Origin of the sequence: Caballeronia sp. ATUFL_F1_KS4A (genome assembly GCF_023630905.1) — a bacterium.
Lineage (GTDB): Bacteria > Pseudomonadota > Gammaproteobacteria > Burkholderiales > Burkholderiaceae > Caballeronia > Caballeronia zhejiangensis.
On the sequence record NZ_JALQEB010000029.1, the window covers coordinates 1 to 112,918 of the forward strand.

Annotated in this window: 105 protein-coding genes (1 of these 105 cut by a window edge); 60 read left to right on the plus strand and 45 right to left on the minus strand. The window is 64.2% G+C overall.

What is annotated here, in order from left to right; translation table 11 throughout:
* Positions 1–128: 128 nt before the first annotated feature.
* Complete coding sequence (locus NCS03_RS15195; RefSeq protein WP_502801522.1) at positions 129–1,061, minus strand: M23 family metallopeptidase; 933 nt, start codon at positions 1,059–1,061, stop codon at positions 129–131.
* Positions 1,062–1,282: 221 nt separating this feature from the next.
* On the opposite strand from NCS03_RS15195, the gene NCS03_RS15200 reads away from it, so the two are divergent.
* Entirely contained in the window at positions 1,283–2,734 is a 1,452-nt protein-coding gene (locus tag NCS03_RS15200) for an aldehyde dehydrogenase family protein (protein ID WP_175983081.1), read from the plus strand.
* Positions 2,735–2,819: 85 nt separating this feature from the next.
* Here the strand turns inward: NCS03_RS15200 and NCS03_RS15205 are convergent, their stop codons facing one another.
* The 3 genes from NCS03_RS15205 to NCS03_RS15215 form a co-directional block, all read right to left on the minus strand.
* Positions 2,820–3,158, minus strand: a complete 339-nt coding sequence (locus NCS03_RS15205; RefSeq protein WP_008353905.1) for a hypothetical protein — start codon at positions 3,156–3,158, stop codon at positions 2,820–2,822.
* A gap of 97 nt (positions 3,159–3,255) precedes the next feature.
* Positions 3,256–4,200 (minus strand): LysR family transcriptional regulator, encoded by a 945-nt coding sequence (locus tag NCS03_RS15210; protein ID WP_033536098.1) that lies wholly within the window; start codon positions 4,198–4,200, stop codon positions 3,256–3,258.
* 51 nt (positions 4,201–4,251) lie between these two features.
* Complete coding sequence (locus NCS03_RS15215) at positions 4,252–4,557, minus strand: hypothetical protein (protein ID WP_250481838.1); 306 nt, start codon at positions 4,555–4,557, stop codon at positions 4,252–4,254.
* A 120-nt stretch (positions 4,558–4,677) separates the two neighbouring features.
* Between NCS03_RS15215 and oxlT the strand changes: the two genes are divergently transcribed.
* The 5 genes from oxlT to NCS03_RS15240 all read left to right on the plus strand — a co-directional run bounded on the left by oxlT (position 4,678) and on the right by NCS03_RS15240 (position 9,180).
* Positions 4,678–6,009, plus strand: a complete 1,332-nt coding sequence (gene oxlT, locus NCS03_RS15220) for an oxalate/formate MFS antiporter (protein WP_008353903.1) — start codon at positions 4,678–4,680, stop codon at positions 6,007–6,009.
* Positions 6,006–6,941 carry a LysR family transcriptional regulator gene (locus tag NCS03_RS15225; protein WP_008353902.1) on the plus strand — a complete coding sequence of 312 codons (936 nt, stop codon included), beginning with the start codon at positions 6,006–6,008 and terminating at the stop codon, positions 6,939–6,941. Before oxlT ends, NCS03_RS15225 begins: the two co-directional genes overlap by 4 nt.
* Before the next feature lie 157 nt (positions 6,942–7,098).
* Positions 7,099–8,112 carry a 2-dehydropantoate 2-reductase gene (locus NCS03_RS15230; protein WP_250529353.1) on the plus strand — a complete coding sequence of 338 codons (1,014 nt, stop codon included), beginning with the start codon at positions 7,099–7,101 and terminating at the stop codon, positions 8,110–8,112.
* Positions 8,113–8,225: 113 nt separating this feature from the next.
* Complete coding sequence (locus NCS03_RS15235; protein ID WP_051079075.1) at positions 8,226–8,447, plus strand: hypothetical protein; 222 nt, start codon at positions 8,226–8,228, stop codon at positions 8,445–8,447.
* On the plus strand, positions 8,437–9,180 hold the full coding sequence (locus NCS03_RS15240; protein ID WP_008353900.1) for a GntR family transcriptional regulator: 744 nt from the start codon (positions 8,437–8,439) through the stop codon (positions 9,178–9,180). Before NCS03_RS15235 ends, NCS03_RS15240 begins: the two co-directional genes overlap by 11 nt.
* Positions 9,181–9,234: 54 nt before the next feature.
* Here NCS03_RS15240 and NCS03_RS15245 read toward each other — a convergent pair whose 3' ends face one another.
* From NCS03_RS15245 to sucC, 3 genes are all read right to left on the minus strand, one after another.
* On the minus strand, positions 9,235–9,432 hold the full coding sequence (locus tag NCS03_RS15245; protein WP_250481840.1) for a hypothetical protein: 198 nt from the start codon (positions 9,430–9,432) through the stop codon (positions 9,235–9,237).
* Positions 9,433–9,522: 90 nt separating this feature from the next.
* Positions 9,523–10,395 (minus strand): succinate--CoA ligase subunit alpha, encoded by an 873-nt coding sequence (gene sucD / locus NCS03_RS15250; RefSeq protein WP_008353897.1) that lies wholly within the window; start codon positions 10,393–10,395, stop codon positions 9,523–9,525.
* Positions 10,392–11,594: an ADP-forming succinate--CoA ligase subunit beta gene (gene sucC, locus NCS03_RS15255; protein WP_175983078.1), complete on the minus strand. Its 1,203-nt coding sequence runs from the start codon at positions 11,592–11,594 to the stop codon at positions 10,392–10,394. The genes sucD and sucC overlap by 4 nt, the downstream gene beginning before the upstream one ends.
* A gap of 411 nt (positions 11,595–12,005) precedes the next feature.
* Here sucC and frc point away from each other — a divergent pair, with 411 nt between their 5' ends.
* From frc to NCS03_RS15275, 4 genes are all read left to right on the plus strand, one after another.
* Positions 12,006–13,268, plus strand: coding sequence for a formyl-CoA transferase (gene frc / locus NCS03_RS15260; protein ID WP_008353895.1), 1,263 nt, complete (start codon positions 12,006–12,008; stop codon positions 13,266–13,268).
* Between the two features lie 81 nt (positions 13,269–13,349).
* Complete coding sequence (locus NCS03_RS15265; protein WP_250529354.1) at positions 13,350–15,557, plus strand: acetate--CoA ligase family protein; 2,208 nt, start codon at positions 13,350–13,352, stop codon at positions 15,555–15,557.
* Between the two features lie 64 nt (positions 15,558–15,621).
* Positions 15,622–16,410 (plus strand): fumarylacetoacetate hydrolase family protein, encoded by a 789-nt coding sequence (locus NCS03_RS15270; RefSeq protein ID WP_250435532.1) that lies wholly within the window; start codon positions 15,622–15,624, stop codon positions 16,408–16,410.
* Complete coding sequence (locus NCS03_RS15275; protein WP_250435534.1) at positions 16,407–17,069, plus strand: hypothetical protein; 663 nt, start codon at positions 16,407–16,409, stop codon at positions 17,067–17,069. Before NCS03_RS15270 ends, NCS03_RS15275 begins: the two co-directional genes overlap by 4 nt.
* A gap of 57 nt (positions 17,070–17,126) precedes the next feature.
* Here the strand turns inward: NCS03_RS15275 and NCS03_RS15280 are convergent, their stop codons facing one another.
* The 3 genes from NCS03_RS15280 to NCS03_RS15290 form a co-directional block, all read right to left on the minus strand.
* Complete coding sequence (locus NCS03_RS15280; protein ID WP_008353889.1) at positions 17,127–17,381, minus strand: CsbD family protein; 255 nt, start codon at positions 17,379–17,381, stop codon at positions 17,127–17,129.
* An 85-nt stretch (positions 17,382–17,466) separates the two neighbouring features.
* Entirely contained in the window at positions 17,467–17,823 is a 357-nt protein-coding gene (locus NCS03_RS15285; protein ID WP_008353888.1) for a response regulator, read from the minus strand.
* Positions 17,820–19,334: an ATPase domain-containing protein gene (locus NCS03_RS15290; RefSeq protein ID WP_250529355.1), complete on the minus strand. Its 1,515-nt coding sequence runs from the start codon at positions 19,332–19,334 to the stop codon at positions 17,820–17,822. Before NCS03_RS15290 ends, NCS03_RS15285 begins: the two co-directional genes overlap by 4 nt.
* Positions 19,335–19,580: 246 nt before the next feature.
* On the opposite strand from NCS03_RS15290, the gene NCS03_RS15295 reads away from it, so the two are divergent.
* From NCS03_RS15295 to NCS03_RS15305, 3 genes are all read left to right on the plus strand, one after another.
* A complete protein-coding gene (locus NCS03_RS15295) occupies positions 19,581–20,012 on the plus strand; it encodes a hypothetical protein (RefSeq protein ID WP_175983075.1) in 432 nt (143 codons plus the stop codon).
* A gap of 112 nt (positions 20,013–20,124) precedes the next feature.
* Complete coding sequence (locus NCS03_RS15300) at positions 20,125–20,745, plus strand: DUF2968 domain-containing protein (protein WP_250529356.1); 621 nt, start codon at positions 20,125–20,127, stop codon at positions 20,743–20,745.
* Between the two features lie 390 nt (positions 20,746–21,135).
* Complete coding sequence (locus NCS03_RS15305; RefSeq protein WP_160297400.1) at positions 21,136–21,651, plus strand: OmpA family protein; 516 nt, start codon at positions 21,136–21,138, stop codon at positions 21,649–21,651.
* An 83-nt stretch (positions 21,652–21,734) separates the two neighbouring features.
* Here the strand turns inward: NCS03_RS15305 and NCS03_RS15310 are convergent, their stop codons facing one another.
* Genes NCS03_RS15310 through NCS03_RS15320 form a run of 3 tightly spaced genes read right to left on the minus strand, consistent with a single transcriptional unit; the run spans position 21,735 to position 23,300 of the window.
* Positions 21,735–22,250, minus strand: coding sequence for a methylated-DNA--[protein]-cysteine S-methyltransferase (locus NCS03_RS15310; protein WP_250502751.1), 516 nt, complete (start codon positions 22,248–22,250; stop codon positions 21,735–21,737).
* Between the two features lie 38 nt (positions 22,251–22,288).
* Entirely contained in the window at positions 22,289–22,516 is a 228-nt protein-coding gene (locus tag NCS03_RS15315; protein WP_008353874.1) for a hypothetical protein, read from the minus strand.
* A 25-nt stretch (positions 22,517–22,541) separates the two neighbouring features.
* Positions 22,542–23,300, minus strand: coding sequence for a DNA/RNA non-specific endonuclease (locus NCS03_RS15320; RefSeq protein WP_008353873.1), 759 nt, complete (start codon positions 23,298–23,300; stop codon positions 22,542–22,544).
* A 179-nt stretch (positions 23,301–23,479) separates the two neighbouring features.
* Between NCS03_RS15320 and NCS03_RS15325 the strand changes: the two genes are divergently transcribed.
* On the plus strand, positions 23,480–24,472 hold the full coding sequence (locus NCS03_RS15325) for an alpha/beta fold hydrolase (RefSeq protein ID WP_235366205.1): 993 nt from the start codon (positions 23,480–23,482) through the stop codon (positions 24,470–24,472).
* Positions 24,473–24,687: 215 nt separating this feature from the next.
* Here the strand turns inward: NCS03_RS15325 and NCS03_RS15330 are convergent, their stop codons facing one another.
* Positions 24,688–25,980 carry an MATE family efflux transporter gene (locus NCS03_RS15330; protein ID WP_250529488.1) on the minus strand — a complete coding sequence of 431 codons (1,293 nt, stop codon included), beginning with the start codon at positions 25,978–25,980 and terminating at the stop codon, positions 24,688–24,690.
* A gap of 150 nt (positions 25,981–26,130) precedes the next feature.
* Between NCS03_RS15330 and NCS03_RS15335 the strand changes: the two genes are divergently transcribed.
* Positions 26,131–26,451 carry a YnfA family protein gene (locus NCS03_RS15335; RefSeq protein WP_008353867.1) on the plus strand — a complete coding sequence of 107 codons (321 nt, stop codon included), beginning with the start codon at positions 26,131–26,133 and terminating at the stop codon, positions 26,449–26,451.
* Between the two features lie 6 nt (positions 26,452–26,457).
* Here NCS03_RS15335 and NCS03_RS15340 read toward each other — a convergent pair whose 3' ends face one another.
* Positions 26,458–27,480 (minus strand): DUF2891 domain-containing protein, encoded by a 1,023-nt coding sequence (locus NCS03_RS15340; RefSeq protein WP_250459999.1) that lies wholly within the window; start codon positions 27,478–27,480, stop codon positions 26,458–26,460.
* A gap of 380 nt (positions 27,481–27,860) precedes the next feature.
* On the opposite strand from NCS03_RS15340, the gene NCS03_RS15345 reads away from it, so the two are divergent.
* Positions 27,861–29,156, plus strand: a complete 1,296-nt coding sequence (locus NCS03_RS15345; RefSeq protein ID WP_008353864.1) for an MFS family transporter — start codon at positions 27,861–27,863, stop codon at positions 29,154–29,156.
* Between the two features lie 234 nt (positions 29,157–29,390).
* Complete coding sequence (locus tag NCS03_RS15350; protein ID WP_033536103.1) at positions 29,391–30,062, plus strand: hypothetical protein; 672 nt, start codon at positions 29,391–29,393, stop codon at positions 30,060–30,062.
* Positions 30,063–30,070: 8 nt separating this feature from the next.
* Here the strand turns inward: NCS03_RS15350 and NCS03_RS15355 are convergent, their stop codons facing one another.
* Complete coding sequence (locus tag NCS03_RS15355) at positions 30,071–30,232, minus strand: hypothetical protein (RefSeq protein ID WP_008353861.1); 162 nt, start codon at positions 30,230–30,232, stop codon at positions 30,071–30,073.
* A 62-nt stretch (positions 30,233–30,294) separates the two neighbouring features.
* Positions 30,295–31,290 carry an AraC family transcriptional regulator gene (locus tag NCS03_RS15360; protein WP_404989953.1) on the minus strand — a complete coding sequence of 332 codons (996 nt, stop codon included), beginning with the start codon at positions 31,288–31,290 and terminating at the stop codon, positions 30,295–30,297.
* Positions 31,291–31,503: 213 nt separating this feature from the next.
* Here NCS03_RS15360 and NCS03_RS15365 point away from each other — a divergent pair, with 213 nt between their 5' ends.
* The 4 genes from NCS03_RS15365 (at position 31,504) to NCS03_RS15380 (ending at position 36,304) form a co-directional block, all read left to right on the plus strand.
* Positions 31,504–32,637, plus strand: a complete 1,134-nt coding sequence (locus NCS03_RS15365; RefSeq protein WP_250529489.1) for an acyl-CoA dehydrogenase family protein — start codon at positions 31,504–31,506, stop codon at positions 32,635–32,637.
* 15 nt (positions 32,638–32,652) lie between these two features.
* Positions 32,653–34,359 carry an AMP-binding protein gene (locus NCS03_RS15370; protein WP_250529357.1) on the plus strand — a complete coding sequence of 569 codons (1,707 nt, stop codon included), beginning with the start codon at positions 32,653–32,655 and terminating at the stop codon, positions 34,357–34,359.
* Between the two features lie 8 nt (positions 34,360–34,367).
* Positions 34,368–35,480 carry an enoyl-CoA hydratase/isomerase family protein gene (locus NCS03_RS15375; RefSeq protein ID WP_008353856.1) on the plus strand — a complete coding sequence of 371 codons (1,113 nt, stop codon included), beginning with the start codon at positions 34,368–34,370 and terminating at the stop codon, positions 35,478–35,480.
* A gap of 113 nt (positions 35,481–35,593) precedes the next feature.
* Positions 35,594–36,304 (plus strand): hypothetical protein, encoded by a 711-nt coding sequence (locus tag NCS03_RS15380; protein WP_008353855.1) that lies wholly within the window; start codon positions 35,594–35,596, stop codon positions 36,302–36,304.
* 88 nt (positions 36,305–36,392) lie between these two features.
* Here the strand turns inward: NCS03_RS15380 and NCS03_RS15385 are convergent, their stop codons facing one another.
* The gene (locus tag NCS03_RS15385; protein WP_008353854.1) at positions 36,393–36,935 is read right to left on the minus strand and encodes a DUF6572 domain-containing protein; all 543 of its coding nucleotides are present in this window, start codon (positions 36,933–36,935) and stop codon (positions 36,393–36,395) included.
* Between the two features lie 191 nt (positions 36,936–37,126).
* Positions 37,127–38,299 carry an AI-2E family transporter YdiK gene (gene ydiK / locus NCS03_RS15390; RefSeq protein ID WP_250435543.1) on the minus strand — a complete coding sequence of 391 codons (1,173 nt, stop codon included), beginning with the start codon at positions 38,297–38,299 and terminating at the stop codon, positions 37,127–37,129.
* 342 nt (positions 38,300–38,641) lie between these two features.
* Between ydiK and NCS03_RS15395 the strand changes: the two genes are divergently transcribed.
* Genes NCS03_RS15395 through NCS03_RS15405 form a run of 3 tightly spaced genes read left to right on the plus strand, consistent with a single transcriptional unit; the run spans position 38,642 to position 41,655 of the window.
* Positions 38,642–40,384, plus strand: a complete 1,743-nt coding sequence (locus tag NCS03_RS15395; protein WP_250529358.1) for a pyrroloquinoline quinone-dependent dehydrogenase — start codon at positions 38,642–38,644, stop codon at positions 40,382–40,384.
* Complete coding sequence (locus NCS03_RS15400; RefSeq protein WP_008353851.1) at positions 40,381–41,004, plus strand: c-type cytochrome; 624 nt, start codon at positions 40,381–40,383, stop codon at positions 41,002–41,004. The genes NCS03_RS15395 and NCS03_RS15400 overlap by 4 nt, the downstream gene beginning before the upstream one ends.
* Before the next feature lie 3 nt (positions 41,005–41,007).
* Complete coding sequence (locus tag NCS03_RS15405; protein WP_250529359.1) at positions 41,008–41,655, plus strand: ankyrin repeat domain-containing protein; 648 nt, start codon at positions 41,008–41,010, stop codon at positions 41,653–41,655.
* A 73-nt stretch (positions 41,656–41,728) separates the two neighbouring features.
* Here NCS03_RS15405 and NCS03_RS15410 read toward each other — a convergent pair whose 3' ends face one another.
* Complete coding sequence (locus NCS03_RS15410; protein WP_008353847.1) at positions 41,729–42,643, minus strand: LysR family transcriptional regulator; 915 nt, start codon at positions 42,641–42,643, stop codon at positions 41,729–41,731.
* A gap of 106 nt (positions 42,644–42,749) precedes the next feature.
* Between NCS03_RS15410 and NCS03_RS15415 the strand changes: the two genes are divergently transcribed.
* Positions 42,750–43,712, plus strand: coding sequence for an alpha/beta fold hydrolase (locus tag NCS03_RS15415; protein ID WP_250529360.1), 963 nt, complete (start codon positions 42,750–42,752; stop codon positions 43,710–43,712).
* A gap of 55 nt (positions 43,713–43,767) precedes the next feature.
* Positions 43,768–44,718, plus strand: a complete 951-nt coding sequence (locus NCS03_RS15420) for a glutathione S-transferase family protein (RefSeq protein WP_008353845.1) — start codon at positions 43,768–43,770, stop codon at positions 44,716–44,718.
* Here NCS03_RS15420 and NCS03_RS15425 read toward each other — a convergent pair.
* Both NCS03_RS15425 and NCS03_RS15430 read right to left on the minus strand, forming a co-directional pair.
* Positions 44,706–45,557, minus strand: coding sequence for a 3-hydroxybutyryl-CoA dehydrogenase (locus NCS03_RS15425; RefSeq protein ID WP_008353844.1), 852 nt, complete (start codon positions 45,555–45,557; stop codon positions 44,706–44,708). The genes NCS03_RS15420 and NCS03_RS15425 overlap by 13 nt on opposite strands.
* An 89-nt stretch (positions 45,558–45,646) precedes the next feature.
* Complete coding sequence (locus NCS03_RS15430) at positions 45,647–46,132, minus strand: 2,4'-dihydroxyacetophenone dioxygenase family protein (protein ID WP_250529361.1); 486 nt, start codon at positions 46,130–46,132, stop codon at positions 45,647–45,649.
* 117 nt (positions 46,133–46,249) lie between these two features.
* Between NCS03_RS15430 and NCS03_RS15435 the strand changes: the two genes are divergently transcribed.
* From NCS03_RS15435 to NCS03_RS15455, 5 genes are all read left to right on the plus strand, one after another.
* Positions 46,250–47,176 (plus strand): ABC transporter ATP-binding protein, encoded by a 927-nt coding sequence (locus NCS03_RS15435; protein ID WP_008353841.1) that lies wholly within the window; start codon positions 46,250–46,252, stop codon positions 47,174–47,176.
* Complete coding sequence (locus NCS03_RS15440; protein ID WP_008353839.1) at positions 47,173–47,934, plus strand: ABC transporter permease; 762 nt, start codon at positions 47,173–47,175, stop codon at positions 47,932–47,934. Before NCS03_RS15435 ends, NCS03_RS15440 begins: the two co-directional genes overlap by 4 nt.
* 42 nt (positions 47,935–47,976) lie before the next feature.
* Positions 47,977–48,456, plus strand: a complete 480-nt coding sequence (gene msrB, locus NCS03_RS15445; protein WP_008353838.1) for a peptide-methionine (R)-S-oxide reductase MsrB — start codon at positions 47,977–47,979, stop codon at positions 48,454–48,456.
* 38 nt (positions 48,457–48,494) lie between these two features.
* A complete protein-coding gene (locus NCS03_RS15450; RefSeq protein ID WP_008353837.1) occupies positions 48,495–49,076 on the plus strand; it encodes a hydrolase in 582 nt (193 codons plus the stop codon).
* Positions 49,077–49,137: 61 nt separating this feature from the next.
* Positions 49,138–50,184 (plus strand): patatin-like phospholipase family protein, encoded by a 1,047-nt coding sequence (locus tag NCS03_RS15455; RefSeq protein ID WP_008353836.1) that lies wholly within the window; start codon positions 49,138–49,140, stop codon positions 50,182–50,184.
* A 210-nt stretch (positions 50,185–50,394) separates the two neighbouring features.
* Here NCS03_RS15455 and NCS03_RS15460 read toward each other — a convergent pair whose 3' ends face one another.
* Positions 50,395–51,558, minus strand: coding sequence for a metallophosphoesterase (locus tag NCS03_RS15460; RefSeq protein WP_008353835.1), 1,164 nt, complete (start codon positions 51,556–51,558; stop codon positions 50,395–50,397).
* Between the two features lie 259 nt (positions 51,559–51,817).
* Between NCS03_RS15460 and NCS03_RS15465 the strand changes: the two genes are divergently transcribed.
* A complete protein-coding gene (locus tag NCS03_RS15465; protein ID WP_008353834.1) occupies positions 51,818–52,414 on the plus strand; it encodes a hypothetical protein in 597 nt (198 codons plus the stop codon).
* 79 nt (positions 52,415–52,493) lie between these two features.
* On the opposite strand, the gene NCS03_RS15470 is transcribed toward NCS03_RS15465, so the two are convergent.
* A complete protein-coding gene (locus NCS03_RS15470; protein ID WP_250460787.1) occupies positions 52,494–53,954 on the minus strand; it encodes an NAD-dependent succinate-semialdehyde dehydrogenase in 1,461 nt (486 codons plus the stop codon).
* A 199-nt stretch (positions 53,955–54,153) separates the two neighbouring features.
* Entirely contained in the window at positions 54,154–55,449 is a 1,296-nt protein-coding gene (gene gabT / locus NCS03_RS15475) for a 4-aminobutyrate--2-oxoglutarate transaminase (protein WP_309806605.1), read from the minus strand.
* Between the two features lie 115 nt (positions 55,450–55,564).
* Between gabT and pdxR the strand changes: the two genes are divergently transcribed.
* Both pdxR and NCS03_RS15485 read left to right on the plus strand, forming a co-directional pair.
* Complete coding sequence (gene pdxR, locus NCS03_RS15480) at positions 55,565–57,052, plus strand: MocR-like pyridoxine biosynthesis transcription factor PdxR (protein ID WP_175979121.1); 1,488 nt, start codon at positions 55,565–55,567, stop codon at positions 57,050–57,052.
* 121 nt (positions 57,053–57,173) lie between these two features.
* Positions 57,174–58,367, plus strand: a complete 1,194-nt coding sequence (locus NCS03_RS15485) for a M20 aminoacylase family protein (protein ID WP_250529490.1) — start codon at positions 57,174–57,176, stop codon at positions 58,365–58,367.
* Between the two features lie 6 nt (positions 58,368–58,373).
* Here NCS03_RS15485 and NCS03_RS15490 read toward each other — a convergent pair whose 3' ends face one another.
* From NCS03_RS15490 to NCS03_RS15510, 5 genes are all read right to left on the minus strand, one after another.
* Positions 58,374–59,915 (minus strand): methyl-accepting chemotaxis protein, encoded by a 1,542-nt coding sequence (locus tag NCS03_RS15490; protein WP_034474397.1) that lies wholly within the window; start codon positions 59,913–59,915, stop codon positions 58,374–58,376.
* A 138-nt stretch (positions 59,916–60,053) separates the two neighbouring features.
* Positions 60,054–60,203, minus strand: coding sequence for a hypothetical protein (locus NCS03_RS15495; RefSeq protein ID WP_162483418.1), 150 nt, complete (start codon positions 60,201–60,203; stop codon positions 60,054–60,056).
* A gap of 39 nt (positions 60,204–60,242) precedes the next feature.
* Positions 60,243–60,830, minus strand: a complete 588-nt coding sequence (locus NCS03_RS15500; protein ID WP_008353823.1) for a glycosyltransferase family 9 protein — start codon at positions 60,828–60,830, stop codon at positions 60,243–60,245.
* Positions 60,831–61,125: 295 nt separating this feature from the next.
* Positions 61,126–61,632, minus strand: a complete 507-nt coding sequence (locus NCS03_RS15505) for a hypothetical protein (RefSeq protein WP_008353817.1) — start codon at positions 61,630–61,632, stop codon at positions 61,126–61,128.
* 149 nt (positions 61,633–61,781) lie between these two features.
* Complete coding sequence (locus NCS03_RS15510) at positions 61,782–63,278, minus strand: UdgX family uracil-DNA binding protein (protein ID WP_008353815.1); 1,497 nt, start codon at positions 63,276–63,278, stop codon at positions 61,782–61,784.
* A gap of 198 nt (positions 63,279–63,476) precedes the next feature.
* Between NCS03_RS15510 and NCS03_RS15515 the strand changes: the two genes are divergently transcribed.
* On the plus strand, positions 63,477–64,187 hold the full coding sequence (locus NCS03_RS15515; protein WP_250529362.1) for a glycosyltransferase family 2 protein: 711 nt from the start codon (positions 63,477–63,479) through the stop codon (positions 64,185–64,187).
* A 7-nt stretch (positions 64,188–64,194) separates the two neighbouring features.
* Here NCS03_RS15515 and NCS03_RS15520 read toward each other — a convergent pair whose 3' ends face one another.
* The 6 genes from NCS03_RS15520 to NCS03_RS15545 all read right to left on the minus strand — a co-directional run bounded on the left by NCS03_RS15520 (position 64,195) and on the right by NCS03_RS15545 (position 70,962).
* On the minus strand, positions 64,195–64,782 hold the full coding sequence (locus NCS03_RS15520) for a nucleotidyltransferase family protein (RefSeq protein WP_008353813.1): 588 nt from the start codon (positions 64,780–64,782) through the stop codon (positions 64,195–64,197).
* Between the two features lie 110 nt (positions 64,783–64,892).
* Positions 64,893–67,115 carry a xanthine dehydrogenase family protein molybdopterin-binding subunit gene (locus NCS03_RS15525; RefSeq protein WP_008353812.1) on the minus strand — a complete coding sequence of 741 codons (2,223 nt, stop codon included), beginning with the start codon at positions 67,113–67,115 and terminating at the stop codon, positions 64,893–64,895.
* A complete protein-coding gene (locus tag NCS03_RS15530; protein WP_008353811.1) occupies positions 67,112–68,101 on the minus strand; it encodes an FAD binding domain-containing protein in 990 nt (329 codons plus the stop codon). The genes NCS03_RS15525 and NCS03_RS15530 overlap by 4 nt, the downstream gene beginning before the upstream one ends.
* 10 nt (positions 68,102–68,111) lie before the next feature.
* On the minus strand, positions 68,112–68,804 hold the full coding sequence (locus tag NCS03_RS15535) for a (2Fe-2S)-binding protein (RefSeq protein ID WP_250529363.1): 693 nt from the start codon (positions 68,802–68,804) through the stop codon (positions 68,112–68,114).
* A 309-nt stretch (positions 68,805–69,113) separates the two neighbouring features.
* Entirely contained in the window at positions 69,114–69,629 is a 516-nt protein-coding gene (locus NCS03_RS15540; RefSeq protein WP_008353809.1) for an isochorismatase family protein, read from the minus strand.
* Between the two features lie 4 nt (positions 69,630–69,633).
* The gene (locus NCS03_RS15545) at positions 69,634–70,962 is read right to left on the minus strand and encodes a hypothetical protein (RefSeq protein WP_008353808.1); all 1,329 of its coding nucleotides are present in this window, start codon (positions 70,960–70,962) and stop codon (positions 69,634–69,636) included.
* 62 nt (positions 70,963–71,024) lie between these two features.
* On the opposite strand from NCS03_RS15545, the gene NCS03_RS15550 reads away from it, so the two are divergent.
* From NCS03_RS15550 to NCS03_RS15590, 9 genes are all read left to right on the plus strand, one after another.
* Complete coding sequence (locus NCS03_RS15550) at positions 71,025–71,447, plus strand: GFA family protein (RefSeq protein ID WP_008353807.1); 423 nt, start codon at positions 71,025–71,027, stop codon at positions 71,445–71,447.
* Positions 71,448–71,454: 7 nt separating this feature from the next.
* Entirely contained in the window at positions 71,455–72,366 is a 912-nt protein-coding gene (locus NCS03_RS15555; protein ID WP_250529364.1) for a DUF72 domain-containing protein, read from the plus strand.
* 151 nt (positions 72,367–72,517) lie between these two features.
* A complete protein-coding gene (locus NCS03_RS15560; RefSeq protein ID WP_175979129.1) occupies positions 72,518–74,104 on the plus strand; it encodes a S53 family peptidase in 1,587 nt (528 codons plus the stop codon).
* Positions 74,105–74,147: 43 nt separating this feature from the next.
* Positions 74,148–75,845: a S10 family peptidase gene (locus NCS03_RS15565; protein ID WP_175979130.1), complete on the plus strand. Its 1,698-nt coding sequence runs from the start codon at positions 74,148–74,150 to the stop codon at positions 75,843–75,845.
* 896 nt (positions 75,846–76,741) lie between these two features.
* Positions 76,742–78,862, plus strand: coding sequence for a catalase HPII (katE, locus tag NCS03_RS15570; protein WP_241484931.1), 2,121 nt, complete (start codon positions 76,742–76,744; stop codon positions 78,860–78,862).
* Between the two features lie 218 nt (positions 78,863–79,080).
* Positions 79,081–82,236, plus strand: a complete 3,156-nt coding sequence (locus NCS03_RS15575) for an ATP-binding protein (protein WP_250529365.1) — start codon at positions 79,081–79,083, stop codon at positions 82,234–82,236.
* Between the two features lie 125 nt (positions 82,237–82,361).
* Entirely contained in the window at positions 82,362–82,895 is a 534-nt protein-coding gene (locus tag NCS03_RS15580; RefSeq protein WP_008353800.1) for a hypothetical protein, read from the plus strand.
* A gap of 227 nt (positions 82,896–83,122) precedes the next feature.
* Complete coding sequence (locus tag NCS03_RS15585; protein WP_008353799.1) at positions 83,123–83,389, plus strand: hypothetical protein; 267 nt, start codon at positions 83,123–83,125, stop codon at positions 83,387–83,389.
* A gap of 207 nt (positions 83,390–83,596) precedes the next feature.
* Positions 83,597–84,820, plus strand: coding sequence for a hypothetical protein (locus NCS03_RS15590; protein WP_250529366.1), 1,224 nt, complete (start codon positions 83,597–83,599; stop codon positions 84,818–84,820).
* A gap of 15 nt (positions 84,821–84,835) precedes the next feature.
* Here the strand turns inward: NCS03_RS15590 and NCS03_RS15595 are convergent, their stop codons facing one another.
* Together NCS03_RS15595 and NCS03_RS15600 are read right to left on the minus strand one after the other, a co-directional pair.
* Positions 84,836–85,720, minus strand: coding sequence for a DMT family transporter (locus NCS03_RS15595; RefSeq protein WP_250529367.1), 885 nt, complete (start codon positions 85,718–85,720; stop codon positions 84,836–84,838).
* An 87-nt stretch (positions 85,721–85,807) separates the two neighbouring features.
* Positions 85,808–85,993, minus strand: a complete 186-nt coding sequence (locus NCS03_RS15600; protein ID WP_008353795.1) for a hypothetical protein — start codon at positions 85,991–85,993, stop codon at positions 85,808–85,810.
* Between the two features lie 181 nt (positions 85,994–86,174).
* On the opposite strand from NCS03_RS15600, the gene NCS03_RS15605 reads away from it, so the two are divergent.
* From NCS03_RS15605 to NCS03_RS15630, 6 genes are all read left to right on the plus strand, one after another.
* The gene (locus NCS03_RS15605; RefSeq protein ID WP_250529491.1) at positions 86,175–86,930 is read left to right on the plus strand and encodes a DeoR/GlpR family DNA-binding transcription regulator; all 756 of its coding nucleotides are present in this window, start codon (positions 86,175–86,177) and stop codon (positions 86,928–86,930) included.
* A gap of 845 nt (positions 86,931–87,775) precedes the next feature.
* Positions 87,776–88,849, plus strand: a complete 1,074-nt coding sequence (gene phnS, locus NCS03_RS15610; RefSeq protein ID WP_250435564.1) for a 2-aminoethylphosphonate ABC transporter substrate-binding protein — start codon at positions 87,776–87,778, stop codon at positions 88,847–88,849.
* Positions 88,849–89,910 carry a 2-aminoethylphosphonate ABC transport system ATP-binding subunit PhnT gene (gene phnT, locus NCS03_RS15615; protein WP_250435565.1) on the plus strand — a complete coding sequence of 354 codons (1,062 nt, stop codon included), beginning with the start codon at positions 88,849–88,851 and terminating at the stop codon, positions 89,908–89,910. Before phnS ends, phnT begins: the two co-directional genes overlap by 1 nt.
* Positions 89,888–90,829, plus strand: coding sequence for a 2-aminoethylphosphonate ABC transporter permease subunit (locus NCS03_RS15620; RefSeq protein WP_175979136.1), 942 nt, complete (start codon positions 89,888–89,890; stop codon positions 90,827–90,829). The genes phnT and NCS03_RS15620 overlap by 23 nt, the downstream gene beginning before the upstream one ends.
* Position 90,830: 1 nt before the next feature.
* Entirely contained in the window at positions 90,831–91,649 is an 819-nt protein-coding gene (gene phnV / locus NCS03_RS15625; RefSeq protein WP_250529368.1) for a 2-aminoethylphosphonate ABC transport system, membrane component PhnV, read from the plus strand.
* Between the two features lie 245 nt (positions 91,650–91,894).
* Positions 91,895–94,348 (plus strand): glycogen/starch/alpha-glucan phosphorylase, encoded by a 2,454-nt coding sequence (locus NCS03_RS15630; RefSeq protein ID WP_008353789.1) that lies wholly within the window; start codon positions 91,895–91,897, stop codon positions 94,346–94,348.
* Between the two features lie 8 nt (positions 94,349–94,356).
* Here NCS03_RS15630 and NCS03_RS15635 read toward each other — a convergent pair whose 3' ends face one another.
* Together NCS03_RS15635 and NCS03_RS15640 are read right to left on the minus strand one after the other, a co-directional pair.
* Positions 94,357–94,683 carry a hypothetical protein gene (locus NCS03_RS15635; RefSeq protein WP_008353788.1) on the minus strand — a complete coding sequence of 109 codons (327 nt, stop codon included), beginning with the start codon at positions 94,681–94,683 and terminating at the stop codon, positions 94,357–94,359.
* Between the two features lie 110 nt (positions 94,684–94,793).
* On the minus strand, positions 94,794–95,201 hold the full coding sequence (locus NCS03_RS15640) for a DUF6232 family protein (RefSeq protein WP_008353787.1): 408 nt from the start codon (positions 95,199–95,201) through the stop codon (positions 94,794–94,796).
* 186 nt (positions 95,202–95,387) lie between these two features.
* Here NCS03_RS15640 and NCS03_RS15645 point away from each other — a divergent pair, with 186 nt between their 5' ends.
* The 4 genes from NCS03_RS15645 to NCS03_RS15660 all read left to right on the plus strand — a co-directional run bounded on the left by NCS03_RS15645 (position 95,388) and on the right by NCS03_RS15660 (position 100,342).
* Positions 95,388–95,681 (plus strand): ArsR/SmtB family transcription factor, encoded by a 294-nt coding sequence (locus tag NCS03_RS15645; RefSeq protein ID WP_008353786.1) that lies wholly within the window; start codon positions 95,388–95,390, stop codon positions 95,679–95,681.
* A gap of 54 nt (positions 95,682–95,735) precedes the next feature.
* Positions 95,736–96,797, plus strand: a complete 1,062-nt coding sequence (locus NCS03_RS15650) for an alkene reductase (protein ID WP_008353785.1) — start codon at positions 95,736–95,738, stop codon at positions 96,795–96,797.
* Positions 96,798–96,954: 157 nt separating this feature from the next.
* Positions 96,955–98,646, plus strand: coding sequence for an aspartate-alanine antiporter (gene aspT / locus NCS03_RS15655; protein ID WP_008353783.1), 1,692 nt, complete (start codon positions 96,955–96,957; stop codon positions 98,644–98,646).
* A gap of 49 nt (positions 98,647–98,695) precedes the next feature.
* Positions 98,696–100,342 carry a bifunctional aspartate transaminase/aspartate 4-decarboxylase gene (locus NCS03_RS15660; protein ID WP_008353781.1) on the plus strand — a complete coding sequence of 549 codons (1,647 nt, stop codon included), beginning with the start codon at positions 98,696–98,698 and terminating at the stop codon, positions 100,340–100,342.
* A 60-nt stretch (positions 100,343–100,402) separates the two neighbouring features.
* On the opposite strand, the gene NCS03_RS15665 is transcribed toward NCS03_RS15660, so the two are convergent.
* The gene (locus tag NCS03_RS15665; protein ID WP_250435571.1) at positions 100,403–101,599 is read right to left on the minus strand and encodes a porin; all 1,197 of its coding nucleotides are present in this window, start codon (positions 101,597–101,599) and stop codon (positions 100,403–100,405) included.
* Positions 101,600–101,839: 240 nt separating this feature from the next.
* On the opposite strand from NCS03_RS15665, the gene NCS03_RS15670 reads away from it, so the two are divergent.
* Positions 101,840–102,208: a nuclear transport factor 2 family protein gene (locus NCS03_RS15670; RefSeq protein WP_175979141.1), complete on the plus strand. Its 369-nt coding sequence runs from the start codon at positions 101,840–101,842 to the stop codon at positions 102,206–102,208.
* Positions 102,209–102,223: 15 nt separating this feature from the next.
* Here the strand turns inward: NCS03_RS15670 and NCS03_RS15675 are convergent, their stop codons facing one another.
* Both NCS03_RS15675 and NCS03_RS15680 read right to left on the minus strand, forming a co-directional pair.
* Entirely contained in the window at positions 102,224–103,339 is a 1,116-nt protein-coding gene (locus tag NCS03_RS15675) for a succinylglutamate desuccinylase/aspartoacylase family protein (protein WP_175979142.1), read from the minus strand.
* 199 nt (positions 103,340–103,538) lie between these two features.
* Positions 103,539–104,333 (minus strand): ABC transporter substrate-binding protein, encoded by a 795-nt coding sequence (locus NCS03_RS15680; RefSeq protein WP_008353777.1) that lies wholly within the window; start codon positions 104,331–104,333, stop codon positions 103,539–103,541.
* 374 nt (positions 104,334–104,707) lie between these two features.
* Here NCS03_RS15680 and NCS03_RS15685 point away from each other — a divergent pair, with 374 nt between their 5' ends.
* Positions 104,708–106,120, plus strand: coding sequence for an MFS transporter (locus tag NCS03_RS15685; protein WP_250529369.1), 1,413 nt, complete (start codon positions 104,708–104,710; stop codon positions 106,118–106,120).
* A gap of 86 nt (positions 106,121–106,206) precedes the next feature.
* The gene (locus NCS03_RS15690; protein ID WP_008353775.1) at positions 106,207–107,103 is read left to right on the plus strand and encodes a ferritin-like domain-containing protein; all 897 of its coding nucleotides are present in this window, start codon (positions 106,207–106,209) and stop codon (positions 107,101–107,103) included.
* Here the strand turns inward: NCS03_RS15690 and NCS03_RS15695 are convergent.
* Positions 107,093–107,827 (minus strand): TetR/AcrR family transcriptional regulator, encoded by a 735-nt coding sequence (locus NCS03_RS15695; protein ID WP_008353774.1) that lies wholly within the window; start codon positions 107,825–107,827, stop codon positions 107,093–107,095. The two genes, NCS03_RS15690 and NCS03_RS15695, sit on opposite strands and share 11 nt — an antisense overlap.
* 163 nt (positions 107,828–107,990) lie before the next feature.
* Between NCS03_RS15695 and NCS03_RS15700 the strand changes: the two genes are divergently transcribed.
* Genes NCS03_RS15700 through NCS03_RS15710 form a run of 3 tightly spaced genes read left to right on the plus strand, consistent with a single transcriptional unit; the run spans position 107,991 to position 112,811 of the window.
* On the plus strand, positions 107,991–109,172 hold the full coding sequence (locus NCS03_RS15700) for an isovaleryl-CoA dehydrogenase (RefSeq protein WP_062603797.1): 1,182 nt from the start codon (positions 107,991–107,993) through the stop codon (positions 109,170–109,172).
* Positions 109,173–109,182: 10 nt separating this feature from the next.
* Positions 109,183–110,790, plus strand: coding sequence for a carboxyl transferase domain-containing protein (locus NCS03_RS15705; protein ID WP_175979144.1), 1,608 nt, complete (start codon positions 109,183–109,185; stop codon positions 110,788–110,790).
* Positions 110,791–110,807: 17 nt separating this feature from the next.
* Entirely contained in the window at positions 110,808–112,811 is a 2,004-nt protein-coding gene (locus NCS03_RS15710; RefSeq protein WP_250529370.1) for an acetyl/propionyl/methylcrotonyl-CoA carboxylase subunit alpha, read from the plus strand.
* Here NCS03_RS15710 and NCS03_RS15715 read toward each other — a convergent pair.
* Positions 112,801–112,918, minus strand: partial view of an OmpA family protein gene (locus NCS03_RS15715; protein ID WP_167561848.1) — the end only. It continues 410 nt past the right edge of the window; 118 of the gene's 528 nt are visible here — the last part of the coding sequence; its start codon lies beyond the right edge, outside the window; it ends in the stop codon at positions 112,801–112,803. The two genes, NCS03_RS15710 and NCS03_RS15715, sit on opposite strands and share 11 nt — an antisense overlap.

Consider the following 112,918-nt stretch of genomic DNA (forward strand, 5'->3'; position numbering starts at 1 on the left):
AACACGGCGACCGACGCGCTCACAAGCGCCAAAGCGAGCGCAAGTTCGCTCTCGACGAGCGCCGGCGGGTTGCTTTCAAATTGAACGTGTCGGAATGGTTCACCCGGCGGACCAATTCTTACCTCGTCTCACGCATGCGAGTCGCCCGCAAACAGCGCGAGATATCCTTCCGGGTCGACCGGCTTCCCGCCCACACGCACCTCGAAATGTAGATGCGGTCCCGTGGATCGACCCGTCGAGCCCACCTCGGCGATAGTCTCGCGCGGCTCGACCTGCTGTCCGACGCGCACTTCGATCTTCGAAGCGTGAGCGTATCGCGTGATAAAGCCGTTGCCGTGATCGATCTCGACCGTATTGCCATAGCCCGGCATCGGTCCGGCGTGGATCACGCGGCCGCCGGCGGCCGCGAGAATCGGCGTACCTGTCGGGGCGACCAGATCCACGCCCGGGTGGAAACTCAGGTGACGATTGAACGGATCCAGACGGTTCCCGAACGATGAACTCGTTCGTCCGAACGCGAGCGGACGACGCCCCGGAAAGGCTTCCCACGCCGCCTCGTGGTGCGCCGCGTCTTGTTCGAGCGCGTCAAGCGTCGTCGCCAGGCAGTCGAGTTCGTTGCTTCGGTTTCGCGGCTCCGGTCGCGCGTCGGCGGCCTGGCAAGGGCGGGGCGGAAGCTCTGGGCCGCCCGCTGCGTCGCTGGAGGCCGCGCGCACCGAGGCCACTGCGCTGGTCGCCGTGGCGCGCGGCGGTTTTGCGCGCAAGCGTTGATCGAACCCACTGAGCGTGTCCAACTGCGCAGCGAGCCGCTCCACGCGCGCATCGAGCGCGGCGTTCGACGCCTTCAGACGCGCGAGCTCATCGGCGTTGTAAGGGGCTCGGGCGTATCGGACGGCGGCGGGCTCCTGCGCACGCCGCATCTGAACGTCATACTGGCCCAGCGCGAGACCGCCTGCCAGCGCCAGCACCGCCACCGAGCAGGCAGTACCAACGATGGCGCGCAGCGCGCCTCGCCGCATCACGATGTAAAGATCGTTTTTCGAGCGCGAGATGACTGACACCACCCTTATCTCCCTGCAATCAGTGCGAGTTTTGAGATGGTAGGAGCGCGCCGGATCTCGGCCTATCGGACGAATCAGAGAAATTTGGGACAAGAGTCGATTCCGCGGTCTGCGCTATATCCGCTCATACATTCCGCCCTATATAAACAATAAAAATGTTTTGCTTTCATAGATGGTTCTTCTCCCTCAACATGAAGTGATCCGAAAAAGCACTGGAGCGAGACATGGAAAGCACCGCGGATTTGAAGCGCTATGAATTGCTGATCAATGGCGAGTTCGTCCCGCCGAGCGGAGGCGACTACTCGACGAACCTCGATCCTTCGAACGAGAATCCGATCGCCCACGTCGCGCAAGGCACATCCGCCGATGTCGACCGCGCGGTGCAGGCGGCGCGCGCCGCGCTCAAGCCGTGGAATGCGATCCGCGCCGCCGAACGCGGCCGAATCCTGATGAAGCTTGCCGATCTCCTGCGCGAAAATCAGGAAGAACTCGCGGCGCTCGAAAGTCTCGATGCCGGCAAGCCGATCTCCGGTGTACAACGCCAGGACGTGCCCGCCGCCATCGATACGCTCGCCTACTATGCCGGCTGGTGCGACAAGATCAACGGCCAGGTCGTGCCCGCACGCCCCGACGCGCTGACCTACACCGTGCGCGAGCCGGTCGGCGTCGTCGCGGCGATCGTGCCGTGGAATTTCCCGCTGATGATCGGCATGTGGAAGATCGCGCCCGCGCTCGCGTGCGGCTGCACGCTGATCGTTAAGCCGGCCGAAATCACGCCGCTTTCGGCGCTGATGGTCGGGCGGCTCGCGCTGGAAGCCGGCGTGCCGCCGGGCGTGCTCAACATCGTGACCGGCAAGGGCTCGGTCGTCGGCGATTCCCTCGTCGCGCATCCGGGCGTCGACAAGGTGACGTTCACCGGCTCGCCGTCCGTCGGGCGCGGCATTCTGCAGGGCGCGGCGGGCAACTTCAAGCGCGTCACGCTCGAACTAGGCGGCAAGTCCGCCAACGTGATCTTCGCGGATGCGAACATCGACGGCGCCGTGCGCGCGGCCGCATCGGGCATCTTCTTCAACGCGGGGCAAGTCTGCTCGGCGGGCTCGCGCATTCTCGCGCAGCGCGCCGTCTACGACGAAGTCGTCGAGCGCCTCGCCCAGCGCGCGCAGACGATCAAGCTCGGCGATCCGTCCAAACGCGAAACCAACATGGGCCCGCTCATTTCCGCCAAGCAGATGAAGAGCGTGCTCGACTACGTGGACATCGGCACGGGCGAGGGCGCCTCGCTCGTGACAGGCGGCAAGCGCGCGGGCGAACGCGGCTATTTCGTGGAGCCGACGGTGTTCGCCAACGTCGAGCACGAGATGCGCATCTCGCAGGAAGAGATTTTCGGGCCGGTCGCGAGCGTGATCCCCTTCGACGACGAAGCCGACGCGCTGCGCATCGCCAACGGCACCGCGTACAGTCTCGCAGCGGGCGTCTGGAGCGCGGATATCGGCCGCGTGCATCGCATGGCCGCGGAATTGAAAGCGGGCACGGTCTGGGTCAATACCTACGGTTTCACGGACGTGCGCCTGCCGTGGGGCGGCGGCGGCGACTCGGGCTTCGGCCGCGAACATGGCGACGTCGCCATCGAGAATTTCACCGAGCCGAAGGCGGTCTGGGTGGCGCTGACGCCTTGACGGAATGAACGCCGCGGCCAACCGCGGCGAAAGGGAAACGGGCGGTCCGACTCATCGAACCGCCCGTTTGGATCGGAAAGACCCGTCAGACGCGCGCCGTTTCCTCGTTGCGCGCCCGCCAGAGCCGCGCCCGCTGCGTGCTGTCTTCATATTGGACCGTGTTTTGCCGGCAGGCTTCGATTGTCGAATTCTTGCGCTCGACGATCGCCTGGCAAAGAAACTCGGCGCTGTAGGCCGTCAGCAAATGCGGGGAATGGGTTGCGATGTACTGTGCGATCTTCCCGTAATCGCTATCCGCCGATGCCAGCGCGCGATACGTCTGCACATCCCAGCGGAACATCAGGTCGAGTTCTTCGAAAGCCGTGTTGAACGCGCAGACTTGCGCCTGAAGTTCGCGGTCATCGTCGTGCGTTGCATGGATCATGATCGTCTCCTGTATGGCCGTGGGGCTTGAATGCAGGATAGAAAAGTCGATCCATATACGATAGTTAAAGTTTTTTCGCTTATCTATTCAGAAAGAATTATGCGTTCGGTTTGCCCGTCTTCGCGACGATTTGCGTGATCGCTTCGATCTGCGCTGCGCCTTCTTCGATCAGAAACTGCTTGAACGCAAGCGCCACCGGCGGTAGCCGCTTGTTGTTCCGATGCACGACGAACCAGTTGAGCATCACGGGAAAGCCCTCGATATCGAGCACCGCCAGCTTTCCGACCTGCAATTCCATGCTGATCGTGTGCGCGGACAAGAAGCTCAGGCCCATGCCGGCGATCACCGCCTGCTTGATCGTCTCCGTGCTGGTGATTTCCATCGCGACGTTAAGGTTCGGCAGCCGTCCGCCGAATCCTTCTTCCATCGAATTCCAGGTGTCGGACCCACGCTCGCGCACGATGAACGGTTCGTCGGCGAGCGCTTCGAGCGGCAAGTTCCTCCGTCCGACGAGCGGATGATCCGGCGGCGCGACGATCACGTACGGATGGGGCGCGAATGAGACGTTCACCGTGTCCATATCGCGCGGGGGGCGGACCATCACGGCGAGATCGGTGAGATTGTCGGACAGCTGATGCAGCAGTTCCTCGCGATTGTGTACCGCGAGATTGAGCCGGACATCGGTATTGCGCTGCGTGAACGCGGCGAGCAAGCGGGGGAAAAAGTAATCGCCGGCGCTGATCACCGCGACGTTGAGCGTGCCGCCCGCGATGCCTTTGAGTCGGGCCATCGCATCGTCGGCTTCGCGGAATTGCTCCAGAATCGCGCGGCTGTAGTGAAGCATTTCATTTCCGGCCGGCGTCAGATAGATTTTCTTGCCGAGCTGCTCGAACAGCGGTAGCCCGGCATGCTCCTCCAGTTGCTTCACCTGCGTCGAAACAGCCGGCTGCGTAAGGTAGAGCTCTTCAGCGGCGCGCGAGAAACTCAGTCGACGGGCGACGGTCTCGAAGATCTTGAGTTGACGCAGGGTGGCGTTGCGCAGCACAGCAATCCCTCATCCATTAACGATCACTAATTTATACAATAATTTTTTCTAACTTTCCTTAATCGTTTTTCTCCCCCACGATGCTTTCACGGCCGCGAAAGTTGTAAGGCGGACGGTTGCGCCAAGAACGAACGGCCACGCCAGACCCCAGGCATCGGCCAGTTTGCCGCAAAGCAACACGAGCACACTCGCAGCATGGAAGCCTGCAAAGGCTGCATAACCCATCCGGACTTTATTGGGAATCGCTTTGAAATGATTCTTCGATCGCCTGAAGCGGATGTTTGCCGGATGTGCGAATCGATCGCCCACCTCAAAACGCGCGACATGCGCAATACCCGTGACCGGCGGCCTCACGCCCATGCCGCCTGGACCGAGCATTTCCCCTGACCGACCGCTCGCCGCCGACGCACCGCGCCGGCTTCTCGCAGCACATCAAGCGCCGTACGAGCGCTAAGACAGATAACGGAGACAGACATGGCAAGCGCAGACACGGTTGTGTCCGGGCAATCGCACGGGCGTCACCACAACAGATGGATCCAGCTCGCAGTCGGCATCGTATGCATGGGGCTGGTCGCCAACCTCCAGTACGCATGGACTCTTTTCGTCGTTCCGATGGATGCGAAGCACCATTGGGGTCAAGCGGCGATTCAAACCGCCTTCACCATCTTCATCGTCACTGAAACGTGGCTCGTGCCCGTCGAGGGCTGGCTCGTCGATAAATTCGGACCGCGCCCGGTCGTGATGGGCGGCGCACTTTGCGCCGCCATCGGCTGGATGATCGACGCCCACGCCACCACGCTCACGCATCTGTACATCGCCGCCGTGGTCGCAGGTATCGGCGCCGGTTGCGTGTATGGCACCTGCGTCGGCACGGCGCTCAAGTGGTTCCCGGACAAGCGCGGTCTCGCGGCGGGCCTGACCGCAGCTGGCTTCGGCGCGGGCGCGGCTGTCACGGTGATTCCGATCTCGAACATGATCCAGAGCTCAGGCTACGAGCACGCGTTCATGTTCTTCGGCATCCTGCAGGGCGCGTGCATCTTCGTGCTCGCGCTGATGCTCGTGCGGCCGAATCCGCCGAAAGGCATCGTGCCGGCCAAGCGCATCGTGTCGACGAAGATCGACTACACGACAGGACAGATGGTGCGCTCGCCGCTCTTCTGGGTGCTGTATCTGATGTTCGTGTTCGTCGCGGCGGGCGGCGTGATCGCGACCGCGCAGTTCGGGCCGATCGCGAAGGAATACGGCTTCGCCAAGATGCCGGTGAATCTCCTCGGCGTAACGCTGCCGCTGCTCGCGATGACGCTGTCCATCGACAATCTGTGCAACGGCTTCACGCGTCCGCTGTGCGGCTTCATCTCGGACAAGATCGGCCGCGAAAACACGATGTTCATCATCTTTCTCGGTGAAGGCGTCGCGCTGCTCGGGCTGATGGAGTTCGGCCACAATCCGTATCTCTTCATGCTGTTCGCGGCGATGACGTTCCTCTGCTGGGGCGAAATCTTCTCGATCTTCCCGGCGACCTGCGCGGACACCTTCGGCAGCAAGTACGCCGCCGCCAACGCGGGCACGCTCTACACCGCGAAAGGCACGGCGTCGATGCTGGTGCCGCTCGCTTCGGTGCTCGCGTCGATCGGGTCGTGGAACGCGGTGTTCATCACGGCGGCGGTGACGTCGATCGCGGCGGGACTGTGCGCGAAATTCGTTCTCGCGCCGATGCGAAAGCGCTGGATCGAAAACACGCTCACGGAAGAGTCGTCGGCCGAATCGTCGATCAACGCGTCGTTACGGACCGGCTCGATTCAATGAAACAGGGCACGCCGACGTTGAGCGTATCGCTGCATCAACTGAGGCTTTTCGTCACCCTCGCGCGGCATCGCAGCTTCACGCGCGCGGGCGACGATCTCGGCATCACCCAATCGGCGGTGAGCCGCAGCATTCGCGAACTCGAAGATGAAATCGCGCTGCGGCTCTTCGATCGCACGACGCGTCAGGTCGCGCTCACCGAAACCGGACGCAAGCTGCTCGCCCGCATTGCGCCGCTCGTCGAGGAACTGGAAGCGACTCTGCGGCCGCGCGCGCAAGAGGGCGGCGAGCCGGGCGTCGTCAATCTCGCGAGCAGTTGCGCTCTCACGGCGAGCGTTTTGCCCGCGATGCTCGCATCGTGTCGCGAACGTCTGCCGGAAGTCACGATCATCGTGATGGATCGGCCGCAAAATGCCGTGCTGCAACTCGTGCGTTCGGGCGAGGCGGAACTGGGCGTCGCGATCGCGCCCGACAATCTCGACGAACTCGCCGCCGAGCCTCTTTTCGCCGATGGACTTGCTGCCGTCGTCAGCGCGTCGCATCGACTGAGCGCGGCGGCGGGCATCGACTGGCAGCAGTTGCGCGGCACGCCGCTTCTCCTGCTCGACGATGACACCGGCAGCCTGGGCGCCATCGAGGCTGCGCTCGCGCTGCACGGCGTCGCGGGCGCGGTGCGCCAGAAATTCACGCAAGCTGCCGCGGTTGCGCGCATGGCGGAAGCCGGCCTCGGCGTCGGTATCCTGCCGATGCACGCGCGCGCTGCCATCGACTGCGCGCAGACGCGCATCATCCCGCTCGTGCCGGACACGTCGCGCACGATCATGCTCGTACGGCGCAAGAGCCGCGCGCTGCGCTCGAGCGCGGCGAACGTCTGGTCACACATCGTCGCATCCTCGTCGCATACTTTCATCTCGGGTCAGGCCGTCGAGGTCTGACCGACTTCTTGCCGCTGAAGGAAGCCCGCCGCGCATCTCGCGCATGCGGGTTTTCGCTCGTCTGCGAGCGCACGATTCGCCTTGTCCTGTCTGCACTCGGAATGTAGTATCTTGTATATCAGAGAGATATAAAGCTACAACCCTCAGGAGACGAACCATGAAGATCTGCGTGTACGGCGCCGGAGCGATCGGCGGCTATATGGGCGCGCAACTGGCGCGAGCGGGTGCGGACGTCAGTTTCGTCGCGCGCGGGCCGCATCTCGCGGCGATGCAGGCGAACGGCGTCAAGCTCCGGATCGATGGCGAGGAGCACACCGTCAAGGTGCGCTGCACGAACAATCCCGCCGAACTCGGCCCGCAGGATTACGTGATCGTCGCGCTGAAGGCGCATTCGATTCCGGGCGTCGTCGATCTGATTCCGCCGCTGCTCGGCCCGGAAACCGCGATCGTCACGGCCGTCAACGGTCTGCCTTACTGGTATTTCTACAAACACGGCGGCGAGCTCGAAGGCACGAAACTGCAGAGCGTCGATCCTGGCGGCCGCCAGTGGGACGTGTTCGGTCCGGAACGCGCGATCGGCTGCGTGCTGCTGCCGGCGGCGGAAATCGCGGAGCCGGGCGTCATCGAACATCACTACGGCAAGAAATTTCCCATCGGCGAGCCGAGCGGCGAAATCTCGCCGCGTCTGCAGGCGCTGCACGACATGATGGCGAAGGCGGATATGGAAGCGCCGATGCGCGACAACATCCGCGATGAAATCTGGCTGAAGCTCTGGGGCAATCTGTGCTTCAACCCGATCAGCGCGTTGACCGGCGCGACGCTCGACGTGCTCACGAGCGATCCCGGCACGCGCGCGCTCTCGAAGGCGATGATGCTGGAGGCGAAGGCGATCGGCGACAGGATCGGCGTGAATTTCCGCGTCGACGTCGAGCGGCGCATCAACGGCGCCGGCGCGGTCGGCGCGCACAAGACGTCGATGCTGATGGACTGCGAGGCCGGACGCCCGATGGAAATCGATCCGCTGATGACGGTCGTGCAGGAAATCGGCCGCCTCGTGCACGTCGAAACGCCGATGCTCGATGCCGTTCTCGCATTGATCAAGCTGCGCGAAGGCGTGAATCAGGGCACGGCGAAGCCGCTGCCGCTCCCGCAATCTCAAAAAGCCGCCTAAACTGCAGACGAAGGCACCAGCGTTGTTTCTGATATACAAGATGCAAAATACTTGCGTGCTGTTGCGATGCAGCATATACTGAGGGCTCTTGAGTGATTCAACTGGAGCCTGAAATGAGCATCGCCCTGCTGGTTGTTGTCGGATTCGCGCTGGTTGCCGTTGGTGTAGGTGTTACGTTTATGATTGCGTCGGCCGTGCCGCAAAGCATGCTGCAGCGCGCACAGGATCACGGTCGCTTCGCCGGTCTCGCGGCGGATGACCAGAACGGCGGTTCGGGCAAGCGTGTCGACGCTCGCCGTCCGCACTTGGGAAATCAAGCCATCAATGCCATCTGATACTCAATCCGTAGATAGTCCGGAAGTTCGCCCCGATGTACGTCCGCCCGGGCTGACGCTTTCGCTGGAGCCGATCAATGCCACGGTTTCGCTGCGCGATCAGGCGTACGCGAAGCTGCGGCAGGCGATCGCCGAGGCGGACATCTATCGTTCGCGGGAAGAAATCCGTCTCGACGAGAAAGAACTGACCGAAGCGCTCGGCGTGTCCCGCACGCCGATTCGCGAGGCCATGACGCTGCTCGAGCAGGAAGGTTTTCTGCGCACGGTGCCGCGCCGCGGCGTCTATATCTTGCGCAAGACCAAGCGCGAGATCGTCGAGATGATTCACATGTGGGCGGCGCTGGAAAGCATGGCGGCGCGCCTCGCGACGCAGCGCGCGACGGACGAGGAAATCGCCCATCTGCGCCACATGTTCGACAATTTCCGCGACTCGACGCCCGCCGAGCATATCGACGAGTATTCGGAAGCGAATATCGCGTTCCATTCGGCGATCGTGCGGCTGTCGAAGTCGGAAATCATCTTCGACACGATCAAGAACATCTTCGTGCACGTCCGCGCGATCCGTAAGATGACGATCTCGCAGAGCGATCGGGCGTCGCGCTCGATCGTCGATCACATGCGGATCATCGAGGCGCTGGAGAAGCGCGACACGGAGCTGGTCGAGCGGCTCGTGAAGCAGCATTCGCTCGATCTGGCGGCGTTCGTCGAGGCGAATTGCGACTTTCTGGACTGATGACGGATTGAGTTGGAAAGCAAAAAACCGCATGGTGTTCGCCGTGCGGTTTTTTTATTTCGTCGTTGATCGAAACGGTGATGCGCGAAGCGGATAGTCGTCGCTCGGCAGCGCGCCGCGCGTCTCGACCGGCACAAAGCCGGGCGCATGACTCGGAGACGGCGCGACGGCTTGCGATGTCGCGAACGACAGGGCAGTGACCTGGCCGATGCGCAAGGCCACCGCCATCGCAGAGTCGAGGTAGACGAACATGGCGCGGAAAAAAGGCGCAAGTCTATCGATGCTGCCCTTTCTCAGCAATAGCGCGCGCCCTTGCTCGGCCCGCGCCGGTTGCCCGCGTGCCTAACGCATCGCGTGCAGCATCGTTTCGCCGAGCGCGGCCGGCGAATCGGCGACGTGAATGCCCGCCGATTTCATCGCGTCGATCTTCGCGCTGGCCGTGCCCGATCCGCCCGAGATGATCGCGCCCGCGTGACCCATGCGGCGTCCCGGCGGCGCGGTCGTTCCGGCGATGAAACCGACCACTGGCTTCGTCGTCTTCGCGTCCTTGAGAAACTGCGCGGCTTCTTCCTCCGCCGATCCGCCGATCTCGCCGATCATGATGATGCCCTCGGTCGCATCGTCCTCCAGAAAGAGCGACAGGCAATCGATGAAGTTCGTCCCGTTCACCGGATCGCCGCCGATACCGATGCACGTCGTCTGCCCGAGGCCGGCCGCGGTCGTCTGCGCGACGGCCTCATAGGTCAGCGTGCCCGAACGCGATACGACGCCGATCTTCCCCGGCCGGTGAATATGCCCCGGCATGATGCCGATCTTGCACTGCCCCGGCGTGATGACGCCCGGACAGTTCGGCCCGACGAGCCGGCTCGACGAACCGCTCAACGCGCGCTTCACGCGCAGCATGTCGAGCACCGGAATGCCTTCCGTGATGCAGACGATGAACGGCACCTGCGCGTCGATGGCTTCGAGAATCGCATCGGCGGCGAAGGGCGGCGGCACATAGATGACGGAGGCGTCGGCGCCCGTTTTCGCGACGGCATCGGCGACGGTGTCGAACACGGGCAAGTCCAAATGCGTCGTGCCGCCTTTGCCCGGCGTCACGCCGCCGACCATGCGCGTGCCGTACGCGATCGCCTGTTCGGAATGAAACGTGCCTTGCGCGCCGGTGAAGCCCTGGCAGATGACCTTCGTATCTTTATTGATGAGAACGCTCATTGGGCCACTCCTTGAGCGACGGCGCTGACGATCTTGTCGGCGGCATCGGCGAGATTTTCGGCGGGGATGATGGTGAGACCGGACGTGCGCAGAATCTCGCGGCCCGCATCGACATTCGTGCCTGCGAGGCGCACGACGAGCGGCACGCTCAGATCGATCTCGCGCGCGGCCGCGACGACGCCTTGCGCGATCACGTCGCAGCGCATGATGCCGCCGAAGATGTTGACGAGAATGCCCTGCACCTTCGGGTCGCGCAGGATCAGCTTGAACGCGGTCGCGACGCGCTCCTGGGTCGCGCCGCCGCCGACGTCGAGAAAGTTCGCCGGCTCGCCGCCGTAGAGCTTGATGATGTCCATCGTGGCCATCGCGAGGCCCGCGCCGTTCACCATGCAGCCGATATTGCCGTCGAGCTTGACGTAGTTCAGACCGTGCTTCGCCGCTTCGATTTCGGCGGGATCTTCCTCGTCCTCGTCGCGCAGTTTCTCGATGTCGGGATGGCGATACAGCGCGTTGTCGTCGAAATTGAGCTTCGCGTCGAGCGCCATCACGTCGCCGGAGCCGGTCACGACGAGCGGATTCACTTCCACGATCGACGCATCCAGATCGACGAACGCCTGATACAGCGCCGTGATGAACTTCGACGCAGCCTTGATCTGATTGCCGGTGAGCCCGAGTCCGAACGCGATCTGGCGCGTGTGAAAGGGCTGAAGCCCGGTCGCCGGATCGATCGCGACCTTGAGAATTTTTTCCGGCGTGCGATGCGCGACTTCCTCGATCTCCATGCCGCCTTCCGTCGACGCCATGATCGTGATGCGCGAGTTGGCGCGATCGACCAGCATGCCGAGATACAGCTCGCGCGCGATATCGCAGCCTTCTTCGACGTAGAGCCGCTTCACTTCCTTGCCCGCCGGCCCCGTCTGCTTGGTCACGAGCACGGACGCGAGCATCTTCTGCGCGTTCTCGCGCACTTCGTCGACCGACTTCACCACGCGCACGCCGCCTTTTCCGTCCGGATCGTTGGCGAAGCGCCCGGCGCCGCGGCCGCCCGCGTGAATCTGCGACTTCACGACCCAGACGGGTCCGGGCAGCGCGCGCGCCGCATCGGCGGCCTCCGTCGCGGAAAAGGCGACGCGGCCCTCCGGAACCGCGACGCCGTACTTTCGCAGCAGCGCCTTCGCCTGATATTCGTGGATGTTCATCTCGTCTCCTGATGTCCTCTGATGGGAATGAGCGAGCCGGGCAACAGCGTCGTCGGCGCGCTGAAATACTGTATATCAGATTTCACCACGCGCAAAAACTTTCGTTTGCGGGCTTTTGCAGCGTTAAACGAGTGCTTAACGGGCCGAGGCGGACGACGGTGATTGATGCACTGCAGAATTAAAAATCGGTCGAGTGTTGCTCACAGCGGCGTTCAAGGGATCGTGCGCTGCATCACAGGGTTTTCATCGATCGGCGGACGGTTGACTAATACTGTGTGTGGAATATTGTATATCACAGGAGGCGGGTCGCTTTGCGGTCCGACGGTCTACGCGCTCCGGGCACGACGGCGCGGGACGATGTACAAATAATCGTGAATCTATAAACGTCGAAAGAGAGTGGGAGACAAAGCCATGACGGTGAACACATCTGGCAAGGCGCTGGACGGCGTGCGAATCCTGGACTTCACGCACGTTCAGTCGGGACCGACCTGCACGCAGTTGCTCGCGTGGTTCGGCGCCGACGTCATCAAGGTCGAGCGCGCGGGTTCGGGCGACATCACGCGGGAGCAGTTGCGCGATATTCCCGACGCCGACAGCCTCTACTTCACGATGCTCAACCACAACAAGCGCTCGATCACCATCGACACGAAGAATCCGGAAGGCAAGAAGGTGCTCGAGACGCTCGTGAAGAAGTGCGACGTGCTCGTCGAGAACTTCGCCCCGGGCGCGCTCGATCGCATGGGCTTTACGTGGGAGCGCATCCAGGAACTGAATCCGCGGATGATCGTCGCGTCGGTGAAGGGCTTCGGCCCGGGACCGTACGAAGATTGCAAGGTGTATGAGAACGTCGCGCAGTGCGCGGGCGGCGCGGCGTCGACGACCGGTTTCGAAGACGGTCCGCCGACCGTCACCGGCGCGCAGATCGGCGATTCGGGCACGGGCCTGCATCTGGCGCTCGGCATCGTCACGGCGCTGTATCAGCGCAACACGAGCGGACGTGGTCAGAAAGTGCTCGCCGCGATGCAGGATGGCGTGCTCAATCTCTGCCGCGTGAAATTGCGCGACCAGCAGCGCCTCGAACGCACTGGCGTGATGAAGGAGTACCCGCAATATCCGAACGGCACGTTCGGCGAAGCCGTGCCGCGCGCGGGCAACGCATCGGGCGGCGGCCAGCCGGGCTGGATTCTCAAGTGCAAGGGCTGGGAGACCGATCCGAACGCGTACATCTACTTCATCACGCAGGCGCCGGTCTGGGGCGAAATCTGCAAGGTGATCGGCAAGGAGGAATGGATCGATCATCCGGATTACAAGACGCCGAACGCGCGCCTGCCGCATCTGAAGCAGATTTTCGAGGAAATCGAGCGCTGGACGATGTCGAAGACCAAGTTCCAGGCGATGGAAATCCTCAACAAGCACGACATACCGTGCGGCCCGATCCTGTCGATGAAGGAAATCGCCGAAGAGCCGTCGCTGCGCAAGACGGGAACGGTCGTCGAAGTCGATCATCCGGTGCGCGGGAAGTATCTGACGGTCGGCAATCCGATCAAATTGTCCGACAGTCCGACCGAAGTCGTGCGCTCGCCGCTGCTCGGCGAACACACCGACGAAGTCATGGCCGAACTCGGCTACACGCCGGATCAGATCGCCACGCTGAAGAGCCTCGGCGCGATCTGAGCACATTGCCTTGCACTGACGTCCGCCTTCGAAAGAGGGCGGCGCAGGCCCCTGCACGCCCCTATAACGGAGACGCACCAAATGAACAGCACGGTTGCCCAGGACCGCGGCGAAGCAGCCAATTCATCCACGCACGCGGCGGCGGTCGTTCCGCTCCACGCGCCCGACGCGAAACGCCGCGTCGCGGAAGTGTTCGCCCGAGTGAAGGCGGAAGGCCGCACGTCGCTGACCGCGCCGGAAGGCAAACTCGTCTGCGATGCATACGGCATCGCGGTGCCGCAGGAAGGCGTCGCGAAATCGGCGGACGATGCCGCGAAGCTCGCGTCGTTCATCGGCTTTCCGGTGGTGCTGAAGATCGTTTCGCCGGAAATCCTGCACAAGACCGAAGCGGGCGGCGTGCTCGTCAACCTGAAGAATGAAGCCGATGTGCGTGCCGGTTTCGACACGATCATCTCGAACGCGAAGAAGTACGACCCGAAGGCGACGCTTGTCGGCGTGCAGGTTCAGCAGATGGTCGGCGCGGGGCAGGAAGTCATCATCGGCGCGGTGACGGACCCGTCGTTCGGCAAGCTGATCGCGTTCGGTCTCGGCGGCGTGCTCGTCGAAGTGCTGAAGGACGTGACGTTCCGGCTCGCGCCCGTCACGCGCGAAGAAGCCGCATCGATGCTCGACGGCATTCAGGCCGCAGAAGTGCTGCGCGGCGTGCGCGGCGCCGAACCGGTACATCGCGAGGCGCTGATTACCCTGATCGAGCGCGTGTCGCGTCTCGTCGACGATTTCCCGCAAATCTCCGAGATGGACCTGAATCCGGTGTTCGCGAGCCCGAACGGCGCGGTCGCGGCGGACGTGCGCATCGTGATGGATTTCGCGCCCGCCGAACCGCGCTATCGGCCGACGCAAGAGCAGATCGTCGCGCAGATGAACCGCATCATGAAGCCGGATGCGGTCGCGGTGATCGGCGCGTCGAACGAGGACGGCAAGATCGGCAATTCGGTGATGAAGAACCTCATCAACGGCGGCTATCAGGGCACGATCTATCCGATTCACCCGAAAGCCGACGAGATCATGGGCCGCAAGGCGTACAAGAGCGTGAAGGACGTGCCCGGCGTGATCGATGTCGCCGTGTTCGCGATTCCCGCGAAGTTCGTGGCTCAGGCGCTCGTCGAAGTCGGCGAGAAGAAGATTCCGGGCGCGGTGCTGATTCCGTCGGGCTTCGCGGAAACGGGCAATCACGAAGGTCAGGAAGAGATCGTCAAAATCGCGCGGCAATACGACATCCGCATGATGGGCCCGAACATCTACGGCTTCTACTACACGCCGAAGAATCTTTGCGCGACGTTCTGCACGCCGTACGACGTGAAAGGCAAGGCGGCGCTGTCGTCGCAGTCGGGCGGCATCGGCATGGCCATCATCGGGTTCTCGCGTTCGGCGAAGATGGGCGTTTCCGCGATCGTCGGTCTCGGCAACAAGAGCGATATCGACGAAGACGATCTGCTCACGTTCTTCGAGCAGGACGACAACACCGAAATCATCGCGCAGCATTGCGAGGATCTGAAGGACGGCCGTGCGTTCGCCGAAGCCGCAAAGCGCGTGTCGAAGAAGAAGCCGGTCGTCGTGCTGAAAGCGGGGCGCACGGGCCTCGGCGCGCGCGCGGCCAGCTCGCATACGGGCGCGCTCGCGGGCAACGACAAGATCTACGAAGACGTCTTCGAGCAATGCGGCGTGATCCGCGCGCGGTCGCTGCGCGATCTGCTCGAGTTCGCGCGCGGCATTCCGAAGCTGCCGACGCCCAAAGGGGAGAACACGGTCATCATCACGGGCGCGGGCGGCTCGGGCGTGCTCTTGTCGGACGCATGCGTCGACAACGGCCTCTCGCTGATGGCGATGCCCGACGATCTCGATGCCGCGTTCCGCAAGTTCATCCCGCCGTTCGGCGCGGCCGGAAATCCCGTCGACATCACCGGGGGCGAGCCGCCGTCGACGTACAAGAACACGATCCGCCTCGGGCTCGAGGACGATCGCATCCATTCGATCATCCTCGGCTACTGGCACACGATCATCACGCCGCCGATGGTCTTCGCGAAACTCGTCATCGAAGTGAAGGAGGAGATGAAGGCGCTCGGCATCGAGAAGCCGATCGTGGCGTCGCTCGCGGGCGACGTGCAAGTGGAAGAAGCCGCGGAATACCTGTACGAGCATGGCGTGCCGGCCTACGCTTATTCGACGGAACTGCCCGTTGCCGTGCTCGGCGCGAAGTACAAGTGGGCGCGCGGCGCAGGTTTGATCTGAGGTTTGGAGGAGGGGACAGGGGCGCGGACCACGTATGTCCGCGCCCTTTATAAGGGAGACACACTTGACACACTGGATTCGTTTTCGCGATGCCGGCGGCAGCATCGGTTTCGGTACGCTCGATCAGCATTCTGGCCGCGTCGTGCAGCACGACGGCGCGATGTTCGACAATCCGCGCCCGACCGACATGTCGTTCGCCGTCGACGACCTGACGCTGCTCGCGCCCTGTCAGCCGAGCAAGGTCATCGCGCTGTGGAACAACTATTACGCGCTGTCGCAGAAGCTCGACAAGGCGCCGCCGCAGCATCCGCTCTTTCTCATCAAGCCGCCGATGTCGGTGATCGGGCCGGGCGAGTCGATCCGCCGGCCGAAGAGCTATCACGGCAAGATCGCGTACGAGGGCGAACTCGGCATCGTGATCGGCAAGACGGTGAGCGGGGCGTCCGTGGAGGAAGCCGAAAGCGCGATCTTCGGCTATACGTGCGTGAACGACGTCACCGCGATCGAGCTGCTGCAGGAAGATCCCAACTTCGCGCAATGGTGCCGCTCGAAGGGCTTCGACACGTTCACCTGCCTCGGGCCGGCGATCGTCACGACGGGCAACGGCTTCGACTGGCGCACGGCGAGCGTCGTCACGACACTCGAAGGCGTCGAGCGCCAGAACTATCCGCTCGACGACATGATTTTCTCGCCCGCCGAGCAAGTGAGCATGCTGTCGCAAGACATGACGCTCGTTCCCGGCGACGTGATCGCGTGCGGCACCTCTATCGGCGTCGGCTCGATCAAGGACGGCGCGCGCGTGGATGTGTCGATCGCCGGAATCGGCACGCTGTCGAACGTGCTCGAAGCATGATCGCGGATGGACTCGCGGGCGCGCTCTGCGTGCTCGCGGCGCTGTCGGCGGGTTCGTCGATGCGTGCGTCGCGCGGAAGGCGGGAAACGGGCGCGCTCCTTGCCGCCGCGTGCTTCGCGAGCGGCGCATCGGGCGGAACCGCGCTCGTGCTTGCGCTGGTCGCGGGATTCATCGGGTATCGATCCGCGCGTGCGACGCCGGGTGTATCGGCGCAATCGCTCTTCGCGACGATGGCGTTCGTCGCGTGGGCGCTGCCGGGCCCGGACAGCGCGTATGCGGTGCTGGCGGGCGGCGCGCTGGCGGCATTGGCTTGCGTCGTCGTTCGCCGGCACACGAACGGAGCAAGCGCGAACCTTCAATCGATGCATCTCGCCTGCGCAGGCGCATGCGCGGCGTTCGCCTATGTGCTCGGCGTTCAGTCGGACGTGATTTCCGTTATCGCGATGCTCGCGCTCATCGGCGCGCACTTGTCGCTCGCGATGGGCGGCAACGCGGCCGCGCCGGTCGCATACGCGATGAGCGCGGCGGCGGCTGGCGGACTTGCGCTCGCGGCAGCGATCGGCGGTTCGCATGGCGCGCTCGTCGTGGCGGCAGTCGCGATCGCCGTCGGCTGCACGCGGTCGGCGACGCTCGTCGGCATCGTGCGCGAGACGCCATGAAACGACAAAGCCGGCGCAACCTTCGCGCCGGCTTTGCATCGCGATGCCCGAGACACATCAGCGATCGCGATTCCACAACGCGCCGAGCACGAAGCCGACGGCCGCCGCGATCAGCACGCCCTGAATCGGCTGGCTCGCGACCGCGAGACGCACGTTGTCGACGGTCTGACCATAACTTTGCTGCAAGTTGCCGTAAGCCTGCCGCACCTTGCCTTCGGCTTGCGTGCCTTCATCGCCCGTCAGTGCGCCGACTGCGTCCTGCACTTTGCCGACGACCTTCTGTGCCGCGCCTTCCACTTGATCCTGCACCATGGTGCCTCCCTTCGGTTGAGCGGTTTCTCGTAAATCCGGATTCGCCGGAACGCTCATCAGCAGCACGCAGCGTGCCCGGGCCAATTCAGGCCGAACCGATCAGTCCCTTCACGGCGTCGATCAAATCGTCGATAGAAAGCGGCTTGCGGCGAAACTGCGCATGCGGATGCTCGAGCGCCGGCGCATGCGCCGCCGCGCTCATGAGGATCACCGGCACGCGTGCGAGGGCGTCGCTCGCGGCCAGTTGACGGATCAGTTCGACGCCGTCCATGTGCGGCATCATCCAGTCGGTGATGACGAGGGCGGGCGGATTCGAGCGCGCCGCGTCGAGCGCGGTCCGTCCGTTGGACGCGGTCGAAACTTCGTAGCCCTCCATTTCGAGCACGAGGCGCCACGTGGTCAGAATGTCGAATTCATCGTCGACGACGAGGATCTTCTTCATGCGCGCGCGCCGGGGTCCGACACAGACAGCGCGGGCGCGGCGATCGACGGGTGTCCGGACAAGATACCCGTCGAGCCAATGAAGCCTTCGCTGATATGCAGGCCGCGCGAGTCGATCGTGAGACGGCGGATCGCCGAATCGTGCGGGCCTTCGCGCTGCTTGACGATCGACACCATGCGATACAGCGAGGAATTCGCCTCGACATAACGCATGAGCACGATGTTCTCGGTCATCGCGGACGCGCGCAACGTCGTGGGCTGCACCGAATCGCCGTAGAGCGGCATTTCCTCGGTGAGCAGGGTCGTCACGCCCGCGTCGCGCAGACGGTGCGTGAGCGCGTTGAGGAAGAGGCCGAAACGCTCCGTGCGGTTCGCGGACTGAAAAAAGCCGTCGATGCCGTCGACCACGAGCCGCGACGCATTCGTGTTCCGCACCGCGGTCATCAGTTCGACGGCGAGCTCGTCGATTGCGAGTTCGACAGCCGGATGCCAGCGGATCGCGAGACGTCCGTCCTGCACGGCCGGCGCGAGATCGATGCCGACCGACAACGCTTTGGCGAGAAGCCGCTCGGGCGATTCGTAGAGGCCGAAGTAGACGCAGCGCTCGCCGCGTTCGACGCCCGCCTGCAGGAACTTCAGCGACAGCAGCGTCTTGCCGATGCCCGATGGCCCGACGAGCGTCGTCGTCGAGCCGCGCACGATGCCGCCGCCGAGCATCTGGTCGAAATCGGGAAAGCCGAAGCTCAACTTGTTCTTGAAGTCCGGCGCGCCGTCATCGTTCGCGGGCGACGCCTCGATGCGCGGAAAGGTCACGAGACCGTTCTCCGTGATCTTGAAGAAGTGCTTGCCGAGCAGATGATCGCGGGCGCGCAGCTTGTGGACTTCGATTTCGCGGGCACGCCGCATGCCGGTGTTGTAGCGGTTCAGTTCGATGAGCCCGTCGACGAGCGTGTGCTCCGGATGCGGCTCGTTGCCCGAAAGCGGCGCGAGGATCAGCGTCGTGCAGCGCGCGGCGCTCACGAACGCCGAAAGCTCGTGGATGAACTGCGAGAGTTCGAGTTCCGTCGAGCTGAATTCGCGCGCGCTGCGAAAGCCGTCGATGACCATGAAACGCGGCCGGCTCGTCTTGATCGTCGCCGCAATCAGCGCGAGAAAGCCGGACAGGCCGTCGCGCATCAGTTCGTGATAACCGGAGACGAAGAGCATCCGGTCGGAGATGGCGTCGGCGTTGTAGAACGACAGTCCGCGAAGATGAGACAAAAGCTTGGTGTGCGATTCGGCGATCAGCGTGATGTACAGGACCATGTCGCCCTGCGCGACGCGATGAAAGCCGATCTGCGATGAAAGAATCGTCTTGCCCGCGCCCGCCATGCCTTCGATCAGATACAGGCCGCCCTCGACGAACCCGCCGCCCAGGATGTCATCCAGGCCCGCGACGCCCGTCGTCACGTTGCCGTCGTTGGCCGCGTGTTGCCGGGGTTGAGCGGTGGAGTGCTTGTTGTCTTGGTTCATGGGATTTTCTTTTTTACTCGGCGTACCGGCTTTTTTGAGAAGGCGAATTATGGCTGACTATTGGCAAGCCGTGCTGGAAGCCATACCGCTCATGCCCGCCGTCGCGCCTTTGCGTGCGCGGTTTGGGCGGCCACGCGCCTTTGCGTCGTCGCTGCGGCCTTTTGAAGCGAGCCCGCCGGGGCCGCGCGCGGGCGAATGCATCATGCACGCATTTTCTGCGCCCGAGCGTTTTGCGGATGGGAGCGATTGCCCGCCAACAGGAATTCTTTGAGAACTGTCTCATGGGCACTCGGAGCAGCGGGTGATGAAATGACGAACGTCTTACAGGGGCGCCGTGTTTTCTCCCGCCGCTTCACTCCGGCGCTCGCGCGCCTTCATTGCCTTCATCTCGCCATGCACCGTTCGCACTCGATTCCGGGCGCTCTTGCGCTCGCCGCCAGCTTTTTTGTTCTTTTTGCCGCGACAGCTTCGGCCGCCGCGCCGCACGCCACCGAAAGCCTGCCCGACGCGCGCATTCTCTCGGCCGCGCCTTTCGTTTTCCACGGCGACCGCCATATTTTTTCGCGCATGTCCGTGGAGCCGTCCGATTCGCGCATCTTCATGCCGGTCGAAACGATCCGCAACCTGAGCGAGCCGCGTTTGTCGCAAGTAAGTTTCAAGCGCACATCGACCATTTAAAGACGCACGGATTAACGGCGTTCGAATGAAGTATTGAGTCGTCTGGAATCGATTGCCTTGCCGCGCCATAATTCTTTCCGGGCGACGCGCGTTGCCATTACGGAAAATCGCAATGAAGCGCTGGGTAATTGCGGAAATCGTGCTGATTGCCGCCGGTTTGTCCGGTCCGTTGGCGCGGGCCGCTGATTCATCGCCGATGAGGCCCGAAGCGGCTATTGCGAGCAATGGCGATGTCGCGGAACTCGAGAATCTGCTTGCCGCCGGGAAAATCACGGCGTTACGCAGGACGTTGAATGGCAGTTATGGCGCGAGTCTCTCGTATTATCCCGACGAGATGATCTATTACGCCGCGCTGTTTCAGCAAAGCAATATCTGGCGCGTGTTCAAAACGCAAAATGACGCGCGGGCCGAAACGGTCTATGCGGATTTCGCCAAGACGTCGAACACGCTCGCCGATGCGGAAATAAGCGCATCAAGCTCGAAGCGGAGAAGGCATATGCGGACCGGCAGATCGCCGCCCAGCAGGCGCGCGCGAACCGGCTGCAAGCACAATCTCGATATTGCACGCGCGCAGCAAAATCAGGTGACGAGTTATCAAGTGGAGCAGCAGAATGCGATCCGCGAACTTCGCACGGAGCAGGCAGCGGCGCAGGCGCAACTTCGCGCGCTGCAGATCCGCGTGCAGGAGCTTCGGAAGCAATCCGACGGCGACGTTCCGGTCCCGCCCAAATAGGGGTTTCGATACGGGCGCCGCCGGCCTTGTATTTGGGAGTTGTCCGCTTAAATCGCACGAATTGTCACGCTACAATCGCGCAGCTTTCGGATTGCTTATCGAACGTTTGGCGCACCCGAAATCGATCCATCATTTTTCACGTCACCTTTGGGTTGTTCCCCGGCCCGGAATCGAGGTGCGCGCTCAGCGGCTCGCACTTTGAAATTGACTTGCATGACCACCAAGATGCTCACGAAAACCCTTGCTGTTAGTCTTATCGCCGCTGCCGTACTTGCGGGCTGTTCGTCCACGTCGGGACCGGCCTTCAATATCAGCGAAATTCAAACGTCGGATGGCCAGAAGGCTTTTCGCGCCGAATGTTACGGTCTGTTCGAAAACGGCAGCGCCTGCATGACCGCGGCTCAAAAGATGTGCGGCGATCAAAAGGTGAACGTGCTTCAGACGCTCGCCGGAACGAAGACGCCGAGCGATCCGCGCAACGTAATCTTCAACTGCGTGACGCCGCCCCAGCCGGTCGTTGCAACGCCGGAACCGGCGCCAGCGAAGGCCCCGGCTGTCGTGCCGCGCAAGATTTCGCTCGACGAAAAGACGAACTTCGCCTTCGACAGCGCCGCGTTGACGCCGAAGGCCAGGAGCATTCTGGATAAGCTCGTCGCCGACTCGAAGGGTGCGAATTTCGCGTCCGTCACGGTCGAGGGCTACACGGATTCGATGGGCCCGGATGCCTACAACCTCGGTCTGTCCCAGCGTCGCGCGCAGGCCGTGCTCGACTACCTGAAGGGACATGGCCTGAGCGCCGAGAACTTCGCGATGAAGGGTTTCGGCAAGGCCAATCCGATTGCGTCGAACGCAACGAGCGTCGGGCGTGCGGAAAATCGTCGTGTGGAAGTGATGCTTACGCCGTAATTCATCATCGGACGATGTCGAAAAAACCCCCGCGAACCGATGGTTCGCGGGGGTTTTTGTTTTGTCGCCGACTGTGCGCTGCTTCAGAAGAGCGCGAGTTGTTCGCGCCCCGGGCCGCCCTCCAGCGTGAGCAAATGGCGTTTGCGTTCGACGCCGCCCGCATAGCCGGTCAATTCCCCGTCGACGCCGATCACGCGATGACACGGCACGATGATCGCGACCGGATTGCGTCCGTTCGCGCCGCCGACGGCCCGCGATGCGCCCGCGGGCAAGCCGAGCCGGCGCGCGAGATCGCTGTACGTCCACGCGTCGCCGAAAGGGATCTGGCAAAGCGCGTCCCAGACTTGTCGCTGAAAGGGTGTTCCGCGAAACTGCACCGCAATCGAAAACTTCCGACGCGTACCCGCGAAGTATTCGCCGACCTGCTCGCGCGCATCGGCAATCACGCGGGATCTCGGCGCTGTCTCCGACAGCGTCGGCGCGTGCAGACTATCGGGAAAATACTTCTGTCCGATGAAGAAGAGACCCGTCAGACATTCGTCTTCGGCGCGATACAAAATGTGCCCGAGCGGGCTCGGGCCGACATGGCATTCGATCACTTCGATTCTCCGCGCGGCTGTCTTCGGCGACGGCCGCTTCAGATGAACGGATTATCGGCGGTGCCTGACGGCGCATCCGGCTCGTCGGGCAGCTTCGCGGGCAGCGACGCATCGCTTTGCAACGCTTCGACGATCGCACCGATCGCCTTCTGAAGCGCCAGCGCGTTCGCGAGTCCGGCCTTGTCGCGGGCGATCGTCAAATTGCCGCTGATCGTGAGGCGCTTCACGCCGTTCTCGATGTTGATCGCGTCGCCCGCGATGTTCATCACATCCGTATCGTTTGCAAATGGCTTAAACACCGCGCAATCCTCCAATTCGCTTGTCCTTCAGTCCGTCCGGGATGCCGGGAAACGCGAGTCCGCTCATCGCTTCCAGTTCGTGCACGGTTTTCATCGTGTACGTGTTCGTCGGCGTATTTTCGATCACGACCGCGAACGCGATCTGACGCTGCGGCAAATAGACTACTTTATACAGTTGCGTGGGCACGAACACGCGCGATTCGCCGATCGTCTGCAACTGACGTCCCGAGAAGAGCGGCCCGGTGACGACATACGCTTCGCCCGATTCCTCCGTGAGCCTGCGCACCGCTTGCTCGATGCGCGACCAGATGCGCCGGTTGTTCGACGGATCCTGCGGGACGATGTTCGCGAGCGAGAACGATTCGGCCATGCCTTTCTTGCTTGCGCGATCGCCCGCGGGACTCATGTGGCCGCGGTCGTAACCGCTCCTCTTGTAGTCGGACAGTTGCGCGGCCTCGTCGGGCGGCAGACGTTTGTCGACGAAGAAGCGATTCGTGCGCGTGTTGTTCTTCGCCTGGTCGACACTGCTCGCGGTCAGATGTTCCGCCGACCACAGCGGCCCTTTCGTGATGCCGGAGTGCAGCAGCGCGAAGTCGGAATAGCAGACTTCCTGCGTCGACGCGCGCATCTTCGAATTGACGACGACCGGCGCGCGGCCGTTCGGGCTGAACTGCGGACAGTCGCTCGCGGATGCGCTGATGCACGCGAATGCGAGGAGCGCGGCGGCGAATGCCTTGATGCGGCGTTGCATGCTTGGAATCATCCTGACGACGATCGGGGTCGCAAAGTATAAGCGCTGAATACAGCATACGGGCGCGTGCGAAATTCAGCCGCGCTAGAATGCGTCGGCCGACGTCATCTTCAGATCAAAAAATGAAACCAGCGCGCAGCAAGCCGTCCGTCCTTCGATCCTTGATGTTGTGTCTCGCGATGTCCTTCGCTTTACAAGCACATGCCGACGAAGCCACGCAAGCGGCCGGCAATGACGGCCCCGCATACGGCCCCGAGTTGCAGGGCTTCGACTATCCGTATCCGGTCGCGCGCTTCGCGCTTACGTCGCAGCGCCAGGTCGTGCGCATGGCGTATATGGATGTGCATCCGGCGCATCCGAATGGACGCACCGCGGTACTTCTGCACGGCAAGAATTTTTGTTCGGCGACGTGGAAGCAGACGATCCAGACCTTGAGCGATGCGGGCTATCGCGTGATCGCGCCGGATCAGATCGGCTTTTGCAAATCGACGAAGCCCGCGCGCTATCAATACAGTTTCCAGCAACTTGCCCGCAACACGCATGCGCTGCTGACCGCGCTCGGCGTGTCGAAGGCGACGCTCATCGCGCATTCGACGGGCGGCATGCTCGCGGTGCGCTACGCGCTCATGTATCCGCGCGAGACGGAGCAGCTCGTGCTCGTGAATCCGATCGGGCTCGAAGACTGGAAGGCGAAGGGCGTGCCGTCGATTTCCATCGACGACTGGTATGCGCGCGAGCTCAAGACGAGCGCCGACGGCATCCGCCGCTATGAGACGAGCACGTACTACTCGGGCCAGTGGCGCGACGACTACGAACCGTGGGTGCAGATGCTGGCGGGCATGTATCGCGGACCGGGCAAGGACATCGTCGCGTGGAACTCGGCGTTGCTGTACGACATGATTTACACGCAGCCTGTCGTCTACGAATTCGATCAGTTGAAGACGCCGACGCTATTGCTTATCGGCGACAAGGATACGACCGCGATCGGCAAGGACTTCGCGCCGCCGGAGATTCGGCCGATGCTCGGGCGATATCCGGATCTCGCGAAGCTGGCGAAGGAGCGTATCGAAGGCGCGAAGCTGGTCGAGTTTCCGGAGCTTGGGCACGCGCCGCAGATGCAGGATCCGGCCGCGTTTCATAAGGCGCTGCTGGAGGGGCTGGCGGGGCAATAGCTTCGATTCGCTCGCAAAGTTTCGTTGGCTGTTCTGCATTGCGATTTCGCTCAACGTGACCATGATGGTGCCACGCCGACGCAGGGCGGCCATTATCTGGCGCACGTTATTGCAGGTCTTCTCTTGTCGATGCTGACTGTGCCGACCTCCAAGAAAATCGTTGGACGAAGCGAGGGCAGACTTGCCATCCGCGCAGAAACCCGACGCACCATACCTCACCTTCCCAAAGTCGCACACGAAGCCCGCTCGATCGCCGGCACCTGAATCGCCAACGTAATACCTCTCGCCACCATGAAAACAGTGAGCGCCAGCCACAGCCCGTGATTCCCGAGCGATCCCGCGAGCGCCCACGCAGCAAGCAGAAAGGCAGCAAGCGAGACCGCCATCGCCTTCATCAACTCGCGCGTGCGCGTCGCGCCGATGAACACGCCGTCGAGCTGAAAGCCCGCGACCGACGCGAGCGGCAGAACCGACGCCCACGGCAGATAGCGCACCGCCGCCGCCTTCACGACCGCCTGATCCGTGAGCTTGCCGATGATCCATTCGCCGCTAAACCAGAAGACGATGGAAAAGCCCGCCGCGCCGATTGCCGACCAGAACATCGTCACCTTCACGGCCTGACGGAACGCGTACCGGTCGCGCGCGCCCGCCGCCGCGCCGACGAGCGCTTCGGCCGCGTGCGCGAAGCCGTCGAGACCGAAGGACATGAAGGTCTGGAAGTTCAGCAGGACGGCGTTCGCGGCGAGGATCGCATCCCCCTGACGCGCGCCGAGATGCGCGAACCAGCCATACGAACCCAGCAGGCAGATCGTGCGGATGAAGATGTCGCGGTTGATCGCGACGACCCGCCTCAACGCGTGCGCGTCGAAGAGCGAGCGCGGGACGAGCGGCGCGAGACCGCGCGGACGCAGATGCCAAAGAATCGCGAGTCCGAGCGCAAAGCCGCAGAAATCCGCGAACGCCGTTGCCGCGCCGATGCCCGCGATGCCCCAATCGAAGCGATACACGAAAAGCAGCACCGCGATGATGTTCACCAGATTGATGAAGATCTGCGTGACGAGCGCGAGCCTCACGCGCTGGCAGCCGAGCAGATAACCCAACACGACGTAATTGCCGAGCGCGAACGGCGCGGCCCAGATGCGCGCGTGACAGTACGCGCTCGCGGTGTCCTGCACGGCGGCGCTGCCGCCCAGCGCGACGAGCGCGTAACGAATGATCGGCACTTGCAGCACCAGCACCGCCGCGCCGATCGCGAGTCCGAGCAGCAACGCGCGCAGCACGCTCTTGCGCAAGGCGTCGTCGTCACGCGCGCCGAACGCCTGCGCCACGAGTCCCGTCGTACCCATGCGCAGAAAGCCGAAGCCCCAGAACACGAAGCTGAAGACGAGCCCGCCGAGCGCGACGCCGCCGAGATACTGCGGCCCGTCGAGATGCCCGGCGACAGCCGTGTCGACGGCGCCGAGAATCGGCTGCGTGAGATTCGCGAGAACGATGGGAAAGGCCAGCATCAGCACGCGCTTGTGCCAGTGCACGGGCAACGCGGCGGCATCGGTTGAATCGGTCTGCAAGGTCGGCGGCCTGAAGTTTCGAGCAAGGGCGTCATTGTCCGCAGCGGACGCGGACCACGCAACGTCTCGCGAACGCCGATAATGCGCCTCATGAAAACGTTCGCGCTCTATGTCGTCACCGCCATCGCCGAGATCGCCGGCTGCTATTTCCCTCATCGATGGCTCAAGGAGGGCGGCTCGCCGTGGCTCGTCGTGCCCGGCGCGCTGTCGCTCGCGCTGTTCGCGTGGCTGCTCACGCTGCACGCCGCGGCGGCGGGGCGCGTCTACGCGGCGTATGGCGGCGTGTATATCGGCGTGGCGATTGCGTGGCTATGGGCCGTCGAGCGCATCCGGCCGACGGCGTGGGATGTCGCGGGCGCGGCGATCGCGCTCATCGGCATGGGCGTGATCGCGTTCCAGCCGCGCGTCTAGAACCGCTCAGGCTTCCAGCGCCAGCAGCGCGAACGTCGCGAGCCAGTGCTCGCCCATGTAATCGCCCGCGACATGCGCAATGCCCGACGCCAGATGTTCGTGCGCCGCCGTCTCGAGCACGGCGATACGCGCATCGCCCGCCGGCAGCGCGCGTGCGATCGTGCGCTGACACCACGCGCGCGAGAGGTTCAGGCCGTCGAGATGCGCGAGCTTGCCGTCGCTGCGATCGGTGACGGTGGCCGGCGCGAAGAGCGTCGCGGGTTCTCGCTCGGCGATGCGCGGCAGAAACCGGTCGAACCAGCGGACGAAGCGCTCGCCCGGCAGCACATGACGCATCAGCACGGCTTCCATCAGCGACGGCGACAGGAACTCGTCGCCCGCCGGTTCCCACGCCTGACAGCCTTCGTCCTTCTCGAACCAGCGCAGGGCGGTTTCCTTCAGCAGATGCTCAAAATCGGCGTTCTGCGCGACGCGCGCGTAACCGATCGAAAGCGTCAAGGCGAACGCCATGTTGAAGTGCGTGCCGACGCGAAGCGGATACGTCGATTTCGGCAGGAATTCGTCGAAGCGTGCGACGAATGCGTCCGCGAGCGGCTGGAGCGTGCGGGCCCAGCGCGCGCCGTCATCGGAACGCATCGAGCGCAGCTGGCCTGCGAGCGCGAGCAGCCACGCCCAGCCATAAGGCCGCTCGAAGCCGCGCGCGGCGGGACGCTGCAGATAAGCGACTTCAGCGGCGACGTTAGCCTCGGTGACATGCTCGTCGATCACGGCGCGAATGCGCGGCGCGTCCGGCAGATCCGGAAAGCGGTCGATCAGCCGAGCGATCAGCCAGTAACCGTGCACGCACGAATGCCAGTCGAAGCTGCCGTAGAAAATCGGATGCAGCGCGCGCGGGCTTTGCACGTCGGCAACGCTTGCCATGACGTGATCGAGCTTGTTGGGATATTCGCGCGTCAGGTGGCCGAGCGCGACTTGCGCGAATGTCGACGCGAGCGCGGCGTCGAGAATGATCGGTTGATGCTGACTCATGCAGTCCTCGTCGATGTGAATCGTGATCCCGAGACTTTATCGATAAATAATCGTCAAAATCTTTAATCAGGGTAATTACCTAGTACGAACGATCGAGGCAAAGACGATTTATGTCGAAAGCGTTGAACGATGCCGTCGCAAGGGCGGCAAATGCTTTTGCGGCAAGCCTGAGCGGTTGGGGCGGTCATCGGTGAACGCGATGCGGGCGCGTCCTTGCGCGAATTTTCCTACTCCGTCCGGCCGTGTTGCGCGCGCCACGATCGCGCGCCGGTTGCGAAACCGCGTATAAACTTGCGCCCGAACGCCGCCAAGAGCGCCCGGATCGGGGATGAAACCCCGACATACGCCATCCAGACAGTGACCAAGAGATCAGAAACAACATGACCGACCTTCCCGCTTACACCGCAGAGGACACCCGGCGCCGCGTTTTCGCCATCGTCGGCGCCTCGTCGGGCAACCTCGTCGAATGGTTCGACTTCTATATCTATTCGTTCCTCGCGCTGTACTTTTCGGCGGCGTTCTTTCCCGGCGGCAATCCGACGGTTCAGTTGCTGAACACGGCGGGCGTGTTCGCGGCGGGCTTCCTGATGCGCCCGATCGGCGGGTGGCTCTTCGGCCGCATCGCCGACAAGCACGGCCGCCGCAACGCGATGATGATCTCCGTCCTGATGATGTGCGGCGGCTCGCTCGTCATCACCTTCCTGCCGACGTACGCGTCGATCGGCGCGTGGGCGCCGTTCCTGCTGCTGATCGCGCGCCTGTTCCAGGGCTTGTCGGTGGGCGGCGAATACGGCACCAGCGCGACGTACATGAGTGAAGTCGCGCTGCGCGGCCGGCGCGGCTTCTTCGCGTCGTTCCAGTACGTGACGCTGATCGGCGGCCAGCTCGCCGCGCTGCTCGTGCTCGTGATCCTGCAACTGTTCCTGTCGACGGAAGAGCTGAAGGCGTGGGGCTGGCGCATTCCGTTTTTCATCGGCGCGTGCGCGGCGCTGATCTCGCTGTACCTGCGCCGTTCGCTCGACGAAACGTCGACCGCCGAGACGCGCGATCGCAAGGAAGCGGGCACGCTCGCCGGCCTGATGCAGCACAAGGCCGCGTTCATGACAGTCGTCGGCTTCACGGCGGGCGGCTCGCTCATCTTCTACACGTTCACGACCTACATGCAGAAGTATCTGGTCAACACGGCGGGCATGCACGCGAAGACCGCCAGCAACGTGATGACCGCCGCGCTCTTCGTCTACATGCTGCTGCAGCCGCTGTTCGGCGCGCTGTCGGACCGCATTGGCCGCCGCGCCTCGATGCTTTGCTTCGGCGCGCTCGCGACCATTTGCACGGTGCCGCTGCTGCACGCGCTCTCCACGGTGACGAGCCCGGTCATGGCGTTCGTGCTGGTCGTGATCGCGCTCGCGATCGTGAGCTTCTACACGTCGATCAGCGGTCTCATCAAGGCGGAAATGTTCCCGCCGGAAGTGCGCGCGCTGGGCGTCGGCCTGTCGTACGCGGTCGCCAACGCGGTGTTCGGCGGCTCGGCGGAGTATGTGGCGCTGTGGCTGAAATCGGCGGGCAGCGAATCGACGTTCTTCTGGTATGTCACGGCGATGTGCGCCATTTCGCTCATCGTCTCCTGGCGCATGCTGGATCCGAGCAAGGAAGGGTATCTGCGCAACGAACCGTAAGCCGGCCGGCGGCGTGCGCGTCGTGTCGCACGCCCGCATCGGCGCGGACGCCGTTGTCCGCCCGGCTTGCCGATGAAGGTAGTATGGTGTTTTATGCGGTATGTAGACGACGCACCGGCCACGGTGCACGATGTTGATCGGAAAGCGCGGGAACCGGATACGCATGCGCGCAGCGCCGCCGCGCGCAAATCCGATGTGCACGTTCGGGCGCGTCGGACTGCCTGGAGCCTGTTCATGGAAGATTTCGACGAAACGCTGTTCATAGTCTGGCGAGCCAACCTCAATGTCCTGGTCGGCTCGCCGGGCGGCGCTGGCCGCCTCGCGCGCATGATGAACTTCTCGCCGACGTTCATGAAGCTGATCGTCGGCGGTCAGCGCGATTTCAACGAGGAATTCGTACGCGGCATCGAGCTCGTGACCGGCCTGCCGCCGCACTGGATGGACGAGCGCCGCACGCTGGACGAGATTCCGCCCGACGTCCTGCGCGCGATCGACGAGGAAACGCCGATGGCCGTGTTCCGCGGCACGGCCCATCCCGCGCCGAAGCGTTCCGTGTTGCGCGGCCCGGAACCGCTGCTTTCCCAGACCGAAGCGACGCGCCGTGTCGCCGATCAGGCCCAGCAACAGGCCGAAGCCAACCGCCGCGATCTGGTTTTTCGGAAGAATCGCGAGCTGCTGTCGCAGGACTTACGCCGCCTGGAGCGCCAGCTCGGCTTGCTGCAGGTCGAATCGATGCAGCCGAAGGTCGATGAACTCATCGCGTCCGATCGCATGAGCGAGTCGGCGAAGGCCGATCTGACCGGGCGTCTCGAACAGATCGACAAGCACGTCAAGCTGTTACATCAGCACGTCGAGAAGCTCGTGGTGCTGCTCTCGAGTCCGGATGAGCCCGACTCGGGCGAATAACCGAACGACTACTTGTTTTTCCGGTCTTCAGGCGATTCCGGCTCCGGATGCACCGCGATCGGATCGCTTGCGGGGAAGGTCTCTTCCAGCGCCTCGTCGAGCAAATCCTCTTCGGTTTCCTTCTTCGGTTGTTCCTGCTTCGAACGTTCATCCCGGCTGGCTTTGGTCATGGTGCGCTCCAAGGTGCGAAATCATGGACGATTCAATATAGCAGCCTCGATGTTCGCGCGCTTCAGCTCTCCCGCCGGTAATCCGCGGGGCGCACGCCCGTCCACTTCCTGAATGCGCGCCGGAACGCGCTCGGTTCCGCGAAGCCGAGCGCATCGGCGATTTGCGGAATCGTCTCCTGCGTATGCGCAAGACGCGCGATGGCCAGATCGCGCCGCAATGCGTCCTTGATCGTCTGATAGGTCAGCCCTTCCTGCTTCAGACGCCGCCGCAGCGTGGCTTCGGCCATATGCAGCGCGGCCGCGATGCTTTCGGCTTCCGGCCAGTCCGTCGGCGCGGTTTGCCGAAGACGCGTCCGGATGCGCGCCGCGAGCGAATCCGGATTGCGATACTTCACGATGAAATTCGCCGGCGCATCGCGCAGGAAGCGCTTGAGCGTGGCGGACGTCTGCACGATCGGCAGCGCCGCGCATTCGGCCGACAGGTCGACGAACGAGCGCGTCGCGTCGAAACGCAGGTCGTTGCAGAACATGAGGCGATATTCGTCGCTGTCGGCGGGCTCGGGGCAGCGCATGTGCGCCGCGAGCACCGGAATGCGCCGCCCGACCAGCCAGCACAAGAGCCCATACACGAGGATGAAGCCCGTCGCGTAGGCGAACATCGACTTCGGTCCGGCTTTGTCGGCGAGCCAGATTCGCACGCGCTTGTCGTCGATGTCCGGCTCGAAGCTCAGATCGTCGAGCACGAGCCGCATGAAAGTCGCGATGCGCCCGAGCGCCTGCGCGCCGTCGCGCGAGGAAAGCGCCGCGTGGCATAGCAGCACGAAGCTGCCGCGCCGCATCGGATGGGCGTCCTGGCCGAAGAACTCGTCGTCGAGCGCGTCGGCGGTGGCGTTCCACAGCTTGCCGTACTGGACCGGCGACACCCGCGCGCGCGGCGAATCGAGCGTCGCCGGCGCGATGCCCGCCGCGGCCAGCAAATGCCCGCGCGCGACGCCGCGCGATTCGGCGCATCGCAATGCGGCTTCGACGAGGCTCACGGAAATCGAGTCGCGCTCGATCTTTTTTTTGGTACTTGGGGTTGTCACTAGGTGGCCAAAGCGCTCAGTTAGCGTGATCGTTTTGGGCATCGGCTAACGTTAGGCGATTGCCTAGACTCGTGCTCAGACGGCCCAGCCGTCCATCATCGACCGGGCGAGCGGCGGCCAGAAAGTTTAAACGATCGATGCGGCGAGCCTCGCCGCGCAAGCCCCCATCACCGAATTCAGAACATGATCGACGCATTTCTCACCGAAGAGCAGCGCATGATCCGCGACGCGGCTCGCCAGTTCGCAACCGAAGCGCTCGCGCCGAACGCGGGCCAGTGGGACAAGGACGGCGCGATCCCCGACGCAGTCGTGCGGCAACTGGGCGAACTCGGCCTGCTCGGGATGATCGTGCCCGCCGAACTCGGCGGCACCTTCAGCGACTACACCGCCTACGCACTCGCGATGGAAGAGATCGCCGCCGGCTGCGCGTCCTGCGCGACGATGATGAGCGTGCACAACTCGGTCGGCTGCGGGCCGATCCTCGCGTACGGCACCGACGCGCAGAAGGCCGAATGGCTGCCGAAGCTCGCGAGCGGCGAGGTTATCGGCGCGTTCTGCCTGACGGAGCCGCAGGCGGGCTCCGAAGCGAACAACCTGCGCGTGCGCGCCGTCGAGAAAGACGGCAAGTGGGTCATTTCGGGCAGCAAGCAGTTCGTGACCAACGGCAAGCGCGCGGGCGTGGCGATCGTTTTCGCCGTGACCGATCCCGATCAGGGCAAGCGCGGCCTCTCCGCGTTCGTCGTGCCGACGGACACGCCCGGCTTCAACGTCGGCGCGCCGGAGCACAAGCTCGGCATCCGCGCGTCGGATACGTGTCCGATCAACTTCGACGATTGCGCGATTCCCGCCGCGAATCTGCTCGGCAAGCGCGGCGAGGGCTTGAAGATCGCGCTGTCGAATCTGGAAGGCGGGCGCATCGGCATTGCGGCGCAGGCGCTCGGCATCGCGCGCGCGGCATTCGATGCGGCGCGCGCCTATGCGAAGGAGCGCGTGCAGTTCGGCAAGCCGATTCAGGAACATCAGTCGGTGGCCAACATGCTCGCCGACATGCAAACGCAGATCAACGCCGCGCGCCTCTTGATTCATCACGCGGCGCGCATGCGTACCGAAGGCGTGCCGTGTCTGTCGGAGGCGTCGCAGGCGAAGCTGTATGCGTCGGAAATGGCGGAGCGCGTGTGTTCGGACGCGATCCAGATTCACGGCGGATACGGCTATCTGCAGGATTATCCGGTGGAGCGTCATTATCGCGATGCACGCATCACGCAGATTTACGAAGGCACCAGCGAAGTGCAGCGGATGGTGATCGCGCGCAACGTATAAATCTTTGGAGACGCAATGAACGAAGCCCAGGCATTCATCGAAGCACGAGACTTCCTGTTTGCTCATCGCACGGACTACGACACCGCGTATCGCGACTTCAGATGGCCGTCGCTCGATCGCTTCAACTGGGCGCTCGATTATTTCGATCCGATGGCGCGCGGCAACGACGCGCCCGCGTTGCAGATCGTCGGCGAAAGCGGCGACGAGACACGGCTTTCGTTTGCGCAGATGAGCGAGCGTTCCGCGCGCGTCGCGAATCATTTGCGGGGGCTGAACGTGAAACGCGGCGAGCGCATTCTGCTGATGCTGCCGAATCGCGTCGAGCTATGGGACACGATGCTCGCCGCGATGAAGCTCGGCGCGATCGTCCTGCCCGCGACGACGCAGCTTGCGAGCGCGGATTTGCGCGACCGCATCGCGCTAGGCGGCGTGCAGCACGTCATCGTCGATGCAGCCGAAACGAGGAAATTCGATGTCATCGACGTACCGGGCTTGCGCATCGCGGTGGGCGGCGCGCAGGACGGCTGGCTCGCGTATGAAGCCGCGTACGACGCATCGGCGGAATTCGCCAAGGACGGCGAAACGTCCGCGAACGATCCGTATCTGCTGTACTTCACGTCCGGCACGACGTCGAAGCCGAAGCTCGTCGCGCATACGCATCAGAGTTATCCGGTCGGGCATCTCTCGACGATGTACTGGATCGGCCTGCAACCCGGCGACGTCCACTGGAACATCAGCTCGCCCGGCTGGGCGAAACACGCGTGGAGCTGCTTCTTCGCGCCGTGGAACGCGCAGGCGTGCGTGTTCATCTACAACTTCAGCCGTTTCGACGCCGCCCGCGCGCTCGATGTGCTCGTGAAGCACGAAGTCACGACGCTGTGCGCGCCGCCGACCGTGTGGCGCATGCTCGTGCAGGAGCCACTCGCGTCGTACGAGGTGAAGCTGCGCGAGATCGTCGGGGCGGGCGAGCCGCTGAATCCGGAGATCATCGAGCGCGTGCAGCATGCGTGGGGATTGCCGATCCGCGACGGCTACGGCCAGACCGAAACCACCGCGCAGATTGCCAACACGCCGGGCCAGCGGCTCGTGCCGGGCTCGATGGGCCGTCCGCTGCCGGGTTATCGCGTGGCCTTGCTCGATCCGGATGGCAATCCTGCCGAAGAAGGCGAAATCGCGCTCGCGCTCGATCCGCCGCCGCTCGGCCTGATGACCGGTTACGCCGATAACCCCAAGGCCACCGAAAACGCGATGCGAGGCGGCTTCTATCGCACATCCGATGTCGCCGCGCGTGGCGCGGACGGCTACTTCGTCTACGTCGGCCGCGCGGATGACGTGTTCAAGTCGTCGGATTACCGCTTGAGCCCGTTCGAGCTGGAAAGCGTGCTGATCGAGCACGAAGCGATCGCCGAGGCGGCTGTCGTGCCGAGTCCCGATCCGCTGCGTCTTTCGGTGCCGAAGGCGTTCGTCACGCTGCGTCACGGCTATTCGATCGGACCCGAACTCGCGAAAAGCGTGTTCGCGTTCTCGCGCGAACGGCTCGCGCCGTACAAGCGCATCCGCCGGCTCGAATTCGCGGAATTGCCGAAGACCATCTCCGGCAAGATTCGCCGCGTCGATTTGCGCCGGCAGGAAATCGCGCGCACGCAGGACGGCGCGCGCGGCGAGTTCGAGTTCTGGGAGGAAGATTTCCCGGAGCTGCGCCAGACCAGCAAGGCCGACTAAAGGAATTCATGAGCACGCTTGAACTTTCACGCGACGCGCCCGAAGTCGCCTTCGAGGTCGTGAACCGCGTGGCGATCGTCACGCTCGACCGTCCGCATGCCTTGAACGCGCTCTCGCACGGCATGATCGCGCATCTCGCCGAACGTTTCGCGCAATGCGCCGCGGACGATTCGATCGCCGCGGTCGTCTTGCGCGGCGCGGGAGAGAAGGCGTTTTGCGCGGGCGGCGACGTGCGCAAGCTCTATCACGCGGCGCGCAACGATCCGCATCACGAGACGCCGTGGCTCAAGTTTTTCATCGATGAATATCGGCTCGATTTCACGGTGCATCGCTTTGCGAAGCCGGTTATCGCGCTCATGGACGGCATCGTGATGGGCGGCGGCATGGGCCTCGCGCAAGGCGCGGCGTTGCGCATCGCGACCGAGCGCACGCGCATGGCGATGCCGGAGACGCGCATCGGCCTGTTGCCCGATGTCGGCGCGACGCATTTCCTGCGCGTGCTGCCGCGCGACCTCGCGCTTTACGTCGGGTTGACGGGCGCGCGTCTGTCGGGCGCGGATGCGCGGCGTGTCGGTCTCGCGGACGAATGCGTGCCGTCGACGTGGCTGCGCAGTTTCGTCGAGCGTCTCGAAGCTATCCGCTGGGACGATGCGCAGGACACGATGACGCAACTGGCGCGCGTGTTCGTGCCGAGCGCGAATATCGAACGGCACGCGCCGCTCGACGATATGCGCGCGCAAATCAAACGCCATTTCGCCGTGTGCGCGACGGGCGGCGTGGAACGCATCGTCGCATCGCTCGCAACGGATGAATCCGACTGGGCGCGCGCGACGCTCGCGCTGCTCGAAAGCCATTCGCCGACGATGCTCGAAGTCACGTATCACGCGCTTTTGCGTGGCCGTCAGATGTCGCTCGCGGACTGCTTTCGCATGGAACTCGGCGTCGTGTACCGCGCGATCGATGACGGCGATTTCGTCGAAGGCGTGCGGGCGCTCATCATCGACAAGGACGAGCGGCCGCGTTTCGCGCCGACGACGCTCGCGCAAGTGCGCGCCGAGCGCGTGCAGCACTTCCTGTCATCGCCGTGGCGCAGGGAAATGCATCCGCTCGCCGATCTGTAGGCGGGACCTCTCGACGGAATTCGCAAGCAAATGTTTCTGCAGCGAACCGTCCAGATGACCGATGGTCGAATCGGGCTTATCGAACATCGGACAATTCTGAGGAGGAACCGAACATGGCGAACCGTACGTATCGAACGGCGCTTCTTTCGGCTGGGATCGCATTTGCGGTAATCGCGCCGGGGGCATCGTACGCACAACTCAATCTTCAACAGTTCGGCTTCGGCAGCGGCAAGTCCGACGTGACGTCGGGCGCGAACGGCGCGACGCAGCCTTCGGCGCTGAATTCGCTTCTGCAAAGCTATGTCGGCGCGAACCAGCAAGTGCTGACGGGGCAGTCGACCCTCGCCTCGGCGATGGGCATGTCGAGCGTCGCGAGCCAGGCGCAATCGGCGGCGGGGTTGCTCTCCGGCGCATCGGGCGGGAACGCCGTTCCGAGCACGAGCGTATTGTCGCAACTCGGCGGCACGCAGCAGAGCGTGTCCCAATCGCTGATGCAGGCATTCACGAACGGCTCCGCGACGCCGCCGACAGCCGCCAGCAAGAAGACCTTCAGCGACGGCCTCGCGTCGCTCGGGCAGGGCGTGAAGCAGTACGCCGGCCTGCAATCGAATCTCGGCTCGGTGACGAATTCGATGAACATGTCGTCGCTGCTGGAGGCGGGTTCGAATCCGTCGACCGTGCAGGCGGCGAGCTATGTGGCGCAATCGGCGCCGGGGCAGTTGCAGTCGCTCATGCAGACGCTCTCGCAAGCGGTGCAGTACGCGAAGACCAATGGCATTTCGGTGCCGTCGATCGCGACAGCGGCGCTGAGCGGCGCGCAGTAACGCGATGTGAAGCGGCGATCACGCGCGCAAAGGAAAAGCGGCGGGGCTCATGCGAGCCACGCCGCTTTTTTCGATCGCGGGAGTTGGTTCAGTAGCTTGCCGCCTGACGCATCGCGAGACGCCTGAGCAGGGGCAGCGCCTGCGGCAGGCCCGATTTGGGCATCGAGGGCGGAAGATACGAAACGTCGGCGACGTCGGCGAGTTGCTGCATGCGCGGGTCGGGATCGAGCACTTCCAGCGCGGGCGGCTCGACCGGTTCGGCTGCGACGCGCTCCGGTTTATCGACGGAAATGCCGAGCGAATGACGCACGTCGACGCCACGGATATGCACCTTGTAACCCGCGTCGGTCACGACGCGTTCGCGCGATTTCCAGAATTCGAGTCCCGACGGCGTCATGGGATGCATCGACACGTATTCGACCACGATCTCATAGCCGCGAACTTTCGGATAATTCAACAGCAATTTGCCTGAACGAATATAACGGATGTAGCGGTCGATCTTCTTTGTGAGCAAATCCTGATGCTTCTCTTCATCGCGCCAGTCCAGATCGTCGAAGAGCCCGACATATACGCGCTTGAAGAGAATATTCACTCCGATGTAATCGATGTCGTCCACGTCACGCAAAGACATGGTCAATCCCCTGCGCCCTCAATCGGGCAAATAACGAAGGATTGCATTGTAACGGATATGCATCGCCCAAAAACCGTGAAACACCGTGTTAACCGGCACAAAATCTCATTTTCGTAAGAGTCCGAATTCTCGATTTAAGCGCATTCCGATTGTCGATAAAAAATGCGACAAATCGAGAATATCTTTATCAATTAACCCTGTCTTCCCGATGTATCCGCGAGACCCCGCGTCGACGGGGTGTTCGCGATTTCCTCGTTACTCATCGCTTCGACTTGCGGCAGCGGCGGTTGCTCGTTGATCCACGCGTTCAGAATCGTCGACGTCACGGCGAGAATCACCGGACCGATGAACAATCCGACTATTCCGAATGCGAACATGCCGCCGAGCACGCCGGAGAGAATCAGCAGCATCGAGAGATTCACGCCGCGCTTGATGAGAATGGGGCGCAGGAAGTTATCGAGCATCGCGATCATGATCGACCACACGAGCAGCATCGAAGCGACGACGGTCGATCCGTTCCAGAAGAGCCATGCAACGCCGCCGAGCAGCGGCAGGAGCGGGCCGATCTGCGCGAGGCACAGCATCAGCATGACCGCGGTGATGATGCCCGCGGCGGGCACGCCCGCAACCGCAAGCCCGATGCCGCCGAGCGCCGATTGCGTGACCGCCGTCACGACGATGCCGAGCGCGACCGCGCGGATCGCGAGGCCGGCGAGCTTGACGGCTTCGGCGCCGCGCTGCGCGGCGATGCGCGTCGCGAAGCGCGTGACGAAGCGGCCGGCCGCCTCGCCGTTGGTGTACAGAATGCCGGAGATGATGACGGTGATCACCATGTGCATGACGAACACGCCGACCACGGCCGCATGCGAAAGCATCCAGCGCGCGACGATCGTCACGTAGGGTTCGAGCTTCGCGAGCAGGCCGCCGGGGCCGGCGTCGGAGAGCATCTGCCATTCCTTCGATACGCGCGCGCCGACGAGCGGCACGTCATGGATCCAGCCCGGCGGCGGCGGCAGCGCGTAGCTCGGCAGACTCTTGACGGCGGCCATGATCTCGCCGCCGTGCTCCGCGAGCGTCGAGATCGCCGAATAGAGCGGCAGCACGATGACGACCAGCAGCATCAGCAGCATGACGGTGGTCGCGATCCAGCGGCGATTGCCGCAGCGGCGCTGCACGGCGAGCATGAGCGGCCAGGTCGCGACGACGATCGTCGTCGCCCAGATGAGTCCCGGCAGGAACGGGCGCAGCACGTAGAGACTGCCGACCGTGAGCGCGGTCAGGATCGTGATGACGAGCAGAATGCGCGCGATGTCCACCGGCTGGCGGGGATTCGGATTCGGCTGTCCGTTGGATAGGATGGGCATGATGCGTCCGGATAAAGGTGATGATCGAAGCGGCGCCCGCGCAGAGGCCACGCGCGTGACGAGGATGAACGAGCGATAAGCGAAAGCCGGCGATCCGGCAAGCCGCTCCCGGCATCGACGGGCGCAATCATAACGGCACGCCAATCCATACTACTAAAAATCGGCGCCCGTCTTCCCCTGAAATACCCTTCGTGCAGCGCGTGCCGAAACGAACGCGCGCCTTTAACGAAATCTGGAAATGCATTTTTAAATTGCCTATTCTTTTTTGCGGGCGCAGAAGAGGGCACGCAATGTTCCGCCGCGCATAACGAGGCCCACACAAGAACGATTTGGGAGACTGACATGGCCGGTTTTTCCCGTACCTCGCTCGTTGCGCTCATTGTTGCCGTCGGTGCTTTCGGGATCGTGACATCGCCCGGAATCGAAGCCGCCGACGAAATCCAGAACGCCAACACGACGCAAGCCTCGCCAGTCCCGAGCTCGCTGCGATCCATCTCGCAGCAGCAGCTCGACGGCGCCGCGGGCGACAGCGCGTCGTGGCTGCATTCGAACGGATCGTATGCCGAAACGCGCTACGCGCCCGCGACGCAGATCAACACGTCGAACGTCGCCAAGCTCAAACCGGCGTTCATCTTCCAGACCGCCGTGATGGAGTCGATGGAAACCGCGCCGATCGTCTCGAACGGTGTGATGTTCCTGACCACGTCCTACAACCACGTCTACGCGATCGACGCGGTCACGGGCAAGGAGTTCTGGCATTACAAGCACAAGATGGGTCCGGTCACGACGTTCTGCTGCGGTCCGAACAATCGCGGCGTGGCGATCTCGGGCGACCGGCTCTTCATGGGCACGCTCGATTCGAAGCTCGTCGCGCTCGATGCGAAGACCGGCAACGTGCTCTGGTCGACGCAGATCGCCGATCCCGAAGAAGGCTATTCGGAGACGATGGCGCCCGTCGTCGTCGAAGACAAGGTGCTGATCGGCACGAACGGCGGCGAGTACGGCATACGCGGCTTCGTGAAGGCGTTCGACGCGAACTCCGGCCAGTTGCTGTGGACGTTCTACACGATTCCCGATACCGGCAGCGAAGGCGTCTGGGCCGAGAACGACGCCGTCGGCCGCAACATGAAGCGCGACATCGCGGCGGAAAAGAAGACGCTCGCGGAGAGGGGCGGCGACTTCAACAAGACGCTCGGCGGCGGCGTGTGGATGGCGCCCGCGATCGATCGCAAGACGCGCACGGTGTACTTCGTGGTCGGCAATCCGTCGCCGGACCTCTACGGCGCGATTCGTCCCGGCGACAATCTCTATACCGATTCGCTCGTCGCCGTCGATCTCGACAGCGGCAAGTACAAGTGGCACTTCCAGTACATCGCGCACGACGTATGGGATCTCGACGCGGCGAGCCCGCCGATTCTCATCGACGTGAAGGACAAGAACGGGCAGATGATTCCGGGCATCATCCACGGCGGCAAGACGGGCTTCGTCTATGTGCACGATCGCCGCGACGGCAAGCTGATTCGCGTCTCCGAAGCGATGATTCCGCAGGAAGGCGTGTGGACACTGCCGACGCCCACCGGCGCGCGGATGCTGCCGGGCGCGAACGGCGGCGTCGAATGGTCGCCGATGGCCTTCAGCCCGAAGACGCGCATGGCGTATGCGGCGAACCTGCATCAGCCGATGACGTATCAGGTCGAGGAAGTCGCGTACCCCGGCGGCAAGCTGTGGCTCGGCGGCGCGTTCAAGGTGATTCCTTCCGAGCAGCAATGGGGCAGGCTCGTTGCGGTGAACGTCGATACCGGCAAGATCGCGTGGGGCTTCAAGACGGATCAGCCGTTGATCGGCGGCGTACTCGCGACGGCGGGCGGGCTCGTCTTCAACGGCGAAGGCAACGGCCTGTTCCGCGCCTTCGACGCCGCCACCGGCCGCAAGCTCTGGGAGTTCCAGTGCGGCGCGGGGGTCAACGCGCCGGCGGTGTCGTACATGGTGAACGGCAAGCAGTACATCGCGGTCGCGGCGGGCGGCAACACGCAGCTCGACTTCAAGCGCGGCAACAGCCTGCTCGTGTTCGCGCTGCCTCGATGATGACGCCTTCGAAGCGATCGAAACGCGTGCGTGTCTGGCTCGTCTACGCGCTGTGGCTCGTCGCGTGTCTGCTGTTGTCGCTGCCGTCGCTCTCGCGCGCCGCGGACGCGCAGACGGCTGCCGCGACGAAGGCCGCCATCTGCACATCGTGCCACGGCATCAACGGCAATTCGACGACGGGCGATTATCCGTCGCTCGCGGGGCAAACGTCGCGCTACATTTATCTGCAATTGCGCGACTTCAAGGCGGGCCGCCGCAGCGATCCGCGGATGTCGCCGATGGCCGCGAATCTCACGCCCGACGACATGCACCTGCTCGCCGATTACTTCGCCGCGCAAAAGCCCATCGCCGCCGATTTCAAGGCGGACCCGGTGAAAGTGGAAGCGGGCAGGAAGAAGTCCGAAGAGATTCTGTGCACGATGTGCCATCTCGGCGGCTTCTCCGGGCAGAACGAGATCCCGCGCGTGGCGGGACAGCAGTATCCGTACATCGTGAAGCAGTTGCAGGACTTCCGCGACCGGAAGCGCACCAACGACGCGGGCAACATGACGAGCGTGTCGAAGAATCTGACCGACGCCGACATCGAGAATCTGGCGAACTACATCGCGAATCTGCAATGACGCATGACAAAACGCCTACGCTTGCTGACCATTTTCCTGTCGATGACATGCGCGATCGCTTACGCGCAACAGGACGCCTACACGCTCAACGAACGCCTGCTTTCCGCGACGCGCGAAGGCGATCAGGCGTCCGTCGCGCGCTTGCTCGATGAAGGCGCGGCGATCGATTCGCGCAATCGCATCGGCGACACGCCGCTCATCAGCGCGTGCAAGAAGGGCCTCGCGCCGATGGCGCGCATGCTGATCGAGCGCGGCGCGAACGTCAGCCAGGCCAACGTGCAGGGCATCACGCCGCTGATGGCCGCGGCCTTCGTCGGCAACGACGAAATCGCCGCGCTGTTGATCGCGCGTCACGCGGATGTCGCCGCGACGGATCGCGTCGGCAAGACGGCGATCGAATACGCGGCGGGGCAGGGGCGCACGGCGATCGTGCAGCGTCTGCTCGATGCCGGTGTCGATGTGAACGCGGCGTATCGCAATCATCTGACCGCGCTGATGTGGGCGGCAGGCTACGATCGCGACGAAACCGCGTCGATGTTGCTCGCGCGCGGCGCGAAACGCGATCTGCGCGACGATCGCGGCCTGACAGCGATGGACATCGCCGAGCAGACGCATTCGATGCGCGTCGTCGAGTTGCTGTCGAAGGGTTAATCGGCCGGGGAGCGTTGCGCGCCGACGCGCTGCAAATCGCTGGCCTCGGCCGTTTCGCGAACACGCGGCCGCGTCACGCGAACGCGTCGATGCCATCGACGAGACGTTGCGCGAGACGCGGTTGCCGCAACTGCTCGATCCACCATTGCAGCGCGCGGCCTTCGTGATCGCCGCGCCAGCCCACATACAACACGTTCGGCTCGCGCGGATCGGCGGTTTCCTTTTCGACGAGTTCGCCGCGCGCAAACAACGCCTGCACGCGATACCGCGGCACCCAGCCCGTGCCCAGGCCTTGCCGCTGGGCGAGAATTTTTGCGCGCATCGTCGGCACGGCGAGCGCGGCCTGACCGCCGAGCACGCCGTAAGCGCGGCCCGCCGAACGCGACGAATCCGCGACGACAACCGCACGATGCGCCGCGATCTGCTCGCGCTTGAGCGGCCCGCTGACGCTCGCGAGCGGATGACGCGGCGACACGGCGAACACCCACTGCATCACGCCGAGCTCGAACCAGCGCAGACCGGGAATCGCGGGCGGCTCGTTGGTCGCGCCGACGATCAGATCCGCGCGGCCGTCGCGCAACGCTTCCCAGGTGCCGGAGAGCACTTCGTGCGTGATGCGCAGCGCCACGCCGGAACCGAGCGCATCGAACGCCTGCACGACCGGCAGCAGCGTCTCGAATTCGAGGATTTCATCGCAGACGAGCCACAGCCGGTCTTCCCAGCCGCTCGCGACCTGCTTCACGCGCTGCGTGAGCCGCGACACGTCGAGCATCAGGCGCGAGGCTTCATCGGCGAGAAGATGTCCGGCGGGCGTCAGTTGCAGCCGATAACGCCGCCGGTCGAAGAGCAGCGCGTCGAAACGCGTTTCCAGTTGCCGCGCCGCGTGCGACACGGTGGACGGCGCCTTGCCGAGCCGCGCCGCCGCGCGCGACAAGCTGCCGGTTTCACGAATCGCATCGAGCAGCGAGAGTTCTTCCTCTGACAACATGTTCGACTCCATCGAACGAGTTCATCGTCCGGATCGTACGGCAAAAGCGCGGCGGGGGTCCAACCTGAGCGTCATCGGATAACCGAACCTTCGATGGAGCTGAACGATGAAAACCCTCCTACACACGATCCGCCGCGCGGTTGGCGTGCTTGTCGCCGCCGCTGCGCTGCAACCGTCCGCGTATGCCACGAACGCGCCGCGCCCGCCGCAACCGGTCGCCGCCGCGAGCGCGATCCACTCCCGCACGATCGATGCGAACGGCGTCGAACTGCACTATTTGCAAGTTGGACACGGCGACGCGACGCCCGTCGTCCTCCTGCATGGCTACACGGAAACGAGCCGCATGTGGCAACCGCTGATGACGCGTCTTGGCGGTGAGCGCGTCGTAATCGCGCCGGATCTGCCGGGCGCGGGCGGCTCGGCGATGCCCTCTTCCGGCTACGACAAGAAGACGCTCGCGCAAGACATTCACGCGATGGTGCAAGCGCTGGGCTATCGCAAGGTGAAGCTGGTCGGGCATGACATCGGGCTGATGGTCGCGTATGCGTACGCCGCGCAATATCCCGACGAAGTCGAAAGCATCGTGCTGATGGACGCGTTTCTGCCGGGCGTCGGCGACTGGCAGAAAGTCTGGCTGTTGCGCGATAAATGGCACTTCAATTTCTACGGCGACACGCCCGAAAAGCTGGTCCGCGGACGCGAGCGCGTTTTCTTCGAGCACTTCTGGAACGACTTCGCCGCCGATCCCGCGCATTCGGTGAGCGAAGCCGATCGCCGCTATTATTCGGCGCAATACGCGCGCAACGGCCGCATGCGCGCGGGTTTCGAATACTTTCATGCGTTCCCGCAAGACGCGGACGATTTTGCCGCGTTCGCGAAGACGCCGCTTCCGATGCGGATGCTCGTCCTCACCGGCGAGCGCGCGTCGGGCACGTTTCTGATCGATCAGGCGAAGCTCGTCGCGACGAACGTGCAAGGCGTGGTCGTGCCGGGCGCGGGCCACTGGCTGATGGAAGAAGCGCCGGACGCGACGATGGCGCAACTCGTGCGCTTCATCGAACAAGACTGATTGATATGAATGCCGTGGCGCGCCGATTGCGCCACCCCACGCAAGGAGAATCGAAATGGGACTGCTCGTCGACGGAAAATGGCAGGACAAGTGGTACGACACGTCATCCACGGGCGGACGCTTCGTGCGCAAGGACGCGGCGTTTCGCAACTGGGTCACGGCGGACGGCGATACCGGCTTCAAGGCCGAGGCAGGGCGTTATCACCTGTATGTGAGTCTCGCGTGCCCTTGGGCGCATCGCACGCTCATCATGCGCGCGCTCAAGGGGCTGGAAGCGATGATCGACGTATCGGTCGTCAACTGGCTGATGCTCCAAAACGGCTGGACCTTCGACGACGCGCCGGGCGTCGTGCCCGATTCGATCAACGGCGCGCGCTATCTGCATCAGGTGTACACCGCCGCCGATCCGCATTACACCGGTCGCGTCACGGTGCCGATTCTGTGGGACAAACAGCGCGGGACGATCGTCAATAACGAGTCGTCGGAAATCATTCGGATGCTGAATTCGGCGTTCGACGGCATCGGCGCGAAGCCGGGCGATTACTATCCGCGCGAGTTGCGCGAAGAGATCGACACGCTCAACGCGCGCATTTACGACACGGTCAACAATGGCGTCTACAAGGCGGGTTTCGCGACGACGCAAGCCGCCTACGAGGAAGCGGTGATGCCGCTCTTCGAGACGCTCGATTTTCTCGAAGAACGCCTCGGCACGCACCGCCATATCGCGGGCGACCGGTTCACCGAAGCCGACATTCGCCTCTTCACGACGCTCGTGCGCTTCGACGCCGTGTACTTCGGCCACTTCAAGTGCAATCTGCGGCGCATTGCGGATTATCCGAATCTGTCAAAGTTCGTGCGCGACGTTTACGCGATGCCGGGCATCGCCGCGACCGTGAACTTCGAGCACATCAAGCGGCATTACTACGAGAGCCATCGGACGATCAATCCGACGGGCATCGTGCCCGCCGGACCGGTGCTCGATTTCGTCGCTTCTCAATCGTACTGATACACGCCGCGCTTCGTCTTGCGACCGAGGCGTCCCGCCGACACGAGCTCGCGCAACAGCGGGCAGGCGCGGTACTTGGAATCGCCGAAGTCCTTGAGGAACACGTCCATCACCGAGAGGCACACGTCGAGGCCGATCAGGTCCGCGAGCGCGAGCGGTCCGATCGGATGATTCGCGCCGAGCTTCATGCCGGCGTCGATTTCCTCCGCGCTCGCGACGCCTTCGTACAGCACGAAGAACGCTTCGTTGATCATCGGCACAAGAATGCGGTTGACGACGAAGCCCGGCGAATTGCGCACGCCGATCGGCGATTTGTCGAGCTTCTCGGTGAGTTCGCGCACGGCGGACGCGGTTTCATCGCTCGTCTGCACGCCGCGAATCACTTCGACGAGTTGCAGGAGCGGCACCGGATTGAAAAAGTGCATGCCGATGAAGCGCTCGGGCGTGGCGAGCGTCGCGGCGAGCGCGGTGATCGAAATCGACGACGTGTTCGACGCGATGATCGCATCGGCGCGCGCGGCGTCTTCGATCTGCTTCAGAATGCGGTTCTTGAGCTCCGCGTTCTCGGTCGCGGCTTCGATGACGATGTCCGCTGCGGCGAGACGTCCGTAATCGGTCGACGTTTCGATGCGCGTCAACGCCGCGTCGCGCGCCGATGCCTCCAGCTTGTCCTTCGACACGAGCCGCTCGAGGCTGCCCGTCAGCGTTTTGATGCCTTTTGCGAGCGCGGCGTCGGTGACGTCGATCATCACGACCTTGAAGCCCGCGACGGCGGCGACCTGCGCGATGCCGTTGCCCATGGTTCCTGCGCCGACGATGCCGACGGTTTGAATCTTCATGCTTTTGCTCCTCCTTGATCTGCGCCGGCGCGTGCGGCCGGCAAACCGGAAATGGTCGAAAACGCGCGAGGCGCGTCCAGGCATCGATTCTAACCAGCGGAAAAGGCGGTCAGATCTTTTGGCGCGATGCCGTTTGCGTCGCAAAACGCAAGGTATCGGTCGAGTCCGCTTTTCCAGTTTTCGGCGGCGAGGACGTGGCCCTTGTCGTTCACGAACAGCAGTTCGCCCTGAATGATATTGAGCGTGACGATGTCCGCGCCCCCCGAATGCGGTGGCAGCGCCTCGGGCGTGTGGCTCGAACCCGCCGTCTCGTACACGATGCTGCCCGGCTCCGCGATCCACTCGTGCTCGCGATATTTCCAGCGCCCCTGCACCGTATAGACGATCACGGTTCCCGTATGACGATGACGGGGCATCTCGCCTTTCGCCGGCGCCTTCATCATCGCGATGACTTCGCCGCGAACCGGGTCGAGCTTGAAATACTTGACGAGCACGCGCTCGCTGTACGGCGTGAACGGCACCCACGGCAGGTCGGCGTCGTTGAGGCACGAGGTCTGGATCTGTTCGAACAGCATGATGTGGCTCCTTTCGGGAACGGCCATTTTATGCACTGCCGCGCGCGTCGAACATTGGCCGAATGGCCGACCCTTTCATTCAAGCCGGAAGGCGCGGTATCTGCTATCGTCCACGCCATGTCGACCATCATCACCGTTTCCAATCTGTCCAAGACCTACGGGTCGGGCTTTCGCGCGCTCAGGGACATCAACCTCGAAATCCGTCGCGGCGAGATTTTTGCGCTGCTCGGCCCGAACGGGGCGGGCAAAACGACGCTCATCAGCACCGTCTGCGGCATCGTCAATCCGAGCGAGGGCAAAGTGACCGTCGCCGGTCACGATATCGTCACCGACTATCGCGCCGCGCGCGCGATGATCGGTCTCGTGCCGCAGGAGCTCACCACCGACGCCTTCGAAACCGTCTGGGCGACCGTGTCGTTCAGCCGCGGGCTTTTCGGGCGGCCGAAGAATCCGGCTTACGTCGAGAAGGTGCTGAAATCGCTGTCGCTCTGGGCGAAAAAGGACAACAAGATCATGACGCTTTCGGGCGGCATGAAGCGGCGCGTGCTGATAGCGAAGGCGCTCGCGCACGAACCGGAGATTCTGTTTCTCGACGAGCCGACCGCGGGCGTCGACGTCGAATTGCGCCGCGACATGTGGAACCTTGTGCGAGAGCTGCAGGGCAACGGCGTGACCATCATCCTGACGACGCACTACATCGAGGAAGCGGAGGAGATGGCGGATCGCATCGGCGTCATCAATCGCGGCGAAATCGTGCTCGTCGAGGAAAAGCGCGAGCTGATGCGCAAGCTCGGGCAGAAGAAGCTCACGCTGCAACTCGAACATCCGCTCGCCGAAATTCCGACGCAGCTTCAGCCCTACGGCCTCGCGCGTTCGGCGGACGGCGGCGAACTCACGTACACATATGACGCGCAGGACGAGCCGGGCCGCATTATTGCGCTGCTTCGTCACGTCGACGAAGCCGGCGTGCGTTTCAAGGATCTGCAAACGACGCAAAGCTCGCTTGAAGATATTTTCGTGAGCCTCGTCAGGGAAGCCAAATGAATCTATACGCCGTTCGCGCGATCTACCGTTTCGAGATGGCGCGCGCCGGGCGCACGCTGATGCAAAGCATCGTGTCGCCGGTCATTTCCACATCGCTTTATTTCGTCGTCTTCGGCGCGGCCATCGGCTCGCGCATTCCGGAAGTCGACGGCATCAGCTACGGCGCGTTCATCGTGCCCGGCCTCGTGATGCTGTCGCTGCTGACGCAAAGCATCGCCAATGCGTCGTTCGGCATCTATTTCCCGAAGTTCACGGGCACCATCTACGAATTGCTGTCCGCGCCGGTGTCGTACTTCGAGCTCGTCGTGAGCTATGTCGGCGCGGCGGCGACGAAGTCCGTCATTCTCGGGCTCATCATTCTTCTGACCGCGCGGTTATTCGTGCCGCTCAGAATCGATCATCCGGTGTGGATGATCGTCTTTCTGCTACTCACGTCGGTAACGTTCAGCCTGCTCGGGTTCATCATCGGCATCTGGGCCGACGGCTTCGAGAAGCTGCAGATCATTCCGCTGCTGATCGTCACGCCGCTCACGTTCCTCGGCGGCAGCTTCTATTCGATCAATATCCTGCCGCCGTTCTGGAAGGCGGTCGCGTTGTTCAATCCGGTCGTCTATCTGATCAGCGGCTTTCGGTGGAGCTTTTACGGACTCGCCGATGTCCACGTCGGCGTGAGTTTCGGCATGACGCTGGTGTTTCTTGCGGTGTTTATCGCGATCGTCGCGTGGATCTTCAAGACGGGATACCGGTTCAAGACGTAGCGCGGCGCCGGCTGTCAACCAAGGCATGAGGGCGTTCATCGTATGAAGATCATGAGGCGCACGAAGCGCAATTTTCTCGGTGCGATGGCGGCCGCCTTCACGGGCGGGTTTCCCTCGGCGCCCGCCAGATCGTACGAAATCGATCACACCAGCGCGGACTGGCGGCGCCGTCTGTCGTCGGAACAATTCCGCGTGCTGAGGCGCGGCGGCACCGAGCCGCCGTTCTCGAGCCCGCTGCTCAAGGAACGCCGCGACGGCACATACGCGTGCGCGGGATGCGGATCCGCGCTGTTTTCGTCGGCGACGAAATTCGATAGCGGCACCGGCTGGCCGAGCTTCTGGAAGCCGGTCGATGGCGCAGTCGCGACGCACGCGGACGCAACCGGCCACATGCGCAACGAGGTCCATTGCCGGCGCTGTGGCGGGCATCTCGGCCACGTTTTCGACGACGGTCCGAAACCTACCGGCCTGCGCTATTGCATGAACGGCGCGGCGCTTGAATTCCTGCACGACGAAGCCTGACATCGCGCAGTCATCCATCCATTTCTAGCCGACTCGCCATGAACGCACCTGAACTCAAGCTCGATGCCGCGAAGACCGCGCTCGTGCTGATCGATTTGCAGGCGGGCATCGCCGCCTTGCCCGTGCAACCTCACTCCGCCGCGAGCGTGCTCGCCAATGCGCGCGCGCTCGCCGACCGCTTTCGCGCGCTCGGCGCGCCGGTCGTGTTCGTCAAGGTCGCGTTTCCGAACGCCCCCGGCGGCTTGCGGCCGATCACCGACGCAGGTCAGGCGCAGGAAGCGCCCGAGCCGGCGGGCTGGAGCGACCTGTGCGCGGAACTGGACGTGCAAGCAACCGATATCGTCGTCACGAAGCGGCAGTGGGGCGCGTTCTACAATACCGACCTCGACTCGCATCTGCGCCGGCGCGGCATCGGCACGATCGTGCTGGGCGGCATCGCGACGGCGATCGGCGTCGATTCGACGGCGCGCGGCGCGCACGAGCGCGGTTATCAGCAAGTGTTTGTCGAGGACGCGATGAGCGATCTCAACGCCGACACGCACGAATCGACCTGCCGCTACATCTTTCCGCGCATCGGGCGCATTCGTTCGACGCAGCAAGTGCTCGCCGCGCTGGCATAGCGGCGCGCGTCGCCTATCCTGTAGCGTACGTCCGATATCGACGGACGCGAGAGGTGCGGCGATGGCGGCCATTCCCAAAGTAGCGATCGCGTGTCAGGGCGGCGGCAGCCATGCGGCATTCGCCGCGGGCGTGCTCGACCGGCTGCTGAGCGGCGAGTTCGTCAACCGCTTCGAACTGGTGGCGCTGTCCGGCACGTCGGGCGGCGCGATGTGCAGCGCGCTCGCGTGGTGCGGACTGCTGCTCGGCGGCCCGCCGGACGCCAGGCGGCGTCTCGCCGCGTTCTGGAAGGATCTGGAAGCGCGCGACGGGCCGGATATCGTCGTCAACGCGGTCGGTACGTGGTACGCACGCTTGCCCGTCAATGCGGAGATCAGTCCGTATCTGTATCCGCCGATAGCCGAAGAACGCCTGCGCGAACTGCTCGCCAAGCATCTGCCTTTCGCGTCGCTTCCCGCCGATCCGCAATTGCGCGCGAAGCCGACGCTTCTCGTCGGCGCAACGGACGTGCGTTCGGGCGACCGCGTGATCTTTCCCGGCGACAGGCTCGATCAGGACCAACTGGTCGCCTCGGCTGCGGTGCCGCCGCTGTATCGCGCGGTCGCGGCCGATGGGCGCATGTGCTGGGACGGCCTCTTCAGCAGCAATCCGCCGGTGCGCGAATTCACCGACTTCGCGCTCGATTCGCGGCCCGACGAAATCTGGGTCGTGCAGATCAATCCGCAGTATCGGCGCGAGTTGCCTGAATCGATGAACGAGATCATCGACCGTCGCAACGAGTTGTCCGGCAATCTCGCGCTCGGGCAGGAGCTTTACTTCACGACGCGCGTGAACGAACTGCTTGCAGCCGATGCGTCGCTCGAAAAGCGCTACAAGCCGATCAAGGTTCGCGTCGTGGAGATGCATCTCGACGCGAAGGATTATCCCGGGCCGCTCGACTATGCATCCAAGCTCGATCGCAATCCGGCGCTGATCCATGCGTTGATGCGCAAAGGACGCGAGCGCGCGGAATGGTTCTTCGACGCCCGCTCCGACTGGCCGCGCGAGGGCACCGCCCCGCACAGAAGCGTCTATGCGACGACGCCCGCGGCGATGTCGGCGAAAGCGTGAGTGGAGATTCGGACTCCGTGACAATCGAACTGCGTTTCATTGTTTAGGAGATTTCTTATGTCCTCGGTTTTTCTGTTCGCCTATTTTTCACTTACTCGCTGGCGGGGCCCCGCCCGTCAATCGAGTTGCCCGTTCATCACCGTGATCGGGAGTAGCGCTTGTCCCCGAGCGCTGGACGCGCGCCGCACCCTACGGCGCGCGTCCCTTTTTTTATGCGGCCGTAGCCGCAACCAGTCGAACCAGCGTGATCTCTGAAGGCGCGCCCAGCCGCTTGGGCGGTCCCCAATAGCCGGTTCCACGGCTCGTATAGACCCACAGTCCGTTGAACTTAACGAGTCCGGCGACGAACGGCTGTTGCAGCCGCACGAAGAAATTCCACGGCAGGAATTGACCGCCATGCGTGTGCCCCGAGAGCTGTAGCGTGAAGCCCGCTTCGGCGGCGGCCGTGGCGCTGCGCGGCTGGTGCGCGAGCAGCACGCGCACGATGGCGTCGTCGGGTGCGCCGCTGATCGCCTTCGCGGGATCGCTGCGATGCGCCGGATCGAAACTGCCCGCGCTGAAATCCGTGACGCCCGCGACCACGGCCTGAGCGCCGTCATGATTCAGCACGACATGCTGATTGAGCAGCACGGTCAGGCCGAGGCGCCGAAATTCGGCGATCCACTTGTCCGCGCCTGAGTAATATTCGTGATTCCCGGTGACGAGAAACGCGCCATGCCGCGCGCTGAGGCCCGCGAGCGGGCGTGTGTGATCGGCGAGATTCGGCACGCTGCCGTCGACGACATCGCCTGTCACGGCGATGAGATCAGGTTCGAGCCCGTTCACGGCGGCGACGATGCGTTCCACATAGTGCCGCTTGATCGTCGGGCCGACGTGGATGTCGCTGATCTGCGCAATCGTGAAACCCTGGAGCGCGGCCGGGAGATTGTCGATGGGCACATCCACGCTCACGACCGGCGCGCGCCGCCGCGCGTTGTAGAAACCGATCGCGGAGAAGAGCACGGCGAGGAGCGGCACGGCGAGCGCGCTATAGCCGACGAGCATCGGCGAACCGACGGGCGCGCCGCGCAGCCAGTCGGCGAGATGCACGAAGAGGAGCATCACGTCGCGCGCGAAGGTCAGCAAGAGCAGCGACGAGAAAAAACCGAGCGCCGTCAGCCCGAACCAGGCGAGGCGATCCGCAAGCGACTGCGGTTCGATCTGCCGGGCCGCCATGCCGAGCGGAATCGTGATGACCGATGCCGCAAGCAACAGCGCCGCCAGCACCTTGAGCGGCAGGCCGACGGGCGCATCCGGGATGAGCCGGACGCCCACATAGATATGAAACAGAACGCCGATGCCGATGAAGCGGAGAAAGAATGCCGAGCGTCGCATAGCGCTCCTGGAGAGATCGGGGAAGCGGCAAGGAGACGGGCGGCGCGCGCCCGTGGCGGATATGGGGCCGATTCTACCGGTTAGACGCCGGGCGCGCCTTTGTCGACGCGCGTCGCGGAGAAGATGGCGAATCGTAATATATCGTTCGAATGGCTCGGCGCACGCGGCGCGGACGTTATAAATACGCCGCCTCGACTGTCGTTGCGACAGTCGCACGGCGGAATTTCCGCATCGCGTTTTTATTCGAGGAGTCCATTCAATGAATCTGAAACTGTGTGCCGCTGCAATCCTTTCCCTGTCCGCAATCGTCGCTTCGACGGGCACGGCGCTCGCGCAAGACAGAACGCTGGCGGCGACCGCGGAACAAGTCGTGAGCCAGGAGCAGCCGGTTCATATCCGGGCGCAGATCGTCGGCATCGATCGCGCGAATCGCGCGCTGATGGTGCGCGGCGCGAACGGTGATTCGACCGTCCAGGTGGGCAAGGAAGTCAAAGGCTTCGAGCAATTGAAAGTCGGCGACCAGATCGACGTCACCTACAAGGCCGCGTTGCTCGTCAGCGCCGAGAAAGTGACGGGCGCGGCCAAGGGCGACCGTACGCGCATCGATACGACGACCTATCAGCCGACCGTGGGTGCCGACGGCGTGACGGGTTTCGATGCGACGCGCCGCATCGAGACGATCGCGACGGTCGAAAGCGTCGACGTGAAGAAGCGCAAGATCACGCTGCGCGGCGCATGGCGCACCGAGACGCTCGACCTCACGCCGGGCATGGCTGCCGAGAAGCTGAAGAAGGGCGACACGATCCACGCGGTGTACGTGTCGGCGACGGCGGTGCAAGTGACGTCGGCACAATGATCGGCAGGACGTTCTAAACGGCAAAAAGCCTCGGCACGAAAGCGCCGAGGCTTTTTCTTTTCGCGTCAACGAAACGCGATCACACCGCCATGCAGAGATACTTGATGACGACGTAATCGTCGATGCCGTAATGCGAGCCTTCGCGCCCGAGGCCCGACTGCTTCACGCCGCCGAACGGCGCGACTTCGTTCGAGATGAGGCCGGTGTTGATGCCCACCATGCCGTATTCCAGCGCTTCGGCGACGCGCCAGATGCGGCCGATGTCGCGGCTATAGAAGTACGCGGCGAGGCCGAACTCGGTGTCGTTGGCGAGCTGCACGACTTCGTCGTCGGACGAGAATTTGAAGATCGGCGCGAGCGGGCCGAAAGTTTCTTCCTTCGCCACTTTCATGTCCGGCGTGACGCCGGTCAGTACGGTCGGCTCGAAGAACCCGTGACCGAGCGTGTGCCGCTTGCCGCCCGAAGCGAGCGCGGCGCCTTTCGCGAGCGCGTCCGCGATATGCGATTCGACCTTTTGCACGGCCGCTTCGTTGATGAGCGGCCCGAGCGCGACGCCGCTTTCCGTGCCGCTTCCGACCTTGAGCTTGCTCGCGGCTGCCGCGAGCTTTTGCGCGAAGGCATCGTAGACGCGCTCGTGGACGTAGAAGCGGTTCGTGCACACGCAGGTTTGTCCGCTATTCCGATATTTCGATGCAATCGCGCCTTCCACGGCGGCGTCGAGATCGGCGTCGTCGAATACGATGAACGGTGCGTTGCCGCCGAGTTCCAGCGTCACCTTTTTGACGGTCGGCGCGCTTTGCGCCATCAGCAGACGGCCGACCGCCGTCGAGCCGGTGAACGACAGCTTGCGCACGATCGGATTGTCCGTCATTTCGCCGCCGATCGCTTTCGGATCGCCGGTCAGGATGCTGAGCACGCCTTTCGGCAGGCCCGCGCGTTCTGCGAGCACCGCGAGCGCGAATGCGGAGAAGGGCGTTGCTTCGGCGGGCTTCACGACGATCGGGCAGCCGGCTGCGAGCGCCGGTCCGACCTTGCGCGTGATCATCGCGGCGGGGAAGTTCCACGGCGTGATTGCGGCGCAGACGCCGATCGGTTCCTTGGTCACGACGATGCGCTTGTCGGCGGCGGGCGTGGCGAGCGTATCGCCGGCGACGCGCTTGCCTTCCTCCGCGAACCATTCGATGAACGACGCCGCGTAGGTGATTTCGCCCTTGGCTTCGGCGAGCGGCTTGCCTTGCTCGGTCGTGAGGATGAGGGCGAGATCGTCGGCGTTTGCCATCATCAGGTCGAACCAGCGGCGCAGGATGGCTGCGCGTTCCTTGGCGGTTTTTTTGCGCCAGGCGGGCCAGGCGGTGTTGGCGGCATCGATCGCGCGGCGCGTTTCGGTTGCGCCCATGTTGGGGACTTTGCCGAGGGATTCTCCCGTTGCCGGGTTCACCACTTCAAACGTTTCGCCGTTGTCGGCTTGTTGCCATTCGCCGTCGATGTACGCTGCGTGACGCAAGAGCGTCGGGTCTTTCAGGTGTTCTTTCAGGCTCATTTGCTAGTCCTTTCGGGTCGGCTCGGGGTTGTCGCTGGATCCCGTTCTCGTGTCGGCCCCGGTGTTTCGCCGGATCCCGTTTTCTTAGTGGTCTATTAGCACTGCCCCGCACAGGGGCAACGCTAATAGACCGACGCGAATACGGGATCCGGCGACCAACGCAAAACAAAAAACCAAAAACCAAAAACCAAAAACCAAATCAAACCGCAACGCCAACAGTCTCCGTCAACACATCTTCAAGAATACCGAGCGCCTCATCAAAAACCGCATCCTGAATGGTGAGCGGAAACAGGAACCGAACCACGTTCGAATAAACGCCACAAACCAACAGCAGCAACCCGCGCTCCAGCGCCCGCGTCTGCACGAGCTTTGCAAAAGCAGCATCCGCATCATGCGAACCGGGCTTGCAGAACTCGACCGCGATCATCCCCCCCGGCCCGCGCACATCGGCGATCTGCGGCACATCGCCCTTCAGCGCTTCGAGTTTCGCCTTCAGCTTGTCGCCGAGCACAACCGCGCGCTCGCAGAGCTCTTCATCGTCGATGATGTCGAGCACCGCATGCGCCGCCGCCACCGCCAGCGGATTGCCCGCATACGTGCCGCCGAGCCCGCCCGGCGCCGCCGCATCCATGATCTCCGCGCGCCCGACGACGCCCGACAGCGGCATCCCGCCCGCCAGCGACTTCGCGATCGTCATCAGATCCGGCACGACGCCGTGATGCTCCATCGCGAACAGCTTGCCGGTGCGCGCAAAGCCCGTCTGCACTTCATCGGCGATCAGCAGAATGCCGTGGTCATCGCAAATCTTGCGCAGGCCGCGCACGAATTCCGTCGGCGCCGGAACGAAACCGCCTTCGCCCTGCACCGGCTCGAAGATGATCGCGGCAACACGCGTCGCTTCGATATCCGCCTTGAAAAGATGCTCGATCGCGCGCAGCGAATCCTCGACGGACACGCCATGCAGCGAATTCGGGAACGGCGCATGGAACACGTCCGACGGGAACGGCCCGAAGCCGATCTTGTACGGCGCGACTTTGCCCGTGAGCGCCATGCCCAAGAGCGTGCGGCCGTGAAAGCCGCCCGTGAACGCGATCACGCCCGGCCTGCCCGTCGCGGCGCGCGCGATCTTCACCGCGTTCTCGACAGCCTCCGCGCCCGTCGTGAAAAACGCCGTCTTCTTCGCGTGCGAGCCCGGCGCGCGGGCGCTGATCTTCTCGGCGAGCGACACATACGACTCGTACGGCACGATCTGATACGCCGTGTGCGTGAAGCAGTCGAGCTGCGCGCGAATCGCCTCGACGATCTTCGGATGGCGATGCCCCGTATTGCACACCGCGATGCCCGCCGCGAAGTCGATGAAGCGGCGGCCCTCGACATCCCACAGTTCCGCGTTCTCGGCGCGCGCCGCGTAGAAATCGCACATCACGCCGACACCGCGCGGCGTCGCAGCGTTCTTGCGGGCGTGCAGATCGGCGTTCTTGAGGTTGGTGCTCACGGAAATCTCCTGGATCGTTGGTGGCCGCATCGGCCGACTGAATATAGAGACGACTATAGTAAGATTTGGCCCTCAAGTTCAGAGCCATTTCAATAAATCTATAGGAGCCAATTCGATGTCGACGCGCGCAAGCGTGCTGTCCGACTGGCTGGCGCAGCGCATCGATCGCACGAACGGCCAGCCGATCTACCGGCAATTGCATCGGCTGCTACAGCAGGCCATCCTCACGCGCGAGCTCGCGGCGGGCGCGAAAGTGCCGTCGTCGCGCTTGCTTGCCGCCGAGCTCGGCGTCGGGCGCAACACGGTGACGCAGGTCTACGAGCAACTCGCGCTCGAGGGCTACGTGTCGTCGGCGACGGGGCGCGGCACCTTCGTCGCGGACAGCACGCCCGACGACATCGTGTTCGACGACGCGCCGCCCGCGGCGATCGCGCCATCCGATGCACAATCGACGCTCTCCACGCGCGGCGCGCGGCTGATTTCGGGCGCGGGCGTGTCGAAGCGTCAGGGCGGCGCGTTCATGCCGGGCGTGCCGGACGTATCGCGGTTTCCGTCGCGCGTGTGGAACCGGCTGCACGCGAAATACTGGCGCAAGCCGCTGCCCGATCTGCTCACCTACGCGCCGGGCGGCGGCCACGCGGGACTGCGCCACGCGCTCGCGCACTATCTGCGCACGTCGCGCTCGGTGCGTTGCACGCCGGAGCAGATCGTCGTGACGACGGGCATCCATCAATCCATCGATCTCGCCGCGCGCCTGCTCGCCGATCCGGGCGACACGATCTGGACGGAGGATCCGTGCTACTGGGGCGTGCGCAGCGTTCTGCAGGTTTCGGGGCTCGATCTGAAGGCGATTCCCGTCGACGCGGAAGGCATCGCGCCGACATCCGCCGATCTCGCGTCGCCGCCGAAGCTGATGCTCGTCACGCCGTCGCATCAGTATCCGCTCGGCATGGTGATGAGCCTCGCGCGCCGCCGCATGCTGCTCGAATATGCGCGCCAGCACCGCTGCTGGATCATCGAGGACGATTACGACAGCGAATTCCGCTACGGCAGCCGGCCGCTCGCGTCGCTGCAGGGCATGGACACGGCGGGGCAGGTGATTTACGTCGGCAGTTTCGGCAAGACGCTGTTTCCGGGGCTGCGCATCGGTTATGTGGTCGTGCCGGAAGCGCTCGCGGAGAGCTTCGCGATGGCGAGCGCCGAGCTGTATCGCGAAGGGCAGTTGCTGCAGCAGGCCGTGCTCGCGGAATTCATCGAGCAGGGGCATTTCACGTCGCATATCCGGCGGATGCGCGCGCTCTACGGCCAGCGCCGCGACGCGATGCTCGCGACCATCGCCGCGCGCTACGGCGACACGCTTTCGATCGCCGGGGGCGATGCCGGGCTGCATCTCGTGCTGAAACTGCCGCGCCACGTCGATGATCGCGCGCTCGCCGCCGCCGCGCTCGCGCAGAACATCGTCGTGCGGCCGCTGTCGGGGTATTACGCGCATCGGCCGGACGCGGAATCCGGCTTGCTGATCGGATATGCATGCGTGCCGGACGACGACATCGCGCCGGCTTTCGCCACGCTCGCCGACGTGATCGACCGGTTTCTGCGCTAAAAGCGGTCGAAATTTCACGATTCGCTTACGGTCAGCGAAAAAAACGCGCGCGGAACTGGCAAGCGCGGCGCATGTGGAGGATCATGTGCGCCGTTTTCCGATCAACCGCAAGGGCTTCTCCATGACGATCTCGTCCGACCACCACTTCACCGTCATCGCCGATCTCTCCGACGACGCGCCTTCGCTGCGCGAAATTCGCCACGATATCCATCGTCATCCGGAGTTGTCGTATGAGGAGACGCGCACTGCGGCGCTCGTCGCGGAGCGGCTCGAAGAGTGGGGCTGGACGGTGACGCGCGGCGTCGGCGGGACGGGCGTCGTCGGCACGTTGAAGGCGGGCGACGGCACGAAGAGCATCGGACTACGCGCGGACATGGACGCGCTGCCGATCATCGAGCAGAGCGGCAAGCCCTGGGCGAGCGAGACGCACGGCAAGATGCACGCGTGCGGCCACGACGGCCACACGACGATGCTTCTCGGCGCGGCGCGCCATCTCGCGCGCACGCGCAATTTCAACGGGACGGTGCATCTGTATTTTCAGCCGGCGGAAGAGCACGGCGTGCCGAGCGGCGCGCAGAAGATGATCGAGGAAGGTCTTTTCGAGCGCTTTCATTGCGACGCCGTGTTCGGCGTGCACAACCATCCCGGCGCGCAGCCCGGCACGTTCCTGTTCCGCAAGGGGCCGTTCATGGCGGCGGGCGATCAGGTGTCGATCGTGGTCGAAGGCGTCGGCGGGCACGCGGCGCGGCCGCATCTGTCGGTCGATCCGGTCGTCGTGACGGCGAGCATCGTCATGGCGCTGCAGACGATCGTCGCGCGCAACGTCGATCCGGCGCAGCCGGCCGTCGTCACTGTCGGCTCGATGCACGCCGGAACGGTCAACAACGTCATCCCGCATCGCGCGACGCTCGAACTGTCCGTGCGCTCCTTCGACCCGCAAGTGCGCGAACTGCTCAGGCGCCGCATCAAGGAACTGGTGGAATCGCAGGCGGCGAGCTACGGCGCGAGCGCGACGGTGAAGTATCTGGAAGGCTATCCGGTCGTCGTGAATTCGGACGCGGAAACGGAGTTCGCTATGGAGGTCGCGCGCGAACTGGTCGGCGCAGAGAACGTCGTCGCGCACGCCGATCTGCTGATGGGCAGCGAGGACTTCGCGTTCATGCTGCAGCAGCGGCCGGGCTCGTTCCTGCGCCTCGGCAACGGTGCGGGCGAGGACGGCTGCATGGTCCACAACCCGCACTACGATTTCAACGACAAGAATCTGCCGGTCGGCGCGGCTTACTGGGCGCGCCTCGTCGAACGATTCCTGGCGTGACCGAAATCACGCCGGCAGCCTGAAACTTCCGATCGCCTCGCGCAGCACATCGACCTGATCCTTCAGCGAATGCGCGGCGGCGGCGGCTTCCTCGACGAGCGCGGCGTTCTGCTGGGTCACCTGATCCATCTCGACGACCGCGCGGTTCACCTGCTCGATGCCCGCGCTCTGCTCGCGCGACGCGTGGCTGATCTCGTCGAGAATCTCGTTCACGCGGCGCACCGATTGCACGATTTCCGTCATCGTCGCGCCCGCGTTCGTCACGAGCGACGCGCCTTGCTCGACCGTCTGCGTCGACGTTTCGATGAGCGCCTTGATTTCCTTCGCCGCCGTCGCCGAGCGCTGCGCGAGACTGCGCACTTCCGCCGCCACGACCGCGAAGCCGCGTCCCTGTTCGCCCGCGCGCGCCGCTTCGACCGCCGCATTCAGCGCGAGGATGTTCGTCTGGAACGCGATGCCGTCGATCACGCCGATGATGTCGCCGATCTGCTGCGAGCTCGCGGTGATGCGCGTCATCGTGTCGATGACGTCGTCGACCACGCCGCTGCCGCGCGTCGCCACGTCCGCCGCCTGCTCCGCGAGACGCGCCGCCTGCGCGGCGCTCTCCGCGTTGTTCTTCACGTTCGCGGTCATCTGGTCCATGCTCGACGCGGTCTGCACGAGCGCCGCGGCCTGTTCCTCGGTGCGCTGCGACAGATCGGTGTTGCCCGCCGCGATCTCCGACGCGCCCACGTTGATGTTGTCCGTGCCGCTGCGCACCCGCGACACGGTATCGACGAGACCGCTCTGCATCACGCTGAGCGCGTGCAACAGACTTGTCGTGTCGTTCGGACGGACGTCGACGCTGCTCGTCAGATCGCCACGCGCGATGCGATGCGCCGCGTCGACCGCCAGTTCGAGCTCGCCGCCGAGATTGCGTTTGATGCTGCGCAGAACGATGAGCATCGCGGCCGTCGCGAAGCCGCCGAGCACGGCCGTGATCGCGAGCCAGCGCAGCGCGCTTGCCCAGAACGCGCTCTGCACGTCGTCCATGTACATGCCGGTGACGATGTACCAGTCCCACTGCCCGAAGCGCTGCGAGTAGGAGAGCTTGCCGACTGGCTTGTCGCTGCCGGGCTTCGGCCACAGATAGCTGATGAAGCCGCCGCCGGGCTGATCGCCCGCCTTGACGATATCGACGAACAGGCGAGTGCCCGCCGGATCGGCATAACTCGAGAGATCCTGCCCGTTCATCGCGGACTTGATCGGGTGCATCACCATCCTCGGATGCGAGTCGTTGATCGAGAGATAGCCGTCCGTGCCGTAGCGGATCGCGCCGACCACTTCCAGCGCGCGCTTTTTCGCTTCGTCTTCGGTGAGCGTCTTGTTCGCGGCGAGCGCCGCGTAGTGCGCGGTGATCGAGTGCGCCTCGTTGACGAGCGTCTTCAACTGCTCCTTGCGGTCGTCGATCATCGACGTCCGGTTTTGCCATGCCCCGATGATCCCGATCGCGATCAAGCCGATCCACAGCACGGCGATCAACGAGCCGAGCTTCTTGTTCAACGTCATTCTCTTCATGTTGCGCCCGTCGCCTGTTTGCGTTGTATTCGCGTTGTCGTTTGCGACGGCGCACGCCGCCGCATGCCCGCTTTACGGCAGGCATGGGCGACGAATGTAGGGCGGGAATTCCCGTAGGGAAGCGTCGGATCAGAGACGCCGGATCGGATCCTTGTCGGGCGGCGCGTCGGGATGCTGCGGCTCCTCCGGCCGATGACCGGGCGAAGGCGGCGTGAGCGGATCGGCTTCCGGATCGCGGTTCGGGTCCGCGACGGGATCCGGAACGGGATTGGTTTGCATGTCGAATTTCATGATGTCCCCCGAAAGGTGGCTCTTCGTCTATGCCGATTCGTGCGCCGCCGGCATGTGCAGCGTGAACGGCTCGCCCGGATGCGCGCCGCCGGTGTGCGAGAGCGCGTCGCGGGCGTGTGCGGCGATCGCGTCGCTGCCGGTGTCGCGCGGATGTTCGTCGAGCACGATATGCGGCGTGCCGAGCGCGCGGGCGGCGGCGACGGGCGAGGACGCTTCGGCGTCGTCGGACAGGAGCAGCCGCGCATTGGCGATCAGGCGCGGCAGCGTCGCCGGCGCGACGGCGCCCGCGAGAAAGAGCGCGGCCGTCTGCATCGCGCCGAGCACGCCGGCGGTGCGCTCGGGATCGGGCGAATCGCCGACGATCGCGATCTGCCAGCCATCGGCGGCGAGCTGGTCGGCGACATCGGCATATCGTTCGGCGGGCCAGGCGGGCGCGGCGTGATGGCTGCCCGGATGGATCAGCACCAGGCGCTCGCGCTCGATGCCGTGGAACGCGGCGAGCGTGTCGTAATCGTCGCTCCCGTCACGCGCGGCGGCGGGCGGGGCGCTCGGCGCGTCGGGGACGAGCGTTGTCGTGAGGTCGTCGCTCAACGTGGAAAGGGGATTGGCTCGCATCTTGGCTCCTGCAAGTGGCGTGGCCTCGCTCGATTCGGCGCAACTCGCGGGGCCGCGCGCTTGGCAAGCACCCGCCATGCCCGGCGCGTTTGCGGCAGGTTCCGCCTGAAAATGCCCGCGTCGGACACAGATTGCGTTCCGAAGCGTGACAGTTTGAGCGTCGATTGCGGCATCTGTCACGTATTGAAGGAGGCGCGGCGGCGCTCGTCAAGGCGCGAAGTTTTCAGCGTCGATGTAAAAAAGCCGCCACCTCGCGATGGCGAGGCGGCGGCTTGGATGCGGCGTCGAGCGGCGCTCAGGTTTCCGTGTTGCCGTCGGCGGCGGGCAGCGTCTTCGGCGTGAACGCTTCGGCGCGGCGGCGGATGCCGTCGACTTCGCCAGTCACGAACGTGCGCTTGTCCGCGGCGAGCGCTTCCTGATACGACACGCCTTCCGGCACGCGATGCAGCAGCGCGCGCAATTCGCCTTGCGTCGTCTGCTCGACGGGCTCGTAGTCGTAAAGACCGAGCTCCAGTTCGGCGCGCTCGTGCAGGATGAACAGGCACGACGCGAACACCGCGACGCCGAGCACTTCCTGCACGCCGAAGCGGAATGCGTGCGGCACAGGCGAGAACGGCAGCCACGCGATGAGCGCGACGCCCGCGAGCGCCACCGCGATGGTCACGTTGAGCAGCAATTGCAGACGCGCGACGATGCGCTCGCGTTCGGTCTTCAGTTGCCCGGCCGATTTCGGCACGAGCGCGCGTGTGTGCAAGCCCTGCGATTGTTGACGGCGGAGTTCTTCGAGCGGGAGAGCGGCCATTTGGGTGTGATGTGGACCATCGGTGAGCGCCAGTCGGCGCGACACCGGTATAACGCGCGGCTTACAGGAACGTTGACGACGCTTTCGTCTTGTTGCGTCCTGTTTCGTCCTGTTTCGTCCTGTTTCGTCCTGTTGCATCTGCGGCTCGCTCAGCGCGTCGGGTCCTTCACCGGCGTGCGGATGGTCGCGGTGCCGTCGGCGATCTGCTGCGCGAAAACGAGCGCCTCGACGATCGTCCCGAAGACTTCCGCGCGCACTTTGTCGTCGGCGAGGCGCATCAGATACGACGGGTGATACGTCGGCACGATGATGTGCCCCTTATGCTCGATGGTCTTGCCGAGATACTCGGACAACGCCGTGCGATGCCCCGTGAGCGCCTTGAGCGCCGTCGCCCCGAGCGCGACGACGACTTTCGGCCCGATGCGCTTCAGTTCTTCGTCGAGCCAGTAGCGGCAGGCTTCGCGTTCGCGCTGCGCGGGCGCGAGATGCGCGCGCTCCTCGCCTTGCGCTTCCCATTTGAAATGCTTCACCGCGTTGGTCAGATAGAGCGATTCGCGCGCGATCTGCGCCTCGGCGAGCGCTTCGTCGAGCAGCTTGCCCGCCTGACCGACGAACGGCTTGCCCTCGCGGTCTTCCTGATCGCCCGGCTGCTCGCCGACCAGCATCACGCGGGCGTCGCCGGGACCGACGCCCGGCACCGCCTGCGTCGCGTTGCGCCACAGCGCGCAGCGCCTGCATGCATCGAGCGACGGCGGCTCGATCAGCATCGTGCCCTTGATCGGCTCCAGATCCGTGTTGATGGCGACTTCCATGTCGGGCGGCACATTACGCGGATGACGGTCGCGCCGCGAATAGGGATCGGCGCGGGAGATCAGCGCGGGATCGGTGCGCGCGTTCTCCGGGCTTTTCCAGTAGCGCACCGGCATATGCGACGCCATTTCGGCGGCGTTTTCCTGCGCCGGCGCGAACGTGCTCTCGTAATACGCGAGCCAGAGCGCCTCGATGGCGTCGCCGCTGATGGCTTCGCCGCTCATCGCGGTGTCGCCGAAATCCATCGGCTTTTCTTCCGGCTCGCTCGTGCGGTCCACGCGCAGGAGCGCGCCGTCCCAGAACGCGGCGCCGTGCGGCGTGGCGATCATCCACGTGGCGCTGCCCATGCGCGTGGCGAAGTGCATCGCGGCGTGCTCCAGCACATCGTGCACCGGCTCGAACCAACTGATGAACTCGGGCGGCCCGAGCGACGAATCGCGATGCCGGAAACGCAGCACTCTGCGCATTTCGCTTTCTTCGGCCTCGACCGATTCGATCATGCGCCGCAGCCGATGCCCGTCCGGATCTTCCGGCGAGGCGATCGCGCGGTCGCCCTGCGTCCAGCGCCACAGCGCCTTGTAGAGAAACCGCCAGCGGTCGGGCGCGCGAAAGCACGCCGCCGTTTCGAGCATGGCGAGGAATTCGCGCGCGATCTTGACCGGCTTCTTCGCATTCGGATCCGACGGGCCGCGCGACGCAACGATGGAGCCGAACACCGTTGCCGATGCATCGGTTTCGAGCCATTCCACGTCTTCCGGGCGCGCGTCTTCCATGAGGAGATTGCGCGCCTCGGTACGCCAGGCAGCGAACGACGGATCGATGGTGACGCTTTTCATCGGCGAACGGAATCATAAAAGCACTGTATATCCATACAGTAATTCTAGCGATTCCCGCCGCTTTTCAGCAACTATTTAGAGACGATCGCGCCCTTATACGGCGGAGCGGCCCGCCATTCACGGGAACGGCCATTGCTGAAATTCATCCATCGCGCCGTCCGATTGCCAACGGAAAAAAACTCACACACGGAGCCGCCAATGCTTGCCATCGTCATTCCTGCTCACAACGAAGCCGCGCATATCGGCGCGTGCGTCGCGGCTGCACGTCGCGCGGCAGATCATCATCAACTGCTTGGCGAGGCGGCGCGCGTGATCGTCGTCGCCGACAGTTGCAGCGATGACACCGCCGCCATCGCGCGGGCGCTGGGCGCGGAAGTGACGTGCATCGAGGCGTGCAATGTCGGCGTCGCGCGCGCGCATGGCGCACAGCGGGCGCTGGCGCTGGGCGCGCGCTGGCTCGCGTTCACCGATGCCGATACGACCGTCGCCGCAGACTGGCTCGTGCGCCAGCTCGACTGCTGCGCGGACGCGGTGTGCGGCGTGATCGGCGTGCACGACTGGTCGCCGCATATCGGCGCGGTGCGCGAGCACTTCGGGCGCACTTATACCGATGCGGACGGGCATCGGCATATTCACGGCGCGAACATGGGCGTGTCGGCGAGCGCGTACGTGAAGGCGGGCGGATTTGCGCCGCTGGAGACGAGCGAGGACGTGGCGCTCGTCGAAGCGCTGATGGCGACCGGCGCACGGATCGAGTGGAGTGCGTCGCCGCGCGTGGTGACGAGCGCGCGGACGGATTTCCGGGCGAAGAAGGGATTCGGCGCGACGCTGCTCGACGTCAGCCGGCGCTATCTGCCGATCGGCGCCGACGCCGAAGATTCCGCGGAAACGGCGGCGATCGCGGCTTAAGTCGCGCTCAAGTCTGCCCGAGGTCGCTCGGCAAATCCACGTCGCGCAGCACGTTCGCATCGTCCACTTCGACGATGAACGGCTTGTGCGTCGTGAAGATGGCGCGTGCGCCCGCGTCGCCGTCGAGCGTGGCGAGCATCTCGCGATGCGCGATGCCGAAGCCCACCGGATGCCCGCGCTTGCCACGATGGAACGGCGCGACGAGCGCTTCCCCGCCGTCGAGCGCACGCGCGACCGCTTCATACGACGACGCTTCGATCCACGGCATGTCGCCGAGCGCGACGAGCCAGCCATCGGCTTCGGACGTCGCGCGCACGGCCGCGGCGAGCGTCGCGCCCATGCCGCGCTCGGCGTCGACGCTGAAGATGACGTTGCAGCCTGCTTCGTTGAGCACGTCGGCGAGCTTTTCGGCGCCGGGACGCACGACCGCGATCACTTCGGCGCACACGGCGAGCAGCCTGCGCGCCGACTGGAACACGATGGGCGTTCCGTCGGGCAGGGTGGCGAGCAGCTTGTTGTGGAGTCCGGACGGGTCGAAACGGGTGCCGAGACCCGCCGCCAGCAGAATGCCGGTCGCGTTCGACGAATAGGTCATCGCGGGTGCTCGTGTGGGGATGAATCGCGATTGTGCGGCGCATCGAACGGCGTCGCAAGCATAAAAAAACACACGGCGGCCGGGCGGACCGCCGTGTGCGTCGTTTCACTTCACGCCATCGTCGGCGGCAGGATTTTGTCGAGCGTAATCGGCAGATCGCGCACACGCACCCCCGTCGCGTGATACACCGCGTTGCCGAGCGCGCCTGCCACGCCCGTAATGCCGATCTCGCCGATGCCCCGCGCGCCGTGCGGATTGATATGCGGGTCCGGCTCGCCGACGAACGCGATATCCAGCATGCCGATATCCGCGTTCACCGGGACGTGATATTCCGCGAGATTCGCGTTCGTATAGCGCCCGTAGCGCGAATCCATCTCGCTCTTTTCCAGCAGCGCCGAGCCGACGCCCCACACGATGCCGCCCATCAACTGGCTATGCGCGGTCTTTTCGTTGAAGAGCGTGCCGACGTCGTACACGCCGACGATGCGCGGCACGCGGATGATCCCGAGGTCCGCATCGACATGCACTTCCGCGAACACCGCGCCGAACGAGTGAAACGAATACTGCTTTTTCTCGTCGCCGGGCCGGGTCGTGGCGATCGCCTCGATCGGCTTGCCGCCGTTGCGCGCGATGATCGCCGCCGCGGGATCGCGCTTGTCAGGATTCGACAGGCTCACGACCCAGCCGTTGGACACGGTCACGTCCTCGCGCGCGAGACCGGCGACGGGCGATCCGCGATCCGCGAGCGCCATCGCGATGAGTTGATCGCGCGCCTCCATCGACGCCGCCCGCACCGCCGGCGACACGCTCGCCGCCGATTGCGAGCCGCCCGAGACCGGCGCCTTCGGCAAGGACGAATCGCCGAGCGCGAAGCGCACGTAATCGAGCGGAAAGCCGAGCGCGTCGGCGGCGACCTGCGTCATGATCGTGTACGTGCCGGTGCCGAGATCCTGCGTGCCGGACGCGACCATCGCGGTGCCGTCGGGCAGGATGCGCGCCACCGCCGACGCCTCGCTGCGATTCGCCGGATACGTCGCCGTCGCCACGCCCCAGCCGATGAGCGTATTGCCTTCGCGCATCGACTTCGGCGCGTGGTTGCGCTTGGACCAGCCGAAGGTATCCGCGCCGCGCCGATAGCATTCGAGCAGCGCCTTCTCCGACCACGGCTTCTTCTCCTGCGGCTCCATGTTCGCGTGATTCTTGATGCGAAACGCGAGCGGATCCATGTTCAGTCGATACGCCATTTCGTCCATCGCCGATTCGAGCGCGAACGAGCCGCTCGTCTCGCCGGGCGCGCGCATGAAGGTCGGCGTGCCGATGTCGAGCTTGACCAGCTTGTGCGACGTCGACTGGTTCGGCACCGCGTACAGCATGCGCGTGACGATCGCGGAGCTTTCGGTCCAGTCCTCGAACGTCGATGTCGTCGAAACGACGTCGTGACGCATGCCGGTCATGATGCCGTCGTCGCGCGCGCTCACCTGAAAGCGCTGCTCGGTGAATGGCCGGTTGCCGACCATGCCGAACATCTGCGGCCGTTCGAGCACGAGCTTGACGGGGCGGCCGGTCTGCTTCGACGCCATCGCCGCCAGCACGACGTGCGACCACACCGACCCCTTGCAGCCGAAGCCGCCGCCGACGAACGGGCAGATCACGCGCACGTTCTCATCGGAGATGCCGAAGAACTTCGCGACCGCGCTTTTCGCGCCGGACACGCCTTGCGTCGCGTCGTAGAGCGTGAGATTCGGGCCGTCCCAGCGCGCGACGGTCGCGTGCGGCTCCATCGGATTGTGATGTTCGTACGGCGTCGTGTAGACGGCGTCGAGGCGCGTCGGGCCTTGTTTCAAACCGGCGTCGACGTCGCCGCGTTTCGTCGTGATCGCGCGGCCCATCATCTTTTCCGGCTGATACGCCGAGGCCTTCGCGCGCGTGAAATCCGCGTTGGGCATCGCGGCTTCGTAGCGCACGTCGACGTAACGCGCCGCGCCTTGCGCGTGCTCCAGCGAGTCCGCGACGACGACCGCGACCGGCTCGTTGCTGTAGCGCACCTCGTTGGTCTGCAAGAGCGTCAGCTTGCGCACGGCGGGCGGCTGCGCGTCAGGGACGCCGTTGTTCGGCAGGCGCATCGCGTTCCGATACGTCATCACAAGAAGCACGCCGGGCATCGATTGCGCGCGGCTCGTGTCGATCGACGCGATACGGCCGTGCGCGACCGTGCTCGTGACGATGACCGCGTGCGCGAGCTTGGCGTCGGTGTTGTCGGCGGAATAGCGCGCCTGGCCGGTGACTTTCAGCACGCCGTCGGTGCGATCGAGCGGTTTTCCGATGACAGTCATGCGACACCTCCGGCCTGTTGAACCGCGCGCACGATCGCGCGCTGCGCGAGCACGATCTTGAACGCGTTGTCGCGCTGCGGCTGGGCGCCCTGTACGGCGAGCGCGGCGGCGTTCTGCAGCGTGGCTTTATCGAGCGATTGGCCGACGAGCGCGCGTTCGGTCGCGTTCGCGCGCCACGGCTTGTGCGCGACGCCGCCGAGCGCGATGCGCGCGCTTTTCACCGTGTTGCCGTCCATCTGCAACGCGGCCGCGACCGATACCAGCGCGAACGCATAACTCGCGCGGTCGCGCACTTTCAGATACTTCGAGTGCGCGGCGAAGAGCGGCGGCGGCAGATCGACCGACGTGATGAGCTCGCCTGCGTGCAAGGTCGTGTCGAGCTCGGGCCTGTCGCCCGGCAGCCGATGAAACTCCGCGAACGGAATCGTCCGCTCGCCGTTCGGGCCCGCGACGCGCACGACGGCATCGAGCGCCGCGAGCGCGACGCTCATGTCGGACGGATTCGTCGCGATGCACTGACGGCTCGCGCCGAGAATCGCGTGCATGCGATTGTTGCCGTCGATGGCCGCGCAGCCGCTGCCCGGCGAGCGCTTGTTGCATTGAGGAAAGCCGGTGTCGTAGAAGTACGCGCAACGCGTGCGCTGCATCAGATTGCCCCCGACGGTCGCCATGTTGCGCAGTTGCGCCGATGCGCCCGCGAGCAGCGCCTGCGACAGAAGCGGATAGCGTTCGCGCACCCACGCATGATTGGCGGCGTCGCTGTTGCGCACGAGCGCGCCCAGGCGCAGACCGCCATCGGGCAGGGCGGTGATGCCATTCAAGCCGTCGATGTGCGTGATGTCGACGAGCCTCATCGGCCGCATGACGCCGCCTTTCATCAGGTCGAGCAGATTCGTGCCGCCGCCGATGAACATCGTGCCCGGCTGGCTCGCGGCCGCGAGCGCCGCGCCAATATCCGGCGCGCGCTGATAGGAGATCGCGTCCATGTGCGTCTCCTTACGCGTTGCCCGACGCGACGGCTTTTACCGCCGCGACGATGTTCGGATACGCGCCGCATCGACAGATGTTGCCGCTCATGCGCTCGCGAATTTCGTCGTCGGAGAGTTGCGCGGGGCGAAAGCGCACGTCGGCCGTGACCGCGCTCGCGTCGCCGTTGCGATATTCGGCGATGAGCGCCGTCGCCGAGCACAATTGCCCCGGCGTGCAGTAGCCGCACTGAAAGGCGTCCTTCTCGATGAACGCGCGCTGGATCGGCGCGAGCGTGTCGCCGTCGGGCGCGAGGCCTTCGACGGTCGTGACGGATTCGCCGTCGTGCATCACCGCGAGCGTCAGGCACGAGTTGATGCGCCGGCCCGACACGATCACCGTACACGCGCCGCACTGGCCGCGGTCGCAGCCTTTCTTCGTGCCGGTGAGGTTGGCGTATTCGCGCAGCGCGTCGAGGAGCGTCGTGCGCGCCTCGACCTGCAGTTCATACGGATGGCCGTTGATGGTGAGCTTCACGGGCAACATCGGCGTGGCGGCGGGCGGCGGCGCCAAGGCCGGCGTCGCGGCCGGTTGCTGCGCGCGCGCGTGCGGCGCGGCGGTCACTGCTGCGGCCGCGGCGGCGGATTGCAGGAAACGACGGCGCGACGGCTTTTGCGCCGCGTCGCTGGCGTCGTCGTGAGGATGGGTATCGGCTGGGGACATGGCGATCGGTTGCTCCTCGCTCGTTCGGAAGGGCGTCGACGGGCTCAAGTCTTCACGGGGATTCGCTCGCAGCCGATTGCGACGGATCGGGCGGAGCGCCGATGCTCGAGTCCTCGGGGCGGCGCAAGAGGCGCGGTTCGCGATCGTTCGGCAACTGTAAGGGAACCGAACGTTCGTCGAGCCGCAATCGCAGACTACAGCAAGTGGGGTGCCATGCGCTCGGGACGGACGCTGGCTGGCTTATGAGCGGGTCGTGCGGGTAAATGCTGCATGCGCGCGTAAAACTAACGGTCTGGTTCGAAACCCACGTCACTTGATAAGCGCAAGCACGTCCCGAAAGCGCGGATGCCGGCAACTGCCCATCCATCCGAAGATCGTCGTTTCGACCGTCGTGAGCCGCGCGCCGTCCTGCCGCGCCCGTTCGATCGCGACGGCGCGATCCGCGGCTCGCCGCGACGCGACCGCGTCCGCCACGAATTCCACGCGATAGCCGAGCCGCAACACTCCGAGCACCGTCAGCAGCACGCACACATGCGCCTCCGCGCCGGCGACCCACAGCGTCGCGGGCGCGGGCGGCAGCGCATCGACGAACGCGGGTTCGAGCGTCGCATCGAATGTGTGCTTTTCGACGACTTTCGCCGACCGGAGATCGACGGGCAGGCTTTCGACCGTCCCGCCGAGCCCGCGCGGATTCTGCTCCGTAAAAAGCACCGGCACGTCGAGCAGGTTCGCCGCGCGCAAGAGCGTGCCGGCGCGCTCCGTCAGACGTTGCGCGCCATCCAGATGCGGCAGGAGCCGCGCCTGCATGTCGACGATGACGAGCATCGCGTCAGGCCTCGCTCTCCATGATCCGGTCGATGAGCCGCGCGTTCTCGCCCGCGGAGCCGATGCCCGCATGCTTGGCCATCGGCACGAAGAAGTGCGTGGCGATCGGCAGCTTCGAGCGTTCGAGCCAGTTGGTCAGATGCGCGGCGAGGCGCTTCGCCGGCGTCTTCAGTTCCTCGCGCAGCACGCCGGGCAGCTTCTCGAAGTGCCGCATGTCGGTCTGATACGGCTCGGGCGCGACGCACAGCGCGTTCGGCCGGCCATCGACATCGACGGGAAGGCGTTCCAGCGCCTGATGCAGCAGCGCGACGCCGAGGCCCTCGCCGCGCCACGGCTTTCTCACTTCCCACAGGCTGATGTAAATCACGCGATGCGCGTTGTAGACCTCGCACAGCTTCTCCGGACCGAGCGCTTCCGTCGATGCGAGCGCGAGCGAGAGCATTTCGCCCGAGTAAGTGTCGAGCGTGTAGACGAGATCGGCGCTGCTCGTGAGCGGCGGCACCTTGACGAGTTTCAGCCGCACCGCCGCCGCGACGATATCGCTGCCCGCCTCGTGGAAGACGGCGAACGCGGTGCCGAGCCGCTCGTCGTCGACCTGCGGGTATTCGTGGCGATAGGTCATCGTGAAGAGAAACGGCCCGATCTTCTCGCGATACGCGAGCGGCCTGTCGACGTCGTAATCGTCGACGCCGTCGAGACCGTACGGATCGTAATCGCGCTTTTCTCGCCGCTCGCCGTTTTGCGCGGCGGCGAGCGCCGCGAGCGGACGGCGCGATTCCGGCACGAGATCCTCCGGCAAACCTTCCCAGCTCAGACGCAAAAACTCCCGTCCGCCGCGATAGTGCGTCTCGAAGAGCGAAAGAACCGGCTCGCCCGCGACCGGATCGAGAATGCGCTGGGCGCACTCGTAGGCGCGGTCGAGCAGCTGATCGGCTTCGGCGGGATCGGGCGCGAGATGCGGCTCGCTGCCTTGCGGCTCGGCGGGCAAGCCTTTTGCAACGCGTTCCTTGTGCGCGAGTTCGAGCCATTCGTCGGCCGCGCGTTCGGCGATGAAACCCGCCGCGATGCGATAGCCCGTCAGCACGATCGACTGGCCGGTGCGGCCGAGCGGGAACACGTACTCGTCGTTCATGACGTCGTCGACGGTGACGCCGCGGAACGTTTCGCGCGGCGCGTTCGCATTCGCGACCGCATCGAAGCGATCATGCGACAGCACGTGGGCGACGAGGTCGGATGCGGCCGGACCGAACTCCGATCCGGCGCCGGGAAGCAGCTTCAGCAGGGACAAGGTACTCGCGGTATACGTGGTGCCGGTCGTGCTTGGTGTGCTCATGAGTGCCATCTCCGATCGTGAAGGGTTATCGTAACAAACCATCGTATTTACGGGAGAGATCGATGAGCGTTGAAAAGGACGAAACGCGGGCGGCTACGGTTCATGAGGGCGGATGCGCGTGCGGCGCGTTCCGCTTTCGCGCGACGGGCAAGCCCATTCGCGTCTGCATCTGCCACTGCACGACGTGCCGGCAAGTGCATGGCTCCGCCTTTGGAGCTTATGCGATTTACGCGCGCGGCAACGTGATGATGAGCGGCAGCCTTTCGACGTGGAAGAGTTCCGACGATGGCCGGCGGCACTTCTGCCCGGCGTGCGGCTCGGTCGCGTACATGGAATTCACGACGCGCGACGAAGTCGATCTGCCCATCGGCGCATTCGACGAAACCGGCGTCTTCGAGCCGACTTACGAGCTCTGGTGCAAGCATCGCGAGCCGTGGCTGCCGCAGGGCGCGCGGGCGGAATACGACGAAGGCCGTCCGCACTAGGCGCGCGATGACCGGGCGCATCCGCATCGGTATTTCGGGCTGGCGCTATGCCGGCTGGCGCGGCGTGTTCTATCCGAAAAAGCTCGCGCAGGCCCGCGAGCTCGATTTCGCGTCGCGCGCGGTTCAGACGGTCGAGATCAACGGATCGCATTATTCGCTGCAAAGCGTGACGAGCTATCGCGCGTGGCGCGACGCGACGCCCGATGGCTTCGTCTTCAGCGTGAAGGGGCCGCGCTATCTGACGCACATGCTGCGTTTTCGCGACGAAACGGCGATTCCGGCGATCTCGAACTTCTTCGCGTCCGGCGTGCTCGCGCTCGGCGACAAGCTCGGTCCGTTCCTCTGGCAGTTTCCGCCGAACTTTTCCTTCCGTCCCGAAGCCTTCGAACGCTTTCTCGAATTGCTGCCGAAGGATACGGTCGCCGCCGCGCGGCTCGCCCAGGGCCACGACACGCGCGTGAAAGACCCGTGGTTCGAGCCCGGAAGAAAGCGCGCGCTGCGGCACGCGATCGAGATCCGTCATCCGAGTTTCTGCACCGATGAATTCGTGCGGCTGCTGCGCAAATACGGCGCGGCGCTGGTCGTGTCGGATTCGGTGGCCGGCTGGCCCTATGCCGAAGATCTCACGTCCGACTTCACTTATTTGCGGCTTCACGGCAGCGAAACGCTTTATGGCGGCAGTTATAAGGACGAGGCGCTCGACGAATGGGCACGCCGCATCGAATGCTGGGCGTCGGGCGGACAGATCGCCGACGCGCGGCTGATTTCATCGGCGAAAGCGCGGCCGCGCGCGGGCCGCGACGTCTTCTGCTACTTCGACAACGATCAGAAAGTGCGCGCCCCGTTCGACGCGCGACGCCTGATGGAGCGCCTCGGCATCGCGCTCCCCGCCGAGCCGCACAGCGAGACGAAACGTTGAAGACCGGGACAGCTTTTGTCTCGCTGGAACTGCATGCTCTCGTCAACGGTCCGAGCAATTGCATTCGCGCCCGGAAAATAAGACGATAAGCGCGGGCAGCGGCAGGATCGAGAAACTTTGATTTTCATGGCCAACGAGGAGCATCGATACCATGACGAAGCAACCGGTCAGCGGCAGCGACAAGATTCATCCCGAAGGCGCGCAATGCATCGGCGACTGCGATCCGTCCGAACAGATCGAAGTCATCGTGATGCTGCGGCGCAAGGACGAGGCGGGTTTCAAGCAGATGATGGCGCGCATCGATTCTGGCGAAGCGCCCGCGCAAGCCGTATCGCGCGAGGAATTCGACAAACGTTTCACCGCCTCGGACGACGACATCGCCAAAGTGAAGGCGTTCGCGCAGCAGTACGGCCTGACGGTCGTGCGCGCGGAAACCGAAACGCGCAGCGTCGTGCTGAAAGGGACCATCGAACAATTCCAGAAGGCTTTCGACGTCAAGCTCGAACGCTTTCAACATCACAACATCGGCGAATATCGCGGACGCTCGGGGCCGGTGAAGGTGCCCGACGAAGTGCACGACGCCGTCACCGCCGTTCTCGGCCTCGACAGCAAGCCGCAGGCGCGTCCGCACTTTCGTTTCCGTCCGCCGTTCAAGCCGGCGCGCGGCGCGGCGAGCGCGTCGTTCACGCCGGTCGATCTCGCGCGTCTCTACGATTTCCCCGATGGCGACGGCGCGGGCCAATGCATCGCCATCATCGAGCTGGGCGGCGGCTATCGCGATGCCGATCTTTCCGCGTACTTCTCGAAGCTCGGCGTGAAGTCGCCGCAAGTCGTGTCGGTCGGCGTCGATGGCGGCAAGAACGCGCCCACGGGCAATCCGAACGGCCCGGACGGCGAGGTGACGCTCGATATCGAGGTCGCGGGCGCGGTGGCGCCGGGCGCGCGCATCGCCGTGTACTTCGCGCCGAACAGCGACGCCGGTTTCGTCGATGCCGTCAATCGCGCGCTGCACGATTCCGCCAACAAGCCTTCGGTCATATCCATCAGTTGGGGCGGGCCGGAGGCGAACTGGTCGTCGCAATCGATCGGCGCGTTCAACGACGTGCTGCAAAGCGCGGCCGCGCTCGGCGTGACGGTGTGCGCGGCATCGGGCGACAGCGGCTCGTCCGATGGCGCGGGCGACGGCGCGGATCACGTCGACTTTCCGGCGTCGAGCCCGTATGTGCTCGGCTGCGGCGGCACGAGCCTGAAGGCGTCGGCGACGGGCATCGCGAAGGAAGTCGTCTGGAACGACGGCGATCAGGGCGGCTCGGGCGGCGGCGGCGTGTCCGGCGTGTTCGCGCTGCCGGCATGGCAGAAGGGTTTGTCGGTGATGCGTAACGGCAAGCCAACGGTGCTCGCGAAGCGCGGCGTGCCGGACGTTGCGGGCGACGCATCGCCGCTGACCGGCTATGAGGTGCTGATCGACGGCGAGGATACGGTCGTCGGCGGCACGAGCGCGGTCGCGCCGTTGTGGGCTGCGCTGATCGCGCGCATCAACGCGATCAACGGTTCGCCATCGGGCTTCGTCAATCCGAAGCTCTACACGGCGAAGACGGCGTTTCGCGACATCACGGAAGGCAACAACGGAAGTTTTTCCGCGGCGGCCGGCTGGGACGCGTGCACCGGCATGGGCAGTCCCGACGGCGCGAAGATCGCGGCCGCGTTGAAACCCGCGAAGTCTTTGAGCAAGGCGTAAGACAGTGAACAACAACCACGACGACGATTCTGGAGCGATCACGATGAACTCCGATCCACTGGCAGCGAGCGACAAACCTGCGAACGCGGAAGAACCGGCCTTGACCGCCGCCGCGAAGAAAGCGCCGAAGAAGACCACGACGGCGAAGAAGGATCAGCCGTATTTCGATCCGGTCGCGTACGGCAACGGTCCCGACGACGCCATCGCGGCGACCGAAGCCGACGAGAACGCGGCGATCACGCATCACAGCGTGACGATCGGCGGCGCGAAGATCGCTTATACGGCGACGGTCGGCCATCTCGTCACGGTCGATCCGAGCAGTTCGAAGCCGAGCGCGAAGATGTTCTACGTCGCGTTCACGAAAGACGGCGCGAAGGAAGAGGCGCGTCCGCTGACGTTCTTCTATAACGGCGGGCCGGGGTCGTCGTCGGTGTTCGTGTTGCTCGGCTCGTTCGCGCCGCGCCGCATCAAGACGGCGATGCCGGGCTTCACGCCGCCCGCGCCGTATCAGATGGAAGACAACCCGGACAGCCTGCTCGACCGCAGCGATCTCATCTTCATCAATCCGGTCGGCACGGGCTATTCGGCGGCGATCGCGCCGAACAAGAATCGCGATTTCTGGGGCGTCGATCAGGATGCGGGGTCGATCGCGCAGTTCATCAAGCGTTATCTGACGAAGAACAATCGCTGGAATTCGCCGAAGTTTCTGTTCGGCGAGTCGTACGGCACGGCGCGCAGTTGCGTGCTCGCGTACAAGCTGCATGAGGACGGCATCGATTTGAACGGCGTCACGCTGCAATCGTCGATTCTCGATTACGCGCAGGCGGGCAATCCTGTCGGCGCGTTGCCGACCGCCGCCGCCGACGCGTGGTATCACAAGAAACTCGGCGTGCATCCGACGCCGACCAACTTGCTGACGTTCGTGGAGGAAGTCGCGGAGTTCTCGCGCACGGATTATCTGAACGCGCTGCGCAAATTTCCGCAGACGGACGATGAAGTGGTCGAGAAGCTGTCCGAATACACGGGCATCGACCGCGCGACGTTGCTGGCGTGGAGTCTCGATATCGCGGCTTACGACAGCCGGGGGAATTCGCTTTTTCTTACGACGCTCTTGAAGTCGAAGGGCGAATCGCTCGGCTCCTACGATGGTCGCGTGACGGCGATATCGACGGGCATCGCGGGCAAGATCGATCCGAATTCGGGCGGCAACGATCCGACGATGACCGCGGTGAGCGGCGTCTACACGACGATGTGGAACAGCTATCTGAACGAGCAGTTGAAGTTCACGTCGACGTCGTCGTTCACGGACCTGAACGATCAGGCGTTCCTCAACTGGGACTTCAAGCATACGGACCCGACGGGCGAACAGAAGGGCCTGGATTCGAAGGGCAACATCATTCTCTACACGGCGGGCGATCTCGCCGCGGTGATGGCGCTGAACGTCGATCTGAAGGTGCTGGCCGCCAACGGGATGTACGACTTCGTGACGCCGTTCTATCAGACGATCATCGACTTGCAGCAGATGCCGCTGATCGACAAGACGGTGCGGCAGAATCTTTCGGCGACGTTTTATCCTTCCGGACACATGGTCTATCTCGATGGCGGATCGAGGACGCAGCTCAAGGCGGATCTCGCGAAGATGTACGACGAAGCGACCACGAATCATGCGGCTATGAGCCGGATCATTACGTTGCAGAAGACTACGGCGGATAAGTTGGGGGCGTTGTCGCCGGTGGGGTGATGGTTTGCTTTTACCGCGAGGCGGTGGGGTTCGGGGGTTTTTTGTTTTGTTGTCGCCGGATCCCGTATTCGTGTCGGCTCCGGTTTTTCGCCGGATCCCGTTTTCTTAGTGGTCTATTAGCACTGCCCCTGTGCGGGGCGGCACTTACTTTCTTTGCTGCTGCAAAGAAAGTAAGCAAAGAAAGCAGCTTCCGATACGCCCGCGGTCACACGCAGTTTGGGTAGTCCTCTCGTCGTTCGTGGGCTGCCTAAAGAGTGCCCTCATAGGCCCCATCGGGCTTGGCTCGCGCACGGTCTGCCACATCGCACCACACAACAAACTGGTTCAGCACCAAATAGCTCCAGCCCGCTTCGCGGCCGACCGGTCAATCGGGAATGCGCGTGCTTCGCTACTAACATCTTCATCTCGCCGCCTTTGCCGTACGTCGGTTTCCCTTGCAGACCCGGCGGCAGCGCGTAGCGCTGTGCCGATGCTGTTTCGTGCTGAACCAGCGCCCTCGAAGTTATTGGTTGGCAGACCGTGTGCGAGCCAAGCCCGATTAGGTGCTTGAGGGCACTCTTTAGGCGAGTGCCGTCTGTGACGAGAGGACTACCCAAATTGCGTGTGACCGCGGGCCTGAAAAGCTGCTTTCTTTGCTTACTTTCTTTGCAGCAGCAAAGAAAGTGAGTGCCGCCCCGCACAGGGGCAGTGCTAATAGACCGCTAAGAAAACGGGATCCGGCGACTACAGCAAGGAAAGTGACTGCCGCCCCGCACAGGGGCAATGCTAATAGACCACAAAGAAAACGGGATCCGGCGAAAACAACCACGGCGAAAAGCACCCCCGCCCGGGAACATCAATTGCGGTAGAGGACCGCAAGTCCTCACCCAAACCCCGGAGTCCGCAAAAAAATGGCAATGGAGAAGCAACCGCCCGAAGGCGGCGTAGCCCGCACCCCCTCGCAGAGCAACACCAACAAAAAAGTCGAATCCCTCGAAACGTTCCGCTCCGACGCGACCAACCAGGCCCTGACGACAAACCAGGGCGTCAAGATCGCCGATAACCAGAACACCCTGCGCGCCGGCGAACGCGGCCCTTCGTTGCTCGAAGACTTCATCATGCGTGAAAAAATCACGCACTTCGACCACGAGCGCATTCCGGAACGCATCGTCCACGCCCGAGGCTCGGCCGCTCACGGCGTCTTCAAGGTTTACGAATCGCAGGCCGAACTGACGAAGGCCGCCTTCCTGCAAGACCCGTCGAAGGAAACGCCCGTCTACGTGCGCTTCTCGACCGTGCAAGGCTCGCGCGGCTCAGCCGATACCGTTCGCGACGTGCGCGGCTTCGCCGTCAAGTTCTACACCGAAGAAGGCAATTTCGATCTCGTCGGCAACAACATGCCGGTATTCTTCATTCAGGACGCGATCAAGTTCCCCGACTTCGTCCACGCGGTCAAACCCGAGCCGCACAACGAAATGCCGCAAGGCGCATCCGCGCACGACACCTTCTGGGACTTCGTCTCGCTCGTGCCCGAATCGGCGCACATGGTGCTCTGGACCATGTCCGATCGCGCGATTCCCCGCAGCCTGCGCACGATGGAAGGCTTCGGCATCCACACCTTCCGCTTCATCAACGCGCAAGGCAAAGGACGCTTCGTCAAGTTCCACTGGCGGCCGACGATCGGCTCCGCATCGTTGCTCTGGGACGAAGCGCAGAAACTCGCGGGCAAGGATTCGGACTTCCATCGGCGGGATCTCTGGGAAGCGATCGACAACGGCGACTATCCCGAATGGGAACTCGGCGTGCAGATCGTCGAAGAAGAGGATGAACACAAGTTCGACTTCGATCTGCTCGATCCGACCAAGATCATTCCCGAAGAGCTCGTGCCGCTCAAGATGATCGGCAAGCTCACGCTGAATCGCAATCCCGACAACTTCTTCGCCGAAACCGAGCAGGTCGCGTTCTGCCCCGGGCACATCGTGCCGGGCATCGACTTCACCAACGATCCGCTGCTGCAAGGGCGTCTGTTCTCCTACACCGACACGCAGATCAGCCGGCTCGGCGGCCCGAACTTCCACGAAATTCCGATCAACCGGCCGCTCGCGCCACTCGCCAACGGCCAGCGCGACGCGATGCATCGCCAGACGATCGACAAGGGACAGGCGTCCTACGAGCCGAATTCCATCGACGGCGGATGGCCGAAGGAAACCCCGCCCGCCGCATCGGGCGGCGGCTTCGAAAGCTACACGGAGCGCGTCGAAGGCTCGAAGATCCGCGTGCGCAGCCCGTCGTTCAAGGACCATTATTCGCAAGCCACGCTCTTCTGGAACAGCATGACCGATCCGGAAAAGGATCACATCGTCGGCGCGTATTCGTTCGAGTTGTCGAAGGTCGAGCGCAAGCACATCCGCGAGCGCCAGCTCGGCATTCTCGCGAACATCGATGAGACGCTCGCCGCGCGCGTCGCCGAGAATCTCGGCTTGCCCGCGCCGAAGAAGAACGCGGATGCCGACGAGCTCGGCAAGTCTTCGGTGACGGAATCGCCGGCGCTGTCGATCGTCGCGAAAACGAAGCCGTCGATCAAGACGCGCAAAGTCGCCATTCTCGCCGCGCCCGGCGCCGATGCCGCGAGCATCAAGGCCGTACAGGACGCGCTGAAAGCCGAGGGCGCGCACGCAAAGGTCATCTCGCCGACGCTCGGCTCGCCCGCGCAAGGCATCGAGGCCGATGCGACCATCCTCGGCATGCCGTCGATCATGTTCGACGGCGTGATCGTCGCGGGCGGCAAGGACAGCGCGAAGACGCTGTCGGAATCCGGCGACGCGCGTCACTTCGTGCTCGAAGCGTTCAAGCATCTGAAGGCCATCGGCGCGATCGGCGACGGCGAGGACCTGCTCGCGGCCGCGCATCTGCCGGGCGGCGAGGAAGGCGTCGCCGTGGGCAGCGACGCGAATGCCGTGCTGAAGAGCTTCATCGAAGCGATGAGCAAGCATCGCGTGTGGTCGCGCGCGCAAAAGGCGGAGTCGGTGCCCGCCTGACGCGCGTTTCGCGCCGCGCAACGAAGTGCGGCTTCATGCGTCACGCCGTCGATATACGCGCCCGGGTGTTTTTGAGACACTAGCCGCACTCGGGTCCATCGGGGCGTGACGTGTTCAATCTAGCGCAGCATCGCGCCGGCGCCGGGCGGGGCGCGTGCGCTGTTCTCGCGTGTGTGCTCTGCATCGCGTGCGGGTTTGCGCATGCGAAGGAGTCCATCGTGATCGGCGCGGTGCCGGGCATGGCGCCGCCGCTCGACATGGCCGATTCGGTGAATCATTGTTCGGCGCGGCCGGGCTTGCCGCGCGGCATCTCGGCCGATTTTGCGAACGCCGTCGCGAGTGCGCTCGGAATCGATCCGGACTGGCGCTTCTTTCCCGACAGGCCGGCGATGATCGCGGCGCTCAGGCTCGGCGACATCGACATGGCGACGGGCGCGACAGGCGAAGACGCCGGCGAACCGCTCGCGTTCAGCCGCCCGTATCTGCCGACGAAGCTGATCTACGTCGAGCCGCTCCATTCCCATCCGCCGACGCATCGGCTTGCTTACGTGGCCGCGCCGACGTCGCCGGCGCGTCTGCGCGCGGCGTATCCATCGCTCGAACCCGTGGCTTATCCCGATCTGACCGGCGCGCTGCTCGCGGTGTCGCTCGGCGACGCGGACGCCTTCGTCGGCGACATGACCGTGGTCTCGTACACGATCGATCATTTCGATTTGCCGAACCTGACGATCACCGGTTTCGCGACCTTCGACGAAGGCGGCTACAGTTTCGCGTTCGCGCCCGGACGCGCCGACGCCGATGCGCTGCGCAAGCGCGTCGACGATGCGCTCGCCGCATTGCCGCCGAGCTTCGCGCTCGTGACGCACGAGCGCTGGCAGCCGGCGGCGTCCGCGATCACGCGCAACACGCCGATCCCGCTCACGCGCGAGGAAGCAGCGTGGATCGCGGCGCATCCCGTCGTGCATTATTCGATGCTCGCGCAGGCCGCGCCGCTGATGTTCCGCGATCAGCGCGGCAACGCGGCGGGCATCGCCGTCGATATCCTCGACGCGCTCGCGCGCGTGACCGGCTTGCGCTTCGAGCCGCGCATACGCACGTCGATGGCGCAGTTGCGCGCCGATCTGAAGAGCGGCGCGTCCGCGATCGTGCCGTTCAGTCTCGGCGCGTTGTCGCCGTTGCCCGGCGGCGAGGCGACCACGCCGACGGGCGAAAGCATTTTTGCGATCGTGACCGCCGTGGGCCGTCCGCCCTTGCGCGACGCCGCCGCGCTCGCCGGCAAGCGCATCGCGATTCCGCACGATTGGCCGATCCTGAACTTCGTGCGCGAGGATGCGCCGCAAGCGCGCATCGTCGATTCGAAACCGTTCGACGGTCCGTTTCGCGCCGTGGCCAACGGCGACGCCGATGCGGCCGTCGCCGATCTGCCTTTCGCCAATTACGCCGTGGGCAATCCGTTTCGCGGCACGCTCACGATCAGCGGCGTGCTGTCGACGAAGCCGATTCCGCACGGACTCATCGTCAGTGCGGGCGAGCCGGTGCTGCTCGGCATCGTGAATCGCGCGATCGCGAGCCTGCCGCCGCCGGAACTCGAATCGATCCGCACGCGCTGGAAGCTCGCCGAGCATCCCGAAATGATGTGGGAGCGCCGCCGTCCGCAAGTCGAGCTGGGCGCGCTGCTCGGCATTGCGCTTTTGCTCGCGCTCGCGGGCTGGGCGTTGACGCTGCGCGTGCAGATCGCGCGACGGATCGCCGCCGAACGCGCCATGCGCGCCGCGAAGGAAGAGGCGGAAACGGCGAATCGCGCGAAATCGACGTTCCTCGCGACGATGAGCCACGAAATCCGCACGCCGATGAACGCCGTGCTCGGCCTGCTGGAAATGGAGCTGCGTGCGCCCGGCGAGCGCGCCGCGACCAAGCGCGCGCTGTCGACCGCGCATCACGCCGCGCGCGATCTGCTCGGCATGATCGACGATCTGCTCGACGTCGCGAAGATCGAGGCGGAGCGCCTCGTGCTCGCGCCCGCGCCGCTCGAGGTCGAATCGTGGATCGCGGGCGTCGCGGCGATCTACGAGCCGGCCGCCCGCGCTAAGGGCATCGCGCTCGTCGTGAAGCGGCTTTCCGGCGACGGTCCCGTCTGGATTCTTGCCGATGGTCAGCGTTTACGGCAGATCGTCGGCAATCTGCTCTCGAACGCGATCAAGTTCACCGATACCGGCGCGGTCACGCTCGAACACGACATCGCGCCGGCGCTGGACGGCAGGCGCGTGGTGACGCTCGCGGTGTCCGATACGGGCATCGGCATCGCGCCCGGGAAGCAGGCGCTGCTGTTCACGCCGTTCGTGCAGACGCACGATGGCCGTGCGCGCAGCGTCGGTGGCACCGGCCTCGGCCTCACGATCAGCAAGCGGCTCGTCGAGATGATGGGCGGCGCGATCGAGCTGGCGAGCGAGCCGGGGCGCGGCACGCGCTTCACCGTGCGGCTCGATTTGCCCGAGGCGGATGCCGTCGCGTGCGCCGCCGATGCGCCGGCCGTGGAGACGGGCGTATCGGCGGAATCGCTTGCGGGCTTGCGCGTGCTCGTCGTCGACGATCATCCGGCGAACCGCATCGTGCTCGACGGACAAATCCGGCTGCTCGGCGGCGTCGCGCAACTGGCCGTAGACGGCAAGAGCGCGCTCGCACGCTGGCGCGCCGCGCCGCACGCCGTCGACGTGATTCTGACCGACTGCTCGATGCCCGAAATGAGCGGCGAGGAACTGGCCCGCACGATTCGCGAGGACGAAGCGAAGCATCCGGCGACGCGCGCCGTGCCGATCATCGGCCTGACAGCGAACGCGCAGCCCGAGGCGGCATTGCGCGCGGTCGCATCGGGCATGAACGCGTGCCTCGTGAAGCCGCTCGGCCTCGACGCGCTGCGCGAGGCCTTGCTCGCCGCGACGCGCGACGGCCGCGTGCCGGTTGCAGCGCCGGTCGCATCGGCGACGCGCGAATCCGGCGAGCCGGTTCTGAATGCCGCGTTGCTCGCCGGTTTCGGTGAGCAGGCCGGGACGCTCGTCGATACGCTGAAATCCGCGAACGCGAGCGATCTCGCCGGCGCGCAAGCCGCGTTCGCCGACAACGACCACGCCTTGCTGCGCGACATCGCCCATCGCATGAAGGGCGCGGCGGCGGTGATCGGCGCGGCGTCGTTCATGCGCGCGTGCGTCACGTTGCAGCGCGACTGCGAACTGGCGGTCGACGACGATCGCAACGGCGAGGACGACGCGCGCATCGCGGCATCGTTCGCGGCGTTCGTCGCGGCGGCCGAGGCGCTCGATGCGGCGCTCGACGCGGCGTCGGCATCGGTTTGTCCGGCGTCCGGCGCGTCGACGTGACGCGGCTTCGCGGATCGCGAGCAACTCTTCGCGTGCGGCGCGCGTTTCGTGTGCTTTAATTGAACCTCCGATCATCTTGAAAACAAGCGGCGGACCGAGGCCGCGATCGATGGCGCACGAAACGCATGAGTCGAAGGGATACCGGGTTCACCGAGGAACCGAAACCGGGCGCGCGCCGCGCCCGCCGGGCCGCGCGCGCGGCGCTCGCGTGCTGCTGCGCGATGCTCGCATGCGTGCCCGGCACGCCGCGCGCCCAGCGCGCCGAATGGCTCGATGCGCGCGTCACGCAGGCGACCATCGTCGATACGATCTGCATTCCGGGTTACGTCGACCGCGTGCTGCCGTCGTTTGAAATCCAGATGCGTCAGAAGGAGCGGCTGCTCAAGCAGCGCAGCATCGATCCGTCGTTCGCGTCGGAATACGCGCTCGATCATCGCATGCCGGTGCTGCTCGGCGGCTCGCCCAACTCGCCCGCGAATCTCGATCTGCGCCGCTGGGAAGGGCGCGAGGGCCAGCGCCGAAAGGAACGGCTCGCGGTGTACCTGAAGCGCTGCGTCTGCACCGGCGACATGACGCTGAAAGAAGCGCAAACCGCAATGGCGGGCGACTGGCCGAATCGGTATCCGAATCTTTCCAGCATGACCTGTACGGGCCTGTAACGATGCGTTCGGCTTATCCGTCCGATTTAGAACATCTATTGAAATAGGCGGAATGTCGCATCACACGCGCCATTAACGGGATTAGTATGGAGCTATCTCGAAATTAGTCCTGGAGTCGCCATGATGCTCGCGTATGTGTCCCTCTTCGTTGTCGGTACGCTCGCGGCGCGGATGATCGCGAGGCAGAGCCGGCGGCCTGTTTTCGCACGCGCAAGAAGGTGACGGCGATGAACCTGCTCGTCTGGAATCTTCCTCAACGCTGCGCCGCGCGCGACGTGCGGCGATTTCTCGAGCACGAACTCGGGCAGTATGCGAGCGACATCGAAGTTCACGGCGCGGGCACCGCTCACGCCTACGCGACCGCCAGGCTCGCGACCGATGTGCCTTACATCGGCGAGGCGATCGCCCAGAAGCTGTGCCATCAGCGCTTTCACGACGAACCTTTGCGTGCCCGGGCTTCCGCGTCCGGCGACGCCTCCATCCGTCTGCATTGATGTTTCCGCTGCGCCGCGCATCGTCGCGCGTGCGGTCGGAACGAACTTTGCTGCGCTTCCGTTGACGAACCTCAAGTAGCGGCGAAGCCGGCGCGTCGTGCGCGCCGGCTTTTTTGTCGATGCGCGCAGTCTCGCGCATGGGCCGCTCGAACCGGGCGATCCGGTGGATCGTCCGTTGGCGAATGGCAAAGCGGATCAATCAAATCAATGCATCAGGCAGGAAAGAGCAGGACGAACAAGACGCCGATCGGCGCAAGGTTTCTCGTGTGCGCTGCGGCGGGCGCGCTTCTTTCGATCTCGACGGCGGCTCGCGCGCGGCCTCAGGCGGCCTCGGGCGCATCGGGAGCGGTCGCGCAGGGACGCGTGACGGCGTTGCCCGTCGCGCCCGTCGCCCGCTCTATCCCGGTGCCGCCGATGCCGCAGGGCGCAAGCATTCCGCAAGCCGCGAGCGCGCCCGAGCGCGCGCTTCCCGCCATGCCCGTGCCGATGCCCGCGCAACCGGCTCCGGAGGCGTCGGCTGCATCGGCTGCGTCGGCTGCATCGGCGGCGAGCGCAGCCAGCGCGGCATCGGCGGCGAGCGCGGCATCGGAAGCGGCCGTGCCCGAAGTGCCCTTGCCGCCGGAAACACCCGAGCCGAATCTCGCCCAGCGCAGCGGCATGCAGCCGGCCGGCGCGTATGCGATGCGGCAGACCTTCGCGAAGGAAGTCGATCGGCGGCTCAATGTGCCCGTCGCGGATCAGCAGGGCTACGGCCGTCTGCTGCAACGTACGCTGGAAGAAGACGGTCACGGCGGCCTCGTCAACGAATTCGTCGTGATGGTCGATCGCAGCGCGAACGTGCAGGCGATCTTCGTCTATTTCCGCGCGAAGGCCGACGATGCGTGGTCGATGATCGGCGCATCGCCGGTATCGACGGGGCGTCCCGGCAGTTACGATCACTTCCTCACGCCGCTCGGCGTCTTCCAGCATGTGCCGGGCAACATGGACTTTCGCGCCGAGGGCACGCTCAACGAGTTCAAGATTCGCGGCTACGGCGCGCGCGACATGCGTATCTACGATTTCGGCTGGGCCGAAGGCGAGCGCGGCTGGGGCCATGGCGGCAAGTCGCCGATGCGCTTCCAGATGCACGCCACCGATCCCGAGAAACTGGAGCCGCTGCTCGGCATGCGGCATTCGAAGGGCTGCGTGCGGATTCCGTCGACGCTCAACACGTTCTTCGATCATCACGGCATTCTCGATGCGCAATACGAGGCGCGCGTATCCGAAGGCCAGTCGATGTGGGTGCTGAAGGCCACGCGCAAGACGACGCCCTGGGCGGGGCATTATCTCGTCGTCGTCGATACCGGAAGGAAGACGCGGCCCGCGTGGGCGCCGGGTCCGGGCAAGGCGGTGCGCGAGCACATCCCGGCGGGCGCGGACACGGTCGATTGAGGCGTGCCGGGCGTGCTATTTCGAGCGCGCGAGCAGCACGCCCGCGAGCGCGAGGCCGAAGCCCGCGAGCTGCATCGCGTCGAGCGTCTCGCCGAATGCGAGATAGCTTTCGAGCGCGGCGAGCGGCGGCGCGAGAAAGAGCAGGGCGGTCGCGCGCGATGCGTCGCCGCGACGGACCATCCATACGAGCAGCGTCGTCGCGACGCCCGAGAGCATCACGATGCCCCACGCGAGCGCGAGCCACGTCGTCGTGGAGACGATGAAGCGATGCTCGCCTAGCGCGATCACGAGCACGAGCGCGACGATCGTCGCGCCCGCGTTTTGCAACGCGCTGGCGCTGCGGATATCGGCGCGCGCGAGCGAACTCTTCTGATACAGCGTGCCCGCGGTGATCGCGACGACGGCGAGCACGGCGATCGTCGCGACGAGCCATTGCGGCGCGTGTCCGGACGATGCGTGCGTGACGGGCGCGCCGCTCGCCGCGATCTTCGGCGCGAGCACGAGCGCGACGCCGAAGAGGCCGAGCACGAGCCCGCTCCATGCGCGCGGCGAGAGCCGTTCACCGAAGAGCCGCGCGGCGACGGCGGCGGTCAGAAGCGGTTGCAGCGCGCCGAGCAGCGCCATGATGCCCGCACCCATGCCTTGCGCGACGGCCCAGTAGCCCGCGCCGAGATAGACGCCTTGCAGCAGCGCGCCGGCGAACAGATGGCGGCCGATGTCCCCGCCTTTCGGCCATGGCGCGCGCGTGACGACGGCGATTGCGAGAAACAGCAGCGTCGTGCCGCCGAAGCGCGCGAGCAAATAGAGATTCGGATCGACGTAAGGCGTGATCGCCCTTGCGACGATGAAACCCGTCGACCAGAGAAACACGAAGACGGGCGCGGCGAGAATCGAGACCATGTGAGGCAAGCGGCGAAACGAAATGCCGCAGTATCGGCCGGAACGCTTGCGCGCGTCTTGTCTAACCGTGCACTTCGGCGCGGCGCGTCATTCGATGGTGAACGTATCGAGCGGCTGATTGGCGCGCGCTTCGCCCTCGAAACGCCGCGATAGTTGCGCATGCAAGCGCTTTGCCTCGTCGAGTGTGAGGTCGATCCAGTAGGGATCGCCAGCCGCGTCGTTCAGACGTTCGGGAGGGAACTGGATTTCGATCACCACGCCTTTCTTGTACATCGTGTTGCCTCGTTCAAAGCTCGTGCATAAGGCACGAAGTCTAGCGGAGGCGTGCTTGTCGATTGCGTACCCGGGGGAAAGAATTCATTGCGCGTCGTGGCTTGACGAATCGCGCTTGCCAGAGAAATGCCACATAGGGCCGCTAAACTCCACACGCCGCCTTGCCTTTCTTCATCGAACGATGCTCGCCGAACAACGTCACCAGTACATCCTCTCCGAATTGGACAAGCATGGCGCGCTCGCGGTGGCGGATCTCGTGCGTGCGTTGTCGGTGTCGCGCGAGACGGTGCGGCGCGATCTCAACGCGCTCGCCGGACGCGGGCTCGTGACGACGACGCATGGCGGCGCGTTATCGGTCGACCGGCGCGAGCCGCACGTCGATGTGCGCGAAGCCGAGAACGCGGCGGCGAAACATGCGATCGGCGTGCGCGCGGCGGCGTTCGTGCCGGACGGGGCGTCGCTCGTCATCGATTCGGGAAGCACGACGCAGGCGGTGGCGCGTGCGTTGGGGCAGCGGCATCGGCTGACGGTGTATACGAACGACTGGCGTATCGCGATGTTGCTGGCGCGGCGCAATGGCAATCGCGTGACTTTGCTGGGTGGCGAGATCGCCGATCTCGAAGATGCGACGTTCGGGCTCGATACCATTCAGCAGCTTGCGCAGTATCACGCGGATTTTGCTTTCGTCGGGGCGGGGGGGATTACGAATGACGCGCATCTGACGGATTTTTCGCGGCTCGCCGCTGAGGTGCGCGGGAGCATGATCGCGTCTGCTGCGTGCCCGGTCGTGGTTGCTGATTGCTCGAAGTTCGGCCTGGTTTTGCCAGTTAGGATCGCCGGGTTCGAGGCGGTTCGGTTTCTGGTTTGTGAAGCTCTGCCTGAGCGGGGGGTCCGAAGGGCGCTGGCCGCGCGGGGGCTTGAGGTCGTTGTTGCTTGATTTTTGTTGTTCGCTTTCGCTGGGTCCCGTTTTCGTGTCGGCTCCGGTTTTTCGCCGGATCCCGTTTTCTTAGTGGTCTATTAGCGTTGCCCCTGTGCGGGGCGGCACTTACTTTCTTTGCTGCTGCAAAGAAAGTAAGCAAAGAAAGCAGCTTCTGATACGCCCGCGGTCACACGCAATTTGGGTAGTCCTCTCGTCGATCGTGGGCTGCCTAAAGAGTGCCCTCAAACACCTAATCGGGCTTGGCTCGCGCACGGTCTGTGTCATCGCACCACACAACAAACGGGTTCAGCACCAAATAGCTCCGGCCCGCTTCGCGGCCGACCGGTCAAGCGGGGATGCATGTGCTTCTCTACTAACGTCTCCATCTCACGGCACTCGCCGCTCGCCGGTTTCCCTTGCGGACCCGGCGGCAGCGCGTAGCGCTGTGCCGAAGCTCTTTCGTGCTGAACCAGCGCGGTAAAGGGAATGGCTCGTCAGACTGTGCGCGAGCCAAGCCCGGTTCGTCCTTCGAGGGCACTCGTTAGGCGAGTGCCGCCTGTGACGAGAGAACTACCCAAATTGCGTGTGACCGCGGGCCGTGACGAGCTGCTTTCTTTGCTTACTTTCTTTGCAGCAGCAAAGAAAGTGAGTGCCGCCCCGCACAGGGGCAGTGTTAATAGACCGACACGAAAACGGGATCCGGCGAAAAAGCAGACACCAAAGAACAAACCGCAAACCCCTTGGCGAAATATGCAAATACGTGGCGACCCGTGGCGCCTTCACGTCGATGTCACACATCTCTGCAATATTCCGGGTCGAAGGTCGCCCCCGACCTTCATCGATCCCCGACACGAGAGACCACCATGACCCGCGATTCCCGCTTCGCGCGCACTGTGCTGCCGGCGTTCGCCGCCGCGTTTGCTCTGCTTGCCGCGATGCCCGCTCACGCCGCCGACGCCGTCGTCCTCTACACCGCCGATGGCCTCGAGAATCTCTACAAGGACGTGCTTCCCGCATTCGAAAAGAAGGAAGGCGTGAAGGTCAACATCGTCACGGCGGGCAGCGGCGAAGTGGTGAACCGCGCGACCGTCGAAAAGGATTCGCCGAAAGCAGACGTCCTCGTCACGCTGCCGCCGTTCATCCAGCAAGCGCAACAAGGCGGCCTGCTGCAGCCGTATCAGAGCGTGAACTACAAGAACGTGCCCGCCATCGCGAAGGAAAAAGACGGCGCATGGGCCACCTTCGTGAACAACTATTTCTCGTTCGCGATCAATCCCGAAGTCACGAAAACCGCGCCCAAGACCTTCGCCGATCTCCTGCATCCGAACTACTCCGGCAAGATCGCATACTCGAATCCAGCCACGGCAGGCGACGGCATGGCCGTCATCATCCTGACGTCCGCGCTGATGGGCGAAGACCAGGCTTTCAATTACCTGAAGGATCTCGAACAACACGCGAAATTCCATACGAAGGGCACGGGCTATCTCGACGTGCTGCTCTCGCGTAACGAGATCGCATTCGCGAACGGCGATCTGCAAATGGACCTCGACGATGCCGCGAACGGCGGTCTCTCCATCAAGCCGCTCTTCCTGTCGCACAAGGCAGGCGAAGCGCCGAGCACATTCCAGCTTCCGTATGCAATCGGCCTCATCAAGAGCGGACCGAATCAGGCGGCGGGCAAGAAGCTCATCGACTATCTGATGTCGTCGGATGTGCAGTCGAAAGTGCCCGATATCTACGGCATCCCCGGCCGCACCGACGTGCCGCTCGCCGGCAAGAACGGCGAAGCCGTCAAGCAGGCGATCTCCGGCGTGAAGCTCATTCCCGTCGACTGGAACGAAGTCATGCAGAAGAAGGCGGGCTGGACCGAGCGCTGGAAGACCGAAGTGATCGGCAACACCGGCAAGCAGACCGACGTCGTCAAGCCGAAGTCCTGATGAGCGCCGTCCCCAAGGAAGCGTTCGGCGTCGATCAAACGCCGGGCGTGCACATCGATCGTCTGACGGTGCGCTTCGGCACGCGTACCGTGCTCGACGATCTCTCGCTTCGGATCGAACGCGGCGAATTCCTCACCGTGCTCGGCCGAAGCGGATGCGGCAAGACCACGCTGCTGCGCTTCATCGCCGGCTTCGTGAAGGCCGATGCGCTCGCGGGCACGCTCGCCGTCGCGGGCCGCGATCTCACGCACGTGCCGCCGCATCAGCGCAATCTCGGGCTGCTGTTCCAAAGCTATGCGCTGTTCCCGCATTTCTCGGTGTTCGACAACGTCGCGTTCGGCTTGCGCGCACGCAAGCTGAAGACGGGCGAGATCGCGCGACGCGTCGCCGATGCGCTCAAGCTCGTGCAGCTTTCCGATGCCGGTCACGTCATGCCCGCGCAGCTTTCCGGCGGCATGCAGCAGCGCGTGGCGCTGGCGCGCGCGCTCGTCATCGAGCCGGACGTGCTGCTGCTCGACGAGCCGCTCTCGGCGCTCGATGCGAATCTGCGCGCTTCGGTGCGCAGCGAGCTGAAGGCGTTGCATGAGCGCTTGCCGAATCTGACGATCGTCTGCGTGACGCACGATCAGGACGATGCGCTCGTGCTCTCCGACCGCACGCTGCTGATGCGCGATGGCCGCATCGCGCAACTCGGTGCGCCGCGCGAGCTGTACGACGCGCCCAACGATGCGTTCGTCGCGCGCTATCTCGGTGCCGCGAATTTACTGCCGCCGCGCGTGGTGTATCCCGTCGGCGATGCGCGGCACGACGAGCGCGAACGTCTCGCGTGCATTCGTCCCGAACGATTCGCGATCGCGCCGTTGGGAGAAGGCCATCTGCATGGCACGATCGCGTCCGTCGAATGGTATGGCGCGGCGCTTTCCATTTCCGTCGCGCTCGATGCGTTGCCCGGCGAGCCCGTGCTCGTGACGACGCAGCGCGGCCATTCGCGCATGCCGGACAAAGGCGCGCGCGTTTCCCTTCGCTTCGAGGCTGACGATGTCGTCCTTGTTCGTCCCTGACAGCGTCGCGCGCGACGAACGCGGCATCTGCGACGCCTATCTCTCCGCGCAATTCGCAGCGCACGCCAAAGAAGCGCAACGCCGCGAGCGCAAGGCGCAGTGGCATCTGCTCTTCATTCTCGTCGTCGTGCTCGGGCCGCTCGTGGTGTATCCGCTCGCGCGCCTCGTCATGTCGAGTGTGACCGGGCCGCACGGTTTCTCGCTGCACGCGTACAGCGCGTTCTTCAGCAACCCCGAAACGCGCGGGATGATCGGCACGACGCTCGGTATTCTCTTCGCGAGCGCGAGCATCGCTTCGTTGCTCGGCGTCGCGCTCGCATCGATGCTGTTCTTCAGGCCGTTCGCGCTCGCGCGCCTGCTCACGCGTTTTCTGGAATTGTTCGTCGCGTTTCCGTCGTTTCTGGTCGCGTTCACGCTGATCTTTCTATACGGCTCGCAAGGTTCGGTGAGCATCGGTCTGCAGCGGATCTTTTCGCTCGATGCGCCGCCGCTCGATTTCCTTTTCGGCATCGGCGGCGTGATTCTCGCGGAAGTCGTGTTCTATGCGCCGTTCGTCGTGCGTCCGACGCTCGCATCGTATGCGACGCTCGACATGCGGCTCGTCGAAGCCGCAAAGAGCCTCGGCGCCGATGGCTGGATGGTCGCGACGAAAGTCGTCTTGCCGCTCGCGTGGCCGGGCATCGCGGCAGGCACGATCCTCTGCTTTCTGCTGACGTTGAACGAGTTCGGCATTCTGCTCGTGCTCGGCAGCGCACATCTGATCACCTTGCCGATCGCGATCTACAGCGCCGCGACCGTCGACCTCGATCTGGCCACCGCGGCCGCGGGTTCGGTCGTGATGCTGTTGATGTCGCTATCGCTCTATGCGTTGTATCGACGCGTGAATCGGCAAACGAGTCGCCGTTCGGGAGAGCGCTGACATGCAACTCATCGCTGCTGCGTTCAGACCTCGCGCGCTCCTGCGTCATGCGTTCACGGGCCTCTTCGCGTTGCTGTGCTTCTGGCTCTTCGTGCTGCCGGTGATCGTCGTCGCGTTGTCGAGCGTCGCGTCGCACTGGTCCGGCACGATCCTGCCCGATGGTTTTTCCACGCGCTGGTTCGCGCGTCTTTCATCGAGCGATCTCGATGCGGTCGCGACGAGTCTCGAAGTCGGCCTGGGCGTCGCGTTTCTCGGCACCGCGCTGGGACTCTGGCTCGCGCTCGCGCTGGAAGGACGCGACCGGCGCGGTCTCGGCGCACTCGTCGATGCCGTCGCGATGATGGGCAGCGGCGTGCCGAGCGTCGTCCTCGGGCTCGCCGTGTTGATCGCGTATCACAAGCGTCCGCTCGATCTGTCGGGATCGGCCGCAATCGTCGTGCTCGTGCAACTCGCGCTCGTGTTGCCGTTCTGTTATCGATGCGCCGCCGCGGCGCTGCGCCCCGAGCTCACGACGCTGCGCGAAGCCGCCGCGAGTCTCGGCGCGCCGCCGCGCATGGTGCTCGCGCGCGCGGTATTGCCGCAACTCGTGCCCGCGATCCGCGCGAGCCTCGCGCTCGGTTTCGCGCTCTCGCTCGGCGAACTTGGCGCGACGCTCACCGTGTATCCGCCCGGATTCGCGACGGTGCCGATCGTCGTCGTCGGGCAGGTGAATCGCGGTTACTATCTGCCTGCGTCCGCGCTCTCGCTGATTCTGCTGGGCGTATCGCTCGCGGCGCTTCTGCTGATCGCCGCACGCGCGCCACGCCGCTCCATCGCATGACAAACATACGGAATCCGAACTAAATATCGATGCCATCAAGTGCCCGCAAGCTCTTCGTTAGCAATTTGCGGGCCGCTCTCCGTTTCCGCCTTGTCATACCAAAAAAAATAAAACTGGCGTAACCTGCACGTTCAGGCACGTCCGCACCCGCCAGACCGGGGCAGGGCGCCAATTCGGTGCGTCCGGATTGAACTCCCGTCAGGCTTTCGCGGTCGTTGCATATGTTGCAAACACCGGAGGTTTCGATGACATCCGTCGATCTGGAATTCGACCAGCTCAACAGTACCGTCGATGCGCTCAGGCGCTCCATCTCGAACCGCCTGATGTACGGCGTCGGCAAGGATGCAGTCACCGCGCAGCCGCGGGACTGGCTTCACGCCGCTGAACTGGCCGTGCGGGATCGTCTCGTCGCGCGCTGGATGCGCACCACGCGGCTCCAATACGAACAGGACGTGAAACGCGTCTACTATCTGTCGATGGAATTTCTCATCGGCAGAACTTTCAGCAATGCGCTGCTCGCGCTAGGCATCTACGACGAAGTGCGCGATGCGCTCGCCGGCTTGGGCGTCGATCTCGCGGCGCTCGAGGAACTCGAGCCGGACGCCGCGCTCGGCAATGGCGGCCTCGGACGCCTTGCGGCCTGTTTCCTCGATTCGATGGCGACGGTCGGCGTGCCGGGCTTCGGCTATGGCATCCGTTACGAATACGGGATGTTCCGTCAGACGATCGTCGACGGCAATCAGGTCGAGATGCCCGATTACTGGCTGCGCGCGGGCAATCCGTGGGAGTTTCCGCGGCCCGAGGTCGTGTACACCGTGCATTTCGGCGGGCGCACGGTGCAACATGACGATCGCACCGACTGGATCGACACCGAGCACGTCAACGCGATGGCCTACGACACGGTCATTCCCGGCTTCGCGACAACGGCCACCAACACGCTGCGCCTGTGGTCCGCGCGCGCAACCGACGAGTTCGATCTCTCCGCGTTCAATCAGGGCGACTACCGGCGCGCGGTGGAGGCGAAGAACACATCGGAACATGTGTCGCGTCTCTTGTATCCCGACGACTCGACTCAGGCCGGACGCGAGTTGCGTCTGCGTCAGGAATACTTCTTCGTCTCCGCGACGATGCAGGATCTGATACGCCGCTATCAGCGCACGCATACGCACTTCGGTCGGCTCGCGGAAAAGGTCGCCGTGCATCTGAACGACACGCATCCGGTGCTCGCGATTCCGGAGCTGATGCGCCTGCTCGTCGATCGGCATCATCTGCCGTGGGACAAGGCGTGGAAGCTCGTGCAGCAGATGTTCTCCTACACGAATCACACGCTGATGCCCGAAGCGCTCGAAACATGGGACGTCGAGATGCTCGCGCGCTTGCTGCCGCGGCATCTGGAGATCATCTTCGAGATCAACGCGCAGTTCCTGAAGCAAGTCACCGAGAAGTTCGGGCGCGATGTCGAACTGATTCGGCGCATCTCGCTCGTCGATGAATTCGGCCAGCGGCGCGTGCGCATGGCGCATCTCGCGATCGTCGCGAGTCACAAGGTGAACGGCGTATCGAAGCTGCACTCGCAACTGATGGTGCAGAACATCTTCTCCGACTTCGCGCGCATGTATCCGGAGCGCTTCACGAACGTGACGAACGGCATCACGCCGCGCCGATGGCTCGCGCAGGCGAGTCCGTCGCTGTCATCGCTGATCGACAAGCGGCTCGGGCCGCGCTGGCGCACCGATCTCTTCGAACTCGGCAGGCTGCGCGAATGGCGCGACGATCCGGAGTTCTGCAAGGCCTTTCACGATGCGAAGTTCGCCAACAAGCTGCGGCTCGTGGAACGCGCGAAACGGGACGCCAACGCGATCATCAATCCGGAAGCGCTGTTCGATCTGCAGGTGAAGCGCATCCACGAATACAAGCGGCAATTGCTCAACATCCTGTATGTGATCGTGCGCTATAACCGCATCCGCGAAAATCCGGAGCAGGACTGGACGCCGCGCGTCGTGATGTTCGCGGGCAAGGCGGCGTCCGCGTACAAGATGGCGAAGAACATCATCAAGCTCATCAACGATGTGTCCCGCAAGATCAACACGGACCCGCTCATCGGCGATCGGCTGAAGGTCGGCTTTATTCCGAACTACGGCGTTTCCGTGGCCGAGCTCATCATTCCGGCGGCGGATCTGTCGGAGCAGATTTCGATGGCGGGCACCGAAGCATCGGGCACCGGCAACATGAAGCTCGCGTTGAACGGCGCACTGACAATCGGCACGCTCGATGGCGCGAACATCGAGATCTGCGATGCCGTGGGGCGCGAGAATATTTTCATCTTCGGCAACACGACCGACGAGATCGAATCGTTGCGCGCGGCGGGTTATCGGCCACGGCAGATTTACGAGGAAAACGCGGAGCTCAAAGTCGCGCTCGACCAGATTCGACTCGGGCACTTCTCGCCGGAAGAGCCGCACCGTTTCTACGACATCTTCCATACGCTCGTGGACTGGGGCGATCACTACATGGTGCTCGCCGATTTCGACAGCTTCGACAAGACGCAGACCGAAGTCGATCTCAAGTACCGCGACAAGGATGCGTGGACGCGGAGCGCGATCGAGAACGTCGCGGGCATGGGCATTTTTTCGTCGGACCGCACGATCGCGGAGTATGCGCGCGACATCTGGCACGTCGAGCCGTTGCAGATCACCTGACGACGCGTTCAGCGCCGTGTGATGCGCGTAATGCGCGTCACGCGGCCGAGCGTTGCGTTGGGAAAATGCGCGGTGAGCGTGCCGATGACATCGTTGATGTCATCGCGATCGGTCTCGACATGGAGCGTGGTGCAATCGCGGAGGCGGCTCGTCTCCACGATATAAGCCTGCGTGCCCGCGCCGAACGCATACGCGAGCATGTCGCGTGCGGCCGACGAATCCAGTCCCGGAACGGTGAGGTCGAACGCGACGCAGTGGCGTGCTTCGCGGCGGCGCGGCGAGCCGCCGTTGACCACGCGCGAAAGAGCGATCGAGTCGAATGTGCGGATATCCATCGATGGAAGCCGTCCGGCGACGGCTCGTTGTGGCGATGCCCGCACTCTAGCGCCGCGCGCCTAAAGGCCGGGCTAAAGAAGCGCGCCGCCGTGTAAACGGCGCATCAAGATCAGGCTTGCGATGACTTCGCGCCTGCGCTCGCCGCATGTTTCGCGACCGCCTCGCCGACGAGCGCCGCGACCTTGTCCGCGAATTCCTGATCCTTCGTGATGAGCACTTCGCGCTCGCCGTCGGGCGTCGCGACCATCAACTGATAGATCACGTCCTGCGTGATCCAGGTGAGATAACCCACGACGACGATCATCACGCCGAGCACGAGCGCCGCGCCCGAGCCGGTGAAGATGCCCGCGCCGAGCACGATCAGCCCGATCAGCGCGATGATGATCGGCAAAGGCTTCTGGCGCGGGATCATCACGACGCGCGCGGCGCGCAGATCGCGCAGCGGAATCATCTGACCGGACGCCGAGAGTCCGGCGCGCGAAAGCGTCACGCCACGTTCATTGAAAGGAGTATCCATAAGGGTTGTGCAGTCTTCTTGCAGCCGATGAAACCGGGGAGCGTACCAGACGGCGCGGCGCGGCGGCATGTCGCACATCGACGCATTCGGCGGGGTTTGCATATCGTAAATTTACGATATATACTTCGCAGCAAGACGATTCGGAACAGGCTGCACGTTCCGTCCGTCAGACGCACGAGCAACGAAATGGACATCGACGCAATTCACAAGGCCCTCGCCAACCCCCTTCGCCGCGAGATTCTGGAATGGCTGAAGGAACCCGAGCTGCATTTCCCTGATCAGGAATTGCCGCACGTGCACGGCGTTTGCGCGGGTCAGATCGATGGGCGCTGCGGCATGTCGCAGTCCACCGTTTCGGCGCATCTCGCGACCTTGCACAAAGCCGGACTCGTCACCACGAAGCGCGTTGGACAGTGGGTGTTCTTCAAGCGCGACGAAGCGGTCATTCAGGCGTTTCGCGATTCCATCGGGAATCTCTGAGCTTGCTTGCCATTCGGTGAAAGTCTGCTTTCAATTTCATTAGGAATCCAATTCATGTCGACTCTTTTCGATCCGCTTAAAGTTGGCGCACTCACGTTGAAGAACCGCATCATCATGGCGCCGCTCACGCGTCAGCGCGCGGGCGTCGAACGCGTGCCGAACGCGTTGATGGCGCAGTACTACGCGGACCGCGCATCGGCGGGGCTGATTCTGAGCGAAGCGACGTCGGTGACGCCGCAAGGCGTCGGCTATGCCGACACGCCGGGCATCTGGTCCGACGAGCAAGTGGAAGGCTGGAAGCTCGTCACGAAGGCCGTGCACGAAGCGGGCGGCAAGATCTTCCTGCAACTGTGGCACGTCGGCCGCATTTCCGATCCGATCTTTTTGAATGGCGAACTGCCGGTCGCGCCGAGCGCGATCGCGGCGGGAGGACACGTGAGCCTCGTGCGTCCGCAGCGTCCGTACGTGACGCCGCGCGCGCTCGAACTGGATGAAATCGCCGGTGTCGTCGCGGCGTACCGCAAGGGCGCGGAAAACGCGAAGCGCGCGGGCTTCGACGGCGTCGAAGTGCACGGCGCGAACGGCTATCTGCTCGACCAGTTCCTGCAGGACAGCACGAACAAGCGTACCGACGCCTACGGCGGCCCGATCGAAAATCGTGCGCGCCTGCTGCTCGAAGTCGTCGATCAGGCTATCGAAGTTTGGGGCGCGGATCGCGTCGGCGTGCATCTCGCGCCGCGCGCGGATTCGCACACGATGGGCGACAGCGATCGCGCCGCGACCTTCGGTTACGTCGCGCGTGAACTGGGCCGCCGCAAGATCGCGTTCATCGCGGCACGCGAGCATGAAGCCGCCGACAGCCTCGGGCCGCAATTGAAGAAGGCGTTCGGCGGCGTGTATATCGCCAACGAAGGCTTCACGAAGGCCAGCGCCGAAGCGATCATCGCCCGCGGCGACGCCGATGCCGTCGCGTGGGGCAAGCCCTTCATCGCGAATGCGGATCTGGTGCGCCGCTTCGAAGTCGATGCCGATCTCAACAACTGGGACACGTCGACGTTCTATGCGCCGGGCGCGAAGGGCTATACGGATTACCCGTTGCTCGAAACGGCGGAATAAGACGCGTCGAAGTTAGCGTCTCGATGAAAACAGCGGCTCCGGCCGCTGTTTTCATTGATGGTTTCAAAGCTGCACCAAATAGTGTATTGCTGGCGTTCGGATCATTCATTCCCTTCATCGCTGATGTGCGAGCGGCTCATACCGCAAAGGAGTGCCTATGTCCTGGCTCACGGCAACACTGCGCAGTTATCCTGAAATCGCCATCTTTCTGTCGCTCGGCGTCGGCTATTGGGTCGGCGGAAAAAGCTTTCGCGGCTTCAGCCTCGGCGCCGTGACGGCGACCTTGCTCGCGGCCATCGCCATCGGGCAACTAGGCATCACCATTTCGTCGAACGTCAAATCGGTCTTCTTTCTGATGTTCCTGTTCGCCGTCGGTTACGGCGTCGGTCCGCAGTTCGTGCGCGGCATCGCGAAAGACGGCTTGCCGCAGGCGATCTTCTCCGTCATCCAGTGCGTGCTGTGCCTCGCGGCGCCTTACGCGGCGGCGAAGATCGCGGGTTATGACGTCGGCTCGGCGGCGGGCCTGTTCGCGGGCTCGCAGACGATTTCCGCTTCGATGGGCCTTGCCACCGACGCCATCAACCGGCTCGGCCTGCCGCCGGATCAGGCGAAGGCGCTGCTCGACGCGATGCCGACCGCCTACGCCGTGACCTATATCTTCGGGACGATCGGCTCCGCGCTGATTCTCGCGATGCTCGGGCCGAAGCTGCTCAACATCGACCTCGTCGCGGCCTGCAAGGAATACGAGGCGACGCTCGGCGGCGGCGGCGATCTCGGCGGCGCGGGGCAGGCGTGGCACAAGTTCGAACTGCGCGCGTATCGCGTGGCGGAGCACGGGCGCGCGGCGGGCATGTCGGTCGCGCAGGCCGAAGCGCTGGAGCCGGAAGGCGCGCGGCTCTTCATCGAGCGGATTCGGCGGGGCGGAACCATTCAGGAAGCGAAGATCGACGACGTGCTGCAACCGGGCGATGTCGTCGCGGTCTCCGGGCGGCGCGAGCTGCTCGTCGATCTGCTCGGCGGCGTCGCGACCGAAGTGGACGACGCCGAACTGCTCGCCGTGCCGATCGAAGGCGTCGATATCTACGTGACGAGCAAGGCCGTCGACGGCAAGACGCTGCAGGAGCTCGCGCATATGCCCGCGTCGCGCGGCGTGTTTCTGCGCAAGATCAAGCGCGGCGCGACCGAAACGCAGATACCGATTCTGCCGAGCACGAAGCTGCATCGCGGCGACACGATCACGCTCGTCGGCCGGACGCAGGACACGTCGGCGGCGGCGAAGGCGATCGGCGTGCTCGACCGTCCGACCGACGCCGCCGACATGGCGTTCGTCGGCCTCGCGATCACGCTCGGCGCGTTGATCGGCGCGCTCGTGCTGCATGTCGGCGCGATTCCGCTCACGCTGTCGACGGCGGGCGGCGCGCTCATCGCGGGCATCGTGTTCGGCTGGCTGCGCGCGATCCATCCGACGTTCGGCCGCATTCCGTCGCCGACGATCTGGTTCATGAACTCAGTCGGCCTGAACGTCTTTATCGCGGTCGTGGGGATTTCGGCGGGGCCGGGCTTCGTCGCGGGCTTGCAGAAGCTCGGCGTGAGTCTCTTTCTGTGGGGCATTTTTGCGTCGGCGGTGCCGCTCATCATCGGCATGTACATCGCGAAGTACGTGTTCAAGTTTCATCCCGCGATCCTGCTCGGCATCTGCGCCGGCGCGCGCACGACCACCGCCGCGCTCGGCATGATCTGCGACGCCGCGAAGAGCCAGGTGCCGGGCCTCGGCTACACGGTGACGTACGCGGTCGGCAATACGCTGCTCACGATCTGGGGCATGGTCATCGTGATGCTGCTGACGTGACGCGGTCTTCCTGCCGCATTGTTTCCATCATCAATTCTGGAGGTGTTGGATGGCAAAGTCCGATAAATCGGGTTCCAACGACCGCGCCGGCATGGCGGCGCTCAGCCCGTTCGAGCTGAAGGACGAGCTCATCAAGGCGGCGGGCGGCGGGGCGGTCGAGCGTCCGGCCAATCTCGCGATGCTCAATGCGGGGCGCGGCAATCCGAACTTTCTCGCGACGATACCGCGTCATGGTTTCTGGCAACTCGGCCTCTTCGCGATGCGCGAGTCCGAGCGCTCGTTCGCGTACATGCCGGAAGGCGTCGGCGGTTTTCCGAAGCGCGAAGGGCTCGAAGAGCGCTTCGAGATTTTCGCGCGCGAGAACAAGGGCGTGCCGGGCATCGCGTTTCTTGCGGGCGCGGTGTCGTATGTGCGCGATCAGCTGGGCCTGAACGCGGGCGACTTTCTCTATGAGATGTGCGAAGGCATCCTCGGATCGAACTATCCCGTGCCGGACCGCATGCTGAAGCTGTCGGAGCAGATCGTCGCGCAATATCTGCGGCGCGAGATGATCGGCAAGCATCCGTTCGTCGGCGAATTCGATGTCTTCGCGGTCGAAGGCGGCACCGCCGCGATGACCTACATCTTCAACACGATGCGCGAGAACTTCCTGATCGCGCCCGGCGACACGATCGCGCTCGGCACCCCGATCTTCACGCCGTACATCGAGATTCCGCGCCTGAACGATTACAAGCTGAAGGTCGTCAATCTGGAGGCGGACGTCGCCCGCGGCTGGCAATACTCGAAGGCCGAGCTCGACAAGCTGCGCGATCCGAAAGTGAAGGCGTTTTTCCTCGTGAATCCGAGCAATCCGCCATCGGTGAAGATGGACGACGAAAGCCTCGAATACATCGCGGAGATCGTGAAGGAGCGGCCCGATCTGATCCTTCTGACCGACGACGTCTACGGCACCTTCGCCGACGATTTCGTGTCGCTCTTCGCGTTGTGCCCGAAGAACACGATCCTCGTTTATTCGTATTCCAAGTATTTCGGCGCGACCGGCTGGCGTCTCGGCGCGATCGCGACGCATCGCGACAACGTGCTCGACAAGCAGCTCGCCGCGCTGCCGAAGGACAAACGGGCGGAGCTTCACGAACGCTACGAATCGATCACGACGGAGCCCGACAAGCTCAAGTTCATCGACCGGCTGGTTGCGGACAGCCGTACCGTCGCGCTGAATCACACGGCGGGATTGTCGACGCCGCAGCAGGTGCAGATGGTGCTGTTCTCGCTCTTCTCGCTGATGGACACGCCCGACGCGTACAAGAACGCGTTGAAGCGCCTGATCCGCAGCCGCAAGCAGGCGCTGTATCGCGAGATCGGCATCGCGCTCGAAGAAGAGGACAAGAACGAGGTCGATTACTACACGATCCTCGATATCGAATATCTCGGCGAGCGCAGGCACGGCCGCGAACTGGTCGACTGGGTCATCAAGAACACGGAGCCTTCGGAGATGCTCTTCAGGCTCGCGAAAGAAGCGCGTGTCGTGCTGCTGCCGGGGCGTGGCTTCGGCACGCAGCATCCGTCGGGGCGCGTGTCGCTCGCGAATCTGAACGAGAGCGACTACATGCAGATCGGCCGCGCGATCCGCAAGCTGATGGACGAGTACATCGAGCGCTATAACAAGGCCGTCGGCAAGAAGTCCGACAAGAGGTAAACAAATCAGGCCGCCCGATACGTCTGGCGGCCCGATCTCATGTCAACTCAGCAAGCAAGCTCAGAACTTGTGGCGGATGCCGATGCGGAACGCAAGCTGATCGTCTTCGCCCAGACCCGACGTGCCGAAGTAGCTCGACGACGACGAACCGATCGACGCCTGATTCTCGACGCCGCGGTTCGAACCCGAAGCCTTCTGATAGATGCCGAGCACGTACACATCGGTGCGCTTGGAAAGCGCGTAGTCGACGCTCGCGTCGACCTGGTTCCAGTGGCCGCTCGAGTTGCCCGTCATGTTCAGGTACGAGTAGCCGAGGCCGGCCGACAGCGCCGACGTGAAGCTGTACTTGCCGCCGATATCGAACGCGTTGAGCTTGGAGCTCGCGCCGTTGATCGGCTCGAACAGCGTGTTGGTCCACAGGCCGAACACGGTCGCCGCGCCGAACGCGTAGTTCGCGCCGACGCCGAACGTGCGCAGATCCTTGCCGGCGTTCGCGGTGCCCATCGTCTGGATGTTCGCGACGGCCGTGCTGAACGCGGGCGTCGATGCCGCCGGATAGCGGATGTCGGTGTACGCCGCGCCGATGCCGAACGGACCCGCCTTGTAGTTCAGGCCGAAGCTGTACGCGCGCGACGAACCCGCCGTCGTGGTCGTGCCGACGGTCGTGTTGGGCGTGCCCGCGAACGCGCCTGCCTGGTTCGAGAAGCCGTACATCGCGCCGAACGTCACGCCGTAGAAGCTCGCGCTGCTGAACTTGACCGCGTTGTTGATGCGGCTCGACGTCAGCTGGTCGACGTCGTTCATGTGATACGCGTAGTTGCCCGCGAGCGTCTGGCCGCCGATCGAATAGTTGCTGCCGAGGTAATCGGTCGAGAACGAATATTGACGGCCGAAGGTCAGCGAGCCGACGTCGTTCTTCGCGAGACCGACGTATGCCTGACGGCCGAACAGCGCGCCGCCCTGGCCGAGCGTGCCGGTGCCGCTATTGAAGCCGTTCTCCAACGTGAAGATCGCCTTCAGGCCGCCACCCAGGTCTTCCGAACCCTTCAGGCCCCAACGGCTGCCTTGCGCGACGCCGTCGTCGTACTTGAAGAGCTTATCGCCCGCGCGCGTCGCGGTTTGCGTGCTGTTGTTCACGTAGCTGATGCCGGCGTCGATGATGCCGTAGAGCGTTACGCTGCTTTGCGCTTGCGCGGACGTGGCGGCGAGGGCGGCAAAGGTGGCGAGCGCGGCGGTCGCCAAGAGATTCTTCTTCAAAACAAGCTCCGTATGATGGTTCGCGGTGTGGTTGTTGACGGTGTCTGCAGTGCGTCGCGCTCTGATGGCGCGTGGCGTTCGACGGGCGCAAATGTAGCGGGCGCTAAAGAAAGAAATGTGACAGTGCTTTCAGCCGCCTTGCGGTGTGTCGCGCGTGCAACAGGGATGGCGAAATATCGGCGCTTGTGTATTCGGCGCGTCCGATGCGATGCTCTCGGTTCCGTCACCGCGAGCGAAAACATGGACGAGCAAGGAATCCGCGAACTGGAGGAGCGCCTGAAGAAGGCGATGCTGGCATCGGACGTGGACGCACTCGATGCGCTATTGGCCGACGACCTCAGTTTCGTCGATGCGACCGGCAAGGTCTGGACGAAGTCCGACGATCTCAACGGACATCGTTACGGCATGCAGCGCATCGAGAAACTGGACGTCGAGGATCAGAGCGTGCGCGTGTACGGCGCGTTTGCCGTGACGGTCACGCGCGTGGCGCTTTCGGGAACGTTCGCGGGCGCGCCGTTCGCGGGCAGCTTGCGCTACACGCGAACGTGGGGTGACATTGGCGGCGCGTGGAAGATCGTCGCGGCGCAATGCTGTCTCGCGCCGTTCTGATCCGCCGCGAAACGCTTACGCCGACAGCAGCGAGCCCGTGCGATAGGCCTTCGCGCCCGCAATGCGCGCCACTTCCAGCCCGGCCGTCGCGAAGCGCGTGATATGCCGTGCGTACATCACGCCGGAGGTCGTGCACTTGAGCGTGGTGACGACATCGGTGAGCGGATCGACGATATCGGCGATCGGCTCGCCCGCTTCGATGAACGCGCCCACTTGCGCGCGAAACACGAGCACGCCCGACGCCGGCGCGACGATCGGCTCCGCGCCCGCGAGCGGCGTCGCCGGATACGCGAGCGGCGGCTGCTCGGGCACGGGCGCGTCGATCACGCCGCGGTGGATCAGATAGTTGACGATGGCCTGCGCGTCTTTATCCGCGAGTTCGTAGGACACGTCGTGCTGGCTGCGCAGTTCGACCGTCACCGAAATGCCGCCATTCGGAATCGGGAAGCGCTCGCCGTAACGCTGGCGCAAATCCGACCAGCAGAAGCTGTGGATTTCGTCGAACGGATTGCCGACCGAATTCAGCGCGAGCAACGACGCTCTTGCATCGAGATAGCGCGCGAGCGGCTCGACTTCGTCCCAGATGTCCGGATTGGTGTAGAGATGCAGCGCGGCGTCGAGATCGCAGTGCAGATCGAGCACGACATCGGCGTCGAAGGAAAGCTTTTGCAGCGCGAGGCGTTGCGATTCGAGCTCGGTGTGCGGCGTCTGCTCGTCGAGCGCTTCTTTCATCGCGGCGCGCACGGCGAGCTTGTTCGCGCCGGCGTCCTTGCCGAGGCGCGCTTCGATGCGCGGCGCGATCAGCGCGGCGAGATCGTGGAAATTGCGGTTGAAGTTGTGGCCGCTGTTGGTCTCGAAGCGGCCCATCAGCGTGCCGTGCAGATGTTGCGACAGGCCGATCGGATTCGGCACCGGCACGATGACGACTTCGCCGCGCAGCTTGCCCGCCGCTTCGAATTCGGCGAGCTGGCGGCGCAGACGCCATGCGACGAGCATGCCGGGCAGTTCGTCCGCGTGCAGCGACGACTGGACGTAGATTTTCTGGCCGCCGCCGGGGCCGTAGTGAAAACTCGTGATGTTGCGGGAAGTGCCGAGCGTCGGCGAGATCAGGGAATGAGTTCTGGTTTGCATGTTGGTCGCGCGCAGGCGAGTGCGCGGTCTTGCCTCGGAAAAGTGCTCCGCGCCGCGGCGTCTCCTTCCGTCGGCGCTGTCTCGAACGTTCGATCTTAGCGGAAATCGGCCGCCGAAACCGCTGTCCGAAAAGCAAACGGGCTCCGCGCCCTTGAGCGCGGAGCCCGTTCGTCAGCCGGTGTGGCTTGTGGCGAGCGGCTTAGCTGCCGTACACGTCGAAGTCGAAGTACTTCTTTTCGAGCTTCTTGTAGGTGCCGTCCTTGATGATGTCGGCGATAGCCTTGTCGATCTTCGCCTTCAGATCGGTGTCTTCCTTGCGCAGACCGATGCCCGCGCCGTTGCCGAGCGTCTTCGGATCGTCGATGTTTTGACCGGCGAAGTCGTAGCCCGCGCCGCGCGGCGTCTTCAGGAAGCCGATTTCAGCCTGCACCGCGTCTTGCAGCGCGGCGTCCAGGCGGCCCGAGATCAGATCGGCATAGACCTGGTCCTGGTTCTGGTACGGCGTGACCGTCACGCCCTTCGGCGCCCAGTAGGTCTTGGCGTAGGTTTCCTGGATCGTGCCCTGTTCGACGCCCACGTTCTTGCCCTTCAGGCTTTCTGCCGTCGGCAGGATGTTGCTGCCCTTTTTCGCGACGAGGCGCGTCGGCGTGTTGAAGAGCTTGCTCGAGAAGGCGATCTGCTCGGCGCGTTGCGGCGTCATCGACATCGAGGAAAGCACGCCGTCGAACTTCTTCGCCTTGAGCGCGGGAATCATGCCGTCGAAGTCGTTTTCCACCCACACGCACTTTGCCTTCAGGCGCGCGCAGATCTCATTGCCGAGATCGATGTCGAAACCGACCAGCTTGCCGTCGGAACCCTTCGACTCGAACGGGGGATAGCTTGCGTCGACGCCGAAACGGATCGTCGAATAGTCCTTCGCAAGCGCCGGCGTGACGGCGGTGAGCGACGTGGCGGCGAGAAGGGACATCGTCAGTGCCGCGAGCAGTTTCTTCACTGTTTTAACTCCAGAAGGTGGTCAGTTCAGCCCGGAAGGTCTCGTACCGGACGTCCGGCGCGTCGTTGGGCGCCAGAGCATGATATTCCGCGGATCGTGTCCGTTCAGAATCGGCAGAAGGTTACCAAGCCAAAATAGTTCGGGAGCTAGTAAAAGCCCGGATAGCGGGGCTTTAGAGCTTTTCTTCGTATTGGGGGCTGAGCGGATGGTTCTTCCGGAACCCCGGCAGTCCGATGGCGATCGGTGTGACGCACGAGGCGACGGGATTCAGCTTCCAGCTCATGTTACCTACCCGGTTAAAATTCGTCCCTCGTCCGACCGCGCCGCGCCAGCGATGCCGCGCGGCGCACCCCGCCTCATGAGGAGACACCCCGATGGCAACACCCCGCAGCGCACACGCACAGGCGCTTCCCGTCACCGCCGGCAGCATTTCCGCCCGGCTCGATCGCCTGCCCGCCACGCGCTCCGTCTGGACGCTCATCGTCCTTTTGAGCCTCGGTTTCTTCTTCGAGCTCTACGATCTGCTGTATTCCGGATACGTCGCGCCGGGTCTCGTCAAAAGCGGCATTCTCACGCCGACGACCAGCGGACTTTTCGGCATGACGGGCGTCGCGAGCTTTATCGCGTCGCTGTTCGCGGGGCTTTTCATCGGCACGATCGCCTGCGGATTTCTCGCCGACCGCTTCGGACGGCGCGCGATCTTCACGTATTCGCTGCTCTGGTACACCGGCGCCAACCTCGTCATGGCGTTCCAGGAGACGGCGACCGGCCTGAACATCTGGCGCTTCGTCGCGGGCGTGGGCATCGGGGTGGAACTGGTGACGATCGGCACGTATATCTCCGAACTCGCGCCGAAACACATCCGCGGGCGCGCGTTCGCGTGCGAGCAGGCGGTTGGTTTCATGGCGGTGCCGGTGGTCGCGTTTCTCGCCTATCTGCTCGTGCCGCGCGCGCCCTTCGGCATCGACGGCTGGCGCTGGGTCGTCATCATCGGCGCGCACGGGGCGCTCTTCGTCTGGTGGATTCGCCGCACGCTGCCCGAAAGCCCGCGCTGGCTCGCGCAGAAAGGACGCCTCGACGAAGCCGATCGCGTGATGCGCGCGCTCGAAGAGAAAGTCGCGCGCGAATACGGCAAGCCGCTGCCGCCGCCCGAACCCGCCGTCGAGACAGCGGAGCGGCGCGGCGCGTTCGCCGACATGTGGAAGCCGCCCTACGGCAAGCGCGCCGCGATGATGATCATCTTCAACATATTCCAGACGGTCGGTTTTTACGGCTTCGCCAACTGGGTGCCGACGCTGCTGGTCAAGCAGGGCATCACGGTGACGTCGAGCCTGATGTATTCGAGCATCATTGCGATCGCCGCGCCGGTCGGACCGATCATCGGGCTCGCCATTGCCGACAGGATCGAGCGCAAGACCGCGATCGTCGCGATGGCCGCGCTCAACATCGTCTGCGGGCTGGCCTTCAGCCAGTCGGGCAACCCGGCGTTTCTGATCGCGATGGGCGTCGGCCTCACGCTCTCCGCGAACATCATGTCGTACAGCTATCACGCGTATCAGACCGAACTCTTTCCGACGAGCATCCGCGCGCGCGCCGTCGGTTTCGTGTATTCGTGGAGCCGTTTCTCCGCGATTTTCACGTCGTTCATCATCGCGGGCGTGCTGAAGGGTTTCGGGACGACGGGCGTGTTCGTGTTCATCGCGTCGGCGATGCTGATCGTGATGGCCGCGATCGGTTTCATGGGCCCGCGAACGCGCGATCTCGCGCTGGAGAAAATCTCGCGATAGGCGAAAATGCGCGCATGATGCTGCGAGTCAGCGTCCTGTATGCCAAAATCCGCAGGACCTACCCATTCGGCGGCCAATATTCGAATATGTCCGACACGCTCAACCCGGTGGAAGCAGATCATGCGATGCGCAACTGGACGTACCGGTCGACGGGGAAGATTCCGATCGGTTCGGACCTGCATAAGCGCATGTTCTGCGAGATGTTGCTGACGACGCACAATCCGTACAAGCCGGCCGTCATCGACTGGCCGAAGCTCGATCCCGCCGCGTTGAAGCGCGTGACGTCGCTGCCGATCTGGGATATCGCGGTGCAGACGGAAGGGCGCGCGTCGATCCGCGTCGCGACCTACGCGGGCACCGTCGGCGATCCGCAATTGCGCGAAGCCTTGCGCATGAACGGCGGCGAGGAAGCGCGGCACAAGCTGGTGCTGTCGAAACTCGTCGAGGCATATGGCATCGAGCTCGCGCCCGAACCGCCGTATCCCGCTCCCGACGATGCATTGCGCGCGTGGATGCTCACGGGTTACAGCGAGTGCATCGACAGTTTTTTCGCGTTCGGCCTATTCGAGGCGGCGCGACAATCGGGTTATTTTCCCGAGGAACTCGTCGAAACCTTCGAGCCGGTGATTCAGGAAGAGGCGCGGCACATCCTGTTTTTCGCGAACTGGGTCGCGTGGTATCGGCGGAGTCTGCCTTGGTATCGCAAGCCGTGGTTCCTGATCAAGACCGCGAGCGTGTGGATTTCGCTGATTCGCGACCGCATCTCGCTCGCGCGCGGCTTCGACAAGAGCGGCGCGGCGCAGGATGCGAACTTTCCGGCGAATGTCGGCGATTCGGTCGCGGGCGATGTATCGGTTCGCTCGCTGATCGAACTGTGTCTCGCCGAAAACGATCGCCGCATGGGCGGTTACGACGCGCGCCTGCTGCGTCCGACGACCGTGCCGAAACTCGCGCGGCTCGCGCTGCGCTTCGTCAAGAAGTAGGTTTCTCGCGCGCGGCGCTCGCTTCGAAGCGCCGCGACGCTTCCTCGACGTCCTGCCGGAACTGCGCGAGCGCCGCCAGTTGCGCGTTCGGCGGCTGCAGCGCCGCCCACAATACTTCCACCAATTCGTTCGCCGTCGTCTCGATCTGAGTCTGACTCAGGCGGCGCTTCGCGAGCGTCGCGTCCCACAGGACGTGCTCCATCGGCCCGAAAACGAGCGAGCGCAACAGACGCAACGGCATGTCGGCGCGCACGTGGCCGAGCGCCTGGCCGCGCGCGAGCACGTCCATCAGCGGCGCGGTGTAGCGGCGTTGCAGTTCGGTCAGCGTGTCGGAGAGATCGTGCTGCTTCGTGCGGCCTTCCGACAGCACGAGCGCGCACAACCCGGTGCCGTTCATCAGCATCAGCCGCATGTGCGTTCTGACGATGAACGCGAACTGCTGCCGCACGGAGCCGTCGCGCGGGAGGCCGCTCTCGAACGCATCGATGATTTCGTCGTACCAATCCGCGATGACGCGCGCGCACAACTCGCGCTTGCCGCTGAAATAGCTGAACACCGTCGCTTCCGAAATGCCCGCGCGCTGCGCGATCTCGGCGCTCGTCGCGGCGTCGTAGCCTTTCTCGGCGAAGACGTCGCGCCCCGCCTGCAGGATGTCCTTCACGCGCTGCTGCGATTTGACGCCGGCGGGCGCGCGGCGGCCGGTGGCGGTGGTTTGCGTCGACATTGGCGGGAAACGTGGGGAAATAAATGTGAGCGTAGCTCAAAAATCTATTGACGGCTAGGCGATTTGAGCGTGAAATTGCCCCATTCCGTGGTTTGTGGTCCTGTGTGAGTGAGGCTCATATTTTAGGACGCACCGAAAACATCGCATCTGGAGGAGACGACGCATGAGCAACGTACCCGGCCTGAATTTCGCGTTGGGCGAAGACATCGACATGTTGCGCGACTCGCTCGCCAATTTCGCAGCGAAGGAAATCGCGCCGCGCGCGGGCGAGATCGATCACAGCGATCAGTTCCCGATGGACCTCTGGAAGAAATTCGGCGATCTCGGCGTGCTCGGCATGACGGTCTCCGAGGAATACGGCGGCGCGAACATGGGCTATACGGCGCACATGGTCGCGATGGAAGAGATTTCGCGGGCGTCGGCGTCGGTCGGGTTGTCGTACGGCGCGCATTCGAATCTGTGCGTGAACCAGATTCATCGCAATGGCACCGAGGCGCAAAAGCGCAAGTATCTGCCGAAGCTCGTGTCCGGCGAGCATATCGGCGCACTTGCGATGAGCGAGCCGAACGCCGGTTCCGACGTCGTCAGCATGAAGCTGCGCGCCGAGGAAAAGGGCGATCACTACGTGCTCAACGGCACCAAGATGTGGATCACCAACGGGCCGGATTGCGACACGCTCGTCGTGTACGCGAAGACGGACATCGAAGCCGGTCCGCGCGGCATCACGGCGTTCATCGTCGAGAAGGGCATGAAAGGCTTTTCGGTTGCGCAGAAGCTCGACAAGCTCGGCATGCGCGGCTCGCATACCGGCGAACTCGTGTTCGAGAACGTCGAAGTGCCGAAGGAGAACATTCTCGGTCAACTGAACGGCGGCACGAAAGTGCTGATGAGCGGCCTCGACTACGAGCGCGCGGTGCTCGCGGGCGGGCCGACCGGCATCATGCTCGCGTGCATGGACGCGGTCGTGCCGTATATCCACGATCGCAAGCAGTTCGGTCAGGCGATCGGGGAATTCCAGCTCATTCAGGGGAAGGTCGCGGACATGTACTCGACGCTGCAAGCGTGCCGCGCGTATCTTTACGCCGTCGGCCGTCAGCTCGATACGCTCGGCTCGGACCATGTGCGGCAAGTGCGCAAGGACTGCGCGGGCGTCATTCTCTACACCGCCGAAAAAGCGACGTGGATGGCGGGCGAAGCGATTCAGGTGCTCGGGGGCAACGGCTACATCAACGAATATCCGGTCGGCCGTCTGTGGCGCGATGCGAAGCTCTATGAAATCGGCGCGGGCACGAGCGAAATCCGCCGCATGCTGATCGGCCGCGAACTGTTCGCCGAGACGGCTTGAGGCGCGCGTCATGACGATCATCGAATCGAAACTGAATCCGCGCGGCGAGGAATTCCGCACGAACGCGGCGGCGCTCGAAGCGCTCGTCGCGGACCTCAAAGAGAAGATCGCGAAGATCGCGGAAGGCGGCGGCGCGGCCGCGCGCGACAAGCACGTATCGCGCAACAAGCTGCTGCCGCGCGATCGCATCGCGCAACTGCTCGATCCGGGCACGCCGTTTCTCGAACTGTCGCAGCTCGCGGCGTACGGTATGTACAACGATGACGCGCCCGGCGCGGGCATCATCACCGGCATCGGGCGCATTGCGGGGCAGGAGTGCGTCGTCGTGTGCAACGACGCGACGGTCAAGGGCGGCACGTACTATCCCGTCACCGTGAAGAAGCATTTGCGCGCGCAGGAAATAGCGGAGCAGAACCGCCTGCCGTGCGTGTATCTCGTCGATTCGGGCGGCGCGAATCTGCCGAATCAGGACGACGTGTTTCCCGATCGCGATCACTTCGGCCGCATCTTCTACAACCAGGCGAACATGTCGGCGCAAGGCATCGCGCAGATCGCCGTGGTGATGGGCTCGTGCACGGCGGGCGGCGCGTACGTGCCCGCGATGAGCGATGAATCGATCATCGTCAAGAATCAAGGCACGATCTTTCTCGGCGGTCCGCCGTTGGTGAAAGCCGCGACGGGCGAAGAAGTCAGCGCCGAAGATCTCGGCGGCGGCGATGTCCATACGCGTCTGTCCGGCGTCGCCGATCATCTCGCGCAGAACGACGCGCATGCGCTCGGCATCGCGCGCAGCATCGTCGGCAATCTGAATCGCGTGAAGACGCCGACGCTCGCATTGAAAGAACCGCTGCCGCCGCGCTATGACCCGCAAAGCGTCTACGGCGTGATTCCCGTCGATACGCGCAAGCCTTTCGACGTGCGTGAAGTGATCGCGCGCATCGTCGACGATTCCGCTTTCGACGAATTCAAGGCGCGCTACGGCACGACGCTCGTCTGCGGTTTCGCGCATATCTGGGGGCATCCGGTCGGCATCGTCGCGAACAATGGCATTCTCTTCAGCGAATCCGCCTTGAAGGGCGCGCATTTCATCGAACTGTGCGCGCAACGCAAGATTCCCCTCGTGTTCCTGCAGAACATCACGGGCTTCATGGTCGGCCGCAAGTACGAGAACGAAGGCATCGCGCGCAACGGCGCCAAGATGGTGACGGCGGTCGCGACCGCCAAGGTGCCGAAGTTCACGGTGATCATCGGCGGCTCGTTCGGCGCGGGCAATTACGGCATGTGCGGCCGCGCGTATTCGCCGCGCTTTCTGTGGATGTGGCCGAACGCGCGCATCTCGGTGATGGGCGGCGAGCAGGCCGCGTCCGTGCTCGCGACGGTGCGGCGCGACGGCATCGAGAAGAAGGGCGGCACGTGGTCGAAGGAGGACGAGGAAGCGTTCAAGGCGCCGATCCGCGATCAATACGAAGTGCAAGGGCATCCGTATTACGCGAGCGCGCGTCTGTGGGACGACGGCGTGATCGATCCCGCGCAGACCCGCGACGTTCTGGGCCTCGGATTGGCCGCGACGATGAACGCACCTATCGAAGAAACACGCTTCGGCGTGTTCCGCATGTGACCTCGGGATGTAACGCCATGTTCAACAAAATACTCATAGCGAACCGCGGCGAGATCGCATGCCGCGTCGCGGCGACGGCGAAGCGCCTGAACGTCGGCAGCGTCGCGGTGTATTCGGACGCCGATGCCAAAGCGAAACACGTCGATGTCTGCGATGAAGCGGTGCATGTCGGCGGATCGGCGGCGTCGGAGAGTTATCTGCGCATCGAGCGCATCGTCGATGCAGCGAAGAAAACCGGCGCGCAAGCAATTCATCCGGGCTACGGATTTCTTTCGGAAAACGAAGCATTCGCGAACGCGTGCGAAAAAGCCGGACTCGTGTTTATCGGACCGCCCGTCGAGGCGATCAGCGCGATGGGTTCGAAAGCCGCCGCGAAAGCGCTGATGCAATCCGCATCGGTGCCGCTCGTGCCCGGCTATCACGGCGACGATCAGGATCCGTCGCTGCTTCAGCGCGAAGCGGATCGCATCGGTTATCCGGTGCTGCTGAAAGCGAGCGCGGGCGGCGGCGGCAAGGGCATGCGCGTCGTCGAGAGAAGCGAGGATTTCGCGGCGGCGCTCGCGTCGTGCAAGCGCGAGGCGGCGTCGAGCTTCGGCAACGATCGCGTGTTGATCGAGAAGTATCTGCTGCGTCCCCGTCACGTCGAAGTGCAGGTTTTCGCGGACAAGCACGGCAACGCGGTCTATCTATTCGATCGCGATTGCTCCGTGCAGCGGCGCCATCAGAAAGTATTGGAAGAAGCGCCCGCGCCCGGCCTCAACGACGAAACCCGTCGCGCGATGGGCGAGGCTGCGGTCGCGGCGGCGCGCGCCGTGAATTACGTCGGCGCGGGCACGGTCGAATTCATCATGACGCAGGACGGCCAGTTCTACTTCATGGAGATGAACACGCGCCTGCAGGTCGAGCATCCGGTGACAGAGATGGTCACGGGCCTCGATCTCGTCGAGTGGCAACTGCGCGTGGCGGCGGGCGAGCCGCTGCCGTTGAAGCAAAACGAGCTGAAGGTGCATGGCCACGCGATCGAGGCGCGCATCTACGCGGAGAATCCGTCGCGCGGCTTTCTGCCGTCGACGGGCACGCTCAAGCACGTGCGCATGCCGCATGCGGTTGAGTTTTCGATCGATGGCGACGTGCGCGTCGATAGCGGCGTGCGTCAGGGCGATGCCATCACGCCGTTCTACGATCCGATGATCGCGAAGCTGATCGTGCATGGGCGCGACCGTCGCGACGCGCTCGCCCGCATGGCGCGCGCGCTGGCGGAATGCGAGATCGTCGGCTTGTCGACGAACGTCGAGTTCCTGCAGCGCATCGTGAAGAGCGAGCCGTTCGCGTCGGCTGATCTCGATACGGGCCTGATCGAGCGTCATCACGATGCGCTCTTCGCGCCGACGCACGTCTCGCGCAAGAAGGGGCTCGCGCTCGCATGCGCCGCGCTGCTCACGCGCGAGGGCGGCGAGGCGCACGGACATTCGCCGTGGGATGCGCTGTCGCACTGGCGCATGGCGGGCGGCTACAGCCAGGATTTGAACTGGCGCGCGCTCGATACCGACGAAACGCTCAAGGTCGTGTTCACGAAGAACGGCGAGAAGCGCCTGCGTCTCGACGATGCCAGCGCGCGCTTCGACTGGTCGCATAGCGGCGAGACATCGTTCGCGGTGCAACTCGACGATGCGCTGATCAAAGGCCACGTCTTCACCGACGGCGACGTCTTCCACGTCTTCCACGAAGGCGCGGCGTTCCAGTTCGAATGGCAGAACCTGATGGCGCACGCGGGCGATGCCGAGCACGAAGGCCGTCTCACCGCGCCGATGCCCGGCAAGGTGATCGCGGTGCTCGTGGAAACGGGCGCATCCGTGACGAAGGGCACGCCGCTGATGGTGATGGAAGCGATGAAGATGGAGCACACGATCGTGGCTCCGGCGACGGGCAAGATCGGCGAGATTCTGTTCGAGGTCGGCGATCAGGTCGCCGACGGCTCGCAATTGCTCGTGCTGGAAGTCGAGCAGGCCGCTAGCGCTTGACCTTGGCGGGCGCGCCGAGCAGCGTCTCTTCGCTCTCGGCGCGCACGAGAATTTCCACGCGGCGATTCAGTGCGCGCCCTTCACGGGTGTCGTTCGTCGCGATGGGC

Excerpts from the sequence above, each read along its gene's own strand:
- NCS03_RS15630 (WP_008353789.1), top strand. The coding sequence starts at position 91,895 with ATGACATCCGTCGATCTGGAATTCGACCAGCTCAACAGTACCGTCGAT.
- NCS03_RS15355 (WP_008353861.1), bottom strand. The coding sequence starts at position 30,232 with ATGACCAAAGCCAGCCGGGATGAACGTTCGAAGCAGGAACAACCGAAG.
- NCS03_RS15515 (WP_250529362.1), top strand. The coding sequence starts at position 63,477 with ATGCTTGCCATCGTCATTCCTGCTCACAACGAAGCCGCGCATATCGGC.
- NCS03_RS15695 (WP_008353774.1), bottom strand. The coding sequence starts at position 107,827 with ATGTCGACGCAAACCACCGCCACCGGCCGCCGCGCGCCCGCCGGCGTC.
- NCS03_RS15235 (WP_051079075.1), top strand. The coding sequence starts at position 8,226 with ATGAGCATCGCCCTGCTGGTTGTTGTCGGATTCGCGCTGGTTGCCGTT.
- sucC (WP_175983078.1), bottom strand. The coding sequence starts at position 11,594 with ATGAACATCCACGAATATCAGGCGAAGGCGCTGCTGCGAAAGTACGGC.
- NCS03_RS15370 (WP_250529357.1), top strand. The coding sequence starts at position 32,653 with ATGAACGAAGCCCAGGCATTCATCGAAGCACGAGACTTCCTGTTTGCT.
- NCS03_RS15460 (WP_008353835.1), bottom strand. The coding sequence starts at position 51,558 with ATGCGACGCTCGGCATTCTTTCTCCGCTTCATCGGCATCGGCGTTCTG.
- katE (WP_241484931.1), top strand. The coding sequence starts at position 76,742 with ATGGAGAAGCAACCGCCCGAAGGCGGCGTAGCCCGCACCCCCTCGCAG.
- phnS (WP_250435564.1), top strand. The coding sequence starts at position 87,776 with ATGACCCGCGATTCCCGCTTCGCGCGCACTGTGCTGCCGGCGTTCGCC.
- NCS03_RS15540 (WP_008353809.1), bottom strand. The coding sequence starts at position 69,629 with ATGCTCGTCATCGTCGACATGCAGGCGCGGCTCCTGCCGCATCTGGAT.
- NCS03_RS15400 (WP_008353851.1), top strand. The coding sequence starts at position 40,381 with ATGATGACGCCTTCGAAGCGATCGAAACGCGTGCGTGTCTGGCTCGTC.
- NCS03_RS15660 (WP_008353781.1), top strand. The coding sequence starts at position 98,696 with ATGGCAAAGTCCGATAAATCGGGTTCCAACGACCGCGCCGGCATGGCG.
- pdxR (WP_175979121.1), top strand. The coding sequence starts at position 55,565 with ATGTCGACGCGCGCAAGCGTGCTGTCCGACTGGCTGGCGCAGCGCATC.
- NCS03_RS15240 (WP_008353900.1), top strand. The coding sequence starts at position 8,437 with ATGCCATCTGATACTCAATCCGTAGATAGTCCGGAAGTTCGCCCCGAT.
- NCS03_RS15705 (WP_175979144.1), top strand. The coding sequence starts at position 109,183 with ATGACGATCATCGAATCGAAACTGAATCCGCGCGGCGAGGAATTCCGC.
- NCS03_RS15510 (WP_008353815.1), bottom strand. The coding sequence starts at position 63,278 with ATGAAAAGCGTCACCATCGATCCGTCGTTCGCTGCCTGGCGTACCGAG.
- NCS03_RS15470 (WP_250460787.1), bottom strand. The coding sequence starts at position 53,954 with ATGAGCCTGAAAGAACACCTGAAAGACCCGACGCTCTTGCGTCACGCA.
- NCS03_RS15410 (WP_008353847.1), bottom strand. The coding sequence starts at position 42,643 with ATGTTGTCAGAGGAAGAACTCTCGCTGCTCGATGCGATTCGTGAAACC.
- NCS03_RS15375 (WP_008353856.1), top strand. The coding sequence starts at position 34,368 with ATGAGCACGCTTGAACTTTCACGCGACGCGCCCGAAGTCGCCTTCGAG.
- NCS03_RS15415 (WP_250529360.1), top strand. The coding sequence starts at position 42,750 with ATGAAAACCCTCCTACACACGATCCGCCGCGCGGTTGGCGTGCTTGTC.
- NCS03_RS15280 (WP_008353889.1), bottom strand. The coding sequence starts at position 17,381 with ATGGTGCAGGATCAAGTGGAAGGCGCGGCACAGAAGGTCGTCGGCAAA.
- NCS03_RS15450 (WP_008353837.1), top strand. The coding sequence starts at position 48,495 with ATGAACGCACCTGAACTCAAGCTCGATGCCGCGAAGACCGCGCTCGTG.
- phnT (WP_250435565.1), top strand. The coding sequence starts at position 88,849 with ATGAGCGCCGTCCCCAAGGAAGCGTTCGGCGTCGATCAAACGCCGGGC.
- sucD (WP_008353897.1), bottom strand. The coding sequence starts at position 10,395 with ATGAGCGTTCTCATCAATAAAGATACGAAGGTCATCTGCCAGGGCTTC.
- NCS03_RS15500 (WP_008353823.1), bottom strand. The coding sequence starts at position 60,830 with ATGCGAGCCAATCCCCTTTCCACGTTGAGCGACGACCTCACGACAACG.
- NCS03_RS15440 (WP_008353839.1), top strand. The coding sequence starts at position 47,173 with ATGAATCTATACGCCGTTCGCGCGATCTACCGTTTCGAGATGGCGCGC.
- msrB (WP_008353838.1), top strand. The coding sequence starts at position 47,977 with ATGAAGATCATGAGGCGCACGAAGCGCAATTTTCTCGGTGCGATGGCG.
- NCS03_RS15590 (WP_250529366.1), top strand. The coding sequence starts at position 83,597 with ATGCATCAGGCAGGAAAGAGCAGGACGAACAAGACGCCGATCGGCGCA.
- NCS03_RS15420 (WP_008353845.1), top strand. The coding sequence starts at position 43,768 with ATGGGACTGCTCGTCGACGGAAAATGGCAGGACAAGTGGTACGACACG.
- NCS03_RS15700 (WP_062603797.1), top strand. The coding sequence starts at position 107,991 with ATGAGCAACGTACCCGGCCTGAATTTCGCGTTGGGCGAAGACATCGAC.
- NCS03_RS15340 (WP_250459999.1), bottom strand. The coding sequence starts at position 27,480 with ATGAGTCAGCATCAACCGATCATTCTCGACGCCGCGCTCGCGTCGACA.
- NCS03_RS15525 (WP_008353812.1), bottom strand. The coding sequence starts at position 67,115 with ATGACTGTCATCGGAAAACCGCTCGATCGCACCGACGGCGTGCTGAAA.
- NCS03_RS15620 (WP_175979136.1), top strand. The coding sequence starts at position 89,888 with ATGTCGTCCTTGTTCGTCCCTGACAGCGTCGCGCGCGACGAACGCGGC.
- NCS03_RS15290 (WP_250529355.1), bottom strand. The coding sequence starts at position 19,334 with ATGAACCAAGACAACAAGCACTCCACCGCTCAACCCCGGCAACACGCG.
- NCS03_RS15200 (WP_175983081.1), top strand. The coding sequence starts at position 1,283 with ATGGAAAGCACCGCGGATTTGAAGCGCTATGAATTGCTGATCAATGGC.
- NCS03_RS15580 (WP_008353800.1), top strand. The coding sequence starts at position 82,362 with ATGAGTCGAAGGGATACCGGGTTCACCGAGGAACCGAAACCGGGCGCG.
- NCS03_RS15350 (WP_033536103.1), top strand. The coding sequence starts at position 29,391 with ATGGAAGATTTCGACGAAACGCTGTTCATAGTCTGGCGAGCCAACCTC.
- NCS03_RS15650 (WP_008353785.1), top strand. The coding sequence starts at position 95,736 with ATGTCGACTCTTTTCGATCCGCTTAAAGTTGGCGCACTCACGTTGAAG.
- NCS03_RS15485 (WP_250529490.1), top strand. The coding sequence starts at position 57,174 with ATGACGATCTCGTCCGACCACCACTTCACCGTCATCGCCGATCTCTCC.
- NCS03_RS15565 (WP_175979130.1), top strand. The coding sequence starts at position 74,148 with ATGAACTCCGATCCACTGGCAGCGAGCGACAAACCTGCGAACGCGGAA.
- NCS03_RS15685 (WP_250529369.1), top strand. The coding sequence starts at position 104,708 with ATGGCAACACCCCGCAGCGCACACGCACAGGCGCTTCCCGTCACCGCC.
- oxlT (WP_008353903.1), top strand. The coding sequence starts at position 4,678 with ATGGCAAGCGCAGACACGGTTGTGTCCGGGCAATCGCACGGGCGTCAC.
- frc (WP_008353895.1), top strand. The coding sequence starts at position 12,006 with ATGACGGTGAACACATCTGGCAAGGCGCTGGACGGCGTGCGAATCCTG.
- NCS03_RS15535 (WP_250529363.1), bottom strand. The coding sequence starts at position 68,804 with ATGTCCCCAGCCGATACCCATCCTCACGACGACGCCAGCGACGCGGCG.
- NCS03_RS15645 (WP_008353786.1), top strand. The coding sequence starts at position 95,388 with ATGGACATCGACGCAATTCACAAGGCCCTCGCCAACCCCCTTCGCCGC.
- NCS03_RS15380 (WP_008353855.1), top strand. The coding sequence starts at position 35,594 with ATGGCGAACCGTACGTATCGAACGGCGCTTCTTTCGGCTGGGATCGCA.
- NCS03_RS15635 (WP_008353788.1), bottom strand. The coding sequence starts at position 94,683 with ATGGATATCCGCACATTCGACTCGATCGCTCTTTCGCGCGTGGTCAAC.
- NCS03_RS15405 (WP_250529359.1), top strand. The coding sequence starts at position 41,008 with ATGACAAAACGCCTACGCTTGCTGACCATTTTCCTGTCGATGACATGC.
- NCS03_RS15320 (WP_008353873.1), bottom strand. The coding sequence starts at position 23,300 with ATGCAACGCCGCATCAAGGCATTCGCCGCCGCGCTCCTCGCATTCGCG.
- NCS03_RS15530 (WP_008353811.1), bottom strand. The coding sequence starts at position 68,101 with ATGGACGCGATCTCCTATCAGCGCGCGCCGGATATTGGCGCGGCGCTC.
- NCS03_RS15435 (WP_008353841.1), top strand. The coding sequence starts at position 46,250 with ATGTCGACCATCATCACCGTTTCCAATCTGTCCAAGACCTACGGGTCG.
- NCS03_RS15225 (WP_008353902.1), top strand. The coding sequence starts at position 6,006 with ATGAAACAGGGCACGCCGACGTTGAGCGTATCGCTGCATCAACTGAGG.
- NCS03_RS15425 (WP_008353844.1), bottom strand. The coding sequence starts at position 45,557 with ATGAAGATTCAAACCGTCGGCATCGTCGGCGCAGGAACCATGGGCAAC.
- NCS03_RS15585 (WP_008353799.1), top strand. The coding sequence starts at position 83,123 with ATGAACCTGCTCGTCTGGAATCTTCCTCAACGCTGCGCCGCGCGCGAC.
- NCS03_RS15245 (WP_250481840.1), bottom strand. The coding sequence starts at position 9,432 with ATGTTCGTCTACCTCGACTCTGCGATGGCGGTGGCCTTGCGCATCGGC.
- NCS03_RS15385 (WP_008353854.1), bottom strand. The coding sequence starts at position 36,935 with ATGTCTTTGCGTGACGTGGACGACATCGATTACATCGGAGTGAATATT.
- NCS03_RS15300 (WP_250529356.1), top strand. The coding sequence starts at position 20,125 with ATGAAGCGCTGGGTAATTGCGGAAATCGTGCTGATTGCCGCCGGTTTG.
- NCS03_RS15315 (WP_008353874.1), bottom strand. The coding sequence starts at position 22,516 with ATGAACATCGCGGGCGACGCGATCAACATCGAGAACGGCGTGAAGCGC.
- NCS03_RS15230 (WP_250529353.1), top strand. The coding sequence starts at position 7,099 with ATGAAGATCTGCGTGTACGGCGCCGGAGCGATCGGCGGCTATATGGGC.
- NCS03_RS15330 (WP_250529488.1), bottom strand. The coding sequence starts at position 25,980 with ATGCTGGCCTTTCCCATCGTTCTCGCGAATCTCACGCAGCCGATTCTC.
- NCS03_RS15560 (WP_175979129.1), top strand. The coding sequence starts at position 72,518 with ATGACGAAGCAACCGGTCAGCGGCAGCGACAAGATTCATCCCGAAGGC.
- NCS03_RS15395 (WP_250529358.1), top strand. The coding sequence starts at position 38,642 with ATGGCCGGTTTTTCCCGTACCTCGCTCGTTGCGCTCATTGTTGCCGTC.
- NCS03_RS15430 (WP_250529361.1), bottom strand. The coding sequence starts at position 46,132 with ATGCTGTTCGAACAGATCCAGACCTCGTGCCTCAACGACGCCGACCTG.
- NCS03_RS15690 (WP_008353775.1), top strand. The coding sequence starts at position 106,207 with ATGTCCGACACGCTCAACCCGGTGGAAGCAGATCATGCGATGCGCAAC.
- NCS03_RS15265 (WP_250529354.1), top strand. The coding sequence starts at position 13,350 with ATGAACAGCACGGTTGCCCAGGACCGCGGCGAAGCAGCCAATTCATCC.
- ydiK (WP_250435543.1), bottom strand. The coding sequence starts at position 38,299 with ATGCCCATCCTATCCAACGGACAGCCGAATCCGAATCCCCGCCAGCCG.
- phnV (WP_250529368.1), top strand. The coding sequence starts at position 90,831 with ATGCAACTCATCGCTGCTGCGTTCAGACCTCGCGCGCTCCTGCGTCAT.
- NCS03_RS15285 (WP_008353888.1), bottom strand. The coding sequence starts at position 17,823 with ATGAAGAAGATCCTCGTCGTCGACGATGAATTCGACATTCTGACCACG.
- aspT (WP_008353783.1), top strand. The coding sequence starts at position 96,955 with ATGTCCTGGCTCACGGCAACACTGCGCAGTTATCCTGAAATCGCCATC.
- NCS03_RS15305 (WP_160297400.1), top strand. The coding sequence starts at position 21,136 with ATGACCGCGGCTCAAAAGATGTGCGGCGATCAAAAGGTGAACGTGCTT.
- NCS03_RS15595 (WP_250529367.1), bottom strand. The coding sequence starts at position 85,720 with ATGGTCTCGATTCTCGCCGCGCCCGTCTTCGTGTTTCTCTGGTCGACG.
- NCS03_RS15465 (WP_008353834.1), top strand. The coding sequence starts at position 51,818 with ATGAATCTGAAACTGTGTGCCGCTGCAATCCTTTCCCTGTCCGCAATC.
- NCS03_RS15335 (WP_008353867.1), top strand. The coding sequence starts at position 26,131 with ATGAAAACGTTCGCGCTCTATGTCGTCACCGCCATCGCCGAGATCGCC.
- NCS03_RS15640 (WP_008353787.1), bottom strand. The coding sequence starts at position 95,201 with ATGGATACTCCTTTCAATGAACGTGGCGTGACGCTTTCGCGCGCCGGA.
- NCS03_RS15205 (WP_008353905.1), bottom strand. The coding sequence starts at position 3,158 with ATGATCCATGCAACGCACGACGATGACCGCGAACTTCAGGCGCAAGTC.
- NCS03_RS15675 (WP_175979142.1), bottom strand. The coding sequence starts at position 103,339 with ATGCAAACCAGAACTCATTCCCTGATCTCGCCGACGCTCGGCACTTCC.
- NCS03_RS15325 (WP_235366205.1), top strand. The coding sequence starts at position 23,480 with ATGTCCTTCGCTTTACAAGCACATGCCGACGAAGCCACGCAAGCGGCC.
- NCS03_RS15490 (WP_034474397.1), bottom strand. The coding sequence starts at position 59,915 with ATGACGTTGAACAAGAAGCTCGGCTCGTTGATCGCCGTGCTGTGGATC.
- NCS03_RS15455 (WP_008353836.1), top strand. The coding sequence starts at position 49,138 with ATGGCGGCCATTCCCAAAGTAGCGATCGCGTGTCAGGGCGGCGGCAGC.
- NCS03_RS15495 (WP_162483418.1), bottom strand. The coding sequence starts at position 60,203 with ATGCAAACCAATCCCGTTCCGGATCCCGTCGCGGACCCGAACCGCGAT.
- NCS03_RS15605 (WP_250529491.1), top strand. The coding sequence starts at position 86,175 with ATGCTCGCCGAACAACGTCACCAGTACATCCTCTCCGAATTGGACAAG.
- NCS03_RS15710 (WP_250529370.1), top strand. The coding sequence starts at position 110,808 with ATGTTCAACAAAATACTCATAGCGAACCGCGGCGAGATCGCATGCCGC.
- NCS03_RS15545 (WP_008353808.1), bottom strand. The coding sequence starts at position 70,962 with ATGAGCACACCAAGCACGACCGGCACCACGTATACCGCGAGTACCTTG.
- NCS03_RS15505 (WP_008353817.1), bottom strand. The coding sequence starts at position 61,632 with ATGGCCGCTCTCCCGCTCGAAGAACTCCGCCGTCAACAATCGCAGGGC.
- NCS03_RS15275 (WP_250435534.1), top strand. The coding sequence starts at position 16,407 with ATGATCGCGGATGGACTCGCGGGCGCGCTCTGCGTGCTCGCGGCGCTG.
- NCS03_RS15550 (WP_008353807.1), top strand. The coding sequence starts at position 71,025 with ATGAGCGTTGAAAAGGACGAAACGCGGGCGGCTACGGTTCATGAGGGC.
- NCS03_RS15670 (WP_175979141.1), top strand. The coding sequence starts at position 101,840 with ATGGACGAGCAAGGAATCCGCGAACTGGAGGAGCGCCTGAAGAAGGCG.
- NCS03_RS15520 (WP_008353813.1), bottom strand. The coding sequence starts at position 64,782 with ATGACCTATTCGTCGAACGCGACCGGCATTCTGCTGGCGGCGGGTCTC.
- NCS03_RS15600 (WP_008353795.1), bottom strand. The coding sequence starts at position 85,993 with ATGTACAAGAAAGGCGTGGTGATCGAAATCCAGTTCCCTCCCGAACGT.
- NCS03_RS15345 (WP_008353864.1), top strand. The coding sequence starts at position 27,861 with ATGACCGACCTTCCCGCTTACACCGCAGAGGACACCCGGCGCCGCGTT.
- NCS03_RS15555 (WP_250529364.1), top strand. The coding sequence starts at position 71,455 with ATGACCGGGCGCATCCGCATCGGTATTTCGGGCTGGCGCTATGCCGGC.